This is a genomic window from Planococcus versutus (assembly GCF_001186155.3).
GTDB classification, from domain to species: domain Bacteria; phylum Bacillota; class Bacilli; order Bacillales_A; family Planococcaceae; genus Planococcus; species Planococcus versutus.
In genome coordinates, this window is record NZ_CP016540.2 from 115,343 (window position 1) to 230,296 (window position 114,954).

General features: G+C 41.7%; 128 protein-coding genes, 7 tRNA genes, 3 rRNA genes and 1 pseudogene (1 of these 139 running past the window's edge). 126 read left to right on the plus strand and 13 right to left on the minus strand.

Annotated features, from left to right (window positions below; all coding sequences use genetic code 11):
• From fusA to I858_RS00860, 59 genes are all read left to right on the plus strand, one after another.
• Positions 1-1,678 carry the 3' portion of an elongation factor G gene (gene fusA / locus I858_RS00570; protein WP_049694536.1) on the plus strand. The gene continues 401 nt to the left of window position 1, outside the view, so only the last 1,678 of its 2,079 coding nucleotides appear in the window; the start codon falls outside the window, past its left edge; the stop codon is at positions 1,676-1,678.
• Positions 1,679-1,792: 114 nt separating this feature from the next.
• Positions 1,793-2,980 (plus strand): elongation factor Tu, encoded by a 1,188-nt coding sequence (gene tuf, locus I858_RS00575; protein ID WP_049694537.1) that lies wholly within the window; start codon positions 1,793-1,795, stop codon positions 2,978-2,980.
• Between the two features lie 313 nt (positions 2,981-3,293).
• Positions 3,294-4,193 carry a branched-chain-amino-acid transaminase gene (ilvE, locus tag I858_RS00580; protein ID WP_049694538.1) on the plus strand — a complete coding sequence of 300 codons (900 nt, stop codon included), beginning with the start codon at positions 3,294-3,296 and terminating at the stop codon, positions 4,191-4,193.
• Positions 4,194-4,536: 343 nt separating this feature from the next.
• Positions 4,537-6,264: a biosynthetic-type acetolactate synthase large subunit gene (gene ilvB / locus I858_RS00585; RefSeq protein ID WP_049694539.1), complete on the plus strand. Its 1,728-nt coding sequence runs from the start codon at positions 4,537-4,539 to the stop codon at positions 6,262-6,264.
• Entirely contained in the window at positions 6,261-6,773 is a 513-nt protein-coding gene (ilvN, locus tag I858_RS00590) for an acetolactate synthase small subunit (protein ID WP_049694540.1), read from the plus strand. The genes ilvB and ilvN overlap by 4 nt, the downstream gene beginning before the upstream one ends.
• Before the next feature lie 28 nt (positions 6,774-6,801).
• Positions 6,802-7,836 carry a ketol-acid reductoisomerase gene (ilvC, locus tag I858_RS00595; RefSeq protein ID WP_049694541.1) on the plus strand — a complete coding sequence of 345 codons (1,035 nt, stop codon included), beginning with the start codon at positions 6,802-6,804 and terminating at the stop codon, positions 7,834-7,836.
• Positions 7,823-9,364 carry a 2-isopropylmalate synthase gene (locus I858_RS00600; RefSeq protein WP_049694542.1) on the plus strand — a complete coding sequence of 514 codons (1,542 nt, stop codon included), beginning with the start codon at positions 7,823-7,825 and terminating at the stop codon, positions 9,362-9,364. The genes ilvC and I858_RS00600 overlap by 14 nt, the downstream gene beginning before the upstream one ends.
• A gap of 30 nt (positions 9,365-9,394) precedes the next feature.
• Positions 9,395-10,495: a 3-isopropylmalate dehydrogenase gene (leuB, locus tag I858_RS00605; RefSeq protein ID WP_049694543.1), complete on the plus strand. Its 1,101-nt coding sequence runs from the start codon at positions 9,395-9,397 to the stop codon at positions 10,493-10,495.
• Between the two features lie 18 nt (positions 10,496-10,513).
• Positions 10,514-11,932 (plus strand): 3-isopropylmalate dehydratase large subunit, encoded by a 1,419-nt coding sequence (gene leuC / locus I858_RS00610; RefSeq protein ID WP_049694544.1) that lies wholly within the window; start codon positions 10,514-10,516, stop codon positions 11,930-11,932.
• 25 nt (positions 11,933-11,957) lie between these two features.
• The gene (gene leuD / locus I858_RS00615; protein ID WP_049694545.1) at positions 11,958-12,545 is read left to right on the plus strand and encodes a 3-isopropylmalate dehydratase small subunit; all 588 of its coding nucleotides are present in this window, start codon (positions 11,958-11,960) and stop codon (positions 12,543-12,545) included.
• Between the two features lie 147 nt (positions 12,546-12,692).
• Complete coding sequence (locus I858_RS00620) at positions 12,693-14,015, plus strand: Na+/H+ antiporter family protein (RefSeq protein WP_049694546.1); 1,323 nt, start codon at positions 12,693-12,695, stop codon at positions 14,013-14,015.
• Between the two features lie 255 nt (positions 14,016-14,270).
• Positions 14,271-14,579, plus strand: coding sequence for a 30S ribosomal protein S10 (rpsJ, locus tag I858_RS00625; protein WP_006828927.1), 309 nt, complete (start codon positions 14,271-14,273; stop codon positions 14,577-14,579).
• A gap of 48 nt (positions 14,580-14,627) precedes the next feature.
• Positions 14,628-15,257, plus strand: coding sequence for a 50S ribosomal protein L3 (gene rplC, locus I858_RS00630; RefSeq protein ID WP_049694547.1), 630 nt, complete (start codon positions 14,628-14,630; stop codon positions 15,255-15,257).
• Positions 15,258-15,286: 29 nt separating this feature from the next.
• On the plus strand, positions 15,287-15,910 hold the full coding sequence (rplD, locus tag I858_RS00635) for a 50S ribosomal protein L4 (RefSeq protein ID WP_049694548.1): 624 nt from the start codon (positions 15,287-15,289) through the stop codon (positions 15,908-15,910).
• A complete protein-coding gene (rplW, locus tag I858_RS00640) occupies positions 15,910-16,194 on the plus strand; it encodes a 50S ribosomal protein L23 (RefSeq protein ID WP_049694549.1) in 285 nt (94 codons plus the stop codon). Before rplD ends, rplW begins: the two co-directional genes overlap by 1 nt.
• A gap of 45 nt (positions 16,195-16,239) precedes the next feature.
• Positions 16,240-17,070, plus strand: a complete 831-nt coding sequence (gene rplB, locus I858_RS00645) for a 50S ribosomal protein L2 (protein WP_049694550.1) — start codon at positions 16,240-16,242, stop codon at positions 17,068-17,070.
• 60 nt (positions 17,071-17,130) lie between these two features.
• Positions 17,131-17,409, plus strand: coding sequence for a 30S ribosomal protein S19 (gene rpsS / locus I858_RS00650; protein WP_006828932.1), 279 nt, complete (start codon positions 17,131-17,133; stop codon positions 17,407-17,409).
• Between the two features lie 19 nt (positions 17,410-17,428).
• Positions 17,429-17,770: a 50S ribosomal protein L22 gene (gene rplV / locus I858_RS00655; RefSeq protein ID WP_008432509.1), complete on the plus strand. Its 342-nt coding sequence runs from the start codon at positions 17,429-17,431 to the stop codon at positions 17,768-17,770.
• A gap of 3 nt (positions 17,771-17,773) precedes the next feature.
• Positions 17,774-18,430 (plus strand): 30S ribosomal protein S3, encoded by a 657-nt coding sequence (gene rpsC, locus I858_RS00660; RefSeq protein WP_049694551.1) that lies wholly within the window; start codon positions 17,774-17,776, stop codon positions 18,428-18,430.
• A 1-nt stretch (position 18,431) separates the two neighbouring features.
• A complete protein-coding gene (rplP, locus tag I858_RS00665) occupies positions 18,432-18,866 on the plus strand; it encodes a 50S ribosomal protein L16 (RefSeq protein WP_006828935.1) in 435 nt (144 codons plus the stop codon).
• Positions 18,856-19,056, plus strand: coding sequence for a 50S ribosomal protein L29 (gene rpmC, locus I858_RS00670; RefSeq protein ID WP_006828936.1), 201 nt, complete (start codon positions 18,856-18,858; stop codon positions 19,054-19,056). The genes rplP and rpmC overlap by 11 nt, the downstream gene beginning before the upstream one ends.
• 24 nt (positions 19,057-19,080) lie before the next feature.
• On the plus strand, positions 19,081-19,344 hold the full coding sequence (rpsQ, locus tag I858_RS00675; protein ID WP_049694552.1) for a 30S ribosomal protein S17: 264 nt from the start codon (positions 19,081-19,083) through the stop codon (positions 19,342-19,344).
• Between the two features lie 47 nt (positions 19,345-19,391).
• A complete protein-coding gene (gene rplN, locus I858_RS00680) occupies positions 19,392-19,760 on the plus strand; it encodes a 50S ribosomal protein L14 (RefSeq protein ID WP_006828938.1) in 369 nt (122 codons plus the stop codon).
• A 35-nt stretch (positions 19,761-19,795) separates the two neighbouring features.
• Positions 19,796-20,107 carry a 50S ribosomal protein L24 gene (gene rplX, locus I858_RS00685; protein WP_049694553.1) on the plus strand — a complete coding sequence of 104 codons (312 nt, stop codon included), beginning with the start codon at positions 19,796-19,798 and terminating at the stop codon, positions 20,105-20,107.
• Between the two features lie 27 nt (positions 20,108-20,134).
• A complete protein-coding gene (gene rplE, locus I858_RS00690; protein ID WP_049694554.1) occupies positions 20,135-20,674 on the plus strand; it encodes a 50S ribosomal protein L5 in 540 nt (179 codons plus the stop codon).
• A gap of 19 nt (positions 20,675-20,693) precedes the next feature.
• Positions 20,694-20,879 carry a 30S ribosomal protein S14 gene (gene rpsN, locus I858_RS00695; RefSeq protein WP_006828941.1) on the plus strand — a complete coding sequence of 62 codons (186 nt, stop codon included), beginning with the start codon at positions 20,694-20,696 and terminating at the stop codon, positions 20,877-20,879.
• 29 nt (positions 20,880-20,908) lie between these two features.
• Complete coding sequence (gene rpsH, locus I858_RS00700) at positions 20,909-21,307, plus strand: 30S ribosomal protein S8 (RefSeq protein ID WP_006828942.1); 399 nt, start codon at positions 20,909-20,911, stop codon at positions 21,305-21,307.
• Between the two features lie 30 nt (positions 21,308-21,337).
• Positions 21,338-21,877, plus strand: a complete 540-nt coding sequence (gene rplF / locus I858_RS00705; protein WP_049694555.1) for a 50S ribosomal protein L6 — start codon at positions 21,338-21,340, stop codon at positions 21,875-21,877.
• 33 nt (positions 21,878-21,910) lie between these two features.
• Positions 21,911-22,273: a 50S ribosomal protein L18 gene (gene rplR, locus I858_RS00710; RefSeq protein ID WP_049694556.1), complete on the plus strand. Its 363-nt coding sequence runs from the start codon at positions 21,911-21,913 to the stop codon at positions 22,271-22,273.
• A gap of 20 nt (positions 22,274-22,293) precedes the next feature.
• Positions 22,294-22,794: a 30S ribosomal protein S5 gene (gene rpsE / locus I858_RS00715; RefSeq protein ID WP_049694557.1), complete on the plus strand. Its 501-nt coding sequence runs from the start codon at positions 22,294-22,296 to the stop codon at positions 22,792-22,794.
• A 13-nt stretch (positions 22,795-22,807) separates the two neighbouring features.
• On the plus strand, positions 22,808-22,990 hold the full coding sequence (rpmD, locus tag I858_RS00720) for a 50S ribosomal protein L30 (protein ID WP_049694558.1): 183 nt from the start codon (positions 22,808-22,810) through the stop codon (positions 22,988-22,990).
• A 33-nt stretch (positions 22,991-23,023) separates the two neighbouring features.
• Positions 23,024-23,464, plus strand: a complete 441-nt coding sequence (rplO, locus tag I858_RS00725; protein ID WP_049694559.1) for a 50S ribosomal protein L15 — start codon at positions 23,024-23,026, stop codon at positions 23,462-23,464.
• On the plus strand, positions 23,464-24,759 hold the full coding sequence (gene secY / locus I858_RS00730) for a preprotein translocase subunit SecY (protein ID WP_049694560.1): 1,296 nt from the start codon (positions 23,464-23,466) through the stop codon (positions 24,757-24,759). The genes rplO and secY overlap by 1 nt, the downstream gene beginning before the upstream one ends.
• A gap of 61 nt (positions 24,760-24,820) precedes the next feature.
• On the plus strand, positions 24,821-25,474 hold the full coding sequence (locus I858_RS00735; RefSeq protein ID WP_049694561.1) for an adenylate kinase: 654 nt from the start codon (positions 24,821-24,823) through the stop codon (positions 25,472-25,474).
• 398 nt (positions 25,475-25,872) lie between these two features.
• Entirely contained in the window at positions 25,873-26,091 is a 219-nt protein-coding gene (gene infA / locus I858_RS00740; protein ID WP_006828950.1) for a translation initiation factor IF-1, read from the plus strand.
• Between the two features lie 37 nt (positions 26,092-26,128).
• A complete protein-coding gene (gene rpmJ, locus I858_RS00745) occupies positions 26,129-26,242 on the plus strand; it encodes a 50S ribosomal protein L36 (protein ID WP_006828951.1) in 114 nt (37 codons plus the stop codon).
• Between the two features lie 23 nt (positions 26,243-26,265).
• Positions 26,266-26,631: a 30S ribosomal protein S13 gene (rpsM, locus tag I858_RS00750; protein WP_049694562.1), complete on the plus strand. Its 366-nt coding sequence runs from the start codon at positions 26,266-26,268 to the stop codon at positions 26,629-26,631.
• A 25-nt stretch (positions 26,632-26,656) separates the two neighbouring features.
• Complete coding sequence (gene rpsK / locus I858_RS00755; protein ID WP_006828953.1) at positions 26,657-27,046, plus strand: 30S ribosomal protein S11; 390 nt, start codon at positions 26,657-26,659, stop codon at positions 27,044-27,046.
• A gap of 131 nt (positions 27,047-27,177) precedes the next feature.
• Positions 27,178-28,122: a DNA-directed RNA polymerase subunit alpha gene (locus I858_RS00760; protein ID WP_049694563.1), complete on the plus strand. Its 945-nt coding sequence runs from the start codon at positions 27,178-27,180 to the stop codon at positions 28,120-28,122.
• A 46-nt stretch (positions 28,123-28,168) separates the two neighbouring features.
• On the plus strand, positions 28,169-28,543 hold the full coding sequence (gene rplQ / locus I858_RS00765; RefSeq protein WP_049694564.1) for a 50S ribosomal protein L17: 375 nt from the start codon (positions 28,169-28,171) through the stop codon (positions 28,541-28,543).
• Positions 28,544-28,941: 398 nt separating this feature from the next.
• Positions 28,942-29,790, plus strand: coding sequence for an energy-coupling factor ABC transporter ATP-binding protein (locus I858_RS00770; protein WP_049694565.1), 849 nt, complete (start codon positions 28,942-28,944; stop codon positions 29,788-29,790).
• Complete coding sequence (locus tag I858_RS00775) at positions 29,766-30,638, plus strand: energy-coupling factor ABC transporter ATP-binding protein (RefSeq protein WP_049694566.1); 873 nt, start codon at positions 29,766-29,768, stop codon at positions 30,636-30,638. Before I858_RS00770 ends, I858_RS00775 begins: the two co-directional genes overlap by 25 nt.
• Entirely contained in the window at positions 30,635-31,432 is a 798-nt protein-coding gene (locus I858_RS00780; protein WP_049694567.1) for an energy-coupling factor transporter transmembrane component T family protein, read from the plus strand. Before I858_RS00775 ends, I858_RS00780 begins: the two co-directional genes overlap by 4 nt.
• Positions 31,433-31,443: 11 nt before the next feature.
• Positions 31,444-32,187, plus strand: coding sequence for a tRNA pseudouridine(38-40) synthase TruA (gene truA, locus I858_RS00785; RefSeq protein WP_049694568.1), 744 nt, complete (start codon positions 31,444-31,446; stop codon positions 32,185-32,187).
• 194 nt (positions 32,188-32,381) lie between these two features.
• The gene (gene rplM / locus I858_RS00790) at positions 32,382-32,819 is read left to right on the plus strand and encodes a 50S ribosomal protein L13 (RefSeq protein ID WP_049694569.1); all 438 of its coding nucleotides are present in this window, start codon (positions 32,382-32,384) and stop codon (positions 32,817-32,819) included.
• Between the two features lie 29 nt (positions 32,820-32,848).
• On the plus strand, positions 32,849-33,241 hold the full coding sequence (gene rpsI / locus I858_RS00795; RefSeq protein WP_049694570.1) for a 30S ribosomal protein S9: 393 nt from the start codon (positions 32,849-32,851) through the stop codon (positions 33,239-33,241).
• Positions 33,242-33,351: 110 nt separating this feature from the next.
• Complete coding sequence (locus tag I858_RS00800) at positions 33,352-33,786, plus strand: VOC family protein (protein ID WP_049694571.1); 435 nt, start codon at positions 33,352-33,354, stop codon at positions 33,784-33,786.
• Between the two features lie 174 nt (positions 33,787-33,960).
• Entirely contained in the window at positions 33,961-35,025 is a 1,065-nt protein-coding gene (locus I858_RS00805) for an Mrp/NBP35 family ATP-binding protein (RefSeq protein ID WP_049694572.1), read from the plus strand.
• A gap of 193 nt (positions 35,026-35,218) precedes the next feature.
• The gene (locus tag I858_RS00810; RefSeq protein WP_049694573.1) at positions 35,219-35,884 is read left to right on the plus strand and encodes a KinB-signaling pathway activation protein; all 666 of its coding nucleotides are present in this window, start codon (positions 35,219-35,221) and stop codon (positions 35,882-35,884) included.
• Between the two features lie 497 nt (positions 35,885-36,381).
• Positions 36,382-37,931, plus strand: a 16S ribosomal RNA gene (locus tag I858_RS00815).
• 209 nt (positions 37,932-38,140) lie between these two features.
• Positions 38,141-41,071: ribosomal RNA gene (locus I858_RS00820) — 23S ribosomal RNA — on the plus strand.
• 81 nt (positions 41,072-41,152) lie between these two features.
• A 5S ribosomal RNA gene (gene rrf / locus I858_RS00825) occupies positions 41,153-41,268 on the plus strand.
• The 16S, 23S and 5S rRNA genes sit together here with 7 tRNA genes alongside, the layout of an rRNA operon.
• Before the next feature lie 44 nt (positions 41,269-41,312).
• Positions 41,313-41,385: transfer RNA gene (locus tag I858_RS00830), tRNA-Thr, on the plus strand.
• A gap of 50 nt (positions 41,386-41,435) precedes the next feature.
• A tRNA-Glu gene (locus I858_RS00835) sits at positions 41,436-41,510 on the plus strand.
• A gap of 5 nt (positions 41,511-41,515) precedes the next feature.
• Positions 41,516-41,591: transfer RNA gene (locus tag I858_RS00840), tRNA-Val, on the plus strand.
• A gap of 20 nt (positions 41,592-41,611) precedes the next feature.
• Positions 41,612-41,695 (plus strand) — tRNA-Tyr (locus I858_RS00845).
• A gap of 19 nt (positions 41,696-41,714) precedes the next feature.
• A tRNA-Gln gene (locus I858_RS00850) sits at positions 41,715-41,789 on the plus strand.
• A gap of 10 nt (positions 41,790-41,799) precedes the next feature.
• A tRNA-Lys gene (locus I858_RS00855) sits at positions 41,800-41,872 on the plus strand.
• Positions 41,873-41,903: 31 nt separating this feature from the next.
• Positions 41,904-41,976, plus strand: a tRNA-Ala gene (locus I858_RS00860).
• A 69-nt stretch (positions 41,977-42,045) separates the two neighbouring features.
• Here the strand turns inward: I858_RS00860 and I858_RS00865 are convergent.
• Positions 42,046-43,125 (minus strand): citrate synthase/methylcitrate synthase, encoded by a 1,080-nt coding sequence (locus I858_RS00865; RefSeq protein WP_049693861.1) that lies wholly within the window; start codon positions 43,123-43,125, stop codon positions 42,046-42,048.
• A 104-nt stretch (positions 43,126-43,229) separates the two neighbouring features.
• Between I858_RS00865 and I858_RS00870 the strand changes: the two genes are divergently transcribed.
• The 9 genes from I858_RS00870 (at position 43,230) to I858_RS00910 (ending at position 51,910) form a co-directional block, all read left to right on the plus strand.
• Positions 43,230-44,111, plus strand: coding sequence for a LysR family transcriptional regulator (locus I858_RS00870; protein ID WP_049693862.1), 882 nt, complete (start codon positions 43,230-43,232; stop codon positions 44,109-44,111).
• 14 nt (positions 44,112-44,125) lie between these two features.
• The gene (locus I858_RS00875; RefSeq protein ID WP_049693863.1) at positions 44,126-44,689 is read left to right on the plus strand and encodes a GNAT family N-acetyltransferase; all 564 of its coding nucleotides are present in this window, start codon (positions 44,126-44,128) and stop codon (positions 44,687-44,689) included.
• Positions 44,690-44,759: 70 nt separating this feature from the next.
• Entirely contained in the window at positions 44,760-45,668 is a 909-nt protein-coding gene (gene rocF / locus I858_RS00880) for an arginase (protein ID WP_049693864.1), read from the plus strand.
• Positions 45,669-46,157: 489 nt separating this feature from the next.
• Positions 46,158-46,721: an RNA polymerase sigma factor SigW gene (gene sigW, locus I858_RS00885; RefSeq protein WP_049693865.1), complete on the plus strand. Its 564-nt coding sequence runs from the start codon at positions 46,158-46,160 to the stop codon at positions 46,719-46,721.
• A gap of 12 nt (positions 46,722-46,733) precedes the next feature.
• Complete coding sequence (locus I858_RS00890) at positions 46,734-47,369, plus strand: anti-sigma factor (RefSeq protein ID WP_049693866.1); 636 nt, start codon at positions 46,734-46,736, stop codon at positions 47,367-47,369.
• A gap of 102 nt (positions 47,370-47,471) precedes the next feature.
• Complete coding sequence (gene cdaA, locus I858_RS00895) at positions 47,472-48,308, plus strand: diadenylate cyclase CdaA (RefSeq protein WP_049693867.1); 837 nt, start codon at positions 47,472-47,474, stop codon at positions 48,306-48,308.
• Complete coding sequence (locus I858_RS00900; RefSeq protein ID WP_049693868.1) at positions 48,301-49,296, plus strand: CdaR family protein; 996 nt, start codon at positions 48,301-48,303, stop codon at positions 49,294-49,296. The genes cdaA and I858_RS00900 overlap by 8 nt, the downstream gene beginning before the upstream one ends.
• A 76-nt stretch (positions 49,297-49,372) precedes the next feature.
• Positions 49,373-50,722: a phosphoglucosamine mutase gene (gene glmM, locus I858_RS00905; RefSeq protein WP_049693869.1), complete on the plus strand. Its 1,350-nt coding sequence runs from the start codon at positions 49,373-49,375 to the stop codon at positions 50,720-50,722.
• A gap of 486 nt (positions 50,723-51,208) precedes the next feature.
• Positions 51,209-51,910, plus strand: coding sequence for a potassium channel family protein (locus I858_RS00910; protein ID WP_049693870.1), 702 nt, complete (start codon positions 51,209-51,211; stop codon positions 51,908-51,910).
• A gap of 144 nt (positions 51,911-52,054) precedes the next feature.
• Here I858_RS00910 and I858_RS00915 read toward each other — a convergent pair whose 3' ends face one another.
• Entirely contained in the window at positions 52,055-52,330 is a 276-nt protein-coding gene (locus I858_RS00915) for a hypothetical protein (protein ID WP_049693871.1), read from the minus strand.
• Between the two features lie 561 nt (positions 52,331-52,891).
• Between I858_RS00915 and glmS the strand changes: the two genes are divergently transcribed.
• Positions 52,892-54,694 (plus strand): glutamine--fructose-6-phosphate transaminase (isomerizing), encoded by a 1,803-nt coding sequence (glmS, locus tag I858_RS00920; protein WP_049693872.1) that lies wholly within the window; start codon positions 52,892-52,894, stop codon positions 54,692-54,694.
• 357 nt (positions 54,695-55,051) lie between these two features.
• Here the strand turns inward: glmS and I858_RS16860 are convergent.
• Positions 55,052-55,228 (minus strand): annotated as a pseudogene (locus tag I858_RS16860) (IS110 family RNA-guided transposase); the annotation flags it as partial.
• 436 nt (positions 55,229-55,664) lie between these two features.
• Here I858_RS16860 and I858_RS00925 point away from each other — a divergent pair.
• Entirely contained in the window at positions 55,665-56,483 is an 819-nt protein-coding gene (locus I858_RS00925) for an STAS domain-containing protein (protein WP_049693873.1), read from the plus strand.
• A gap of 65 nt (positions 56,484-56,548) precedes the next feature.
• Here I858_RS00925 and I858_RS00930 read toward each other — a convergent pair whose 3' ends face one another.
• On the minus strand, positions 56,549-58,372 hold the full coding sequence (locus I858_RS00930) for a putative bifunctional diguanylate cyclase/phosphodiesterase (RefSeq protein ID WP_049693874.1): 1,824 nt from the start codon (positions 58,370-58,372) through the stop codon (positions 56,549-56,551).
• A 658-nt stretch (positions 58,373-59,030) separates the two neighbouring features.
• Between I858_RS00930 and I858_RS00935 the strand changes: the two genes are divergently transcribed.
• From I858_RS00935 to I858_RS00975, 8 genes are all read left to right on the plus strand, one after another.
• On the plus strand, positions 59,031-60,179 hold the full coding sequence (locus I858_RS00935) for a GAF and HD-GYP domain-containing protein (protein ID WP_049693875.1): 1,149 nt from the start codon (positions 59,031-59,033) through the stop codon (positions 60,177-60,179).
• Positions 60,176-60,520, plus strand: coding sequence for a DUF3307 domain-containing protein (locus I858_RS00940; protein ID WP_049693876.1), 345 nt, complete (start codon positions 60,176-60,178; stop codon positions 60,518-60,520). Before I858_RS00935 ends, I858_RS00940 begins: the two co-directional genes overlap by 4 nt.
• Before the next feature lie 11 nt (positions 60,521-60,531).
• A complete protein-coding gene (locus I858_RS00945; RefSeq protein ID WP_049693877.1) occupies positions 60,532-62,355 on the plus strand; it encodes an adenylate/guanylate cyclase domain-containing protein in 1,824 nt (607 codons plus the stop codon).
• A 105-nt stretch (positions 62,356-62,460) separates the two neighbouring features.
• Positions 62,461-62,916: a flagellar assembly protein FliW gene (gene fliW / locus I858_RS00950; protein ID WP_049693925.1), complete on the plus strand. Its 456-nt coding sequence runs from the start codon at positions 62,461-62,463 to the stop codon at positions 62,914-62,916.
• A gap of 3 nt (positions 62,917-62,919) precedes the next feature.
• Positions 62,920-63,144, plus strand: coding sequence for a carbon storage regulator CsrA (gene csrA, locus I858_RS00955; RefSeq protein WP_049693878.1), 225 nt, complete (start codon positions 62,920-62,922; stop codon positions 63,142-63,144).
• 231 nt (positions 63,145-63,375) lie between these two features.
• A complete protein-coding gene (locus I858_RS17455; RefSeq protein WP_053221273.1) occupies positions 63,376-64,428 on the plus strand; it encodes a flagellin N-terminal helical domain-containing protein in 1,053 nt (350 codons plus the stop codon).
• Between the two features lie 321 nt (positions 64,429-64,749).
• The gene (locus I858_RS00970; protein WP_049693879.1) at positions 64,750-64,884 is read left to right on the plus strand and encodes a flagellin; all 135 of its coding nucleotides are present in this window, start codon (positions 64,750-64,752) and stop codon (positions 64,882-64,884) included.
• Positions 64,885-65,312: 428 nt separating this feature from the next.
• A complete protein-coding gene (locus I858_RS00975; RefSeq protein ID WP_065524422.1) occupies positions 65,313-65,489 on the plus strand; it encodes a YjfB family protein in 177 nt (58 codons plus the stop codon).
• A 300-nt stretch (positions 65,490-65,789) separates the two neighbouring features.
• Here I858_RS00975 and I858_RS00980 read toward each other — a convergent pair whose 3' ends face one another.
• Positions 65,790-66,674 (minus strand): hypothetical protein, encoded by an 885-nt coding sequence (locus I858_RS00980; protein ID WP_049693880.1) that lies wholly within the window; start codon positions 66,672-66,674, stop codon positions 65,790-65,792.
• A gap of 198 nt (positions 66,675-66,872) precedes the next feature.
• Here I858_RS00980 and I858_RS00985 point away from each other — a divergent pair, with 198 nt between their 5' ends.
• From I858_RS00985 to flgL, 13 genes are all read left to right on the plus strand, one after another.
• A complete protein-coding gene (locus I858_RS00985) occupies positions 66,873-67,613 on the plus strand; it encodes a glucosaminidase domain-containing protein (protein ID WP_049693881.1) in 741 nt (246 codons plus the stop codon).
• Between the two features lie 310 nt (positions 67,614-67,923).
• The gene (flaG, locus tag I858_RS00990; RefSeq protein WP_049693882.1) at positions 67,924-68,268 is read left to right on the plus strand and encodes a flagellar protein FlaG; all 345 of its coding nucleotides are present in this window, start codon (positions 67,924-67,926) and stop codon (positions 68,266-68,268) included.
• A gap of 18 nt (positions 68,269-68,286) precedes the next feature.
• Complete coding sequence (gene fliD, locus I858_RS00995; RefSeq protein ID WP_049693883.1) at positions 68,287-69,762, plus strand: flagellar filament capping protein FliD; 1,476 nt, start codon at positions 68,287-68,289, stop codon at positions 69,760-69,762.
• The gene (gene fliT / locus I858_RS01000; RefSeq protein WP_049693884.1) at positions 69,762-70,151 is read left to right on the plus strand and encodes a flagellar protein FliT; all 390 of its coding nucleotides are present in this window, start codon (positions 69,762-69,764) and stop codon (positions 70,149-70,151) included. Before fliD ends, fliT begins: the two co-directional genes overlap by 1 nt.
• Before the next feature lie 18 nt (positions 70,152-70,169).
• Positions 70,170-70,547: a flagellar export chaperone FliS gene (gene fliS, locus I858_RS01005; protein WP_049693885.1), complete on the plus strand. Its 378-nt coding sequence runs from the start codon at positions 70,170-70,172 to the stop codon at positions 70,545-70,547.
• A gap of 901 nt (positions 70,548-71,448) precedes the next feature.
• Positions 71,449-72,246, plus strand: a complete 798-nt coding sequence (gene motA, locus I858_RS01010; protein ID WP_049693886.1) for a flagellar motor stator protein MotA — start codon at positions 71,449-71,451, stop codon at positions 72,244-72,246.
• On the plus strand, positions 72,236-73,000 hold the full coding sequence (gene motB, locus I858_RS01015) for a flagellar motor protein MotB (protein WP_239457198.1): 765 nt from the start codon (positions 72,236-72,238) through the stop codon (positions 72,998-73,000). The genes motA and motB overlap by 11 nt, the downstream gene beginning before the upstream one ends.
• Before the next feature lie 10 nt (positions 73,001-73,010).
• Positions 73,011-73,436, plus strand: a complete 426-nt coding sequence (locus I858_RS01020; protein ID WP_049693888.1) for a flagellar basal body-associated FliL family protein — start codon at positions 73,011-73,013, stop codon at positions 73,434-73,436.
• A 70-nt stretch (positions 73,437-73,506) separates the two neighbouring features.
• Positions 73,507-73,932: a flagellar protein gene (locus tag I858_RS01025; protein ID WP_049693889.1), complete on the plus strand. Its 426-nt coding sequence runs from the start codon at positions 73,507-73,509 to the stop codon at positions 73,930-73,932.
• Positions 73,933-73,965: 33 nt separating this feature from the next.
• Complete coding sequence (gene flgM / locus I858_RS01030; RefSeq protein ID WP_049693890.1) at positions 73,966-74,235, plus strand: flagellar biosynthesis anti-sigma factor FlgM; 270 nt, start codon at positions 73,966-73,968, stop codon at positions 74,233-74,235.
• Positions 74,236-74,262: 27 nt separating this feature from the next.
• Positions 74,263-74,748, plus strand: coding sequence for a flagellar protein FlgN (locus I858_RS01035; RefSeq protein ID WP_049693891.1), 486 nt, complete (start codon positions 74,263-74,265; stop codon positions 74,746-74,748).
• A gap of 24 nt (positions 74,749-74,772) precedes the next feature.
• Entirely contained in the window at positions 74,773-76,044 is a 1,272-nt protein-coding gene (gene flgK, locus I858_RS01040) for a flagellar hook-associated protein FlgK (RefSeq protein WP_049693892.1), read from the plus strand.
• A gap of 17 nt (positions 76,045-76,061) precedes the next feature.
• Entirely contained in the window at positions 76,062-76,943 is an 882-nt protein-coding gene (flgL, locus tag I858_RS01045) for a flagellar hook-associated protein FlgL (RefSeq protein WP_049693893.1), read from the plus strand.
• A gap of 357 nt (positions 76,944-77,300) precedes the next feature.
• Here the strand turns inward: flgL and I858_RS01050 are convergent, their stop codons facing one another.
• Together I858_RS01050 and I858_RS01055 are read right to left on the minus strand one after the other, a co-directional pair.
• On the minus strand, positions 77,301-78,143 hold the full coding sequence (locus I858_RS01050) for a flagellar hook-basal body protein (protein WP_049693894.1): 843 nt from the start codon (positions 78,141-78,143) through the stop codon (positions 77,301-77,303).
• 14 nt (positions 78,144-78,157) lie between these two features.
• Entirely contained in the window at positions 78,158-78,994 is an 837-nt protein-coding gene (locus I858_RS01055; RefSeq protein ID WP_049693895.1) for a flagellar hook-basal body protein, read from the minus strand.
• A gap of 382 nt (positions 78,995-79,376) precedes the next feature.
• Here I858_RS01055 and flgB point away from each other — a divergent pair, with 382 nt between their 5' ends.
• The 31 genes from flgB (at position 79,377) to I858_RS01210 (ending at position 104,857) form a co-directional block, all read left to right on the plus strand.
• Positions 79,377-79,778: a flagellar basal body rod protein FlgB gene (flgB, locus tag I858_RS01060; protein ID WP_049693896.1), complete on the plus strand. Its 402-nt coding sequence runs from the start codon at positions 79,377-79,379 to the stop codon at positions 79,776-79,778.
• Positions 79,779-79,783: 5 nt separating this feature from the next.
• Complete coding sequence (gene flgC, locus I858_RS01065) at positions 79,784-80,239, plus strand: flagellar basal body rod protein FlgC (RefSeq protein ID WP_049693897.1); 456 nt, start codon at positions 79,784-79,786, stop codon at positions 80,237-80,239.
• 394 nt (positions 80,240-80,633) lie between these two features.
• The gene (fliE, locus tag I858_RS01070) at positions 80,634-80,930 is read left to right on the plus strand and encodes a flagellar hook-basal body complex protein FliE (protein ID WP_049693898.1); all 297 of its coding nucleotides are present in this window, start codon (positions 80,634-80,636) and stop codon (positions 80,928-80,930) included.
• Between the two features lie 7 nt (positions 80,931-80,937).
• Positions 80,938-82,581, plus strand: coding sequence for a flagellar basal-body MS-ring/collar protein FliF (fliF, locus tag I858_RS01075; RefSeq protein ID WP_049693899.1), 1,644 nt, complete (start codon positions 80,938-80,940; stop codon positions 82,579-82,581).
• 11 nt (positions 82,582-82,592) lie between these two features.
• Complete coding sequence (fliG, locus tag I858_RS01080) at positions 82,593-83,606, plus strand: flagellar motor switch protein FliG (RefSeq protein ID WP_049693900.1); 1,014 nt, start codon at positions 82,593-82,595, stop codon at positions 83,604-83,606.
• Entirely contained in the window at positions 83,599-84,396 is a 798-nt protein-coding gene (locus tag I858_RS01085) for a FliH/SctL family protein (protein WP_049693901.1), read from the plus strand. The genes fliG and I858_RS01085 overlap by 8 nt, the downstream gene beginning before the upstream one ends.
• Positions 84,377-85,693: a flagellar protein export ATPase FliI gene (fliI, locus tag I858_RS01090; RefSeq protein ID WP_049693902.1), complete on the plus strand. Its 1,317-nt coding sequence runs from the start codon at positions 84,377-84,379 to the stop codon at positions 85,691-85,693. The genes I858_RS01085 and fliI overlap by 20 nt, the downstream gene beginning before the upstream one ends.
• Entirely contained in the window at positions 85,656-86,165 is a 510-nt protein-coding gene (gene fliJ, locus I858_RS01095; protein WP_239457199.1) for a flagellar export protein FliJ, read from the plus strand. The genes fliI and fliJ overlap by 38 nt, the downstream gene beginning before the upstream one ends.
• Positions 86,166-86,169: 4 nt before the next feature.
• Complete coding sequence (locus I858_RS01100; RefSeq protein WP_049693903.1) at positions 86,170-87,486, plus strand: flagellar hook-length control protein FliK; 1,317 nt, start codon at positions 86,170-86,172, stop codon at positions 87,484-87,486.
• A 16-nt stretch (positions 87,487-87,502) separates the two neighbouring features.
• Positions 87,503-87,952 carry a flagellar hook assembly protein FlgD gene (gene flgD, locus I858_RS01105; RefSeq protein ID WP_049693904.1) on the plus strand — a complete coding sequence of 150 codons (450 nt, stop codon included), beginning with the start codon at positions 87,503-87,505 and terminating at the stop codon, positions 87,950-87,952.
• A gap of 42 nt (positions 87,953-87,994) precedes the next feature.
• Entirely contained in the window at positions 87,995-88,774 is a 780-nt protein-coding gene (locus I858_RS01110) for a flagellar hook-basal body complex protein (protein WP_049693905.1), read from the plus strand.
• A gap of 23 nt (positions 88,775-88,797) precedes the next feature.
• The gene (locus tag I858_RS01115) at positions 88,798-89,013 is read left to right on the plus strand and encodes a flagellar FlbD family protein (protein ID WP_049693906.1); all 216 of its coding nucleotides are present in this window, start codon (positions 88,798-88,800) and stop codon (positions 89,011-89,013) included.
• 13 nt (positions 89,014-89,026) lie between these two features.
• On the plus strand, positions 89,027-90,010 hold the full coding sequence (gene fliM, locus I858_RS01120; RefSeq protein WP_049693907.1) for a flagellar motor switch protein FliM: 984 nt from the start codon (positions 89,027-89,029) through the stop codon (positions 90,008-90,010).
• Positions 90,000-91,031: a flagellar motor switch protein FliN gene (gene fliN, locus I858_RS01125; RefSeq protein ID WP_049693908.1), complete on the plus strand. Its 1,032-nt coding sequence runs from the start codon at positions 90,000-90,002 to the stop codon at positions 91,029-91,031. The genes fliM and fliN overlap by 11 nt, the downstream gene beginning before the upstream one ends.
• A gap of 27 nt (positions 91,032-91,058) precedes the next feature.
• The gene (locus I858_RS01130) at positions 91,059-91,706 is read left to right on the plus strand and encodes a flagellar biosynthetic protein FliO (RefSeq protein ID WP_049693909.1); all 648 of its coding nucleotides are present in this window, start codon (positions 91,059-91,061) and stop codon (positions 91,704-91,706) included.
• The gene (fliP, locus tag I858_RS01135) at positions 91,703-92,392 is read left to right on the plus strand and encodes a flagellar type III secretion system pore protein FliP (RefSeq protein ID WP_049693910.1); all 690 of its coding nucleotides are present in this window, start codon (positions 91,703-91,705) and stop codon (positions 92,390-92,392) included. Before I858_RS01130 ends, fliP begins: the two co-directional genes overlap by 4 nt.
• Before the next feature lie 16 nt (positions 92,393-92,408).
• Entirely contained in the window at positions 92,409-92,678 is a 270-nt protein-coding gene (fliQ, locus tag I858_RS01140; protein WP_049693911.1) for a flagellar biosynthesis protein FliQ, read from the plus strand.
• Between the two features lie 6 nt (positions 92,679-92,684).
• Positions 92,685-93,464, plus strand: a complete 780-nt coding sequence (gene fliR / locus I858_RS01145; protein WP_049693928.1) for a flagellar biosynthetic protein FliR — start codon at positions 92,685-92,687, stop codon at positions 93,462-93,464.
• Positions 93,465-94,553 (plus strand): flagellar biosynthesis protein FlhB, encoded by a 1,089-nt coding sequence (flhB, locus tag I858_RS01150; protein ID WP_049693912.1) that lies wholly within the window; start codon positions 93,465-93,467, stop codon positions 94,551-94,553.
• 23 nt (positions 94,554-94,576) lie between these two features.
• A complete protein-coding gene (flhA, locus tag I858_RS01155) occupies positions 94,577-96,616 on the plus strand; it encodes a flagellar biosynthesis protein FlhA (protein WP_049693913.1) in 2,040 nt (679 codons plus the stop codon).
• On the plus strand, positions 96,613-97,713 hold the full coding sequence (flhF, locus tag I858_RS01160; RefSeq protein WP_049693914.1) for a flagellar biosynthesis GTPase FlhF: 1,101 nt from the start codon (positions 96,613-96,615) through the stop codon (positions 97,711-97,713). Before flhA ends, flhF begins: the two co-directional genes overlap by 4 nt.
• A 127-nt stretch (positions 97,714-97,840) precedes the next feature.
• Positions 97,841-98,599 (plus strand): FliA/WhiG family RNA polymerase sigma factor, encoded by a 759-nt coding sequence (locus I858_RS01165; RefSeq protein WP_049693915.1) that lies wholly within the window; start codon positions 97,841-97,843, stop codon positions 98,597-98,599.
• Positions 98,600-98,635: 36 nt separating this feature from the next.
• Positions 98,636-99,067, plus strand: a complete 432-nt coding sequence (locus I858_RS01170) for a DUF6115 domain-containing protein (RefSeq protein ID WP_049693916.1) — start codon at positions 98,636-98,638, stop codon at positions 99,065-99,067.
• Complete coding sequence (locus I858_RS01175; protein ID WP_049693917.1) at positions 99,068-99,505, plus strand: YaaR family protein; 438 nt, start codon at positions 99,068-99,070, stop codon at positions 99,503-99,505.
• 20 nt (positions 99,506-99,525) lie between these two features.
• Complete coding sequence (locus tag I858_RS01180; RefSeq protein WP_049693918.1) at positions 99,526-99,876, plus strand: PilZ domain-containing protein; 351 nt, start codon at positions 99,526-99,528, stop codon at positions 99,874-99,876.
• Between the two features lie 313 nt (positions 99,877-100,189).
• Complete coding sequence (locus tag I858_RS01185; RefSeq protein ID WP_049693919.1) at positions 100,190-100,654, plus strand: hypothetical protein; 465 nt, start codon at positions 100,190-100,192, stop codon at positions 100,652-100,654.
• 249 nt (positions 100,655-100,903) lie between these two features.
• Complete coding sequence (locus I858_RS01190; RefSeq protein ID WP_049693920.1) at positions 100,904-101,728, plus strand: transporter substrate-binding domain-containing protein; 825 nt, start codon at positions 100,904-100,906, stop codon at positions 101,726-101,728.
• 141 nt (positions 101,729-101,869) lie between these two features.
• Positions 101,870-103,042, plus strand: coding sequence for a saccharopine dehydrogenase family protein (locus tag I858_RS01195; RefSeq protein ID WP_049693921.1), 1,173 nt, complete (start codon positions 101,870-101,872; stop codon positions 103,040-103,042).
• A 30-nt stretch (positions 103,043-103,072) separates the two neighbouring features.
• Entirely contained in the window at positions 103,073-103,729 is a 657-nt protein-coding gene (locus I858_RS01200) for an amino acid ABC transporter permease (protein WP_049693922.1), read from the plus strand.
• A 76-nt stretch (positions 103,730-103,805) separates the two neighbouring features.
• Complete coding sequence (locus I858_RS01205) at positions 103,806-104,564, plus strand: amino acid ABC transporter ATP-binding protein (protein ID WP_049693923.1); 759 nt, start codon at positions 103,806-103,808, stop codon at positions 104,562-104,564.
• A gap of 41 nt (positions 104,565-104,605) precedes the next feature.
• A complete protein-coding gene (locus I858_RS01210; RefSeq protein WP_049693924.1) occupies positions 104,606-104,857 on the plus strand; it encodes a hypothetical protein in 252 nt (83 codons plus the stop codon).
• A gap of 505 nt (positions 104,858-105,362) precedes the next feature.
• On the opposite strand, the gene I858_RS01215 is transcribed toward I858_RS01210, so the two are convergent.
• Positions 105,363-105,734, minus strand: a complete 372-nt coding sequence (locus I858_RS01215) for a DUF3899 domain-containing protein (RefSeq protein WP_049693474.1) — start codon at positions 105,732-105,734, stop codon at positions 105,363-105,365.
• A 134-nt stretch (positions 105,735-105,868) separates the two neighbouring features.
• On the opposite strand from I858_RS01215, the gene I858_RS01220 reads away from it, so the two are divergent.
• The 4 genes from I858_RS01220 to I858_RS01235 all read left to right on the plus strand — a co-directional run bounded on the left by I858_RS01220 (position 105,869) and on the right by I858_RS01235 (position 110,926).
• Complete coding sequence (locus tag I858_RS01220; RefSeq protein WP_049693475.1) at positions 105,869-107,512, plus strand: peptide ABC transporter substrate-binding protein; 1,644 nt, start codon at positions 105,869-105,871, stop codon at positions 107,510-107,512.
• A gap of 384 nt (positions 107,513-107,896) precedes the next feature.
• Positions 107,897-108,826 carry an ABC transporter permease gene (locus I858_RS01225; protein WP_049693476.1) on the plus strand — a complete coding sequence of 310 codons (930 nt, stop codon included), beginning with the start codon at positions 107,897-107,899 and terminating at the stop codon, positions 108,824-108,826.
• A complete protein-coding gene (opp3C, locus tag I858_RS01230) occupies positions 108,823-109,881 on the plus strand; it encodes an oligopeptide ABC transporter permease (protein ID WP_049693477.1) in 1,059 nt (352 codons plus the stop codon). Before I858_RS01225 ends, opp3C begins: the two co-directional genes overlap by 4 nt.
• Positions 109,882-109,894: 13 nt before the next feature.
• Entirely contained in the window at positions 109,895-110,926 is a 1,032-nt protein-coding gene (locus I858_RS01235; RefSeq protein WP_049693478.1) for an ABC transporter ATP-binding protein, read from the plus strand.
• A 77-nt stretch (positions 110,927-111,003) separates the two neighbouring features.
• Here I858_RS01235 and I858_RS01240 read toward each other — a convergent pair whose 3' ends face one another.
• The 5 genes from I858_RS01240 to I858_RS01260 form a co-directional block, all read right to left on the minus strand.
• Entirely contained in the window at positions 111,004-111,246 is a 243-nt protein-coding gene (locus I858_RS01240) for a hypothetical protein (protein WP_162273612.1), read from the minus strand.
• A gap of 48 nt (positions 111,247-111,294) precedes the next feature.
• Positions 111,295-112,065, minus strand: a complete 771-nt coding sequence (locus tag I858_RS01245) for a LamB/YcsF family protein (RefSeq protein WP_049693480.1) — start codon at positions 112,063-112,065, stop codon at positions 111,295-111,297.
• Positions 112,062-113,042, minus strand: a complete 981-nt coding sequence (locus I858_RS01250; RefSeq protein WP_049693481.1) for a 5-oxoprolinase subunit C family protein — start codon at positions 113,040-113,042, stop codon at positions 112,062-112,064. The genes I858_RS01245 and I858_RS01250 overlap by 4 nt, the downstream gene beginning before the upstream one ends.
• Entirely contained in the window at positions 113,026-113,724 is a 699-nt protein-coding gene (gene pxpB, locus I858_RS01255) for a 5-oxoprolinase subunit PxpB (protein ID WP_049693482.1), read from the minus strand. The genes I858_RS01250 and pxpB overlap by 17 nt, the downstream gene beginning before the upstream one ends.
• 229 nt (positions 113,725-113,953) lie before the next feature.
• A complete protein-coding gene (locus tag I858_RS01260) occupies positions 113,954-114,802 on the minus strand; it encodes a transporter substrate-binding domain-containing protein (protein ID WP_049693483.1) in 849 nt (282 codons plus the stop codon).
• Positions 114,803-114,954: the final 152 nt, after the last annotated feature.

Sequence of the window (114,954 nt, forward strand, 5' to 3'; positions counted from 1 at the left end):
CAACAAAATGGATAAAATCGGTGCTGATTTCTTATATTCTGTAGGTACGTTGCATGACCGTTTACAAGCTAACGCTCACCCAGTTCAATTACCAATTGGTGCAGAAGACAACTTTTCAGCAATTATTGATTTAGTTGAAATGAACGCGCGCTTCTATCCAAACGATTTAGGAACTGACATTACTGAAGGTGAAATTCCAGAAGAGTATAAAGAACTTGCAGAGGAATGGCACACTAAATTAGTGGAAGCTGTTGCTGAGCTTGATGAAGACTTAATGGAAAAGTATCTTAGCGGCGAAGAACTTACTGTAGAAGAACTTAAAGCTGGTATCCGTAAAGGAACGCTAGATGTTGAGTTTTATCCAGTAGTTTGTGGAACTGCGTTTAAAAATAAAGGGGTTCAATTGATGCTTGATGCAGTAATTGATTACCTACCATCTCCATTGGATGTACCTCCAATGACTGGTGTTCTTCCGGATTCTGACGAAGAAGTATTGCGTAGACCTGATGAAAGCGAGCCGTTCTCGGCTTTAGCGTTTAAAGTAATGACGGATCCATATGTAGGGAAACTAACTTTCTTCCGTGTGTATTCTGGATCACTTAAATCTGGATCTTATGTTCAAAACTCTTCTAAAGGAAAGCGTGAGCGCGTAGGACGTATTCTACAAATGCACGCAAACTCTCGTGAAGAAATTGCTGAAGTATATTGCGGAGACATCGCTGCTGCTATCGGACTTAAAGATACATCTACGGGTGATACTTTGAGTGACGAGAAACAACAAGTAATTCTTGAGCGTATGGTGTTCCCAGAACCAGTTATTTCTCTTTCTGTGGAGCCTAAGTCGAAAGCAGATCAAGATAAAATGGGTCAAGCCCTTGCTAAATTGCAAGAAGAAGATCCAACTTTCCGTGCGCACACTGACCAGGAAACTGGCCAAACAATCATCGCGGGTATGGGTGAACTTCACCTTGATATCCTAGTTGACCGTATGCGTCGTGAATTCAACGTAGAAGCGAACGTAGGTGCACCTCAGGTATCTTACCGTGAGACATTCCGTGACACTGCTAAAGTTGAAGGTAAATTTGTACGCCAATCTGGTGGACGCGGGCAATTCGGACACGTTTGGATCGAGTTTTCTCCAAACGAAGAAGGAGCAGGTTTTGAATTCGAAAATGCTGTCGTTGGTGGTGTTGTTCCACGTGAATACATCCCAGCTGTTGAAGCGGGTCTACGTGACTCTCTAGACAACGGTGTTATTGCCGGATATCCATTGATCGACATCAAAGCTAAATTGTACGATGGTTCTTACCATGATGTTGACTCGAATGAGATGGCATTTAAAGTTGCTGCTTCTATGGCACTTAAAAATGCAATTTCAAAAGTTAGACCGGTTCTTCTTGAGCCAATTATGCGCGTTGAGGTTGTTATTCCTGAGGAGTACCTTGGAGATATCATGGGTGACATTACGTCACGCCGAGGCCGTGTAGAAGGTATGGACGCTCGCGGAAACGCTCAAGTTGTTCGTGCTATGGTACCTCTTGCAGAAATGTTCGGTTATGCAACTTCATTGCGTTCTAATACGCAAGGCCGTGGTGTGTTCTCAATGCACTTCGATCACTATGAAGAAGTACCGAAATCAATTTCTGAAGAAATCATCAAAAAAAATAAAGGTCAATAATTGAATTTCGATCTTTAATGCAGTATAAATAGTTTGTATGCTCGGAGTAATAGGGCCCTATTATTCCAGCACATCAAACAAACCAACACTTATATTTCGAGGAGGATTTTTCTAATGGGTAAAGCTAAATTTGATCGCTCAAAAACACACGCAAACATTGGTACTATTGGTCACGTTGACCATGGTAAAACTACTTTGACTGCAGCAATCGCTACAGTTCTTGCTAAAAAATCAGGTGGGGAAGCTCGTTCGTACGCACAAATCGACAACGCTCCTGAAGAAAAAGAACGTGGAATCACAATCAATACTTCACACATTGAATACGAAACTGACTCTCGTCACTACGCACACGTAGATTGCCCTGGTCACGCCGATTATGTTAAAAACATGATCACTGGTGCTGCTCAAATGGACGGCGGAATCTTAGTAGTATCTGCTGCTGACGGCCCAATGCCACAAACTCGTGAGCACATCCTTCTTTCACGTCAAGTTGGTGTACCTTACCTAGTAGTATTCATGAACAAATGCGACATGGTAGATGACGAAGAACTTCTTGAATTAGTTGAAATGGAAGTACGTGATCTTCTTTCTGAATATGACTTCCCTGGCGATGACATTCCTGTTATCAAAGGATCTGCTCTTAAAGCTCTTGAAGGAGAGCCTGAGTGGGAAGAAAAAATTGTTGAATTAATGAACGCTGTTGATGAGTATATTCCTACTCCACCACGTGATACTGATAAGCCATTCATGATGCCTGTTGAGGATGTATTCTCAATTACTGGCCGTGGAACTGTTGCTACAGGACGTGTTGAACGCGGACAAATTAAAATTGGTGATAACGTTGATATTATTGGTATCACTGAAGAGCCAAAATCTACAACTGTAACTGGTGTAGAAATGTTCCGTAAATTACTTGACTATGCTGAAGCTGGCGATAACATCGGTGCACTTCTTCGCGGAGTTTCTCGTGATGACGTACAACGTGGACAAGTATTGGCTAAACCTGGCACAATTACTCCACACACTGAATTCAAAGCTGAAGTTTATGTTCTTTCAAAAGAAGAGGGTGGACGTCATACTCCATTCTTCACAAACTACCGTCCACAGTTCTACTTCCGTACAACTGATGTAACTGGTGTTTGTAACCTTCCTGAAGGTGTAGAAATGGTTATGCCTGGAGATAACATCGAAATGATCGTTTCTCTAATCTCTCCTATCGCACTTGAAGAAGGAACTAAGTTCTCTATCCGTGAGGGTGGACGTACTGTAGGCGCTGGCGTTGTTGCTACAATTACTAAGTAATAACTGCTGAGTGTTGATTTAAGACCTTGTCTCATTATTTATGAGACAAGGTCTTTTTTTATTTTAAAGCATGTGAAAGCAGCTTAATTAAGTGCTAATTAAAAAGCATTCTAATTTTTTTGGAAGTTCTAGAAAGCTAGTGGTACCAATAATGAAAACGGATACATTATTTTGGAATGTTCAAAATTAACTAAAAAATGAAATAAATTATATTGACACACTCTTCGATAGGCGATATGATAGCAACAATTTACAAAACACATACAGAATTCGATATATTGCATATTATAATATTAAGAAAGAAGTGAACATCATGACTGAACAAGTAATTTATATAAATGGTGAGTTCGTAAAAAAAGAAGATGCTAAAGTTTCAGTTTATGATCATGGTTTTTTATACGGAGATGGTGTATTCGAAGGAATACGTTCTTACAATGGAAATGTTTTTCGATTAGAAGAACATCTTGAGAGACTTTACGATTCAGCAAAATCAGTAATGCTCGAGATTCCACACACTGTAGAAGAAATGACTAACATTGTTGTACAAACTTTGCGAGAAAATAAATTCAAGGATGCCTATATTCGTCTTATTGTTTCGCGGGGAGTTGGAAATCTTGGATTAGATCCATATAGTTGTTCGCATCCAAGCGTCATCGTAATAGCAGAAGAGTTATCTCTTTTTCCAAAGTCAATGTATGAAACAGGAATTGAAATCGTTTCTGTTGCTACACGAAGAAGTCGCTCGGATGTATTGAGTCCTAAAGTTAAATCCTTAAATTATATGAACAATATTTTAGTGAAATTAGAAGCAAACCTAGCAGGTGTATCTGAAGCTCTTATGTTAAACGATCAAGGCTATGTAGCTGAGGGCTCTGCTGATAATATCTTTATCGTTCGAAAAAACAAAATTGTAACACCTCCCGGTTATGTAGGTGCTTTAGAAGGAATTACACGGAACGCTATTATAGATGTAGCGGCAAAAAAAGGCTATGAAATTCAAGAAGGTGTTTTCACAAGGCATGATGTTTATGTCGCAGATGAAGTGTTCTTAACTGGTACAGCTGTTGAAGTAATTTCCGTGATTAAAGTCGATGGTCGTGTAATAGGTGAAGGAAAGCCAGGTTCTGTCACAACTGATTTACTGGAATCCTTTAGGGAACTTGTTCAAAACGATGGTGTTAAAGTTTATGCAGATCATTTAAATGTAGTGTAAGAAAACGGAATATTAGTTTAACTCAATGACGAGGTTAAAGTAAATGAAAATTGTATTCACAGAGAGCCGGTACAGGTGGAAGCCGGTAATACAACCATTTGCGACATCCCCTCCGAGTGGATTGCTGAAAAGCGTAAGCTGTTTAGGTAGTCCCGGTAACTTGCAAGTTAAAAGTTATCGTTATCAACGGATAAGCATTGCTTGTCCACGAGGCTGCGGTTGCGCAGTAAAATAGGGTGGTACCATGAAACTTTTTCATCCCTATGCAAAGAACAAGTTTCTTTGTGTAGGGATGAAAAAGTTTTTTTATTTTATAAGAAACTTAGAAAAGGAGGCGGAAAGATTGGGAGTAAACGTACAGGTTAGAGAAGAAGTAAAGCAGCAATTAACAGGTAGTGGTGCAGATGTGTTGATTCAATCCTTGAAAAATCAAGGCGTAGAAATGATTTTTGGGTATCCCGGAGGCGCGGTGCTACCAATTTATGACGCCTTACACAGAAATCCAATACGCCACATCTTTGCAAGACATGAACAAGGCGCAATTCACGCAGCTGAAGGCTATGCGAGAGTAACTGGAAAAGCGGGTGTTGTACTTGCTACGTCTGGACCAGGTGCCACAAACTTAGTAACTGGAATAGCCGATGCCATGTTGGATTCCTTACCGTTAGTCATTTTCACAGGACAAGTTGCTACATCAGTGATTGGGACAGACGCTTTCCAAGAAGCAGATATCGTTGGAATTACACAACCAATCACGAAGCACAACTACCAAGTGAAAAAAGTATCGGATTTACCGCGAATCGTAAAAGAAGCATTTTACATCGCTTCAACTGGACGTCCCGGACCAGTGCTAGTAGACATTCCAAAAAATATAGCTGCTGAATTTTTTTTATCCAACAACGCAGACGAAGCGATTAATTTGCCAGGGTACCAACCAACTTTACAACCAAATTATTTACAGATTCAAAAAGCCGCACAACTACTATCACAGGCAAAAAAGCCGTTAATCCTAGCAGGTGCTGGTGTACTTGCAGCAAAAGCAACAACAGAGCTTAAAGCATTTTCAGAACAACACCAAATTCCAATTACTAATACTTTACTAGGGTTAGGGAGTATTGCAGGCGAACATAAATTATTTTTAGGAATGGCTGGAATGCATGGGACTTACACGGCCAATACAGCAATTTGTGATTGCGACGTGCTACTAAATGTGGGAGCTCGATTTGATGACCGGTTGACTGGAAATCTTGCTCACTTTGCACCAAATGCTCAAGTGATTCATATAGATATCGATCCAGCAGAAATCGGAAAAAATGTTCCGACAGCGATTCCGATTGTATCGGATGCTAAAGAGGCGCTGATTCAATTACTCAATCATCCATTTGAAAGTCCGAGTACAACAGAGTGGTTAGCAAAATTATCGGATGATAAAGCAGAATATCCACTTCAGTATCATATGAAAGGACGAGAAGGTATTCTTCCTCAACAAGCAGTTGAATTGATTCACCGGTTGACTGGAGGCGACGCAATTGTAACCACTGATGTAGGACAGCATCAAATGTGGGCAGCTCAATATTACCGCTTTAATCATCCGCATAATTGGGTTACTTCAGGCGGCTTAGGCACCATGGGCTTTGGGTTTCCAGCAGCTATCGGAGCACAACTCGCCAAACCGGATGACCAAGTCATAGCCATTGTAGGAGATGCTGGGTTCCAAATGACGTTGCAAGAATTATCTTTGCTTCAAGAGCTGAGACTTCCCGTAAAAATTGTTATTTTAAACAATCAAAGCTTAGGAATGGTCAGACAATGGCAAGAAACATTTTACGAATCGCGTTATTCACAGTCGTTAATGCCCATCCAACCAGATTTTGTAAAATTGGCAGAAGCTTACGATATTAAAGGCTATAAAGTAGAAACAATGGCAGAAGCGGAAGCGGTGTTTGCAGAAGCATTTAATTCAAAAGAGCCAGTCTTAATCGATTGCCGTGTGATCCAATTGGAATGTGTGTATCCGATGGTCGCACCAGGCAAAGGCTTGAATGAAATGATCGGAGTGAAAGGCGAATGAAGCGAGTCATTACAACAACGGTGATCAACCAGAGTGGTGTGTTAAACCGCGTCACGGGTTTGCTTATGAAGCGGCAGTTTAATATCGAAAGCATCTCGGTTGGTCATACAGAACAGCCTGGCATATCGAAAATGACTTTTGTCGTCAATGTAGAAGATAGAGGGAAATTAGAACAATTACTAAAACAACTACAAAAACAAATTGATGTACTTAAAGTGAACGATATTACGGAGAAAGCAATGGTCATGAGAGAGCTTGCGCTAGTAAAAGTAGTTGTACCGTCAGCAATCAGAAATGAAGTGCTCAGTATCGTTGAACCGTTTCGAGCAACAGTGGTTGATATGAGCAAAAATGTAACAACCTTTCAAGTGACAGGCGACCCGGAAAAAATTGAAGCGTTTATTGATTTAATGAAACCATATGGTGTGAAAGAACTCACTCGAACTGGGGTATCAGCCTTTGTTAGAGAAACACAAAAAGCACAAGCACCGCAATTGAATATCTTATAAAAACCCAAACTCGAGGAGGAAATTAAAAATGGCAAAAATGTATTATAACCAAGACGTAAACGAACAGGTACTTAAAGGTAAGAAAATCGCAGTAATCGGTTATGGTTCTCAAGGCCACGCACATGCACAAAATTTAAAAGAATCTGGATTTGATGTAATCGTTGGTGTACGCCCAGGTAAGTCATTTGATCAAGCGAGAGATGACGGTATGGAAGTGGCTACAGTAAAAGAAGCAGCACAAGCAGCAGATGTCATCATGATTTTAGTGCCAGATGAAAAACAAACACAAATTTACAATGCAGAAATCAAACCATCATTAAAAGCTGGCAAATCAATTGTTTTCGCACATGGCTTTAATGTTCACTTTAACCAAATTGTTGCACCTGCTGATGTAGATGTATTCCTAGTAGCTCCGAAAGGACCTGGACATCTTGTACGTCGTACGTACGAGGCTGGAGCTGGCGTCCCTGCATTATTCGCAGTTCATCAAGATGTATCGGGTCAAGCTCAAGAAGTGGCGCTTGCTTATGCAAAAGGAATTGGAGCTACACGCGCAGGCGTTTTGGAAACAACATTTAAAGAAGAAACAGAAACGGATCTATTCGGAGAACAGGCTGTTCTTTGCGGTGGTGTGACTTCTTTAGTAAAAGCTGGATTTGAAACACTTGTTGAAGCTGGATACCAACCGGAACTTGCGTATTTCGAATGCATGCACGAATTAAAATTGATTGTTGACTTAATGTACGAAGGTGGTTTGTCAGGCATGCGTTACTCAATTTCAGATACAGCACAGTGGGGAGATTTTGTATCAGGGCCACGCATTGTCGATGCAGATACAAAAGCGCGTATGAAAGATGTTCTAACGGATATCCAAACAGGGAAATTCGCAAAAGGTTGGTTGCTTGAAAATCAACTAAACCGTCCAGAATTTACGGCAATTGAAAAAGCCGAAGAGTCACACCAAATTGAACAAGTTGGACGTGAATTGCGCGCTATGATGCCATTCGTTAATGAAGGTAAGAAAACTAAACAAAAAGAGGTGGCTGCTAATGTCACAAATTGATATTTTTGATACAACATTACGAGACGGAGAACAGTCGGCCGGAATTAACTTAAATACAGCAGAAAAAATTGAAATCGCCCGTCAACTTGAACGCCTGGGCGTGACGATTATCGAATCAGGATTTCCAGCTTCATCGCCAGGAGATTTTGATGCTGTGCAGCGAATTGCAGGCACAGTAAAAAATTCAATCGTAACCGGACTTGCTCGTTCGATACAAAGTGATATTGACAAAACGTGGGAAGCGTTAAAAGGAGCGGAACAGCCGCATATCCATATCTTTTTAGCCACCTCACCTATTCATATGGAAACAAAGTTATTTAAAACACCCGAGCAAGTGGTTGAACTTGCGGTAGAATCCGTAAAATACGCACGTAAGTTTTTTCCGCTAGTTCAGTGGTCGGCGGAAGATGCTTCTCGTTCAGATCCAGAATTCTTAGCGCATATTATCCGTAAAGTCATTGAAGCTGGCGCGACGACCATTAACCTTCCAGATACAGTGGGTTACGCAACCCCTCAAGAATATGGGGCAATGTTTAAGTATATGACAGACAACGTAGCAGGAATTGAAAAAGTAAAGCTATCTGCACATTGCCATAATGATTTGGGAATGGCGACAGCCAATACACTCGCTGCGATTGAAAATGGAGCCACTCAAATTGAAGGAACCATCAATGGTATCGGAGAACGCGCGGGTAACGTCGCACTTGAGGAAATTGCGGTTGCTTTGCATATCCGAAAACAAATTTTCAATATCGAAACAGGCATTAAATTAAATGAAATTAAACGGACAAGTCAACTAGTAAGCCAGTTAACAGGTAGCTTGATTCAACCAAACAAAGCGGTAGTGGGAAAAAATGCTTTTGCCCACGAATCGGGAATTCACCAAGATGGTATGTTGAAGAACCCGTTGACTTATGAAATCATTACTCCGGAATTGATTGGTGATGTAGCTACTGAATTGGTGCTAGGTAAACATTCTGGACGCCATGCCTTTAAAGACCGTGCTATCAAAATGGGCTTTGACTTATCTGAAGAAAAGTTGAACAACGCATTCGTTGAGTTTAAGAAGCTAGCTGATCGTAAAAAAGAAATTGTGGAAGATGATTTGTATGTTTTACTAACAGATCAGCAAATTCACGATGATGAAACTCCGGTCTACAAGTTGGAAAGCGTTCAAGTTCAGTATGGTACGGCAAATATTCCGACGGCTACCGCTTCTACCTATCACCCGAACGGAGAACTAATTAGTGAAGCAGCTACGGGAGCAGGATCGGTTGAAGCAATTTTTAATACACTAGAGCGGATTGTGGAAGGCAACGTGCATATTTTAGATTACCGTGTGACTTCTATTGGTAAAGGACGTGACGCATTAGGCGAAGCAGTTATCAATATGAGTTATAACGGTGAGACAGTAACGGGACGCGACGTTGCACAAGATGTTTTAGAAGCAACAGCGAAAGCTTATTTAAACGCAGTTAATCGTCAAATTGTTCAAGTAGGAAAGAAAGTTAGGATGTCGGCGGTTTAGAAGAACAACTCAAACGAGGAGGAATTTAAAATGAAAAAAACAATAGCAGTATTGCCAGGAGACGGAATCGGACCGGAAGTGACAGATGCAGCGGTAAAAGTGCTGCAATCCATCGCAATGCGCTATGGACATACTTTTCATTTAAAGCATGCGGAAATCGGTGGCGCAGCGGTAGATCAATTTGATAACCCGCTACCTCAGCAAACCATTGATGTTTGTGAAGCGAGTGACGCAATTCTCCTCGGTGCAGTCGGTGGGACAAAGTGGGATGCTAATCCTGCTCACTTGCGTCCTGAAAAAGGGCTTTTGAACATTCGGAAGCATTTCGGCTTGTTTGCGAATCTTCGTCCGGTTAAAGCCGTGCCAGCATTGCTTAGTTCTTCTCCGTTAAAAGAAGAAGTAGCAAAAGAAGTAGACATGATCATTGTCCGCGAACTAACGGGAGGTTTGTATTTCGGTGAACCAAAACGTCGCTCAGAAAAGGCAGCTGTGGATACATTGGTTTACACAAGAGAAGAAATTGAACGTATTGTAACGCAAGCATTTGAAATTGCGCGTACACGTAGAGGCAAAGTAACTTCAGTTGATAAAGCCAATGTTTTGGAAACGAGCAAGCTATGGCGCGAAGTTGTAGAAGAACGCAAAGCTGCATATCCAGATATCGAAGTTGAACATATGCTAGTCGATTCAGCAGCCATGAAACTAATCACAGATCCACGTGCTTTCGACGTCATGGTTACAGAGAATATGTTTGGCGATATTTTGAGTGATGAAGCTTCAGTTATTACAGGATCACTTGGCATGTTGCCATCTGCGAGTATCCGTTCAGACGGTTTTGGACTGTATGAGCCTGTACACGGATCAGCACCAGACATTGCAGGTCAAAACAAAGCCAATCCAGCTGCCGCGATTTTGTCAGCTGCGATGATGCTAAAACATTCATTCGGACTGGATACAGAAGCTGCTGCTATTGAAAAAGCGGTAATGGGTGTTCTAGAAGACGGGTACTGTACGGGAGATTTAGCAGGTAATGGCAAACGAGTCGTCTCAACCGATCAATTTGTCACAAAAGTTGTTGAAGAGCTGGAACGAGAATTTGTATCAGAACATATCATGTATTCTTATGTGTAAGTAAAAGGAGCGGTTGGCATGGCAAAAACCATCATAGAAAAAATTTGGGAACAACACATTGTCTTCGAAGAGCAAGGAAAGCCGGACCTGCTGTATATCGACCTTCACTTATTGCATGAGGTGACTTCACCACAAGCGTTTGAAGGGCTTCGATTAAACGGACGCAAAGTGCGCCGGCCGGATTTGTGTTTTGCAACGATGGATCATAATGTGCCAACAAGAAATCGGGACACGATTACAGATCCCGTATCGCGTAAGCAAATCAAAACCCTGCAGGACAATTGTGACGAATTTGGTGTACCACTTGCGGGTATGAATCATCCCGACCAAGGAATTGTCCATGTTATTGGACCTGAACTAGGATTGACGCAGCCTGGTAAAACAATAGTTTGTGGCGATAGCCATACTTCAACACACGGCGCTTTTGGCGCATTGGCATTTGGCATTGGCACAAGTGAAGTAGAGCATGTGCTTTCTACTCAAACTCTTTGGCAATCAAAGCCGAAGACAATGGAAGTCCGAATTGATGGCAAACTGGGCTTTGGTGTTTCTTCCAAAGACGTTATTTTAGCCATTATTTCGAAATTTGGCATCGATATGGGTACCGGATATATTATGGAATACACGGGTAGAGCCATTCGGGAGTTGTCGATGGAAGAACGTATGACTGTATGTAACATGTCTATTGAAGCTGGCGCTCGTGCAGGTTTGATTAGCCCCGACGAAAAAACAGTCGAATACTTGAGAGGGCGTAGACATGTTCCTGAAGGCGATGCATTTGAAAAAGAAGCGGCTCGTTGGCTGGCTCTTGCAACAGACGAAGGCGCAAAGTATGATGCGGTCGTTTCAATTCATGCGGATGAAATTTCTCCATTCGTCACGTGGGGAACAAACCCGTCAATGGGCTCAGGTATTGCAGAGCGTGTTCCATCTACTGCTGATTATGATAAGCAATCGGACAAAGACGCACTGCAACAAGCTTTGACTTATATGCATTTAGAAGAGGGAATGCCACTTTCTTCTATTGCGATCCAACATGTGTTTATCGGTTCTTGTACCAATGCTCGCCTAGGTGATTTACGTGCGGCAAGTAGAATCATTAAAGGGAAGAAAGTGCATCCATCAGTAACGGCGATTGTGGTTCCTGGGTCTGAAACGGTCAAACGTGCAGCTGAACAAGAAGGACTAGATCAAGTATTTCTTGAAGCGGGCTTTGAATGGCGTGAGACGGGATGCAGTATGTGCTTAGCGATGAATGAAGATTCGGTACCTGCAGGTGAACGCTGTGCATCCACTTCGAACCGGAATTTTGAAGGTCGGCAAGGAGCAGGGTCAATGACGCATCTAGTAAGTCCTGTAATGGCTGCAGCTGCTGCCATTGAAGGGCATTTGACAGATGTCCGTCACTATATGAAAGAACCGGTGTCATCGCTATGACAAAAAACAGTAAGGAGGCCAATCGATGAAACCAATTAATCAAATTACAAGCGTCTTAACACCATTAGATCGTAAAAATGTAGATACCGATCAAATCATTTCAAAAGAGTTTTTAAAACGCATTGAACGAACAGGATTTGGTAAGTATTTATTTTATCATTGGCGATTTCATGCTGATGGTTCACCAATAGAAAATTTTGTATTGAATGATCCTCGTTTTAACGGCTCCGAAATTTTAGTCGCACAAGAAAATTTCGGTTGCGGTTCTTCTCGTGAACATGCTCCGTGGGCCATTTTAGATTATGGATTTCGTGTAGTGATTGCGCCTAGCTATGCGGACATTTTCTATAACAACTGTGTTAAAAACGGCATTTTGCCAATTCGCTTAAAAGATCAAGAAGTGGATGAATTGATCGATAAAGGACAGCAACAAAATTTTAAATTAGAAATCAATTTAGAAGAGCAGTCTGTCATAAGTCAAGACGGTACTTGCTATAAATTTGCTATTGATCCGTATTGGAAAGAAATGCTATTGAATGGCTGGGATGAAATTGCGTTGACGATCCAATATGATTCCTACATAGCCGCTTATGAAGAAAAACAACGTGCTTAATCTGTGTGGAAGACCTTTTACTTAACCGTAAAAGGTCTTTTTTTCGTTTTGAAATAAAAGAGTAATCTTCTGTTGACAACTATTTTTTATTTTGTTAATTTTAAATATGCACTTTAACGCTTTAGCAAACTAAAGGAGATTTTATTTATGAATGCAGTTATTATCGCAGTCTTGGTCATGCTCGTATTGAGTTTGTTACGTATCAACGTTGTTTTTGCTTTATTGATCGGCGCGCTTGCAGGTGGACTAAGTGGTGGATTATCATTTGCAGACACCATTACATCGTTTACAGGCGGTTTAGGAGAAGGGGCAACAATCGCTTTGAGTTATGCGATGCTCGGTGGATTTGCAGTAGCTATATCACGTACAGGAATTCCGGAGCTATTAGTTTCAGGAATGCTTAAGTTAATGAACAAAGATGGCAAAGCAACGCGGCAAAATTTAGTCAAGGCACTTATCGTCCTTGCTTTGTTAGCGATGGCTGTTTTCTCGCAAAACTTAATTCCAATTCATATTGCGTTTATTCCGTTATTGGTGCCTCCGATTTTGCACATTTTAAATGAATTACGAATTGATCGTCGTTTGATCGCGGCAGTCTTAACGTTTGGACTTACAGCGCCTTATATATTACTACCTTATGGCTTTGGGTTAATTTTTCATGAGATTGTTTATAAGCAAATGAAACTAGCAGGATTGGCGATTGAAATGGCAGATATTACGAAAGCGATGACCATACCAGTAGTAGGTTTACTAGTAGGCTTGATCGTTGCGGTATTTATTTCTTACCGTAAGCCACGTGACTATCACACGGTAACTACTTCTATAGAAGGAACTGTGCAAAAGAAAGCTTCGACAAAAGATGTAGTGGTAACAATCCTAGCGTTGATCGCTGCATTATACGCACAAGTGGAAACAGACTCGATGATCATTGGCGCACTTGCAGGGATTTTAGTGCTGTACGTCTTTGGTGCAATGAAGTGGCGTGAAGCAGACGAGGTGCTGACTGAAGGAATGCGTATGATGGCGTTTATTGGTTTTGTAATGATTACCGCTAACGGTTTTGCAGCAGTCATACAAGCGACAGGAGCCATTGATCCGTTAGTTGCGAGTGTATCGGATCTGTTTGCTGGCAATAAAGGAATTGCGGCTTTCGCAATGCTTGTTGTAGGGTTGTTTGTGACGATGGGCATTGGTTCATCGTTCGCAACGATTCCAATCATCGCAGCAATCTTTGTACCATTGAGTTTAGAGTTTGGTTTCTCGACAATGGCGATCATCGCATTGATCGGAACAGCAGGCGCACTCGGTGACGCTGGCTCACCGGCATCTGACTCGACTTTGGGACCAACTGCTGGGCTAAACGTTGACGGACAGCACAACCACATCTGGGATACGTGTGTACCGACGTTCATGCACTACAATATTCCACTGGTTCTTTTTGGTTGGATTGCAGCAATGACTCTAGGATAGGCTCTAAATGTTCGGACTATTTCCATCTGACTTGATGTTCTGAAATATCCTGTTATAATAATAAAAGCGAATTAAAAAGAATTTCGTGAAACCACTTGCGGAATTCTTTTTTCTTCTGTATAATATCTAATGTTGGTCTTTTGACTGCGATGAAGCGAGAGGTTACCGATACACCCGGCCGCTTTGCCATGGCGAGTGATTGGAAAATTTTCGTGGAGAATGTCTATAAAAAATAGGCGAAAAGGAGGGAAAATAATGGCAAAACAAAAAATTCGTATCCGTTTAAAAGCATATGATCACAGAATTCTAGATCAGTCTGCTGAGAAAATTGTTGAAACTGCAAAACGTTCAGGTGCAAGTGTATCGGGACCGATACCGTTGCCAACTGAAAGATCAGTTTACACAATCTTGCGTGCTGTTCATAAATACAAAGATGCTCGTGAGCAATTTGAAATGCGTACACACAAACGTCTAATCGATATCGTTAACCCAACACCACAAACTGTTGATGCGTTAATGAAACTTGATTTACCATCAGGCGTTGACATTGAAATTAAACTTTAATCGGCAACGAAATAGAAAAACACAAATAACCACAGGAGGTGTGACAACATGACCAAAGGAATCTTAGGTAGAAAAATCGGTATGACGCAAGTTTTTGCTGAGAACGGTGATTTAATCCCTGTAACTGTTATTGAAGCTGCTCCAAACGTAGTACTTCAAAAGAAAACAGTTGAGGTTGACGGCTACGAAGCAATCCAATTAGGTTTTGAAGACAAGCGCGATAAGCTTTCGAACAAACCTTCTAAAGGACACGTAGCAAAAGCTAACACTGCTCCTAAGCGCTTCATTCGCGAACTTCGCAATGTAAACTTAGCTGATTACGAGATTGGTCAAGAAGTCAAAGTAGATGTATTCGCAGAAGGCGATGTAGTAGATGTCACAGGAACAACAAAAGGTAAAGGTTTCCAAGGTGTTATTAAACGCCACGGACAATCTCGCGGACCAATGACACACGGTTCACGTTACCACCGTCGTCCTGGGTCAATGGGTCCGGTTGCTCCTAACCGCGTATTCAAACAAAAGAAATTACCTGGTCAAATGGGTGGGACAACAATTACGATTCAAAACCTTTCAATCGTGAAAGTGGATCTTGAGCGTAACTTGCTACTTGTTAAAGGGAATGTTCCTGGTTCTCGTAAAGCGTTGATCCGTGTTAAATCGGCAACTAAAGCGAAATAATATATTTTTAGAGAAAGGAGGAAACAAGAATGACTAAAGTAGCTTTATTAAATCAAACAGGTTCACAAGTGGGCGACATCGAATTGAACGACTATATTTTCGGTATCGAGCCAAACGAATCAGTGTTATTCGACGCAGTAGTGTCTCAACGCGCTTCACTTCGTCAAGGTAACCATAAAGTAAAAAATCGTTCTGAAGTTGCTGGTGGTGGTAAAAAGCCATGGCGTCAAAAAGGAACTGGACGTGCTCGTCAAGGGTCGATCCGTTCACCACAATGGCGCGGAGGCGGTATCGTATTCGGACCAACTCCACGTAGCTATAGCTACAAACTTCCTAAGAAAGTCCGTCGTTTAGCTCTACGTTCTGCACTTTCATCTGCAGTAGTTGGAGAAAACTTGATGGTACTTGAAGGATTGACATTTGATGCACCAAAAACAAAATCTTTCAACCAGTTGATTGCTGATCTTTCAATTGGCAAAAAAGCATTGTTTGTAACTGCTGATCTGGACGAGAATGTTTCAAAATCTGCACGTAACCTTGCGGGTATGACCGTAATTACAGCAGAAGGTATTAACGTATTAGACTTGCTTGGACATGACAAAATTGTTATGACTAAAGCAGCGATTGAGAAAATTGAGGAGGTGCTTAGTTAATGGAAGCACGTGATGTAATAAAACGTCCGGTCATTACTGAGCAGTCATCTGAAGTAATGGCAGAGAAAAAGTACACTTTTGATGTGGACACTCGCGCAAATAAAACACAAGTTAAACATGCGATTCAAGAAATCTTTGACGTGAAGGTTGAGAAAGTCAACATCATGAACTACAAAGGTAAATTCAAGCGTATGGGCAAACACGCAGGATATACAAACAAACGCCGTAAAGCGATTGTTAAATTGACTGCTGAGTCTAAAGACATCGAGCTATTTGAAATTTAATATCCATAAGTTCGTAAAGGACTATTAAAGAAGGAGGGAAACAACGTGGGGATAAGAAAATACAAACCTACCACTAACGGTCGTCGTAACATGACGAGTTCAGATTTCGCTGAAATCACAACGAACAAGCCTGAAAAATCGCTTTTACAACCTGTAAAACGAAAAGGCGGCCGTAATAACCAAGGTAAAATAACTGTACGCCATCACGGTGGTGGACATAAACGTCAATACCGTGTGATCGATTTCAAACGAAACAAAGACGGCATTCCAGGTCGTGTTGCTACAATCGAGTACGATCCAAACCGTTCTGCAAACATCGCATTGATTCATTATGCTGATGGTGAAAAACGTTACATCTTAGCTCCTAAAGGAGTAGAAGTTGGAACTCAAATCATCTCAGGAGTAGATGCAGATATTAAAGCAGGTAACGCTTTGCCGTTGTCAAACATCCCAATGGGTTCTACAATCCATAATATTGAAATGAAGCCAGGTGGCGGCGGACAACTAGTTCGTTCTGCAGGAACTTCAGCTCAAGTGTTGGGTAAAGAAGGAAAATACGTAACAGTTCGTTTGCAATCAGGCGAAGTTCGCATGATTCTTGCTACTTGTCGTGCAACTATTGGCGCTGTAGGAAATGAGCAGCACGAATTGATTAACATTGGTAAAGCAGGTCGTAATCGCTGGTTAGGCAAACGCTCAACTGTTCGTGGATCTGTAATGAACCCTAACGATCACCCACACGGTGGTGGTGAAGGACGTACGCCAATCGGACGTAAATCACCAATGTCTCCTTGGGGTAAACCAACTCTTGGTTACAAGACACGTAAGAAAACGAACAAGTCAGATAAATTTATCGTGCGTCGTCGTAAAAAATAATTTGATTCCGCTACGGTTCACCAAAAGAACCGTGGTGCAATCACGAAGGGAGGATCCCACATGGGCCGCAGCTTGAAAAAAGGACCTTTTGTTGATGATCATCTTATGAAAAAAGTTGAAGCGCAAAAGGATTCTGAGAAAAAACAAGTGATCAAAACTTGGTCTCGCCGTTCTACAATATTCCCGACATTCATCGGACAAACAATCGCAGTATATGACGGACGTAAGCACATCCCTGTATATGTGACTGAAGACATGGTTGGCCATAAACTAGGCGAATTCGCTCCAACGCGTAAATACGCTAGTCATGGTGCAGACGATAAGAAAACAAGACGTTAATTGAGAGGAGGATTTCCCTATGCAAGCAAAAGCTGTCGCTAGAACAGTACGTATTGCTCCTCGTAAAGTCCGTTTAGTAGTAGATTTAATCCGAGGCAAGCAAATTGGCGAAGCTGTTGCGATTTTGAACCACACTCCAAAAGCAGCATCTGTTGTTGTTGAGAAGTTATTGAAATCTGCAGCTGCTAACGCTGAACACAACTACGAAATGGACCTGAATGACTTAGTCATCAGCGAAGTATTCGTTGACGAAGGACCAACACTTAAACGTTTCCGTCCACGTGCAATGGGACGCGCAAGCGCAATTAATAAACGCACAAGCCACATCACACTAGTGGTATCTGACCAGAAGGAGGGATAATTCGTGGGACAAAAAATACATCCAATTGGGATGCGTATCGGAATCATTCGTGATTGGGAATCTAAATGGTACGCTGAGAAAGATTATGCTACGCTTCTTCACGAAGATATTAAAATCCGTGAATATGTTGAAGCACGTTTGAAAGAAGCTTCAGTTTCTAAAATTGAAATTGAGCGCGCTGCAAACCGTGTTAACGTAACTATTCATACTGCGAAACCAGGTATGGTAATTGGTAAAGGTGGATCTGAAGTAGAAGTGCTTCGCAACCAACTAAACTCTATGACTGGCAAGCGTGTACACATCAACATTATTGAAATTAAACGAGCTGACCTTGATGCAAGATTAGTAGCTGAAAGTGTTGCACGTCAATTGGAAAACCGAGTGTCTTTCCGTCGTGCACAAAAACAAGCGATCCAACGCACTATGCGTTCTGGCGCTAAAGGAATCAAAACTCAAGTATCTGGACGTCTAGGCGGCGCTGACATTGCGCGTGCTGAACACTACAGTGAAGGTACTGTTCCGCTCCATACGCTCCGCGCTGATATCGATTATGCGCATGCTGAAGCAGACACAACTTATGGTAAGCTTGGCGTAAAAGTATGGATCTACCGCGGTGAAGTCCTTCCAACTAAGAAGAAATCTGAGGAAGGAGGCAAATAATATGTTAATGCCTAAACGCGTTAAATATCGTAGAGAGCACCGTGGCAAAATGCGCGGAGAAGCTAAAGGCGGTAAAGAAATCGCATTCGGCGAATTTGGTCTCCAAGCACTAGAATCATCTTGGATCACTAACCGTCAAATCGAAGCAGCACGTATTTCCATGACTCGTTACATGAAACGTGGCGGTAAAGTCTGGATTAAAATTTTCCCGCATAAACCATATACGAAAAAGCCTCTTGAGGTTCGTATGGGATCTGGTAAAGGTTCACCTGAAGGCTGGGTAGCCGTTGTCAAAACTGGTAAAATCATGTTCGAACTTGGTGGAGTAACTGAAGAAGTGGCACGCGAAGCATTACGCCTTGCATCTCACAAACTTCCAATCAAGACGAAGTTCGTAAAACGCGAAGAAATTGGTGGTGAATCGAATGAAAGCTAATGAAATCCGTGACCTAACCACTGCTGAGATCGAACAAAAAGTGAAATCACTGAAAGAAGAGCTTTTCAACCTTCGCTTCCAATTGGCTACTGGTCAATTAGAAAATACTGCTCGCATCCGCGAAGTACGTAAAGCGATTGCCCGTATGAAAACTGTGATTCACGAAAGAGTACTCAGTGGCAATAACTGATAAATCGAGAGGAGGTTTGCAAGTATGACTGAGCGTAACCAACGCAAAGTATACACAGGCCGTGTTGTGTCTGACAAAATGGACAAAACCGTTACAGTAATGGTTGAAACTCAAAAGAAGCACGCATTCTATGGCAAACGTGTTAAATACTCTAAAAAATATAAAGCTCATGATGAGCTAAACGAAGTGAAAATGGGCGACGTAGTTCGCATCATGGAAACTCGTCCGCTATCAGCTACAAAACGTTTCCGCGTATTGGAAGTTGTAAAAAAAGCAGATATCATTTAATTTAAATAATTTCGGAACGTAAGAAATTCCGAAGGGAGGTTATCTAAGTGATCCAACAGGAAAGTCGTTTAAAAGTTGCAGACAACTCGGGTGCTCGTGAAGTACTAACGATTAAAGTGCTTGGTGGTTCTGGTCGTAAGACTGCAAACATCGGAGACGTAATCGTTTGTACCGTGAAAAAAGCAACACCAGGTGGCGTTGTTAAGAAAGGTGAAGTCGTTAAGGCTGTCATCGTTCGCACGAAAAGCGGAGCTCGCCGTAAAGACGGTACTTATATCAAATTTGATGAAAACGCATGTGTCATTATCCGTGACGACAAAGGTCCACGCGGAACTCGTATTTTCGGACCTGTTGCCCGCGAACTTCGCGATAACAGCTTCATGAAAATCGTATCACTTGCTCCTGAAGTTCTTTAATAAATCAATGTGCCATACCAAGGAGGTGCGACAGAATGCATGTTAAAAAAGGCGATACAGTGAAGGTAATCTCAGGCAAAGACAAAGGCAAAACAGGTGTTGTTTTGACTGCTTTACCTAAGAAAGACCGCGTGCTTGTTGAAGGTGTAAACATCATCAAAAAGCATACAAAACCGAACCAGGCAAATCCACAAGGTGGAATTGTCAGCCAAGAAGCAGCAGTTCACGTTTCTAACGTAATGTTACTTGACCCTAAATCCGGCGAGCCGACTCGTGTAGGTTATAAGGTTGAAGATGGTAAAAAAGTTCGTGTTGCAAAAAAATCCGGCGAAAAATTAGATAAATAAAATTCCTGAATGAAGGGAGGTACACACATGAACCGCCTAAAAGAAAAATATGTCAATGAAATCACTCCTGCTCTAGTGAGCAAGTTTGAATATAAATCGGTAATGCAGGCACCTGCAGTAAATAAAATCGTCATCAACATGGGTGTAGGCGAGGCTGTTCAAAACACTAAGTCACTTGACTCTGCTGTTGAAGAATTACAAACAATTACAGGTCAAAGACCAGTAATTACAAAAGCTAAAAAATCGATAGCTGGCTTCCGTCTTCGTGAAGGTATGCCTATCGGATGTAAAGTTACACTACGCGGAGAGCGTATGTATGACTTCTTGGATAAATTAATTGCTATCTCTCTTCCACGTGTACGTGACTTCCGTGGTGTTTCGAACAAATCGTTCGACGGACGCGGTAACTACACACTTGGTGTGAAAGAACAATTGATCTTCCCTGAAATCGATTATGATAAAGTTACAAAAGTACGCGGTATGGACATCGTGATTGTAACAACTGCGAACTCTGATGAAGAAGCTCGTGAGTTATTAACACAATTCGGAATGCCGTTCCAAAAGTAAACGTGAGGGAGGCGTAAACGTGGCTAAAAAATCTATGATCGCAAAACAAAAACGCACGCCAAAGTTTAAAGTACAAGAGTACACACGCTGTGAAAGATGCGGACGTCCGCATTCAGTATTACGCAAATTTAAACTTTGCCGTATTTGTTTCCGTGAACTTGCATATGTGGGACAAATTCCTGGCGTCAAAAAAGCCAGCTGGTAATCCCCTAATTTGGGAAGGAGGTAAAAGTAATGACAATGACAGATCCTATTGCAGATATGCTGACACGCATTCGTAATGCGAACATGGTTCGTCACGAAAAATTAGAGCTTCCGGCTTCTAATGTGAAAAAAGACATCGCTGAAATCCTTAAGCGTGAAGGTTTCGTTCGTGACGTAGAATATGTTGAAGATGATAAGCAAGGCATGATCCGGATTTTCCTTAAATACGGAGCTAACAACGAACGCGTTATTACTGGATTGAAACGTATTTCAAAACCAGGATTACGTGTATATGCTAAAACTAATGAGGTGCCTCGTGTACTAAACGGTCTTGGAATCGCTTTAGTCTCAACATCACAAGGTTTAGTAACTGATAAAGAAGCCCGCGCGAAACAAATCGGCGGAGAAATCATAGCATACGTTTGGTAATAAGCAACAAACGAATGGAGGTGCAAAAGAATGTCACGTGTAGGTAAAAAACCAATCGAGGTTCCTGCAGACGTTACGATTACTCTTGGAGACAAGAATGCCGTAACTGTTAAAGGACCTAAAGGCGAGTTAACTCGCGAATTCCACAAAGATATTACAATCGCTCATGAAGATAACGTGCTTACATTAACACGTCCTTCAGATTCTAAAGAGCACCGTACAAACCACGGTACAACTCGTGCTTTGCTTGCAAACATGGTTACTGGAGTTTCTACAGGGTTCGAACGTACACTTGAACTAGTAGGTGTAGGTTACCGTGCTCAATTGCAAGGCGAAAAATTGGTTCTTAACGTAGGCTACTCTCACCCGGTTGAATTTGTACCGGAAAATGGAGTAACTGTTGAAGTTCCAGCAAACACTAAAGTTATTGTTAAAGGCATTGATAAAGAACGTGTTGGAGCTCTTGCTTCGAACATTCGCCAAGTACGTCCGCCAGAGCCATATAAAGGCAAAGGTATTCGTTACGCAGGAGAAATTGTTCGTCGTAAAGAAGGTAAAACAGGTAAATAATACTGCTTAGGCAGGCTGAAAGGAGTGACCTCAGTGATTACGAAACTCGATAAAAACGCATCTCGTAAAAAACGTCATGCACGCGTACGTTCTAAAATTACGGGTACAGCACAACGTCCGCGTTTGAACGTATTCCGTTCTAATAAATACATCTACGCTCAATTGATCGACGACATGAATGGCGTTACACTTGCAAGTGCATCATCTATGGAGAAAGATTTTTCTGTAGAATCTACTAGCAACGTGGAAGCTGCAACTAAAGTCGGCGAAACAATCGCAAAACGCGCTACTGAAAATGGCTTAAAATCGGTTGTTTTCGACCGCGGTGGTTATTTATATCATGGACGTGTAAAAGCATTAGCAGAAGCTGCACGTGAAAATGGTTTACAATTTTAAAAGAAGGAGGGACACATTTCATGCGTCGTATTGATCCAAACAAACTTGAACTTGAAGAACGCGTAGTTACGATTAACCGCGTAGCGAAAGTTGTAAAAGGTGGACGTCGTTTCCGTTTCTCCGCATTAGTTGTTGTAGGCGACAAAAATGGTAATGTTGGTTTTGGTACTGGTAAAGCACAAGAAGTACCAGATGCTATCCGCAAAGCTATTGAAGATGCGAAGAAGAACCTAATTGAAGTACCAATGGTTAAGGGTACAACTCCACACTTAGTAATCGGTCGTTTTGGTGCAGGCCAAATTCTTATCAAACCTGCTTCTCCAGGTACTGGTGTAATTGCCGGCGGACCTGTTCGTGCGGTACTTGAATTAGCTGGAGTACAAGATATTTTATCTAAATCTCTAGGTTCAAGCACACCAATCAACATGGTGCGTGCAACTATTAACGGTTTAACTCAATTGAAAAGTGCTGAAGAAGTTGCAAAACTTCGTGGCAAATCAATAGAAGAACTGTTAGGATAGGAGGGAAAATCACATGGCAACTAAATTGGAAATTACCCTCACAAAATCAGTGATCGGTTCTAAACCGACACAACGTAAAACTGTTCAGTCATTAGGATTGCGCAAAATGCATCAAACTGTTGAGCACCAAGATAATGCAGCCGTTCGCGGAATGCTCGTTAAAGTCGCTCACTTAGTAACGATTAAAGAAGTTTAATTACGGATTTCTATAGAAGGAGGTGCCAACCAAATGAAACTTCATGAATTAAAACCGGCAGAAGGTTCACGCAGCTCGCGAAAGCGTATCGGACGCGGTATCGGTTCAGGTACTGGTAAAACAGCAGGTAAAGGTCACAAAGGCCAAAACGCACGTTCAGGCGGCGGTGTTCGTCCTGGATTTGAGGGTGGTCAAAACCCATTATTCCGTCGTTTACCAAAACGTGGATTTACCAACATTAACCGTAAAGACTATGCAGTGGTAAACATTGATGTGTTAAATCGTTTCGACGAAGGCACAGAAGTAACACCTGCATTGTTGATTGAAACAGGTGTTGTGAGCAACGAACGTTCTGGAATTAAAATTCTCGGCAATGGTAGCTTAGAAAAGAAATTGACAGTAAAAGCTCATAAATTCTCTGGATCAGCTAAAAAAGCGATTGAAGCTGCTGGCGGACAAACCGAGGTGGTTTAATGTTTCAGACAATCTCTAATTTTATGCGCGTGACTGATATTCGAAATAAAATATTCTTTACATTGCTGATGCTCATCATTTTCCGTATTGGAACTTTTGTTCCAGTACCGAATGTTGACGCTTCGGTTTTGCAAGCTACTGACCAGATGGGTCTGGTTGGATTCTTAAATACTTTCGGTGGAGGTGCCCTTGCTAACTTTTCGATTTTAGCGATGGGAATTATGCCTTACATTACAGCGTCAATCATCGTGCAATTATTGCAGATGGACGTTGTACCGAAATTTGCAGAGTGGGCGAAACAAGGCGAAGTCGGAAGACGGAAGCTTGCTCAATTCACTCGCTACTTCACAATCGTTCTTGCCTTTATTCAAGCAATCGGTATGTCTTATGGATTTAACCAAATGTACGGCGGTTCTTTAATCCAGAATGACACGATTTCAACTTATGTTGTCATCGCTATTGTCTTGACTGCTGGTACGGCGTTTCTACTGTGGCTTGGTGAGCAGATTACGGCAAAAGGTGTGGGGAACGGTATTTCGATTATCATCTTCGCAGGGATTGTCGCTGCAGTGCCAGGCGCTGTAAATCAACTATATGCACAGCAGATTCAAGGAGCTGGAGATCAGCTTCCAATCAATCTTGCCATTATGGCATTGCTTGCATTAGCTGTTGTTGCTATTACCGTATTGGTTATTTATGTTCAACAAGCGTTGCGTAAAATACCAATTCAGTATGCGAAGCGAGTTGCTGGCCGCGGCCAAACAACGAGCGGGCAACAAACGCATTTACCTTTGAAAGTGAACGCGGCCGGAGTTATCCCGGTAATCTTTGCAGTAGCGTTCATTATAACGCCACAAACCATTGCTTCTTTCTTTGGAGCCAACGCGTTTACAGAAGCGATACAGAATACGTTTGACTATACTCGTCCTGTCGGCATGATTATTTATGTCGCTTTGATCATAGCGTTTACGTACTTCTACGCATTTATTCAGGTTAATCCTGAGAACGTGTCGGATAATTTGAAAAAGCAAGGTGCATATATTCCGGGAATCCGTCCGGGTAAAAATACACAGGATTATTTAACAAGTGTGTTATATCGATTGACATTCGTTGGTTCTATTTTCCTTGCAGTGATTGCTATTATGCCAATTTTCTTTATCAATATTGCTAATTTACCGCAATCGGCTCAAATTGGTGGTACTAGTCTTTTAATTGTTGTAGGTGTAGCACTAGAGACGATGAAACAATTGGAATCTCAACTTGTTAAACGTCATTATAAAGGCTTTATGAAATAATCAGTGGGATGCAAAGGGACGTGAAAACGTCTCTTATCCAATTGTTTGAGGGGGAAAACGTATGAATATCGTATTAATGGGTCTACCGGGTGCCGGAAAAGGTACTCAAGCAGACGAAATTGTTAAGAAGTACGACATCCCTCATATTTCTACAGGTGATATGTTTCGCGCTGCTATCAAAGGTGGAACGGAACTGGGCTTGAAAGCTAAATCATTCATGGATGAAGGTGCATTAGTACCTGATGAAGTGACAATCGGCATTGTCCGAGAACGACTAAGCGATAAGGACACTGAGGGAGGCTTCTTATTAGATGGCTTTCCACGGACTGTTCCTCAAGCAGAAGCGTTAGAATCTCTTTTGGCCGATCTTGATAAGCGAATCGAGCATGTCGTAAATATTCAAGTCGAAAAAGACGAATTGATTGCACGTTTAACAGGCAGATGGATCTGTAAAGTTTGTGGAACTGCTTACCATACTGTGTTTAACCCACCGGCTAAAGCTGGCGTGTGCGACAAAGATGGTGGAGAACTCTATCAACGTGAAGACGATAAGCCTGGTACCGTCACAAAGCGTCTAGAAGTTAATATGCAACAAACACAGCCGCTTCTTGATTTCTATGAAAGCAAAAACGTGCTGAAAAATATAAATGGACAGCAGGATATCAAAAAAGTATTTGCTGACATTGATGCTCTTCTAAAGGGCGACCGAGGATAATCCCCGGCGCCGGGCGCAGTTAGTTGCCTCCATGTGGCTTTAAGGAGCACCGGAGATATGAATTTTCGAGAGCTGCAAAAGCAAACAAGGCTCAGTATATGAAGGTTGATACAAATGCACTTTAGTGCAATTACGCATCAAAGCTAGTATAATGAGTTGCGTGGAAGCATCTGTGTAACGGGTTTGGAACTCATCCAAGGCAGTCCGGGCAGTCGAGGATACATGAGACAGACTGGCTTTGCTGGATTAACGCCGACCCGCTAATCTGCGGAGCTCGGATAATGTCTTTCGAATGTCACTCATGCATTTTTCGTGAATGAATGTACTACTACTATTCAATCAGCAAATACTGTTTGAAGATGAGATCCTGATTTGTATACAGAAGGGAGACTGGGTCGATGGCGAAAGACGATGTAATTGAAATCGAAGGAACTGTCGTTGAGACTTTGCCTAACGCGATGTTTAAAGTAGAATTGGAAAACGGTCACACGATTCTCGCGCACGTATCTGGCAAGATTCGTATGCATTTTATCCGCATTCTGCCAGGAGATAAAGTGACAGTAGAACTTTCTCCTTATGATTTAACACGCGGTCGTATCACATACCGTTTTAAATAATCTTTTGCACTCCGGACTACTAAGGAGGTTGGGTTAGATGAAAGTGAGACCATCTGTAAAACCGATCTGTGAAAAATGTAAAGTTATTCGCAGAAACGGTAAAGTAATGGTAATCTGTGAAAATCCGAAACACAAACAAAGACAAGGCTAATATGAAGGAGGTGCATCGCACACATGGCACGTATTGCTGGTGTTGACATTCCGCGCGACAAACGCGTTGTTATTTCATTAACATATATTTTCGGTGTTGGTAAAACAACTGCACAGAAAGTTCTTTCTGCTGCTAGTATCTCTGAAGATACACGAGTTCGTGATCTTACAGAAGACGAGTTGAACAATATCCGTGAGCAATTAGATCAATACAAAATCGAAGGTGACCTTCGCCGTGAAGTTTCAATGAACATCAAACGCTTGATGGAAATTGCTAGCTTCCGAGGAATTCGCCATCGTCGTGGACTACCTGTTCGCGGTCAAAATACGAAGAACAATGCGCGTACGCGTAAAGGTCCTCGTAAAACTGTAGCTAACAAGAAAAAATAATCAGTAAAGGAGGTTTCTTCTTAACATGGCACGTAAACAACAAACTCGTAAGCGTCGTGTGAAAAAGAATATCGAATCTGGTATTGCTCACATCCGCTCAACATTTAATAACACAATCGTTACTATCACTGATATGCAGGGTAACGCTGTTTCATGGTCAAGTGCAGGTGCATTAGGATTTAGAGGTTCACGTAAATCTACTCCTTTTGCTGCTCAAATGGCTGCTGAAACTGCTGCAAAAACATCAATCGAACACGGTCTTAAAACTTTAGAAGTTACAGTTAAAGGTCCTGGTTCAGGTCGTGAAGCTGCAATCCGTGCGCTTCAAGCTGCCGGACTAGAAGTTACAGCGATTAAAGATGTAACTCCAGTACCTCATAACGGTTGCCGTCCACCGAAACGTCGTCGCGTATAATCGTTAATCTGAATAGGATTTTTGAACATCACGACTTACTGGATGGGTTTATGAATCGTAGCGAAAGTCTGTGACTATCGAATTCTTGATGACACGAAAAAAAACCGACGTTTTGAAGGAGGGTAAACTGAATGCTCGAAATTGAAAAACCAAAGATTGAAACGGTCGAGATCGACAGCAATTCCAAATTTGGTAAATTTGTTGTAGAACCTCTTGAACGTGGATATGGAACTACTTTAGGAAACTCCTTACGTCGAATCTTACTTTCATCTTTACCTGGCGCAGCTGTTACTTCTATTCAAATTGATGGCGTCCTGCACGAATTCTCCACTGTTGAAGGTGTAGAAGAAGATGTAGCAACGATTATTTTGAATATCAAAAGGCTCGCTTTGAAAATTTACTCTGACGAAGAAAAAGTCATTGAAATTGATATTAAAGGTGACGGAACGGTTACGGCTGCAGATATCACGCACGACAGTGACGTGGAAATTCTGAATCCGGATCTATATATTGCAACAATCGCTAAAAATGGTCACTTACGCATGCGTATGTATGCAAACAGAGGCCGTGGATATGCTCGTGCAGATCAGAACAAACGTGAAGATCTTCCAATTGGCGTTATCCCGGTTGATTCTATTTATACTCCAGTTTCACGTGTTAACTTCCAAGTAGAAAATACTCGTGTGGGTCAACTGGCTCATTTCGATAAATTAACTCTTGATGTTTGGACAGATGGCAGCATTGGTCCAAAAGAGGCAATTGCACTTGGAGCAAAGATTTTTACTGAGCATTTAAATATCTTCGTAGGATTAACAGATGAGGCACAAACAGCTGAAATCATGGTTGAAAAAGAAGAAGACCAAAAAGAAAAAGTATTAGAGATGACTATCGAAGAACTTGATCTTTCAGTTCGATCTTACAACTGCTTAAAACGTGCGGGTATCAACACGGTACACGAACTGGCAAGCAAGTCAGAAGACGACATGATGAAAGTGCGTAACCTCGGACGCAAATCACTTGAAGAAGTTAAAGTGAAGTTGGAAGATTTAGGCCTGGGCCTTCGTAAAGAAGACTGAGTGTTAGAATCGGATCCGAACTATTCAACAAAGGAGGGAAACTTCAATGAGAAAGCTTCAACGTACAAGTTCTCAACGTAAAGCACTATTACGTGACCTTACAACAGACTTAATCGTACATGAACGCATTCAAACGACTGAAGCTCGTGCGAAAGAAGTGCGTTCGACTGTAGAAAAAATGATTACGCTTGGCAAACGTGGAGATATTCACGCTCGCCGTAAAGCAGCAGAATGGATGCGCCGTGAGTTGGTAACAACTGCAGACGCTGAAGGCAACGAAACAACAACGTATGCATTGCAGAAATTGTTTGATGATGTTGCACCACGCTACGCTGAACGTCAAGGCGGTTACACGCGCATTATGAAAATGGGGCCTCGTCGCGGAGATGGCGCACCTATCGTTATTATCGAATTGGTTTAATTTGAATCAATGGATTCAAATTAAAGCCTCCGGCAGATGTCACGGATTTTGAAAGGAATTAATTGCGCTAGCGCAATTCAAAATCCGGACGCAATTATGCCGAGGCATAATTGATTTACTTGAAGGGGGTCAATAGCCCTCTTCTTTTAGCATTATGATTTATACGACAATATGAAAAGCTGAGTGTTATGATGAGCGAGCCGAAAGGCGGCGTCTCGTCTAGCTCTACGCACCTCATTCAACCCTGGCTTAAGCAACCGGGGAAGCCATAGAGACAGAAAAGCGCATTTCTCTGAATGAGGTGCGCGCTTTTTTTATTTAGTTACCATTTTACAAATGTGCATGAAAGCCAGTAGAGTAGAGATGAGTAAAGCAAGTGTTAGAGGAGGTCAGCTTAGATGAATTCGATTATTTTGTCATTTGAAAATGTGACATTTACATATATGCAAGAAGACGAGTCGGTAAAACCGGCTGTCAAGGATTTGTCATTTTCTGTTCAAGATGGAGAGTGGATTGCTTTGGTAGGTCATAATGGTTCTGGAAAATCAACAATTGCTAAATTGATGAACGGCTTGTTGTTTCCACAAACGGGCAGTGTGTTTGCTATGGGGAAATTGATGGGCGAAGAAAATCTGTGGGACATTCGTTCACAAATGGGCATGGTGTTTCAAAATCCAGATAACCAATTTGTCGGAGCGACAGTTCAAGATGATGTAGCCTTTGCGTTAGAAAACAACGGTGTGCCACACGAAGAAATGGTCTTGCGTGTGAAGGAAGCTTTGCACCAAGTAAAAATGGATGATTACTTTGACCAAGAACCCCATCATTTATCCGGCGGTCAAAAACAACGTGTTGCTATCGCAGGTGCTCTCGCATTGCGTCCTCGTTTACTAATTCTAGATGAAGCAACTTCTATGCTCGATCCTCAAGGTCGAATGGAGGTCATTGAGACCATTCGTCAACTGCGCGAAGCAACAGGACTAACCGTGATCTCGATTACACACGATTTAGAAGAAGCTGCCTTAGCTGATCGCATTTTAGTTATGAACGCGGGTGAAAAGAAATTAGAAGGAAAGCCAGAAACGGTTTTTCTATCTAGCAACAAATTAACGAGTTTAGGCTTAGATTTGCCGTTTTCAATGCGCATGACGCATTTGTTGCGCGAAGCGGGTGTACCGTTACAAGGAGAACATATGACAGAAGATGAATTGGTGGATGAATTATGGACATTTTACTCCAACAAGTAGGATATAGTTACGCAAAAGATACACCGTTTGAAAAACGAGCATTGACGGATGTATCGCTGCATATTCCTGAAGGTTCATACACAGCAATCATCGGTCATACAGGATCTGGCAAATCAACCGTTCTTCAGCATTTAAATGCTCTCTTAAAGCCGACAGAAGGATCAGTGACGATTGGTGACCGTAAAGTTGAAGCGGGTGTTAAAGCTAAGAATTTGCGTGATGTTCGTCGTCAAGTGGGCATTGTTTTTCAATTTCCGGAACAGCAATTGTTCGATGAAACGGTTTTGAAAGATATTATGTTCGGTCCTTTGAATTACGGTGTGCCAGAAGAAGAAGCAAGTCGCAGAGCGCATGAACTAGTTGAACAACTGGGATTGCCTTTAGAAGTATTGACGAAATCCCCATTTGATTTATCAGGTGGTCAAATGCGCCGTGTCGCAATAGCAGGTGTATTGGCAATGGAACCGGATGTTTTAGTGTTAGACGAACCCACTGCCGGATTAGACCCACGTGGCCGTCGTGAGATTATGGATTTGTTTCACCGCCTTCATGTCGAAAAAGGACTGACGACGGTGCTAGTGACGCACAGTATGGAAGATGCCGCGCGTTACGCAGATAATGTGGCTATTATGCACAATGGCCGTTGTGTGGTTACTGGAGAACCTGTAGAAATTTTTTCGAACGAAGAACAGTTACGAGATTATCGTTTAGAACCGCCGCGAACCATTCGTCTTCAATGGAATTTTGAAGAAAAAACAGGTATTAAACTTGATTCGGTTTCGTTGACAGAAGAAGTGTTGGCTACAAACATCGCGCGTGCTTTATCGGAAGGACGTGGTTCTGAATGATGGAGAAAATGATTTTTGGACGGTTTATTCCTGGAAATTCGTTGATTCATCGAATGGATCCGCGTGCAAAAATTTCTTTTGTTTTCGTATTCATTGCGATTGTGTTTATTGCAAATAGTGCAGTGACCTATGGCATTCTTTTAGGCTTTACGTTACTGGTCGTATTTTTATCTAAAATTCGACTTTATTTCTTAATAAATGGCTTGAAACCGGTCTTTATTTTATTGATATTTACGTTTCTACTGCATATTTTCTTTACACGAGAAGGCGATATCTTATTGAACATTGGCTTTATCAAAATTTATGAAGAAGGCTTGCGTCAAGGAATATTCATCTCAGTGCGCTTTTTGGTTTTAGTATTTATCACAAGCATTTTAACTTTAACGACTTCTCCGATCTCTATCACAGATGGTATTGAAGTGTTGCTTGGACCGTTCAAAAAAGTTAAGTTGCCGGTTCATGAATTGGCGTTAATGATGTCGATTTCATTGCGCTTTATCCCGACTTTGATGGACGAAACTGGAAAAATTATGAAAGCGCAAATGGCGAGAGGGTCAGACATTGGCTCAGGACCGTTTAAAGAGCGTATCAAAGCGGTAGTACCTTTATTGATTCCTTTGTTTGTTAGCGCGTTTAAACGTGCTGAAGACTTGGCTACGGCAATGGAAGTTCGTGGTTATCGCGGTGGCGAAGGCAGAACGCGTTATCGTCAATTAAATTGGCGGCTGTTAGACAGTTTGAGTTTACTGGTACTTGTAGGGCTTGCCGGAATACTTGTGTATTTCCGTGTATAAGGAGAATTAGAATGAAACGATTAAAAGCGACTATTGCTTACGATGGTTCAGGATTTGTGGGTTATCAAATACAGCCGAACGCTCGTACAGTTCAACTTGAAATAATGAAAGTGCTTGAAACGATGCATAAAGGAAGAGTGGTTCAAGTAGTAGCGAGTGGACGGACAGACGCTAAAGTTCACGCAACTGGACAAGTTATTCATTTTGATTCTGAATTTTCCATTCCGATCAGCGGTTGGTTAAAAGCATTAAATGTGTTATTGCCTGAAGATATCCGAGTTCACTCGATTGAAGAAGTAGATGCTTCCTTTCATGCACGTTATCATACGACAGGCAAGATTTATCGCTATAAATGGGATCGGAGCGGGATCATCAGTCCGTTCACTCGGAACTTTATGGTTCATGTTAAACCATCACTAGATGTGGAAGCGATGAGAGATGCGGCACAGGCATTAATTGGCACGCACGACTTTTCTAGCTTTTGTGCAGCCAATACGGCTGTCGTCGATAAAGTGCGTACTATTCGGAGATTAGACTTTGAAGAACATGGCAATGAGCTGCATATGGTAATTGAAGGAACCGGATTTTTATACAATATGGTTCGGATCATTGCCGGAACTTTAGCAGAGGTTGGACTGGGCAAAAGACAAGCCGACGAACTTGAGAAAATTGTGGCTGTGATCGATCGAGATGCTGCTGGCATTACAGCTCCAGCCCATGGTCTTTACTTGGAAAGCGTGATGTACGGGAGCTGAAACAACTTTTCCTGGTGTTTTTAGAAAAACGCTTGACTTTTGTTGGTTTTCGTTATAACATGATGTATGGTATTTTCATTACCCCCACGATATGCCCCGGAAGGTTATTTGTGTTAAGGGATAACGAAAAAACGGAACAGCGGAATACTGTAAATGAACTTAAAAAGAGACGATTTATTAGGAGGACAATATACATGCGTACAACATTCATGGCTAAAGGTCACGAAGTAGAGCGTAAATGGTTAGTTGTCGATGCAGAAGGGCAAACTCTTGGACGTTTAGCTTCTGAAGTCGCTTCAATCTTACGCGGGAAATACAAACCAACATTCACACCAAACGTTGACACTGGTGATCACGTAATCATCATCAACGCTGAAAAGATTCACCTTACAGGTAACAAACTTGCAGACAAAATCTACTACCGCCACACTCAGTTTACAGGTGGTTTGAAGCAACGTACTGCACTTGAAATGCGCACGAAATACCCAACAAAAATGCTTGAAATGGCTGTTAAAGGGATGCTTCCAAAAAACTCTTTAGGTCGTCAAACGTTCAAAAAGCTGCATGTCTATGCTGGCCCAGAACATAACCACCAAGCTCAACAACCGGAAACTTACCAGCTTCGCGGGTAATAATTAGTAAATAAGAGGAGGATACACCTTTGGCACAAGTTCAATATATTGGCACAGGTCGTCGTAAAAACTCAACAGCTCGCGTACGTTTAGTACCGGGTGACGGCACAATTACAATCAACAACCGTGACGTAGCAGACTACGTTCCTTACGAAACATTACAACAAATCATCAAACAGCCACTCGTTGCTACGGAAACTCTAGGAAGCTATGATGTCCTAGTAAACGTAAACGGCGGTGGATTCACAGGACAAGCCGGAGCAATCCGTCACGGAATCGCACGTGCTCTACTTACTGTAGACCCTGCTTACCGTCCTGCGTTGAAATCTGCTGGGTTGTTAACACGTGACCCACGTATGAAAGAACGTAAAAAACCAGGTCTTAAATCAGCACGTCGTGCACCTCAGTTCTCAAAACGTTAATTTCGATTTTCGTTTACAAAGCATTTCCCGAAGAAATTCGGGGAATGCTTTTTTTATGTTCAACTGCAGGACAAGATGGGTAAAATAGAAGAAATGGGGAGGGGAAAGAGATGAACCGAATCAACTTGATTTGTCTTGGTGTAAAAGATATGGCAACAGCGGTCACATTTTATCGAGACGGTTTAGGCTTTAAAACGGCAGAACAAGGAGACAATCCCGCTATTGTGTTTTTTAATTCGTCAGGCACAAAATTGGAGTTGTATCCATTAGAGGAATTGGCGAAAGACATAGACGCACAAAATCCACCGACTGGCACGGGATTTGCGGGCATTACATTAGCGTACAACGCGAAGTCTAAAGAAGAAGTAGATCAAGTCATAAATTTGGCAAGACGTGCTGGAGGGAAAGTTGTGAAAGAGCCGGAAACTGTTTTCTGGGGCGGGTATTCGGGTTATTTTATAGATCCTGACGGCTATTATTGGGAAGTGGCATGGGGACCAGAATTTACTTACGATGACCAAGACATGTTGATCATTGATTCTTAAGTTGGCTGGCTACTCAAGTCCAGCTTTAAAGAAAAAAGGTGCGACACTAGATCTTGCGTGCCAAGAAGAGAAGCGTGTCCGATTGCATTTTTTCTTATAAGACCGAATACATTAAAAATAAGATTTGCTGTGCTATACTTTATGGTGAGCAAAATTGATAGGGAGTGTATCGATATGTTAACTGAAGTGCAAGTACGCGAAGTACTCGGAGCGTTAGAAGATCCGTTTTTACATAGATCGTTGACTGAAACAGACGGCATTACATCTGTAACGATTAAAGAAGAAAAAAAACACGTCAGTGTGAAATTGGCGATTGCCAAAACGAACACACCTGAACAAATGCAGCTGCAAATGAAAGTGGTTGACGTGTTAAAAGAAGCGGGCGCAGATTCTGTGGGCATTCGTTTTGAAGAGCTTTCTTCTGAAGCCTTGGCACAGTTCCGTGGAACTGCTAGTGAATCAGAAGCACAAGACCTACTGTCTCCATTAAACAAAGTTGAATTTATTTCTATCGCCAGCGGTAAAGGCGGCGTTGGTAAATCCACCGTGTCTGTCAACTTGGCGATTGCGTTAGCGCGTCTTGGAAAAAAAGTAGGCTTGATCGATGCTGACATTTACGGATTTAGTGTACCGGACATGATGGGGATTGATAAATCGCCAGTTGTTCGAGGACAAACTATTATTCCAGTTGAGCGATTTGGCGTAAAAGTTATTTCTATGGGCTTTTTCGTTGAAGATAATATGCCTGTTGTATGGCGTGGCCCAATGTTAGGTAAAGTGCTTGATCAATTTTTCCGCGATGTAGAGTGGGGAGATTTGGATTACCTTCTATTAGATTTACCACCAGGCACAGGAGACGTCGCACTCGACATTCACCAAATGTTGCCGGCTTCTAAAGAAATCGTTATTACAACACCTCATCCAACTGCAGCATTTGTTGCAGCACGTGCAGGAGCGATGGCTATTCAAACCGATCACGAAGTATTAGGGGTAATTGAAAATATGTCGTGGTTTGAAAGTGCAGAGACTGGAAAGAAAGAATATTTATTTGGACAAGGTGGAGGCCCAAAGCTTTCAGAAGAATTGCGTGCGCCGCTACTTGGTCAGATTCCAATGGGGCAGCCTGATTGGAACGAAAAAGACTTTGCACCATCAGTTTACCTGGAAGATCATCCGACAGGTAAAATTTACGAAGATATTGCTAAGCAAGTGCTCCAGCAATTTGCTGATAAAAAATAAAAGTTTTAAAAGCCGAGAAGCCATAATTGGTTTTTCGGCTTTTATTGTGTCTTTGCTCGATCAGGATATGGCGATTCAGTAACAAAGTTTCGACTTTCAAGGTTTGTTCACAATGTATTGAATAGAGTGAATGGATTTTTCAATAACCGGTTGGTACAATCTTAAAAGGACTTTAAATAACGGAGGCATTCAATTGACAATACGAAACTGGGTTAAGTTTTTCTTTAAAGCTCTTTTAATAGGTGGAATTGTGACAGGTATACTCGGCTTGTTCGTTCGTTGGAATGATGTGTTTTCAGAGCCTTTCAGCAATGGACAATGGGGCGAGTTTTTAGCAGGCTTTGTTTGGTTAGTCATTATTGGCTTAACGATGAGTATTATTAGTCAGCTATGTTTCTTTGCGTACTTAACGGTGCACCAAATCGGAATGAACATTTTCCGTACATTGCGGTTATGGAACTGGATACAGCTTTTAATTATAGGCGTGGTTATAACGGATTTGATTTTATTCCGTTTTGCACCAAATGCGCAAACAACAGAGCAAGTTTGGTTGTACGGAGCATTGTTGACTATTTTAATCGTGACAGGAGTTGTGACGGCATACGTTAAGGCGAAGTGGACAAACAAAGAAACCTTTATCTCAGCATTGTTTTTCATGATTGTTATTACTACGGTAGAATGGCTGCCAGCGTTAATGGTAGAAGCAGGGAATATTGATAGCTGGGTTACGTTGTTGTTGTTCCCGTTCTTAGCCGTAAACGCATATCAGCTATTAGTATTACCAAAATACAATGCGCAATCTGACGTAGATCGCCAAAAACTAGAAGAACGTCGTGCTGCACGAAAAGCAAAAGCATAGGGATGTTTTTCGTGAACTCAATCATTCAACCACTAGTCTCGATCTAGTGGTTGAATGATTTTTGATTTTTTATCGGATCCCGATTTTCGTATAAGAACACAGCGGGCTGTAAGGACAGCGCTCTTTTTTAGTGAAGAATAAATTCAGAATACAGAAGGAAAAAGAACGTTTTGAGAAAAACTTTCTCGAAAGTGTTGACAGGAAACTAAACATGCTTTAATATAATAAAAGTCGCCAAGCAACAACGAACAACATAAACAAAACGGTGACATACAACATTAACAACTTGAACCTTGAAAACTGAACAGCAAAACGTCAACGAAAGACGTCACGAGAACCTCGGTGCGAGAACGGCTTTTGCGCAGGTTGCCTTTGGCAAACAGAGCAAAGTTGTTTTTCATCTTGGTGTGCGTGACGAAAATTTACTGATCAGCATTTTGTAGATCAAGCCATCTTCGGATGGTGCCAGCAACAACTAGAGCAGTCAAATGTTCTCTATAATGGAGAGTTTGATCCTGGCTCAGGACGAACGCTGGCGGCGTGCCTAATACATGCAAGTCGAGCGGAACCATTGGAGCTTGCTCCTTTGGTTTAGCGGCGGACGGGTGAGTAACACGTGGGCAACCTGCCCTGCAGATCGGGATAACTCCGGGAAACCGGTGCTAATACCGAATAGTTTGCGGCCTCTCCTGAGGCTGCACGGAAAGACGGTTTCGGCTGTCACTGCAGGATGGGCCCGCGGCGCATTAGCTAGTTGGTGGGGTAATGGCCTACCAAGGCAACGATGCGTAGCCGACCTGAGAGGGTGATCGGCCACACTGGGACTGAGACACGGCCCAGACTCCTACGGGAGGCAGCAGTAGGGAATCTTCCGCAATGGACGAAAGTCTGACGGAGCAACGCCGCGTGAGTGACGAAGGTTTTCGGATCGTAAAACTCTGTTGTGAGGGAAGAACAAGTGCCAAGTAACTACTGGCACCTTGACGGTACCTCACCAGAAAGCCACGGCTAACTACGTGCCAGCAGCCGCGGTAATACGTAGGTGGCAAGCGTTGTCCGGAATTATTGGGCGTAAAGCGCGCGCAGGCGGTTCTTTAAGTCTGATGTGAAAGCCCACGGCTCAACCGTGGAGGGTCATTGGAAACTGGAGAACTTGAGTACAGAAGAGGAAAGTGGAATTCCATGTGTAGCGGTGAAATGCGTAGAGATGTGGAGGAACACCAGTGGCGAAGGCGACTTTCTGGTCTGTAACTGACGCTGAGGCGCGAAAGCGTGGGGAGCAAACAGGATTAGATACCCTGGTAGTCCACGCCGTAAACGATGAGTGCTAAGTGTTAGGGGGTTTCCGCCCCTTAGTGCTGCAGCTAACGCATTAAGCACTCCGCCTGGGGAGTACGGCCGCAAGGCTGAAACTCAAAGGAATTGACGGGGGCCCGCACAAGCGGTGGAGCATGTGGTTTAATTCGAAGCAACGCGAAGAACCTTACCAGGTCTTGACATCCCACTGCCCGGTGTAGAGATACACTTTTCCCTTCGGGGACAGTGGTGACAGGTGGTGCATGGTTGTCGTCAGCTCGTGTCGTGAGATGTTGGGTTAAGTCCCGCAACGAGCGCAACCCTTGATCTTAGTTGCCAGCATTTAGTTGGGCACTCTAAGGTGACTGCCGGTGACAAACCGGAGGAAGGTGGGGATGACGTCAAATCATCATGCCCCTTATGACCTGGGCTACACACGTGCTACAATGGACGGTACAAAGGGTTGCCAACCCGCGAGGGGGAGCTAATCCCAGAAAACCGTTCTCAGTTCGGATTGTAGGCTGCAACTCGCCTGCATGAAGCCGGAATCGCTAGTAATCGTGGATCAGCATGCCACGGTGAATACGTTCCCGGGCCTTGTACACACCGCCCGTCACACCACGAGAGTTTGTAACACCCGAAGTCGGTGAGGTAACCCTTGTGGAGCCAGCCGCCGAAGGTGGGACGGATGATTGGGGTGAAGTCGTAACAAGGTAGCCGTATCGGAAGGTGCGGCTGGATCACCTCCTTTCTAAGGATAAATTCGGAACCGGGCGCCTTAGGCGCTCCGGGGTTGACGTTTTGCGTTCAGTTTTGAAGGTTCATCTTCAGGCGGCAACGCCTTTTTTTGTGACTTTCAGACTTGTTCTTTGAAAACTGGATAAAACGACATTGAAACAAATGAAACATGAATTCAAAGTACGCGTGGCACTTGATGCCACAACTTTTTAATTAACCAGTGGTTAAGTTAGAAAGGGCGCACGGTGGATGCCTTGGCACTAGGAGCCGAAGAAGGACGGCACTAACACCGATATGCTTCGGGGAGCTGTAAGTGAGCGATGATCCGGAGATTTCCGAATGGGGGAACCCCCTGTCTTTAATGGGACAGGATCCATGTGTGAATCTATAGCACATGAGAAGGCAGACCCAGGGAACTGAAACATCTAAGTACCTGGAGGAAGAGAAAGCAAATGCGATTCCCTGAGTAGCGGCGAGCGAAACGGGATCAGCCCAAACCAAGAGGCTTGCCTCTTGGGGTTGTAGGACACTCTATACGGAGTTACAAAAGGAAGGATTAGGCGAAGCGACCTGGAACGGTCCGCCACAGCGGGTAACAGCCCCGTAGCCGAAAACCCTTCCCCTCCAGAGTGGATCCTGAGTACGGCGGAACACGTGAAATTCCGTCGGAATCTGGGAGGACCATCTCCCAAGGCTAAATACTTCCTAGTGACCGATAGTGAACCAGTACCGTGAGGGAAAGGTGAAAAGCACCCCGGAAGGGGAGTGAAATAGATCCTGAAACCGTGTGCCTACAAGTAGTCAAAGCCCGTTAATGGGTGATGGCGTGCCTTTTGTAGAATGAACCGGCGAGTTACGATTACATGCAAGGTTAAGCTGAGAAGGCGGAGCCGCAGCGAAAGCGAGTCTGAATAGGGCGATAGAGTATGTAGTTGTAGACCCGAAACCAGGTGATCTACCCATGTCCAGGGTGAAGGTAAGGTAACACTTACTGGAGGCCCGAACCCACGCACGTTGAAAAGTGCGGGGATGAGGTGTGGGTAGCGGAGAAATTCCAATCGAACCTGGAGATAGCTGGTTCTCTCCGAAATAGCTTTAGGGCTAGCCTCAAGATAGAGAATCCTGGAGGTAGAGCACTGTTTGGACTAGGGGCCCATCCCGGGTTACCGAATTCAGACAAACTCCGAATGCCAGTGATTTATGCTTGGGAGTCAGACTGCGAGTGATAAGATCCGTAGTCAAGAGGGAAACAGCCCAGACCACCAGCTAAGGTCCCCAAATATCCGTTAAGTGGAAAAGGATGTGGCGTTGCTTAGACAACCAGGATGTTGGCTTAGAAGCAGCCATCATTTAAAGAGTGCGTAATAGCTCACTGGTCGAGTGACACTGCGCCGAAAATGTACCGGGGCTAAACGGATTACCGAAGCTGTGGATGGATCTCTTCGGAGATCCGTGGTAGGAGAGCGTTCTAAGGGCGTTGAAGTCAGACCGGAAGGACTGGTGGAGCGCTTAGAAGTGAGAATGCCGGTATGAGTAACGAAAGACGGGTGAGAATCCCGTCCACCGAATGCCTAAGGTTTCCTGAGGAAGGCTCGTCCGCTCAGGGTTAGTCGGGACCTAAGTCGAGGCCGATAGGCGTAGACGATGGACAACAGGTTGATATTCCTGTACCACCTCCCCGCCGTTTGAGCAATGGGGGGACGCAGAAGGATAAGGAGAGCGTGCCGTTGGTTGTGCACGTCCAAGCAGTGAGGCGTGGAATGAGGCAAATCCCATTCCTGATACGTTGAGCTGTGATGGCAAGAGGTTTACCTCAGAGTCCCTGATTTCACACTGCCAAGAAAAGCCTCTAGCGAGGCGGGAGGTGCCCGTACCGCAAACCGACACAGGTAGGCGAGAAGAGAATTCTAAGGTGAGCGAGTGAACTCTCGTTAAGGAACTCGGCAAAATGACCCCGTAACTTCGGGAGAAGGGGTGCTCTGGTAGGGTGAATAGCCCGAGAGAGCCGCAGTGAATAGGCCCAGGCGACTGTTTAGCAAAAACACAGGTCTCTGCAAAACCGTAAGGTGACGTATAGGGGCTGACGCCTGCCCGGTGCTGGAAGGTTAAGAGGAGTGCTTAGCGCAAGCGAAGGTGCGAATTGAAGCCCCAGTAAACGGCGGCCGTAACTATAACGGTCCTAAGGTAGCGAAATTCCTTGTCGGGTAAGTTCCGACCCGCACGAAAGGCGTAACGATCTGGGCACTGTCTCAACGAGAGACTCGGTGAAATTATAGTACCTGTGAAGATGCAGGTTACCCGCGACAGGACGGAAAGACCCCGTGGAGCTTTACTGTAGCCTGATATTGAATTTTGGTGCAACTTGTACAGAATAGGTAGGAGCCTTAGATTCCGGAGCGCCAGCTTCGGCGGAGGCGTCAGTGGGATACTACCCTGGTTGTATTGAAATTCTAACCCACAAGCCTGATCGGCTTGGGAGACAGTGTCAGGCGGGCAGTTTGACTGGGGCGGTCGCCTCCTAAAGAGTAACGGAGGCGCCCAAAGGTTCCCTCAGAATGGTTGGAAATCATTCGCAGAGTGTAAAGGCAGAAGGGAGCTTGACTGCGAGACGTACATGTCGAGCAGGGTCGAAAGACGGGCTTAGTGATCCGGTGGTTCCGCATGGAAGGGCCATCGCTCAACGGATAAAAGCTACCCCGGGGATAACAGGCTTATCTCCCCCAAGAGTCCACATCGACGGGGAGGTTTGGCACCTCGATGTCGGCTCATCGCATCCTGGGGCTGTAGTCGGTCCCAAGGGTTGGGCTGTTCGCCCATTAAAGCGGTACGCGAGCTGGGTTCAGAACGTCGTGAGACAGTTCGGTCCCTATCCGTCGCGGGCGCAGGAAATTTGAGAGGAGCTGTCCTTAGTACGAGAGGACCGGGATGGACACACCGCTGGTGTACCAGTTGTTCTGCCAAGGGCATCGCTGGGTAGCTATGTGTGGCCGGGATAAGTGCTGAAAGCATCTAAGCACGAAGCCCCCTCAAGATGAGATTTCCCATTGCGCAAGCAAGTAAGATCCCTCAAAGACGATGAGGTAGATAGGTTCGAGGTGGAAGCGTGGCGACACGTGCAGCTGACGAATACTAATCGATCGAGGACTTAACCAACAAACTGTACGCGAATCATGCACGATTTGTTTCACCTGTCGTTTATCCAGTTTTGAGTGAACAAGCACTCAATTAAAATAGTCCAGTGATGATGGCAAAGAGGCCACACCCGTTCCCATCTCGAACACGGCAGTTAAGCTCTTTTGCGCCGATGGTAGTTGGGGGTTTCCCCCTGTGAGAGTAGGACGTCGCTGGGCTATTCTATGTTTATTTTTTTTGTTCCTCATGATTCTTTTACCTTGCTTCCATAGCTCAGCAGGTAGAGTGCTTCCATGGTAAGGAAGAGGTCACCGGTTCGAATCCGGTTGGAAGCTTTTCTTTTTTTAGAGTTTCTAAATAGGAAGTTAAAAAATGAGTTAATTTAGGCCCCTTGGTCAAGCGGTTAAGACACCGCCCTTTCACGGCGGTAACACGGGTTCGAATCCCGTAGGGGTCACCATATTTGGAGGATTAGCTCAGCTGGGAGAGCATCTGCCTTACAAGCAGAGGGTCGGCGGTTCGATCCCGTCATCCTCCACCACTTTTTTCGTAAATTTATACGGTGGGGTAGCGAAGTGGCTAAACGCGGCGGACTGTAAATCCGCTCCTTCGGGTTCGGCAGTTCGAATCTGCCCCCCACCACCAGTTTTCTTATAGTAATTAATGGGGTATAGCCAAGCGGTAAGGCAACGGGTTTTGATCCCGTCATGCCCTGGTTCGAATCCAGGTACCCCAGCCATTTTTACTGTGAGCCATTAGCTCAGCTGGTAGAGCATCTGACTTTTAATCAGAGGGTCGAAGGTTCGAATCCTTCATGGCTCATTCTTTTAACATCCTTGCGCCTGTTCAGCGCGGGGCCTTAGCTCAGCTGGGAGAGCGCGTCGCTGGCAGTGACGAGGTCAGGGGTTCGAGCCCCCTAGGCTCCATTGTTCCATGTGTATTTGTACTATCCATGTGTAAAACCCCGTATCCATGTATTTGGATACGGGGTTTTTTTAGGTTTTGATGTATTCGGACTGTGGGCGGAAAATGACGTTGTGTTCTTGTTGTTCGAGTGCATGTGCTGTCCAACCTACAATACGTGCACTGCTGAAGGTGGGTGTAAACAATTCGGTAGGCATCGCGATCGAGCGCATAATAGCAGCGGCATAAAATTCTACATTGGTGTACAGTGCACGACCGGGTTTTCGTTCATTTAGCTTATCGGTGATAACGGCTTCTGCAGCAACTGCTAAATCAAGCCATGGATCTTCTCCATGAAGGTCGAGACACTTTTCTCGGAGGATGATGGATCGCGGATCTTCTGTACGGTAGATTCGGTGACCAAAGCCCATTATTTTTTCTCCTCGATTTAATTTTTCTTCAATAACTGGAACAATGCGGTCTTCTGTTTTTATGGTGTCTAGTAAATCAATGACGCCTGAAGGAGCCCCACCGTGAAGAGGACCTTTCATCGTTCCAAGCGCAGAAGTAATCGCTGACACTAAATCAGACTCGGTAGAAATGGTGACGCGCGCTGCAAATGTTGAAGCATTCATGCCATGTTCCATCGTTAGTTTTAAATAAGTATCAAGTGCTTCCGTTTGTACTGGTGAAGGTTGTTGTCTACTGATCATCCATAGGTAGTTGGCTGTATGTCCCAAATCGTCTCTTGGTTCAACAGCTTCAAGCTCGTGTTGAAAGCGATAAAACGCCGCTGTCATTACAGGCAATGCTGCTGTTAATGCAATAGCTTGTTGTTGTGAAGAAAGCGTTAGAAAATTAGTATCTGGATATGCGGATATCAATGTTCGCATAGCATCCATCAACGAAATTTCTTTTGGTAAAAGCTTCGTAATTTCAACAATATGTGTCGGCAGTTTCCGGTAGCTGAGTAACTGTTTAGACAAATGAGTTAGTTGTTGCGCATTTGGCCACTGACCAAACCAAAGAAAATAAGCTGTTTCCTCGAATGATTTATCTCGAACAACTGTTTCTATGCGTTCGCCTCGGTATCGCAGTTCTCCTAAATCTCCATCTACAGAAGCAATAGCAGTTTGAACGGCTACTACGCCTTTTAATCCTGGTTGAAACATCAGAATTCCTCCTTTTTCTTTTAGTTTACTCTCGTTATTTGATAATAAAAATTAAAGATATATAATTGAGACAATTAAGAAAAGTAATCGGAATGAGGGATGTCATGGAAGTTCAGTGGTTGAGAACCTTTGTGGATGCTGCAGAAACGTTAAACTTCAGAATGACGTCAGAACGACTGATGATGTCACAACCCAGTGTGACTGTTCATATTCGGTTATTAGAAGAAAACTTAGGTCTTCTTTTGTTCAAGCGCAGCAACAACCGGGTATCGTTAACAGAAGAAGGAAGGTATTTCAAAGAAAAAGCCGAAAAAGTACTAAAGCAATTAGATAACAGTATCGAAGCGGTGCATTCTTTTTCTCAAGGGTACCGAAAAAAATGGACACTAGCCATTTCACCTTTAATGGCAGAAACTGTTTTGCCTTATGTACTAAAGTCATTTACACAACAACATCCGCAAGTAGAGTTGGTGATTCGTGTAGAAGAATCTAGTGATATTGAAGAATTGGTTGAAACAGAACAAGTGTCGGCTGGCATTTCGGCTTTGCCGCCGATCGGTCGTCTGATTGAGCCACTTATCGTATACAACGATCCATTGCTGTTTGTTTTACCAAGAGATGCTTATGATGATGAGACAGGACCAGTCGTTTCAGTAGAACAAGCTTTACGAAGTGCAACATTGTTTACGCATCATCATCCTGTTTTTTGGGAAGAGTTATTAGGAATCCTGCGATTGCATGTACCTGGTATTCGCACCATGAAAGTGACGCAAGCCCATATCGTTAAACGATTTGTTCAAGAAGGACTGGGTACTTCGTTTTTGCCAAAGTCGATAGTTCGGCGAGAACTAGTAGAAGGTCGATTAATGGAAGTCCATTTTGATTTGTTTCCGTTGCCCGTCGTTTCTACTTATTTTCTGGTAAAGCAAATGGGCTCACTGGAGCAAGATTTTATTGAACGTATTCAGTCGGTGTATTTTAGTTAGAAGGAGAGATTGAAATGATGATTGAGTCTAATGGCATTCGGTTACGGTTATTGAAAAGAGAGGATTTTGAAGCGTTATGGGCTTTGTATGACCCTAAGATTTTTGAACACATGCTCAGTCAAGTAGAGAGCTTTGAAGACTTGGTTGCGTGGTTAGAATCCGGATTAAACCAGTCAAATGTACTAATTTTCGTTGTAGAAAAGCCTGAAACGGCTGAAATTGTCGGTACAACACGCATATATGCAATTGATGAAGCCAATAAAAGCTGCGAAATTGGTTCAACATTTTATGCGCAATCTGCTCAAAGAACGCATGTAAACACAGCGGTTAAGCGAGCTTTGCTTAGTTATTGTTTTGAAGAGCGGGATATGATTCGTGTGCAATTTAAGACAGATGCTGAAAATGTGCGTTCACAGAAGTCGATTGAACGCATCGGTGCGGTTAAAGAAGGCGTGCTTCGCAATGAACGTATTCGCTCGACGGGTAAGCCGAGAGACGCTGTGGTGTATTCAATTATCGACAGTGACTGGCTGAAAGTGAAAAAAGACTTGGAGAAAAAAGCGAATAAATATACGTAAATTTGTTTGGTTGAGCCAAATAGACCTTAGCGGTTACAATAAGTCTATCTTGCTAAGGGGGTATAAAATAATGAATAAATTAAATATTTCTATTATAGGGGTTCCAATGGACCACGGACAAACTCGTCGTGGTGTGGATATGGGACCAAGCGCTATCCGTTATGCGGGCGTTGTGGATCGTATTGAAGAGTTAGGACACAGTGTAACGGATGAAGGGGATATCCAAATCGGTCAAACAGACGGCAGTGTGGATGCTTCAACAAATTTGCGTAATTTAAAAGTCATTACTGAAGCAACAGAAGCACTTGGCGATAAAGTATTTGAAGTAGCAGAATCTGGAAACTTTCCACTTGTACTAGGTGGTGATCACAGCATTGCAATCGGTACACTCGCTGGAATTTCTGAACGTCATGAAAACTTAGGCGTTATCTGGTACGATGCACACGCTGACATGAACACAAGCGATACGTCACCATCAGGCAATATTCATGGCATGCCACTTGCTGCAAGCTTTGGACACGGCCACGAGAAATTGACGAACATTCGCGGCTATTCACCAAAAGTAAAACCTGAAAACATTGTCATCATCGGTGCTCGTTCGGTGGACCCAGGTGAGCGTGAATTGATTAAAGAGCACGGCATTCGCGTTTACAGCATGCACGAAATTGATAAAATGGGCATGCACGCAGTAATCGAGGATTCGATCCGTTACTTGAAAGAAGAACGCAATACAGATGCGGTTCATTTATCATTAGATCTTGATGGGATTGACCCAATGTACACACCAGGCGTCGGTACTCCAGTTCCAGGTGGCATTAGTTACCGCGAAAGCCATTTAGCTATGGAAATGCTGTATGATGCAAACATCATTACTTCTGCTGAATTTGTAGAAGTAAATCCGATTCTTGATGAAAAAAACAAAACAGCGGATGTTGCGGTTGCATTGATAGGCTCATTATTTGGTGAAAAATTAATGTAGTCAAAGTATTCCGAACATAAATACCCTTATATAAATCCAACGGGTCTGGCCACTCCGCTTTCCTGTGGGCTCAGCTTCAGCCTCCTCGTCACTGGCGTTCCTGCGGGGTCTTCAGCTTTCGCTGTCCCACGGGAGTCTTCGTGGCCGGACCGGTTGGAAGCGTGGGGTTCTAATCGAAATAAGCGACTCGCTGATCGAGGCCCATTAAAAAGGCTCACCATATGCTTGGTATTCAGACCAGTCTAAATACGATAAAAAATTAGTCATTCTTTACTATCACGACTATTCTTTTGTCTACAAGTTCAAACAGGCGAAAGCCTGTTTTTTTCTTTGCCAAAAAATAAATGGATTTTAAATTGGAAATATTGAAAATATAGTTGGATTTATTTGGGTATTATCTGATACGATAGAATAAGAAAAAAAGTTGAAACCTTTTGAGTTTCGGTACGTATATAAAGTACAGCCGCATAGGCAGAGGGAAATGAGATCATGGATGCGTTAGTCAATAAACGAGTAGCAAACGTACTAAAAGGCGATCAGAACGCATTCGCCGAAATCGTGGAGCTTTACCAGCACCAGCTGTATCATATTTGCTACCGTATGCTTGGCAACAAGCAAGAAGCAGAAGATATCGCACAAGAAGCTTTTATGCGTGCTTATGTAAACATCCATACATTCGATCAAAATCGAAAATTTTCGACATGGCTTTACCGAATTGCCACTAATCTGTGTATCGACCGGATTCGTAAAAAAAAGCCGGATTATCATTTAGATGCGGAAGTGCGCGGAGCAGAAGGCTTGAATATGTATTCCAAAATCGCCAATGACGATGAACTTCCAGAAGATGAATTGATGCGGATGGAAGTTCAAGAGCGGGTTCAGTATGAAATTAGCCGCTTGCCAGATAAGTACCGTGCCGCTATTGTATTAAAGTATATTGAAGAATTGCCACTCGCGGAAATTAGTGAAATCTTGGATTTGCCATTAGGAACGGTGAAGACGCGTATTCACCGAGGGCGAGAAGCTCTTCGCAAGCAATTGAGCAATTTGTAGGAGGCGAGCACGATGAATGCGTGTCCGGAAAACATTATCCAAATAATGCACCATCACTTTGATGGAGATACGAGCTCGAGTGAAGAACAGCAATTAAAAGAGTACTTGGAAAACTGCGACGATTGCCGAGAAAAGTACCAAGCATTAAACAGAACCATTGCATTTATTCAAAGTGCATCCCATATACAAGCGCCTTCTGGTTTTGTCCAAAAAACAATGGAGCGGTTACCAAAAGAAAAACAACGAGCAGGTATCCAAAGATGGTTTAGAAGACACCCCATGCTTGCGGCGGCTGCTTTATTTTGTGTGTTGATGAGCACGGCACTGTTTGCGAATTTTAATGATGACCAACAGTTTTCGTTTACGAAACAGCCGAATCTAGTAGTTGAAGGACAAACTGTAATTGTACCTGAAGGAGAAACAGTGGTTGGCAACTTAACCATACGCAACGGTGATTTACGTGTAGAAGGTGAGCTTCAAGGAGACGTAACCATTGTCAACGGTCAGTATATGGCATCGAGCGGTGTCATTACGGGTGAAATCGAAGAAATTGATAAAGCTTTTGAATGGTTATGGTATACCATTAAAGAAGGATTTAAAGATGCAGCTTCTATTTTTAATCCAAACGACAGCCCAGTTGACGATTAAACCTATCCTCTCCTAAAGGATGGGTTTTTTCTATGAAGGCAAGCCCAATTCACTTATGCTATACTAAATGCATACGCAGATGTAGAAAAGCGAGGGTTGCAGATGCCTTTTTTTGAAAGTTTAACAGACCAAACGCCATTTAGACTTCTAGGGAACATCATTGACATTTTACTAGTTTGGTTCGTTGTTTATAAATTGATTACGGTTATTAAAGGGACGAAAGCCGTTCAATTATTGAAAGGGATTTTTGTCATTATTATTGCGCGCCTCGTGACGCAAGCACTCAACCTGGAAACATTAGGCTGGATTATGCAGCAAGTGTTGGAATGGGGCTTTCTAGCCATCATTATCATTTTCCAGCCAGAGCTTCGCCGTGCACTTGAGCAACTGGGTCGTGGCAGACTTTTCTCGAGCAGTACATTGAACGAAGAATCCGAACGCAACCGACTCATCGAAGCAATGTCCAAATCTGTTAGTTACATGGCTAAACGGCGAATCGGTGCATTAATATCGATTGAACGAGAAACAGGATTGAGTGAATATATTGAAACGGGTACTCCGATGAACTCGGACCTCACATCTGAACTGATGATCAATTTGTTTATTCCCAATACACCGTTGCATGATGGAGCGGTGATTGTTCAAAAAAATCGAATTGCTGCAGCGGCATGCTATTTGCCACTGTCTGAAAGTCCATTCATCTCTAAAGAGTTGGGTACGCGCCACCGTGCAGCTCTTGGTATTAGTGAAGTGACGGATGCAATTACGATTGTTGTATCGGAAGAAACCGGCGCCATCAGTTTGACGGCAAATGGTGATTTACACCGCAATTTATCACTTGAAGACTTTGAAGTGAAGCTGCGCCGCATTTGGTTTGGTGCAGAACAGCAAGAAGTCGCTCTTTCTTGGTGGAACTGGAGGGGGAAAAAGAATGGATAAAATGATGGACAATCGCTGGTTTTTACGCAGCACGGCACTCTTATTAGCTTGTCTTTTGTTTTTTTCCGTAAAAGCGGATGACAATACTTCCGGGTCAACGGACACCAGCCGTGTGTCTGAAGTGATTGAAGACGTTGAACTCGAGGTATACCATGACAATACGTTAATGGTAAGTGGCATACCCAAAACGGTTGATTTGCATTTGACGGGACCTGTGAGTATTGTTCAAACAGCACGTCAACTGGAAGACTTCACGTTGTTTGTGGATTTGCGTAATTTACCGATGGGTGAACATCAAGTGCCCATTCAAACTGAAAACCTATCTGAACAATTAAATGTACGAGTCGACCCAGCTTTTGTGAATGTTGTCATTGAAGAACGAGTGTCGCAAGAATTCCGAATCGACCCAGAAATAAATGAACGAATGCTTGCGGATGGTTTTATTTTAGACAGTGTAGAAGTAGAACCGAAAACAGTCATTGTTACCGGACCAAAAAGTATGATTGATGCGATTAGCTTTGTAAAAGCGACAGTTTCTGGCGAGCAAGGAGTTAAAGAGTCGTTTACGACTGCTGCGAGCGTTCGTGTCTTAGCTGAAGACTTAACAAAGCTTGAAAGTGCAAAAATTGAACCTGAAGAAGTAGAAGTATCGGTTAAAGTTGTAGAGTATAGCAAAGTTGTACCGGTCAGAATTGAAGCTACTGGAAAAGCGGGTGCTGGCATTACGATTAACGGCTGGACCACTCCGACTGAAGAAATTCGGATTTTCGGTCCAGAGACAGTAGTAGACGAGCTGACTGAATACGTTGTTAACGTTGATGCTGCAAGTGTTACTGCTGAAGATGCGACAGTAGAAGTAGATCTTGAAATTCCTGCTGGTGCTTCTGCGGTTTCACCTGGTCAAGTGACAGTTGAAGCTCAAGCAATCATTGATGAATCGGCGCAACTACCAATAGCTGAAGAAGATGCAAAAGTAGCACGTGATTAGATGATATTGAGACCACAAAGATAATCTAGAATAGAAATCAAAATAGAAGCAATTGACTGAAGGAGCGAATATCGCAATGGGAAAATATTTTGGAACAGATGGCGTACGTGGAGTTGCCAATAGTGAGCTGACACCTGAACTGGCTTTTAGATTAGGTCGCATCGGCGGGTATATTTTAACGAAAAGTGCAAAAGACAAGCCGAAAGTGCTAATTGGCCGTGATACACGAATTTCAGGAGAAATGTTAGAAGGCGCTTTGGCTGCTGGACTACTTTCTGTTGGAGCAGAAGTCATGCGCCTTGGCGTTATCAGCACACCAGGCGTTTCTTATTTAACGCGTGTGATGAGTGCAGAAGCAGGCGTGATGATTTCTGCTTCACACAACCCGGTAGAAGATAACGGCATCAAATTCTTTGGCTCAGATGGGTTTAAACTATCAGACGCACAAGAAGCAGAAATTGAAGCATTGTTAGACAGTGCTGAAGATCTATTGCCACGTCCGACAGGCGGCGATTTGGGTAGCATTACGGATTATTTCGAAGGCGGACAAAGATACCTTCAGTACTTGAAAAAAACAGTTGATGAAGAATTTACAGGCATTCTTGTAGCATTGGATTGCGCACACGGCGCAACGTCTACATTGGCAACGCATGTATTTGCCGACTTAGACGCAGACATCACTTCAATGGGCGCATCGCCGAACGGCTTGAATATTAACGCAAACGTAGGCTCTACTCATCCTGAACAATTGGCAGAGCTCGTTGTGGCTAAAGGCGCAAACATTGGTCTTGCATTCGACGGCGACGGCGATCGTTTAATTGCAGTAGATGAAAAAGGAAACATTGTCGATGGCGATCAAATTATGTATATTTGCGCAAAGCATTTGCACTCAGAAGGTCGCTTGAAAAAAGATACGGTCGTTTCGACTGTAATGAGCAATATGGGCTTTTATAAAGCCCTAGAAAGCCATGGCATGAAGAGTAACAAAACAGCTGTGGGTGATCGTTATGTTGTAGAAGAAATGAAAAACAATGATTACAACTTGGGTGGCGAACAATCCGGTCACATTATTTTTCTTGATTACAACACAACAGGCGATGGCTTATTGACAGGCCTTCAATTGGTAAATATCATGAAGATTACAGGGAAGAAATTATCTGAACTGGCATCTGAAATGACAATTTATCCTCAAAAACTTGTGAATATTCGTGTAACCGATAAGCATGCTGTCACAGACAATGCAAAAGTGGCAGAAGTTATTGCTGAAGTTGAAAAAGAAATGAACGGCAATGGTCGCGTCCTAGTACGCCCTTCTGGCACTGAGCCATTAGTACGTATTATGGTAGAAGCCGCTTCAGCAGAAAACTGTGAACGCTATGTAGAACGCATTGCAGAAGTTGTACGCAGTGAAATGGGCTTAAGCTAAGTAAATCGAGTAATTTCCAGTCCGTAAGCATTTTTGCTTGCGGGCTTTTTTTGATGAACAGTTAGTTTGGTAGGGGAGAAGAAACGCTACAAGTGGCTGCTTTCCGTTCGAGCGCTTGCACTTCAAGCAGTTACTGAGAGTTAACGACAGAGAAAATAAGCATACTAAATAATCTTGTAACCCGTTCAGTTTTGAATCGCAAAACCGAAACAAATACCTAAAAAGACTATCTTTTAGCACCTAGTTAGATAGGGTTTTAAAACATCAATTAACACTTAAATTAGCCAAGTTTTCGAACTCATAAATTTAGGTGTTTTTTATACGATTTTAGAATTTAAAATGGCATATCATATATCCTTCTAATGGAGTACCATTATATTGAAAGTATAGAGGAACAAGAATATTTACCTCCATATCCGAGATTTATTAAATACTTTAGTTATTATTTGCCGAAACGATTAATTTTTGAATGTGAGGAGTAAATTAATGAAGAAGAGTGTAATTATATTTGAAAGTTTTATGTTTGTGTTGGTACTAATATCTTTATTTTTCGCTTTTTCGAAAAACGAACATTTTATAAAATTTGATTGGGGTATTTGGTTCGTTTTTGTACTGGATTATACTATTCGATTAATAAAATCCGAAAACAAATGGACTTACGTTAAACAACATCCCTTTGAACTGATTGCTATTATTCCTTTCGATTCTATTTTTAGAGCAGCACGTATTGTCCGCTTGTTCCGTGTGATCCGTTTAATCGGGATAGGTTCACGATATCTAACTCCTGTCTATAAATTATTAAGAACAAATGGCTTGGACAAGGTATTAATTATTGCTATGGTTTTACTATTTATTATCCCTATTCCCATTGTGCTTCTTGAACCTTCAATAAATACTTTTGGTGATGCACTTTGGTGGGCTGTTGTAACTACTACGACTGTCGGATATGGAGATATTTCTCCAGAAACACCAATTGGACGAGTATTAGCCGTTGTATTGATGTTGGTTGGTATTGGAATCATTGGTACATTAACTTCTGCGATTACAAGTTTCTTCAGTAATAAAAATGGATCGAATCACGACAAAAGAATTCTAGGTGTAATTCAGTCTATCGAAGAAATTGAAAATCTGACTAAAGAAGATATAGAATTTGTTCAAATGTACTTGGAGAGAAAAGAAATTAAATAGGATCAGTTGGAAGTGTCTTAAGTCGATGCTTCTTTTTTGTGTTCTTTTTCTGGCTTTCTTAATCCTTTTAATGAACTTGAATTTCCTTAAATGTGAGAAATGGTTTTGATTTGATGAATGTGTTGGTAGAAGTACAAAGCTCTTTTATAAATCATCGTTCAGCTTCAACTCCAGTTCCTTCAAAATACGTTTATTGTTTTTCTTGTTTCGTACCCAACCCACGAAGTTTTCATCTTCTAGAAGCCCAACGATTAAACGACCTACGATAGCTTCTTCAGGTCGTTCGCTGTACTCGGAAAAATACTTAACTGTGTTTTTTTCCAGTTCTGATAGTTCCCATTCAACAGGTTGTTTGTTCAGTCGTCTTGGTTCGGTTTTGACATTGCAGTTCCCTTCTTTTTTAGTGTGCCGATTAGACACTGAAATAGTTGGTTTACAATTTTACTTGTAGTCTTGATAATTGCAGGGTCTATTTATAGTTCTAATTAAAATTTTGCGGTTCAAAACTTAATCTTAATAGGCTTTTTTTTAACAGAAGAGTGTGCTGCTATAGCGTAGGTGAAAGACGCTTTCGCAGACGAAGCTAGCACAAGAGTGCAGCAGCAAGGAAAAAGAACCAGTAAACGGAGAAAACATGATAAAATAGACTTAACCCACTTTGGTCTTTTATTGACGTTGTTATCATCAACCGATATAATAGTAAAGTTGGTTTAAGGTAGCAGAAAAAGGAGGATAGATGTGGATGCATGGAAAACAATTATAGCGCCTGTACTGGAGAAATTGGACGGACAAGTCATCTCTAGTAGACGAGGAGAAGGAGTATCGAAATTTCGGCGGATCCCTTCCGGCCAAGAAGCCTGGTCGTGATGTCTATTCTCAAATCAATCGAGTGATCGATTGGACAATGGAATAGACAGGCTCAAAGCGTGTTTGTGAAAAAACAAACACTTATTTGATTTGGAAAAATGGAGGAATTTAATTATGTGTGGAATTGTAGGATACATTGGAGAAAAGGATTCAAAGGAAATTTTGTTAAAAGGCTTAGAACGTCTTGAATACCGTGGATATGATTCAGCAGGAATTGCGATTCGTAACGGCAAAGGCGTAAAAGTATTTAAAGAAAAAGGGCGTATTGCTGATTTACGTGGAGTTGTAGAAAACGATGTGATGGGTTCAACAGGGATTGGTCATACACGCTGGGCAACACACGGGAAACCAACGCGCGCTAATGCTCACCCGCATCAAGACGAGTCTCAACGCTTTACCATTGTGCATAACGGTGTGATCGAAAACTACCACCACATTCAACGTGATTATTTGGACGGTGTGGAAATGCAGTCAGACACGGATACAGAAATTATCGTTCAGTTGATCGGCAAATTTGTAGAAGAAGGTCAAACAACGCAACAAGCTTTCAGCAAAGTCTTAACGTTGCTGAAAGGTTCATATGCGATTGCCTTGCTTGATGCAGAAGAAGAACAGACGATTTTTGTTGCGAAAAACAAAAGTCCGTTACTTGTAGGACTTGGCAGCGACTTTAACGTAATTGCATCGGATGCGATGGCAATGTTGCAATTAACCGATCAATTTGTTGAACTGATGGATAAAGAAATTGTTATTGTTCGCAAAGACAGCGTGGATATTTTGACATTAGATGGCCAATCGGTAAGCCGCTTGCCATTTACTGCAGAAATTGATATGAGCGACATTGAAAAAGGAACGTACCCGCATTATATGTTGAAAGAAATTGACGAGCAGCCAGGTGTTGTCCGCAAAATCGTTCAAGCGTATCAAGATGAACATGACCAGTTAACCATTCAGCCTGAAATTCTAGAAGCAATGCAAGCAGCTGACCGCATTCATATTATTGCGGCGGGAACAAGCTATCATGCAGGAATGATCGGCAAAGAATACATTGAGAAATTGGCTGGCATTCCAGTTGAAGTGCATGTTTCAAGTGAATTTGGTTACAATATGCCATTGTTATCGGAAAATCCGTTATTTATCTTTATTTCCCAATCAGGCGAAACAGCAGATAGCCGTCAAGTATTGGTAAAAATTAAAGATATGGGTCATGCTTCATTGACGATTACCAACGTTGCCGGTTCTACTTTGTCTCGTGAGTCTGACCATACGTTATTGTTGTATGCGGGACCTGAAATTGCAGTAGCTTCCACAAAAGCGTATACCGCGCAACTTGCGGTGTTGTCGATTTTAGCTGCTGTAACAGCAAAAGTCCGCGGCATTGAGATTGGCTTTGATTTGGTTCAAGAACTGGGAATTGTTGCAAACGCCATTCAAGCGCAAGTAGATTCAAAAGAAGAAATGGAACAAATTGCGACAGAGTACTTATCGACTACACGCAATTGCTTTTTTATCGGTCGCGTAATGGATTATTTTGTTGGACTAGAAGGATCGTTGAAATTAAAAGAAATTTCGTATATTCAAGCAGAAGGCTTTGCTGGAGGCGAACTAAAGCACGGAACAATTGCATTGATCGAAGAAGGCACGCCGGTTATCGCACTTGCTACGCAAGAAGCGGTGAACTTGAACATTCGTGGAAACGTTAAAGAAGTAGCAGCACGTGGTGCACACACGTGTATCATTTCGATGGAAGGCTTACAAGAAAGAGGCGATAGCCTGGTCTTGCCAAAAGTAAACGAGTTGCTGTCACCCCTTGTATCCGTTATCCCGATGCAGTTGATCAGCTACTACGCAGCACTTCACCGCGATTGTGACGTTGATAAGCCACGTAACTTGGCAAAATCCGTAACAGTTGAATAATTAGTTGAACAAAGACTCCTTTGAATCTTTCAAAGGAGTCTTTGTTTGTAGACAAAAGAATAGTCATGATAGTTTATAGTTATTTTATCGTACTTGGACTGGATCCTGTATTCTAGGCGGACACTTTCTTATTAGGAGTCAAGTATTTTTTAGCTTTTTTCAAAAAAATGAGTATTAATAAAGAGCATAAGGGTAGCTGCTTACCGTTCCAGCGCTCGCTTTCCGCGGGCACGGCCTCAGCCGCTTCACTCACTGCGTTCGCTCCAGGGTCTTCGCCTCGTGCTGTTCCCGCAGGAGTCGAGCGCTTGCACTTCAAGCCGTTGTTGAGATACCCGACAGAAAAAATAGGCTCATCAACTAATCCTGATGGAGTTTTCCATTGGATTGCTTTTTTAATTGATCGTAATGATCAACGATGGTGTTCTGCGTCTTGGATCTTAACGAAATCATGTTGATAACCATGTAATAAAACATTTTTCGCAATCGTTTATTTCCTCGTGTATTGATTCGACCCTTGTGTTGGAGCTTGTCCGATTGGTGGCGACGAAGCTAGCGCAGCGATGCAGGAGCACCTCTCTGCCCTCCGGATCGTGGAGTGGCCTGAATACCAAGCATATAGTGGATCTTTTTAATGGGATCGGACTAGCAGACTGCTCATTTCGATTAGAGCTACACGCTTCCAACCGGTCCGGCCACGAAGACTCCCGTGGGACAGCGAAAGCTGAAGACCCCGCAGGAACGTTAGTGACGAGTAGGCTGAAGCTGAGCCCACCGGAAAGCGAAGTGGCCAGACCGGTTGGATTTATATACGGTTATTCATTTTCAGGATACCTTGTCTACAGTCTGAGACTCCTTTGAATCTTTCAAAGGAGTCTTTTGATATGGAAAAAGTAAATCGATTTGTTTCAATTCTATGTTAGTCGATAGCAAATGGTATACTAAAGATAATACAAGAAAAGGTGTGAAACAAATGTCTTCTTTTAACGTTTTTTCAAACTACATAAGCGAAAACGCTAAATCACTTTCGACAGAAGTGGTTGACTCTGTTATGCAAGAAGCAAGCCTTGAGATTCCGGAGTGGGAAAGAGAACGTGCCACTCCAATGTATATCGAACTGCTTGAATTTTTTGGCCAGTCACTCATGGAAGGCGGACAAGTACAAGTGCCTGAAGCATTAGTTGAGTGGAGTAAAAAAAATGCTGAACTACAAGTAACGTCAGGTAACGAGCTATCCGATATTTTCATCCGTTATCCTGTCACGCGAGAAGTGTTTTCCGATATTTTTACGCGGTTGAGTGTGCAATTTGAGTTGTCTATTAAAGAAAGTATGCAAGCAGTCAAAGCAATTAATGCCATTTTAGATGTTAGCTTAACCGAGACTCTTTATGCATTTGAACGCATCTCTGAAAGACATCAAGCAGAAACACGTGTGGAAATTTTGAATTTATCAGCGCCTATTGTTCCCGTGTTAGAAGACGTTGTGGTGTTGCCGCTAATTGGTATGATTGATAGTTATCGGATCGCTCATATTCTAGACAATGTCATTCCTCGAATTGCAGAAATGAATGTGAATCATGTCATTGCTGACTTTTCCGGTGTGCTCACCATTGATGATCATGTTGCACAATCTGTCCAACAAATTGGCGGTACACTTCGATTGATGGGCATTCATGTATCTCTTGCCGGAATGCGTCCAGATCTTGTGCAAGCAATTGTCCATAGCGGCATTGATATGCTTGATACAAAGACTTACGCAACTGTTAAACAAGCATTAGAAAGCGTGAAATAGAAAATCCGTACCGATCAGCGTGAGCTGTCGGTACGGATTTTTAAGTGGTGCGATTATTTTTTTGTTTACGCATGTGTTTGGAGGTGACTGGTGGGATGATAAAGACGTTCAATTTCTTCAGGCGGCAAAGGACGGTTAAAGTAATAGCCTTGCGCTTGGTTGCAGTTTTTCTGTTTCAGAAATTGAAATTGTTCTGCTGTTTCAACGCCTTCGGCAATAACGTTCAGCTCTAAATTTTCAGCCATTTTAACAATGGTGTCAACCAATGCGGCGTCTTTTGGATCGTTTATAACGTTGCGGATAAAGCATTGATCGATCTTCAACGTATTAACCGGAAATAGCTTTAAATAACGAAGTGAAGAATAGCCGGTCCCAAAATCGTCGATAGACAAATGAATGCCCATCAGCTTTAGTTTTTGCATAGTAGTAACAGCAAGTGGAGAGCTTTGAATAATGCTTTCGGTAAGTTCAAGCTCTAAATACTTAGCGTCTAACTCAGCTGCGGACAGCGCAGCACAAACCGTTTCTGTTAAATTGCATTGTGAAAATTGGTGAGACGAAATATTAACGGCTACACGAAAATGGGGCAATCCAGCAGTTTGCCATGCTTTGTTTTGCAAACAAGCTTGTCTCAATACAAATTCTCCGATGAAAACGATACTCCCCGTATCTTCAGCAATCGGGATAAATTCAGCAGGTGAGACCGGTCCCAATTCGGGATGTACCCAACGGACTAGTGCTTCAACTCCTACAATTTTTTCTGTACTTATATCCATTTGAGGTTGGTAATGAACAAAAAATTCGTTATGCTCCAAGCCTTTTCGCATATCCGTAGCCAGTTTGGATTTCCGCAAAATCAATTGGTTCATTTCTTCTGTAAAAAACTGATAGTTGTTTTTGCCTTTATTTTTGGCTTCATACAGTGCAATATCCGCATTTTTCGTCAAGCTATCTAAATCAACTCCATCGCTAGGATAAACGCTAATGCCAATCGATGGAGTGACAAAAAGTTTTTCTTGCTGGAGTTGAAAAGGTTGCTCGAATAGCTCTAATACTTTTTTTGCATGAATTGTGGCATTGATAGCATCAGTATTGGGCAATAGTAAGACATACTCATCAGCACTAATGCGAGAAACGATATCTTCTGTTTGTGCAATGCTTTGAAGGCGGTTAGCAACTTCAACCAATATTTGATCTCCTGTACAATGCCCATATGTATCATTGATCAACTTAAAATGATCCAAGTCGATAGAGAGCAACGACAACTGTTGATCGCTTTCCCGAAGTTGCTCTAGTGTCAAAAACAGCTGGTCGTTAAACAAACGACGGTTCGGCAAACCGGTCAGTGTATCGCGATAGACAAGGTGATTGACTTTTTTTTCAGTTTCTTTTCGTTCAGAAATATCGCGAATGATACTACTAAAATATATATCTTTTTCCGTACGCCACGTACTAAGAGATACTTCAATAGGAAGCTCGCTGGCGTCTTTTCGACGGCCGACTAATTCAACGCGTTTGCCATTTGAATCGGAAACGCCAGTTTCTAAGTAATGTTGAAATCTCGTGCGGTGGTCTTTTAACAACGAATCCGGGACAATAATTTCGATATTTGCGCCTAACGCCTCTCCCTTACTATAGTTAAATATAATTTCGGCACCTGAATTCCATTGTAAAATGGTGCCTTGTTGATTAGCTACAACGACGGCATCAGAAGTTGAATCAAAAACCGACTGAAATTTCTGTTCGGATTCGGCTGAACGGATGCTGAGTTTAAGCTTTTGGCAGTACCGGTAGTATATAAAAAACAACGCTATTCCAAGTAAAAGCGCTAAAAAAAGAATAGCAAGTAGCGTGAAGGAAAAAGTAAAGGTAGTTGAAAAGATGTCCATAGAGCAGCAAATCTCTCCTTCGTATGTCAGTAGATTATATAAGATTAAATAGGAATAGTTGACTATATTATAGACTATTGTTTACATATCATATCACAAAAATATACATTAAATGCTAGAAAAATTTCATTTTATCCATTTATTTATTTGAGATAGTGTAGCGATAAAGAGTGTTTATTTCTCGTTGAGATTTGAATCTAGTAAATAAAGAAAGTTGAGACGGCCAGAGAGCACTTAAAACCTTATGTTGATATAAGAGTAAGACATAAATTTTCCTGCTCTAATGATAGAAATAAGTTAAGGGAATTCATTTTTCTCTTTGTTCTTTAGCTTTGCCATCAATTTTAATAATTGTAGTAGCAGGTGCGACAGAAGAGGCTATTATATGAAATAGAAACGTTGGTTACATTGGAAGAGAACTATTTGATTAAAAAAGTGTTAGCAAAAACCTCGTATGTTCTCAAAGATGAAAACATACGAGGTTTTTTGTATATTAAGCAAGAACCAAAATAAATAAAAAGATATGGATAATATTGCATAATAGCTTCCGGCAAGCTATGATCAAAAAGCAATGAAAATTAGTAAAAATCAAGGAAACACACTACAGCAGTCAAAGCATGTATAGATGCTTTACAAAAGCCATCGGAGGAACTGCGTGATGCAAAAACAGGAATATGAATCCAAAATTCAAGAGCTTATGACTTTGTTAGAAGCATCCAAACAATTGAATTCGAATTTAGAAATGGACGAAGTGCTAGAAAGCATTTTGCTGCAAATGGTGCAAGTGGTTGGCGCAGAAGCGGGCACGTTGTGGTTACTTGACAAACAACGACAAAAGATTAAAGCATCTGCCGCATATGGACCTTCTGCTGCGGACATTTTGAATATTGAGTTGGCTAACGATGAAGGACTAGTAGGAAAAGTAATCCGTACAGGAGTAGCGCAATTGATCGAGAACGTAACGGAAAATCGGGATTGGACAGCTCGCGTAGATGAAACGAGTGGTTTTGTAACCAAGTCAATGATCACCGTTCCGCTAGCAGTCAAAGGAACTGTTCTGGGTGCTTTGCAGCTACTCAATAAACAAGACATTGCTTTTTTTTCTGAACAAGATATCAGTTTAGCAGTAGCTCTTGCCAATCAATCGGCGCTCGCTCTTCACAATAGCCAGATGTACGAAGAGTTGCAGCAAATGCTCTTGAGCATGATTCGCACATTAGCAAAAATACTGGATGCGCGTGATCCGTATACAGCGGGACATTCAGAACGAGTGGCAAAGTATTCGTTATGGATTGCACAAAAACTAGAGTTGGCTGTACAAGATTGTGAAGCGCTTTATAAAGCCGCGTTGCTGCACGATATTGGGAAAATCGGTGTGACAGATGACATTCTTCGAAAACCCGATCGCTTGACGGCTGAAGAATATTTAGCCATCAAGCAACACACAGTCATCGGAGCGGATATCCTATCTAATATAGAACCAAAAGACGCCATGATTCATGCAGTTGAAACGGCTTTGTCTCATCACGAACGACTTGACGGCACCGGCTATCCTCACGGCTTGGTCGGAAATGACATTCCGCTGTTCGCTCGCATCGTAGGTGTGGCCGATGCATTTGATGCCATGACCACCGCACGCTCGTATAGCAAAGGCTTATCGTTCAAGCTAGGAGCAGAAGAACTAATTCGTTGCAGCGGAACGTTGTTTGAAGCTCGAGTGGTTCGCGCATTTACAACGATTTTAGAAGAATGTAATTATGAAACAGACCGTTACGATGCGCAACAAGAAAGAGGTTACGGGTTATGAACCAGTTTGATGTATTATTGATTGGCCATTTGATTGGTGATTTTCTATTGCAGACGAGTTGGATGGCCAAATACAAAGCAACAAAGTGGCTGCCGTTGCTGACACATGTAGCGATTTATACAGCCGTGATTGCCGTGCTTGGTATACTTTCAGGTGGATTGTCTCTACCGGCACTAGCCCTTGTTTTTATCGGTCATCTTATTTTAGATCGCAAAACCTTTGTGATGTTCTGGGTAGAACGGATCCAAACAGCCAAAGGTCCTGAGAAAATATGGTTATCGATTGTAGCTGACCAGATTTTCCATATCATTTTACTTGCCATTGCCATCGCGATTTCCTAGGAGTGAACATATTGAAGTCCAACACATACGTGCTTGAAAAAGAATACGCACTAGACCGAGAAACAGCTTGGCACTTGCTTGCAGACAACAACCGCATGAACTTGTATATTGGCTTGTTTCCAGTCAGTTTTAGTCCAGCCAAGCAAGACGGAGCGGAAGTGTTTTACCGTGAAGCCTACGCTAAAGTATTTGGTGTCGTGCCAATTAGTTGGCAAGAGTTTCCGTTCCAGTGGCAAGAAAACACTAGCTATACCGTCGAACGACGTTACTTAACGGGACCACTCAAGCATTACACATTGACAGTCGAGTTTTTTGATAGTGGAGAGAACGGGACGAGAGTCAAGCTTACTGCTAACTTTGTCCCGCTTAATGTACTCGGCTATGGCGCGATTTGGGCGAGCGGACTTCCAGCCGTCAAAAAAATTATGCGGTACATCGATGATTACTTGCAGTCGGGCGTAGCGACTGTTTTTGAAGCACCACAAAAAAAAGACACTGCCAAAATCAATTTGCCGGAACTGGATCGGCTATCGGCACTGCTTGCAAAATCCCCCGTCGATGAGGGCTATGTTGAATTGTTACACCGTTATTTAGCGGACAAAGGCGATCACGACGTCGCACAAATCGAGCCGGTGCAAGTAGCCAGGCTGTGGGACGCAGATCTAGACGATGTGTTGCGTGTCTTGCTGTATGCCACAAAAGCGGGGTTGTTAAATCTTAGCTGGAACGTTATCTGCCCAAACTGCCGCGTTTCGAAAGTCGAACACAGTTCACTCGCACAGCTAGAGCAGCAATTTCATTGCGACTTGTGCGGGATTAATTACGATGCCAATTTTGATCAGTTTGTCGAGTTGAACTTTTCTGTTCACCCAACTGTGCGCCAAGCTTATGCCGAAGTGTATTGCATCGGTGGCCCAATGATCACCCCGCACGTTAAAGCGCAGCAAGTGATCGAAGGGGGGAAAACCGCGAGCTTTGTCATTCCACAAGGCGAAGACGCGCTACGTTTTCGCGTGCTTCAAGCAAATGATAAAGTCGCGGTGACTAGTGGAGTTGCGTCTAACAAACTGGTTTATACGGATACTGGCTGGACACAAGACGTGGTAAACGGATTGAGTCCAGTCGCCATCACCAACACCAGCAGTGCAGATATTGTCGTGGCGTTAGAGCATTCTGACTGGAACAAACAAGCAGTAACGGCCGCTAAAGTCACTGCCATGCAAGAGTTCAGGGATTTGTTTTCTTCTGAAGTGTTGTCACCCGGTCAAAAAATCGGCATCGATCACGTGACGATTTTGTTTACCGATTTAAAAGGCTCGACACTGCTGTATGAGACAGCTGGTGACTCTGGGGCTTACGGACAAGTTCGCAATCATTTTGACTTTCTGACAGGTCATATTGCCCGAAATTCCGGCAGCGTCGTCAAAACCATTGGTGATGCGGTCATGGCAGTTTTTCATAAGCCAGAAGACGGACTGAAAGCGGCATTAGCTATTCAAAAAAACCTGAAAGAGTTTAACAAGACCACCAAAGAAGACTTGGTGCTGCGACTCGGCTTGCACAGCGGAGCCGCCATCGCCGTCAATTCCAACGACCGCCTCGATTATTTTGGACGAACCGTCAACATCGCCGCACGTATCGAAGGCGAAGGACACGGAAATGACATCGTCATCAGCCGCGATGTAGTAGCACAGCCCCTGTCAGCGGAATTGCTGACAAGTGCTGACTTGGAACTAGAAGAATTTTCAACGGTCTTAAAAGGAATCGAAGGCGCAGTAGATTTGGTGCGAATTTGGTTAAAAGAAGAGTTGACGATTAAAGTACAGGCAGGTTAGAAGGCTGCCAATAGATGGCGTAGATTAAAAATTGATTGTTAATAAATGCCTGTTGAGATATCTTTATCTGAAGAGGCATTTTTTTTTATGGAAAGGGAGTTGTACATGAAAATTCAAACAGAGCAATTCGGAGAAATCGAAATCGCAGAAGATCGCGTCATTACGTTTGATAAAGGAATTCCAGGGTTTGAAGAAGTCAAAGACTATGTATTAATCCCAGCAGACGCAGAAGTTGAGTCGCCATTCTTTTTCTTGCAGTCGGTAGAACACGTGGAAGTAAGCTTTTTCTTAGTCGATCCGTTTACGTTTTTCAAAGACTACGACATTAAACTAGAAGAGCAAATGGTCGAGCGGCTGCAGCTAGAAGAGCCAACTGATGCGATTGTTTTAACAACAGTTACAGTCAAAGGCGATATTAGTAGTGCAACAACCAACTTAAAAGCACCACTCGTCATTAACAACAAAAAACAACAAGGCATGCAAATTGTCTTAAACAACAAAGACTATCAAATCAAGCAGGCGTTATTTCAAGCTGACAACACCGCTGCAAGGCAGGTGTAAGCTATGTTAGTACTCGGACGCAAAAAAGGCGAAACCATCGTCATCAACGACGACATTGAAATTACGGTCACTTCGGTCGAAGGCGACATGGTACGTCTCGGCATCAACGCACCAAAGCAAATCACCATCCACCGAAAAGAAGTGTACTTGGAAATTCAAGAAGAAAACAAACAAGCAACATCAAACGTTATCAACTTGAGTGATTTTTTGAGTATGCGTAAAAAATAGAACGAAAGCCTACAGAATTTGCAGGCTTTTTCTATGCCTATCGCGCCACGGTGGCAGACTCAATTGTTCCTCAAATTGTGGCTGCCGCGTGGGCGCCAAAAATAATCTAAATCTTTTTTCAAAAAACACTAAACATTTGGTAAAGCCCTCCGATAATAACTTATGTAAGGCAGTGCAAAAGGATTTGGACGCTTACAAAAACAAAAAAACATTACACGGAGGTAATACACAATGATTATCAATCACAATATCGCAGCACTAAACACACACAGACAAATGGGCAACGCACAAAGTGCACAAATGAACAGCATGGAGAAGTTGTCTTCAGGACTTCGCATTAACAGCGCAAAAGACGACGCAGCTGGTCTTACAATTTCTGAGAAAATGCGCGGACAGATTCGTGGACTAGAACAAGCTTCGACAAACGCTCAAGATGGTATTTCGTTAATTCAAACCGCAGAAGGTACATTGAATGAAACACAGGATATTCTTCAGCGTATGCGTGAACTAGCAGTTCAATCTGCCAACGATACTAATACAGATACAGATCGCAACGAAATCCAAAAAGAAGTAACTGAATTGGCTTCTGAAATCACAAGAATTGGAAATGATACTGCGTTCAATACTAAAGATTTATTGAATGGTAAATTTGAGGCTACCTTTCAAATTGGTGCAAACTCCAATCAGAATCTTTCCATCTCTATTAGTGATATGCGTTCAGAAGCACTTAAAGTAGGAATTAATTATGAAGCCACCAGTGGAACTGAAATTTCTTATAACAAAACAGATGGTACTGCTAGCACCGCAACGTTTGTTTCAGCGGAAGATGCAAAAACAGCTGCTGATAGTCTAAAAGCGGCCCAAGAAGCTAAAGTAACTGCTGATGCAGCAGTTGCAGCTGATACAACAAGCGATGCTGGTTTAATAGCAACAGCGACAGCAGCAGCGACAGCCGTTACTAGTGCTGAAGCAGTAGCAGGAGCAAAATCTGGAGTAGCTGGTTACCATGACGATACAACAAACGAGCTTGCGGTTTCTGCTTCCTCTGCTTTTAAAACAGGCGATTTAGGCGTTGCTGGAATTGATGTTTCTTCTCAAAGAAATGCGAATACTGCCATTACGACAATCAATAAAGCAATTGAATCAGTATCTTCAGAGCGTTCAAAACTAGGTGCAACTCAAAACCGTCTTGACCATACCATTAATAACCTGAATACATCAGCCGAAAACCTAACAGCTGCGGAATCAAGAATCCGCGACGTTGATTATGCCGAAGCCGCGTAAGCGAGCAGAGGTACAGTCGTCCTGGCCGGTAACAGCCAGAGATTACGACCGGGTGAATTGCTGGAAACCCCTGATAGCTTTTATTGCCACAACGTAGTTGGAAACGACAAGCGTGATGGTCTGAAAAAATAAAAGATTGGGCAATCAGCAGCCAAGCTCCTGTCTCGAAAGAGTGGAGAAGGTTCAACGACTAGGATAGACCATCTAAGGCGCAAGCTATGGTGATGAAATCCGTAGGTGAGGCAGTATACATCAGTACTGTGGATCCGAAGTGCCCGGCCCCTACTAACACTAGAGGGTGAAGATATAGTCTAGTCATTTATGAAAATAAATGTTCGCACGATGGCGAAAGAAATGATGGAACAAACGAAGAACTCGATTCTTGCACAAGCATCACAAGCAATGTTGGCTCAATCCAATCAAATGACTCAATCAGTGTTACAACTGTTGAGATAATTGATTTTAGGGCGTCTAACCGGGTAACGGGTTAGAGTATAACTGGGTGAATTGCTGGAACTTCCTAAAGCCCCATCAACCACAACGTAACTGGAAACGGTCGGCGTGACGGTTTGAAAATGATGAGGATGCACCAATGGATAATCAGCAGCCAAGCTCCTGTGAGGAAACTCTGGGGAAGGTTCAACGACTAGGATAGACCGTCTAAGGCGCAAGCTATGGCGATGAAATCCGTAGGGTGGCAAGCGCCATTCGAAGTGCCCAGCCCCTCAAGTGTGAGGGTGAAGATATAGTCTATTCTATGATCGAAAGACATAGCGGCAAAGCAAGCCAACCAAGCACCACAGCAAGTACTACAATTGCTACGTTAATTTTAAGAAATCGAGGAGCCTGAGTTTAGGCTCCTTTTTCTATAAGGAGGCGCGTCTATGGATATCGCTGCGTTATCAATGGCAATGAGCCAGATGAACGTCCGGACTGAAGCGAATGTTTCGGTGATGAAAAAGACGATTGATCAAGCGGAGACAAATGGTCAAGAAGTTGTGAAGATGCTCGAGCAATCTGTTCAGCCTCATATTGGTAGTCGGATAGATATAAAAGCTTAAAAAGCCTGTAGATAAACTCGATTTGTTTGAGTTTTTTACAGGTTTTTTCTTTGAACCAATTCGCTCCGGTCGCTTTGGGGATGGCTCTCGCCCAAAGCCAGGAAGGTCACCTGTCTTTGTGCTTCGCCTACCCCGTAGCCGCGCCATCGCTAGTGTATGGTTCTCCTTTTTTAAGAGAAGAAAATCTTCCGCTGTAGTTTGTATTTTGTAATACAAGAAAAAAGTGGTGAAGATGCTGCGAAACATACGTTGATTATCAGAGAAATTAAGCGATAGTGGAATGGTGCATGCCAGTTCTGTCTAAGAGTTTAATTTAAAGCATAATGTGGTTAACTGACTAATATTCAATCCTGTTTGGTTTCTTAATAGTATTAGGCTTTCTTTAAAGCCATTTTCTATTTGTATTTGGTAAGGTTTTGTTGCGACTTGTGAATCTAGCAGTGTATTAGTTTGCGGAAAGAAATGAACATGATTGTCGCTTAAAGATAACAACAGTGGCAATCTTTTATACTGTTCATTTATTTCAAAAGTAGGTTTGTGAATTGTTATATCACTAGGCAAGTAGATAGTCGTACGGTTAGCGATTTTCTTTATAGTATGAGATGGTTTTCTTTTCCGGTTCATTGACTCATGTATGTGAGGATCTACCAATTTTAAAAAATACATAATCTGATACTGATCGTACAACAGAAGTCTGTTTTGAGCATCGATAGAAAAATGAAAGCCATATCTTTTATTGAGAAAGTCTATTAGAAAGTAGTTTTCAGCTAATGAAAAACTGTCGGTGGACAAAATGATCTTTCTTGGAATGCCATTTTGTATTTTGAAGTGACCATCATCTTGATACCACCAAGCCAAGGTTTTGTTAGTAAAATGATTTTCAATATAAGAGAAGGGCAGTTCTTTTTTTGAGTGAGGATACCAAACTTCGTATAATCGACAAAGTTCTTCTGAAGTACGCGACTGAACAAGATAACTTTCTGTAAAACCAGAGGCTATTCGTCCATCAATAACCTTTCTATATTTAGGGGGATTTAAAGGGATAAATGGCGAGAGCTGTTCAAAGCAGTAAAAACTCCAACCCGCGTCTTTTTTGCAATGAGTAAATTGGAAACGAGGCATTCTATTGAGTTGTTTTGTTAAACAGCCATCTCCTAATAATTTTCCACACAACATATCATGCATGATACTACCTCCTTCTAAAAGGAACTCTTGTTCTTGTTTGAATATACATCACAATGGTCTTTGATGTCTAATTATGTTCTTAATTTTCTGATTTTTTATGAAAAATAATTTTCACTTACCACAATTATCCTATTCTTTTTTCGCCCATAATCTTGTACACTAAACAAGATTAACTCGAGCAAAGGGTGTGACAACTGAATGACCAGTCCAATTTCTTCTAATTTATTTTTATATAACACGATCGCGACGATGGCGAAATCGATGCCGGCTATGGGGCAAACTGGTAGTGATAGCAGTTCTATCAGCAGTTCGACAAGTCCGAGTACGTTTTTTGCGATGCTGATGAACGCGATGATGGAAAACATGGAACAAACAAATACGAGTGTGACACAGCAAACAGGCGCTCAGGTTTCACTGCCTACTTTGACGACACCGTTAACGGCAGCACTCGCCAATTCTTATAATCCGGCCATTTCAATTCCGCCGCTCAATACGCAAGAAGTGGCAACCGCTGCGACAGATACGAGTGACTTGAAGTTTAAACCAACACAATTTATCAAACTAGACAATACACTAGAAGGTAAATTAGATGGAACGGCCGCTCACTTTATCAATGCGGGGAAAAAGTACGATTTGGATCCGAATTTATTGTCAGCGATTGCCATTCACGAAACGGGCAATGGCTCGTCACGCGCAGTTAACGACAAAAACAATGTCGCCGGTATGATGGGCAAGAATGGCTTGCGGAGCTATGCTTCTGTAGAAGACAGTATTTTCGACATGGCACGTAATTTGCGTCAAAATTATTTAAACGAAGGCAAAGATACGATTGCGAAAATTGGTGCGAAATACGCGCCCGTTGGAGCCGCAAACGACCCGACAGGATTAAACAACCACTGGACACAAGGTGTCAGCAACCACTATTCCAAACTGACATAACATAAGTTGAGTTTAAAACGTGAAGCGTATAGACAGAAGAGGTAGTGGGACGAACTTGTTCCACTACCTCTTCTTTGTGTTTTTTAACCTAGACGCGAGCGCTGGCGCGTCCACGGGATAGGCAGAGCAAGAAGAAGGGTGATTTTCCTGGCTTCTTGCGGGAGTCATCCCCAAAGCGATCAGCGCGGATTTAGAACTTCACAAACCTGTGGTATTTTTTTTTGCTTTTCGACTTAAACAATCTGCTTTTCTGCCGATAACTACTATATAGAACCCTTTAATCAATTTGAAGGACAAGGAGTGTACCGACATGGAAATAACAAAACTGCCTTCGATAGAATTTCCGAAAGTGAGCGAACCAAGCCCAATAGTAGCGAACCAACCCATCGCTCCAGAAGAAAAGCAACACCAAGAAGCAGATCAGCCCATTACGAAAGAAGCCATTACCGATAAAGTCGACAGCATGAACAACTTTCTAGAGTCCACTACGACCAACGTGAAATTTCAGTTTCATGAAGAAATGAATGTTTATTACGTTCAAGTAGTAAATTCGTTAACAGAGGAAATTTTACGCGAAATTCCAAATAAGAAATTTTTAGATATGTACGCCTCGATGGCCGATATGGCAGGTCTCATGGTGGATGAAAAACTATAAGATTGGAGTGACTACACTATGCGTGTTGGTGGATTAGCATCAGGGATGGACACCGAATCAATTGTGAAAGACATGATGAAAGTCCAAAAACTTCCTTTAGATAAATTAATGCAGCAAAAAAAATTCACGGAGTGGCAACAAGAAGCGTTCCGCGATACAAATTTATCAATATCGAACCTGCGAACGAGTGCCAGCAATTTGCGGCTTCAGTCGTCGTTTAATTCTTATAGCGCGGCAACACCCAACCCGACAAGTTTCACGGTTGCAACTACACCGACGGCGATGAGCGGATCCTATAAAGTGCAAGTCACAAGTGTAGCAAGCGCTGCCAAATTCAATTCCGCAAATGGGATTGAAAAGTTAGCAGGTGTGGCGGCTAAATCGACAGACCCAATCGGTGTAGCTGGAAAAATCGACATCAATGGCCAGAGCATTGAGGTGGCGAGTACGGATACTTTCGCTGATGTGGCAAAAAAAATGCAAGATGCGACGGCAACGTCAGTCCCGTCTTTAAAAGCTAGTTTCGATAACACCACATCTCGTTTTTTCATTGCCACAAAAGGAATGGGGAGCGAACAAGCGTTTACCATGACCTTTACAGACGCGAACGGAGCAACGAGTCAAGAATTAGCCGATAAGATTGTAAATAACGGTGCCACCACAGCGGTAGCGAGCGGTGCAACAGACGGCTCTGTATTATTTGATGGCATTGAAATCAACGACTTAAAAAGCAATCAAGCAACAGTCAACGGATTAACGATCAATCTCTTACAAGCAGGAACTGAATCGACCATTACTGTTCAATCAGACCCTGAAAAGCCACTAGCCATGATCAAAGACTTTGTCGATAAGTACAACGAAACCATCGATACTTTGCAAAAACAAATTATCGAAAAACGGTATCCTGATTTCCAACCTTTATCTGACGAACAAAAAAAAGATTTAACGGAAAAAGAAATCGAATTATGGGAAGAAAAGGCGCGCAGTGGCTTGTTGCGCAATGACCCAGTTTTAAAAAGCGCGATGCAAGACTTGCGCAGAGCTTTTATGGACAAAGTATCGGGTATTGCAGATGGCAACATCAATCATTTATCACAAATCGGGATCAACACCGGTTCTTATACAGAAGGCGGTAAATTATTCATCGATGACAAAAAACTAAGCGAAGCGCTGGCGAATAAACCAGAAGAAGTGATGGCGCTATTTACGACACGTGACGCTGCGGGGAACGGAGTCGGTGCACGAGTTTACGATACCTTAAACGACATCGTCAAAAACCTTAGTGCAAAAGCAGGGAGCTCTTCTAGTTCTATCGACAATAGTTCCTTTTCTAAAAAAATCAAACAAATGGATGAAGAGATTAGCCGCTGGCAAGATCGGTTGACGCGCGTTGAAGATCGCTACTGGAAACAATTTACGGCGATGGAGAAAGCACTAAGCATGATGAATTCTCAAAGTACATGGATGCAGCAAAGCTTATTCGGAGGTGCGTAATGAGTGACTCAAAACCGATTATCTATGCTTTTCTCAAACAAACTCTGGAACTTTACGAAAAAGCACAACGCATCCATTCGAACATGGAAGAAAACGAAGAAGGAACTGTCGAATCTTTGGAGATGTTATTTACACGTCGTCAAGAATCCATTCGCCAACTCGATATTTTTATGAAACAACGCAATTTCCGTTGGGCAGAAGAAGAAAAAATCATCATTCAACAACTCATAGAATTAGATCAACAGCTCAATGGATTAATGAACAACTTGCACCAATCGTTCTTCATGCAAATTAGCCGCATTGCTCAAACAAAAGAAGTATCCAAAAAATACAGCGGTGCTTATCAAACAATGGCAACAGCAGGTTCATTTATCGACAAACGGAACTAATCGCAAGGGGGAAATCAAGTGGTAACCATCAACCCGTACCAGACTTACCAGCAAAACTCAGTCATGACGGCATCACCCCAAGAACTAACCTTAATGCTCTACAACGGCAGCTTGAAATTCATGAAAATGGCCAAACGCGCGATGAACGACAAGAACTTCCAAGACAAAAACACCAACATCATCAAAGCTCAAAACATCGTCCAAGAACTACGCAGCACATTAAACTCAGAAATGAGCATGTCAGCAGGATTAGAGCAAATGTACGAATACATGTACAACCGCCTCATAGAAGCCAATATGAAAAACGATGTTACCGCATTAGAAGATGTCGAAGCACTCATGACAGACATGCGCAACACCTGGAAACAAGCCATGGCATTAGCCAAAAGCAACTAACTTCTAATCCGCTCTGGCCGCTCTGGCATAGCCCCTGAACGCGCCAACGCTTAGTACGACAGTAAATTTAAAGCTAGAGTAGTTTCTCAGTGCTTTCATAAAAAATGAACTCCACTGGTTACACTCTACAAACTATAAAAACTCGAAAAATAAGAAGAAAGAGCGTAAGGCGACGAAGGGCAAAGATGTGCTCCTGCATCGCTACGCTAGCTTCGTCGCAAAGACTTGCCCCTCGCAAGCTTCGGTCAATGTCTTTCCTGCGGCAGAAGCCGTGCCCGCGGAAAGCGTCCGCCTGAAGCGATTTCTTCTAGAACCTTTCACTTTAACAAAAAAATATGAAATTCACTATTTTTAGAAATAAGATATGGAGTAAAACAACGGAGACTCCCGCGGGATTTTCACGCAAGCCCTTGGCAACTGGCACCGCGACGTCCTGTCGCGCCAGTTGCATGACCCACATCCTGTGGGCCCGAAAGCATACGTCTAAAATAATTCTTTTAAAATTTCACCCTAACTAAAAAAGAAATTTATTATATTCAAAAACTAGAAGAATGAGCGGAAGACGGCGACTCCTGCGGGAATAGCACGAGCTGGAGCCACTGGACTGAGCAGAGCGAGGGAAGCGGCAGAAGCCGTGCCCGCGGAAAGCGTCCGTCTGCAGCGAATTCTTCTAGAACCTTTCACTTTAACAAAAAAATATGAAATTCACTATTTTTAGAAGTAAGATATGGAACAAAACAACGGAGACTCCCGCGGGATAGCGAAGTGGCGAAATCCACTCGGGCCCATCGCCCGAGTTAGTTCGACGCAAGCCCGCAGGAAAGCGGAGTTGTTTTGCGGAATATCCTCAACCAAGTAAAAAGTATAAAACTACACCCGCAAAAAGAAATGAGGTATAAACGTGGATAAGACGTCATGGATAGGAGTCATAATGGGATTTGCTGTGTTGATCGGTGGGATGATCTTGAAAGGGTCAAACCCGATCGCCCTATACAATCCAGCGGCACTCGTCATCATCTTTGCCGGCACCGTCGCCTGTCTGCTCGTTGCTTTTCCGATGGACGAAATCAAAAAAATCCCCAGCCTGTTCAAAGTAATTTTCAGCGATCAAAAATCGGTGTCGATCAGAGAAATGATTCCCATGTTCACAGGATGGGCGATGCTCGCACGAAAAGAAGGGTTGCTGGCACTTGAAGAAAAAGCAGAAGAAGTAGAAGATGCTTTTTTGCAGCGCGGCTTAAAAATGGTCGTAGATGGCCAGTCGCAAGAACACATTCGTGACTTGATGGAAGAAGAAATCGCTGCGATGGAAGAACGCCATGAACTGGGCGCGAAAATTTTCGCACAAGCCGGTACATACGCACCGACACTCGGTGTACTCGGTGCCGTTATCGGACTCGTTGCGGCACTCGGTCACTTAGACGACGTAGCGCTTCTCGGCAAATCGATTTCTGCCGCCTTTATCGCAACGCTGTTCGGGATTTTCTCCGGCTACGTATTATGGCATCCATTTGCCAATAAGCTCAAGCGAAAGTCAGAAGCAGAAGTGAAAACGAAAATGATTATGCTAGAAGGATTGCTCGCTGTGCAAGAAGGCTTGCCCGTTCGCACGGTAGAAGAAAAACTATTAACGTATTTACCAACGAAAGACCGTGTACTTGAATCTAATGAGGAGAGTGGTGTTCAAGTTGAAGCGTAAAAAAAAGCATGAAGAACATGTCGATGAAGCTTGGCTCTTGCCATATGCCGATATTTTGACGCTACTCTTGGCTTTGTTCATTGTATTATTTGCTTCCAGCCAAGTTGATGCCCAAAAGTTCAATGCCATTGCCGAATCGTTTAACAGCGAACTGCAAGGCGGTACCGGTGTACTCGATGAACAAGCGCCAGTCGAAAGTTTTGATACTTCACCAACCGCCGAGCTAAGTGAAGATCCGCCATCAGGCGAAAGCCCAGAAGAAATATTAGCGGCTAAAGACCAGCAAGAACTGAGAAAGTTTCAAACAAAAATTGAAGCCTATATTGATGAAAAAGGATTATCGCCTCGACTCCAAACTGAAATGACTGCAAAAGGCTTAATGATTACGATCAAAGAAGGCGTGTTATTCGAGTCAGGCAGTTCAGATATGCGAAGCGGGTCCGAGACCATTGCGAATGAAATTTCAAATTTATTGATTTCCGATCCGCCGCGGATGATTTTTATCGAAGGACACACAGATAATATTCCGGCAGGGACAAAAGAGTTCCCAACAAACTGGGAATTGAGTTCTGCACGCGCTGTTAATTTCATGCGAATTCTGCTTGAAAATGATGAGCTCGACCCGCAGAAATTCAGCGCTTCTGGTTATAGCGAATACCATCCAGTTGCCTCAAACGATACACCTGAAGGACGAGCGGAAAACCGCCGCGTAGAAGTGCTGATTTCACCTTATGAAAAAGAAACTGAAGAGTAAGAGGTGTAACATGGGAAAACTAAAGAAAATTATAGGTGTGGTGATTATTGCCATCGTTATTGGAGGCGGAGCCGCGTTTTACTTCCTGCAAAAAGATGTTAAAGCTGAAGAAGAAACGTCGTTAAGTGCCGAAGAAGTAGCAGAACTAAGCATTGACACCGATATTATTACGACCAACCTAGCATCTTCTGGAAATTTCGGGATTGTTCAATTTAATATTTTACTGAGTGATAAAGACACAAAAGAAGAAGCTGAAAAACGGACGGCTGAAGTGCGTGCGGCAATTATTGCAACAGTCGCCAGTTTTACCAAGGAAGAATTGATTGGAGAAAGCGGCATTACGATGATCGAGGAAGAACTTGTAACGCGGTTAACCGAAGTTTTTGAAAAAGGCACAGTCGAACGCGTATTGGTAACTGAATTTAAATTGCAATAATCACAAATTCCGCTAAACATTTTGTGGAATTTGCCGATATAAATTTATAGAGAAGGTCAGGTGGGTGCATATGAAAGCAAATCAGCTGGATAATTGCCGGATTTGCGGCACATTATTCTTTAAAGACTACACTGATTATTGCCTGGACTGCTACAAGGAAATCGAAGAAGAATTCAAGTTAGTCAACGAATTTTTGAAAATCGAAGCCAATCGCTTTGCGGATATTCAAGAAGTCAGCGAGTCGACAACGGTCTCTGTCAAACAAATCGCCGAATTTATTCGTGACGGCCGTATTTACGCAGAGGACTTCGCCAATTTGGGTTACCCGTGTAAGCATTGTGGTAAAGTAATCAAAAGGCAGATCTTGTGCAGTGACTGTTTCGAGGATTTTTCATCGAAAATTGATGCGACATTGAAAAATGATAAATTCTTAGAAGAAACAGGAAGAAAACGAGTCAGGCCAAAGGTTAACGCACAATATTGGAAAATACGCTAACAGAACGAAACTAAACGACAGGGCGGTGAAGGAATGAATATCGATAAAACAAATAGTTCTTCCTTTATTCAATCTTATCAAAAAATGCAAGTGGCTCCTGTGTCAAAAACGAAGCCACTGCAAAAAGAGGACGAACTGCAAATTTCAAACGAAGCAAAAGCCATGTTCGAAAAAAACACCAGCGTGGATGTGGAAAGACAAGAAAAAATCCAACTCTTAAAAGCTCAAGTAGCATCAGGTGAATACCAAGTTGATGCTAGGAAAGTAGCCGATAAAGTTCATCAATTTTGGTTTGACAAATAAAGTGTGTGTTAAAAAGGAGGATATCGGATGCTGAACTTAGTAACCAATACGCTGGACGAATTGATCAGCATACAAAAACAGCTCATCCGTTATGCCGAGCGCAAGCAGACCGTATTGATCGAACGAAAAGTCGATGAACTGACGGAGCTTGTGAAAGAAGAGTCGAAGCTGGTCAAACAGCTAGGCCAACTAGAAGACGAACGGCAGCAACTCGTAGCCGACGTGTTGGAAGAGCATCCGGGTTTAACATTTAGCCAGTTTGCCGAACAACTTCCAGATGAAGAAGTAAAACAAGAGCTCTACTCCCAATTGACAACGTTACAAATGCTTTTGACAGAGCTTCAAGCGAAAAACAAAACAAACGAAAAAATCCTTGAAGACTCGATGAGCTTTGTTCAACATATGATTACGCAAGTAACAAAATCAAAGCAACAGCATTTCAATTATCAATCACCAGCAACTTTGCAAAAACCACAAACAAACAATCAAGGCTTTTTCGATACACGAGCTTAAGAATTGTTGGGAGGTAAGAAAACAATGGTTTCTACATTTCATGGATTAGAATTAGGACGACGCGGATTAGCTGTTGGGCAAGCAAGCCTTACAACGACGGGACAAAACATTGCCAACGTTAACACAAAAGGCTATTCACGCCAACAAGTAAATTCAAGTGCTTCTCCTTCTTTAGACGTTTGGACAGGCCAAGGCGCTCATACCGGTCAACTTGGAACAGGCGTTACGATTGATTCTATTACTCGTGTACGAGACAGTTTTCTCGACCAACAAGTTCGAGACCATTCAGAAACACTTGGACAATGGCAAGCTAAACAAACAACCTTAGATCGGCTGGAAACCATCATCAACGAACCCAGCACCAGTGGTTTAAATAGCGCGATGGACGGATTGAAAAGTGCTTGGCAAGATTTGGCTAACGAACCTGACAGTTCCGCAGCACAGGCAATTGTAAAAGAACGTGCACAAGGAGTGGTTGAAGTTGCCCAATCGATGAACAAATCGATGGACAGCTTGAAAAACGAATTGACAGAGCAAACACAACAAACAGTAGATAAAGCCAATGGTTACTTAAAACAAATTGCGCAACTAAACAAAAGCATTGTGAATGATGGCAATCAGGCCAATGATTTGAAAGACAAACGCGATGTGTTAGTAGAAGAACTGTCAACACTCATGTCCATTAAAGTAGATGAAAAATCAAATGGCAGCTATTCGATTAGCCTTGCCTCAAACAATCAATCGTTGGTGAACGGCGAAGTCGTTTCTGAAATCGATGTTCAAACCGAAACAGATGGAAACAAACTTTACGGTGGCAAATTAGCCGGATTGAGTGAGTCTATAGACATCGCAACAAACTATCAAAGCAGCTTGAACAAAGTGGTGAAAGATTTTGCACAAGCAAATGGAATGTCAGCCATGGGCGGCAAAGATCAGTCGTTGTTCATCGGAGATGCTGAAAACTTTAATGTGTCTGAGCTAAAAGTAAACTACGAAGCGAGTGCTCTGAAAAAACCGGTGGCGACAGCAGAAACCTCTGAAGCTGCACAACGTGATTTCAGAAAACTAGTAAGTCAATTAGGCGCACAAAGTCAGGCAGCAACCAACTCGGTTACCAATCATGGAGCGGCTCTGCAAGCGACAGAAAATCGTAGACAGTCCGTTACAGGTGTTTCACTTGATGAAGAAATGGCCAATTTGATTAAATATCAGCATTCATATAATGCGGCAGCGCGTTTAGTAACAATGACGGATCAAATGCTTGATACCATCATCAACCGAATGGCTGCCCGGTAAGTAAAGGGGAGAGCTAAATGAGAGTTACACAACAGATGCTTAACCAAAATGCCATACGCAATATGAGCCAAAACTTGAGCCGCTTTGAAAAAACCAACAACCAAGTAGCGAGCGGCAAACTTCTTCACCGCCCGTCAGACGACCCGAATGGTGTTAGCAAAGCGATGAACTTGAAAAGTACGCTTGCAACCAATGCACAATTCGAGCGAAACACAGGAGAAGCCAAACTGTGGATGGACGAAACCAGTCAAAATATTGACTCCATGGTAAACGCCATGCAGCGAGTTCGCGAATTTGCTGTTCAAGGCAATAACGGCACGTATTCAGAAGTTGACCGTGCAGCGATGGATGCCGAAATCGGAGAATTGACAGAGCACATTCGCCAATTGGCCAATGCAAAAGTGAATGGCAAGTCATTATTCAATGGCCAAAAAACAAATCAACTGCCTTTTCCTGAAAAAGGAAATTTTGCAACTGACAGCACAGAGCTTGTGGCTAAAACGTTCACCATCGGAGAAGGCATCAACATTCAATCGAGTGTCTTGCCAGATCAACTGTTTGGAGCTTCAGAAGACGCCACTAATCTTTTCCGCACACTCGAAAGCATATCTGCTGATTTGAAGGCTGGAACTTCCATCGATTTGGAAAAAATCGATGCTGGAATCGACCGTTTGTTGACAGTCGGTGCTGAGAACGGAGCCAGACAAAACCGCATGGAAGCAGTAGAAAATCGATTACTAGACAGTAACCTTCAAATCAAATCGATGTTGTCGAGAGTAGAAGACATCGATTACGCAGAAGCCATGATCAAGTTAAAAAGTGAAGAAAGCATCTACCAAGCAAGTCTCGCTGCAACATCAAAAATCATTCAACCCAGTTTGATGGACTTTTTGAGATAAGAAGTAAGTAGAAATCGCTCCAGGCGGACGCTTTCCGGGGGGCACGGCTTCAGCCGCTTCCCTCGCTCTGCTCAGTCCAGGGTCTTCAGCTCGCGCTGATCCCCCAGGAGTCGCCGCCTTCCACTCTTTCTGTTAAATGTCATGAAACAATAAAAAATACTAGTTTTAACTAGTAGGATATGCAGCAAAATAGCGGAGACTCCCGCGGGATAGCGAAGTGCCGAAATCCACTCGGGCGAGCCCGAGTTAGTTCGGCGCAAGCCCGCAGGAAAGCGTAGCTATTTTGCGGAATATCAGAACCAAACTTTAATTTATAAAAAAAAGCAGTCAACCCCGTGGGGTGACTGCTTTTTTTCGTTATCCTTTAATGGTATTAACCAAGCCCATCATGTCATCTGCATACGAAATGGCTCTTCCTTGTGATTGGAATAATCGCTGAGTTGTGATCAGTTCAGTCATTTCATCGGCTAAGTCAACATTCGACATTTCCAGCGCACCTTGCTTAATGCCAATCGTTCCATTTGTTTGTTGAGACAAATCGATTAGCTGCAAATTGCCGTTTGCTACTTGCTCAGCTTCAGTACCGATTAAGCGGAATCGGTTTTCACCTATTTTTTCTAACGCATTCTGTCTGTTTATTTGGGCAATCCCCATTTGGATTTCAGTAGGCGGGTTAGTGGAATCTTTATAGGAAATTGTTAACGATCCATTTCCAGCTAATTGGATATCTTTGTAGTCAGCGCCAAAAAGAATTGGCTGATTATCAGCTCCTAAGACAGCATCGCCAGTAGCCGTGACCAAGCTTACTTGATTTGAATTTGGAACGGGTTGAACTTGAAACGATCCATCTTTTGTATAAAAGGTATTCTCTTCAGACGCTACACGAAAATAAGCAGATTCGCCTTGAATCATAAAATCCAGTGGGCGATCGGTTTGTCGAATAGATCCTTGTTCGTTTCGAACGGCAGTTTGCGAAAGAATCGCTCCAGCTCCGACGCGTAAGCCAAAAGGCGTCGTACGTCCCACTTCATTTTTTTGACCTACTTGTTTTTCGATTGACTGAACAAGTGCATCTGAAAAACTGGCTTCTTGTCGTTTATAGCCAGTCGTGTTGACGTTCGCTATATTGTTACCAATCAAATCTATTTTTTTTTGCAGCTCGCTCATCGTGTTACTTGCTGTATTCATTTGGATATTCAATAGGTTAATTCCTCCTAGACACGTCCAATTTCATTGACGGCTTTTTCCATGCTGCGATCATAAGCTTGAATTACTTTTTGGTTCGATTCAAAACCACGGTATGTGGTCATCATGTCTGTCATGGTTTTCGTCAAATCAACATTCGACTGTTCAACAAACCCTTGTTTAAGAAAGTTCTCCGTCCCCTCAAGCAAATCGACGGTATCGACAAACTGAGGAAGCGCTTCTGGATTACCTGCCCAGCGCAAGAGATTTTGACCTTCTTTTACAAATTGATCAGAATTGTCAGTATAGCCGATCCATAAACGGTTTTCCCGTGTGCCATCAGCTAACACAACTTGCCCATTTTCTTGTACAGTAAAATCAGTTGAACCGACTTGTATGCGTTGTAAATTTTCTCCTAAAACAGCAAAACCTTCGCTAGTCGTTAAATATCCTTCAGTGTCTACAGCAAAAGTGCCATTTTTGGTATAACGTGTCTCTCCATTTTCTGCAGTGACAGCAAAAACCATCGAACCTTTAGTTTGAGTGTCAGGATTCAAAGGCAATAGTTCATCTAGCAATGCCATGTCTGTTGAATTTTCTGTTTCTCTTAAAGGACCTTGAAGAAAAGAGGGAATTCCTTCTTGGGTGTAGACACCAGTTGTTAAAGTACCAATATTTTGTGAGACTATTGTACCTTTTTTACCGCCTTCAATTGCTTTAATCAGCTGTTCAGGAAAAGCGCGGAATACGGTTTGGTCTTCTTTAAAACCAGGAGTATTCGCATTAGAAAGATTATTTGTCAATATTTGTTGCTGTCTATTGTTAGCCATCATGCCTGATGTAGCAGTATATAACCCACGAAACATATCATTTCTTCCTCTCAAAAGTAGCTTCGATATTCCTCGCGTATCATAACATTTTAACTAGAAAAAAAATAGAGACTTTTAGATTAATATGGAAAAAATATCTTTTAATTTTTATAAAAAGAAAAATATACAAAATTATTGAATCGTGATACTATCATTTTGGTATTATTATTAGAAAATAGTACGAAATAATTATTTTAATAGCAGAAACTGATAGTTGTACGGTGAATAAAAGCTATTAAAAAGATAAAATCTCAAGATTTAACGTTTATTAAATGAAAGATATAGATAGTTAATCATTAAAGTTTCTACTTATTGATCCATCTTTATCCAAAGGTGGGTTTTTAAATCAAGAATTTTTGTTAAAAAAAGGAGTTTATCAATGAATATATTCCCTAAATCATTAGAATCTATGGAACAAGCTTTATCTGCTTCGACACTTCGTCAACGTGTTCATTCAGCCAATATTGCAAATGTTGATACGGCTAATTACAAAAGTAAAAAAGTCGATTTTCAAGCATCATTAAATACAGCAATAACTAATCAGGGTCTTTCGAGCTACAAGACAAGTGATCGTCATTTGTCTTTTAGTAATGAATCTTCAAACTCAACTACCAAAGTACTGACGAATAATTCTACTCAATACAACCACAATGGCAATAATGTCGATATGGATGTAGAAATGGCAGAACTGGCGAAAAACCAATTATGGTATAACGCGGTTACGGAACGAGTCAACGGCAAACTCAACAGTCTCAGTTCAGTAATTAATGGAGGGAGATAGCAAAGATGAGTTTATTTAATGGCTTTAACATTAGTGCTTCCGGGCTAACAGCAAATCGTCTTCGTATGGACGTTGTCTCGGCTAATATTGCCAACGCCAACACAAATCGTGCCGAACTGGTAGATGGCGAATGGATGCCTTATCGCCGAAAAACGGTAGAGCTGTCGCAAAGCGATGTATCTCCTTTTGCTAATCAATTGCAGTCGGTCATGAACCGAGGCAATCATGCAGTAAGCGGTGTCAAAGCTTCAGAAATCAGAGAAGACAACACACCTTTCACATTAAACTACGATCCAGATCATCCAGATGCAGGAGAAGACGGCTATGTACGAACTTCGAATGTGGATCCTTTAAAAGAAATGGTCGATTTGATGTCTGCGACGCGTTCATACGAAGCGAACGTCACCGCATTGAATGCATCCAAAAGCATGTTTATGAAAGCTTTGGAAATCGGGAAATAACTTATGGTTAGATAGCGAGGGGCAAAGAAATCGCTCTAGGCGGACGCTTTTTGGGTTATGCAGCTGATGCGACAAGACGTCGCATCAGCTGCCAAGGCACTGCTTTAGTCGATTCTCCTTCGCTGCGCTCAGTCAAGGGTCTTCAGCTCGCGCTGATCCCCCAGTCGCCGCTTCCGCTCTTTCTTCTAGGAGTAGTGAAATAATAAGTGGTTTCAACTATTAGGGCATGTAGCAAAATAGCGGAGACTCCCGCGGGATAGCGAAGTGCCGAAATCCACTCGGGCGTTTAGCCCGAGTTAGTTCGGCGCAAGCCCGCAGGAAAGCGGAGCTATGTTGCGGAATGTCTACAGAAAAACGATAAATCTAAACCTACTATAACTACCTAGGAGGCACTATGGAAAAAATTAGCGGAATTCAAACGCCTTTTATTCAAAACCAATTATTCGACAAAGTGAAGCCAGACAACAAAGTTGAAGGGTTCGGGGAAATATTCAAAGATGCGTTGAAAGAAGTAAGCAAAGCACAAAATGAATCAGATAAATTAACCAATCAGTTGGTGACAGGAGAAGTTCAAGATGTGCACGAAGTGATGATTGCGTCACAAAAAGCTAGCTTGTCGTTGCAGATGACGATGCAAGTACGCAATAAGGTTGTTGAGGCTTACCAAGAAGTAATGAGAATGCAAGTATGACGAATAAATGAAAGAGAAGTTTTTAGCATATAAATTGAAGCTGAGTGAGTCATGGACTAGTTTTTCTCCTGTAACCAAATGGTCTGTTATTGGCTCTTTTTTTATCACCTTGATTATTCTGGCTGTTTTCGTTTTCTTTAGCAATCAATCCAATTTTTCTGTCTTGTATTCAGATTTATCAGCGGCTGAAGCTGGCGAAATTAAAGTAGCTATCGAAGAACAAGCAATTCCAGTAGAGGTGTCAGCAGATGGTAAAACCATCAGTGTGCCAGAAGAACATTTGGCTAATTTAAAAGTGAGTTTAGCAGCAGAAGGCATACCGAAAAATGGCAATGTCAATTATGGAACATTCAGTGAAAATATGGGGCTTGGTATGACGGACCGCCATTTTGACGTAGTAGAACGAGATGCTATGCAAAATGAGCTGGCGTATTTGATTGAACAAATTGATGGCGTGACAGAAGCAAACGTCATGATTACATTGCCAAAAGAAAACATTTGGATTACCGATGAAGAACAGACATCTACAGCTTCCATTGTGATCAAAGGTGATTCGACACTGCAATTAGATCAGAAACAAATTAACGGGCTTTATCATTTAATCAGTAAGTCAGTTCCAAGTTTACCAGCTGAACAAATTGTCATTATGGATCAAAATGGCCAAGTTTTTGAAGTGCAAGATGCTAATCAAGTGGATACGAATTTGTCGGCGTATCAACAACACCGCGAAATTCAAAAAGGCATCGAGCAAGATATTCAACGTGAATTGCAGCAAATGCTTGGATTGTTACTGGGACAAGATAAAGTGGTTGTTTCTGTTATGGCAAGTATCGATTTTACAAAAGAAAAACGAGAAGAGAAATTGGTAGAACCTGTTGATCTTGAAAAGTTCGAAGGATTAGATATTAGTGTGGAACGAATTGTCGAAACGTATTCAAGTGAAGGTACAGTTGTTGAAGACGCAGCAGGAACCGGCGAAACCGAAGTTGCCAATTACCCAGGTGCAGACGGAGCTGGTAATAGCAAATCGGAACGAACAGAAGAGCGGATTAACAGTGAAGTAAACCGGATCAATCGACAAATCGAGAAAAGTCCTTACGTGATTGATGACATTACCATTAATGTAGGAGTGGAACCACCTGTTGCTGAAAACCCAGCTAGCTTAACGCAAGAAAACATTACGGATATTAGTAATTTGTTAAAAAACGCTGTTAGTACGTCATTGAGTATGAACGATTTTAGAGCAACAGATATCGAATTGGAAGACCGAATTTCAGTTTTTGCAACCGAATTCCAAGGACGTCCGGCAATTGAAGATGAAAAACCAGAAACGACGTTTTTAGCAGGGATTCCGACGGCTCTCATTCTAGCTGTTGCTGGTGCAATTATATTGTTATTGGTTATTGTTATCGCATTAATAATGCGACGTAAAAAGAAAAACCAAACCAATTTAGAAGAAGCGGAATATAGTTTTGAAGGATTTGAAAAAGCGTTAGCTAAATCAAATCAAGTAGAAATCGAAGATGAAGAAATCGACTTATCAGAGTTTAGCAATCGATCAAATCCGAAACGCAAAACGATTGAAAAATTGGCTAAAGGGCGACCTGAAGACTTTACAAAATTGTTGCGGTCATGGATGGCAGATGACTAGGAGAGTGTCTAATGGTTAGAGGAATACATGAGTTGACAGGGATTCAAAAAGTAGCCATTTTATTGGTTGGTTTGGGACCTGAAGTTTCTATTGAAATATTTAAGCAATTGACAGAGCCAGAAATTGATCAACTGACGATGGAAATTTCCAATGTCCGGCAGCTGAAAAACAGCCAAACGGAAAGAGTCATTAATGAATTTTATGAAATGATTCTAGCACAGGATTATATGAATGAGGGCGGGTTAGTTTATGCCCGAAACATTCTCGAGCAAGCACTGGGAAAAGACAAAGCGATGGACACGATCAGCCGTTTGTCGAACCGACTTCAAGTAAAGCCATTTAGTTTTGCTCGAAAAGCTGACCCCAATCAGATTTTGAATATTCTTCAACACGAACAAGCGCAAACCATTGCGTTAGTGCTGTCTTATTTAGACGCCAAACAATCATCTAAAATCTTGGCAGAGCTGCCAAGTGGAAAACAAGCAGAAGTTGCAAGACGCATTGCTTTAATGGAAAGTACTTCACCAGACGTTATTCATCAAGTCGAGCAAATTTTGGAGCGCAAGCTGACTGCGACTGGCAGCCAAGATTATACCGCGACTGGAGGAGTCGAAGCAATTGTTCGTGTGTTGAGCAATGTGGACCGAAGTACAGAAAAATCTATTTTGGGCGAACTTGAAAAAGACAATCCCGAATTGGTTTCAGAAATCAAGAAACGGATGTTTGTTTTTGAGGACATTGTCAAACTTGAAAGTCGTTCTGTTCAACGAATTGTTCGTGAAGTCAGCGATGCTGATTTGACATTTGCATTGAAAGTAGCAAGCGAAGAAGTAAAAGACAGTATTTATCAAAATATGTCGACACGTCGAGCAGAGACTATCCATGAAGAAATCGAAGTTATGGGTCCTGTGAAACTAAAAGATGTGGAAAATGCGCAAACAAATATTGTTGGCTTGATTCGAAGTATGGAAGAAAAAGGGGAAATTGATGTGTCGCGTGGAGGAGGAGAAGAAATAATTGTCTAATATCATTCGGCTTTCTCAACCCCTTTCTGAAGAAACAAAAGTCATTCAAACACGTAAAATCGAAACTAAAAAAACTGTTTATAGGGATCAAGAATCAGATCCGAGACAGCAACGTCAGCAGTTGCTTCAAGAAATCAATGAGTTGGAATCTCGACGTAAACAATTGCAAACTCAGATTTTAAGCGACCAGCAAAATGCACAAAGTGAAATCGATAACTGGTGGCAAGAAAAACAAAAAGAATCGCAACAGCATGCAGAAAGAGTCGAACAACAAGCCAAGCAACAAGGGTTTCAGACGGGGTTTACACAAGGCCTGGAACAAGCAGAGCAAGACAGTGTTGAAAAAAGGTTGGAAATGACTCATTTATTGGAAGTCGCTTACGAAGAACAAGCGAACATTATCCAGCAGGCAGAACCTTTCTTGCTGTCACTGAGTGTGACGATTGCCGAAAAAGTGATTCACAATGAACTGACACAAGATACACAGCAGCTAGTGAGTATTATTCAGCATGCATTAAAGCAAGTAGAAGAAGTAGAAGACGTCACCATGCAAGTTTCTCCTAAAGATTATCCAATTATTCTTCCGTTTTTAGAAGAATTGAAAACGTACATTAAAGCCGATTCAGAACTAAAACTAGTTCCTGTAGCGAACTTAACAACAGGTGGCTGCAGAATTCATACAGCAAGTGGATCTTATGACGCGATGATCGATAATCAGTTAGAAGAAATCAAAAATCAATTGCTTGCTTACTGTGAGGAGAAAACCAACGATGAACTTGTGGGAAGGTGAATACCTGGAATTGCTGAGTGACATTGAACCGATTAAAAAGCATGGGAAAGTGATTCAAGTAATTGGTTTAACGATTGAATCACGAGGACCCAATGCGAAAATTGGTGAATTGTGTTTGCTTTATCCAAATCGCAACGAGCCACCAATCGAAGCAGAAGTGGTTGGATTTAAAGAAAACAGAATCATGCTTATGCCACTTCAGGACCTTTCGCAAGTGGGGCCGGGATGTTTAGTCGTTGCAACAGGAGGACCACTTCAGATTAAAGTAGGTCCTTCTATTTTAGGAAAAGTTTTGGACGGAACGGGGATGCCGCTTGACGAAAGCTTGTTGCCTCGTGGCTTGAAAAAATATTCTACTAATAACGCACCTCCCAACCCATTAAAGCGCCCAAGAATCGATAAACCTTTAGAAGTTGGAGTTCGTGCCATCGACGGTTTGCTGACTGTGGGTCAAGGTCAACGCATTGGGGTATTTGCGGGAAGTGGTGTTGGGAAAAGTACGTTAATGGGTATGATTGCACGTAACACAGAAGCGGATATTAATGTTATTGCTCTCGTTGGAGAGCGTGGAAGAGAAGTTCGCGACTTTATTGAACGTGATTTAGGTCCTGAAGGGCTGAAGAAATCGGTAGTCGTTGCAGCAACTTCAGACCAAACACCTATGCAGCGCATTAAAGCAGCTCTGACTGCAACCGCAATTGCTGAATATTTCCGGGATCAAGGGAAAAACGTCATGTTGATGATGGATTCAGTTACGCGGTTTGCGATGGCACAGCGAGAAGTGGGTCTTGCAGTAGGAGAGCCTCCGACTAGTAAAGGCTATACACCAAGTGTTTTTGCATTGTTACCCAAACTGCTCGAACGTTCGGGCACTTCTAGTAAAGGCACAATCACTGCTTTTTATACAGTGTTAGTGGACGGAGACGATATGAACGAACCGATTGCTGATGCGGTGCGCGGAATTTTAGATGGTCACATTGTGTTGGATCGTAAAATTGCTCAAAAAGGTCAATTTCCAGCGATTAATGTGATGGCGAGTGTTAGCCGTGTCATGCACGAAGTGGTTTCAGAAGAACATCAACAAGCCGCACGTGATTTCAAGCGTCTGTTAGCAGCGTATGAAACGTCAGAAGATCTTATCAACATCGGAGCTTACAAGAGTGGGGCGAACAAGGAAATTGATGATGCCATTCGAGCCTATCCGCTAATTCGAGAATACTTGCAACAAGACATTTACGAGAAAGCCAAAATAGAAGAAAGTGTTGAACGGCTATCCGCACAATTTGGAGGAATTTAAACTGACACAATTCAACTTTCGATTTCAAAAAATATTAGACTTAAAAGAAAATGAAAAGGGCTTTGCGCAGATCCAAATGGCTGAAGCTATGAAACAACATGAAGTAGGACATCAGCAAAAAAGAATGATTCAAAAAAAAATTATGGATATTGAGCAGTTAAAAAACGCCAAACAGCAAAGTGGCGTCAACATTTCAGAACTTCGCATGTTAGAAGAGTACATCTATCAGCTTCAAGATCAATCGCTTTCTTCTGAAAGAGAATTGGAATATTTGCAGAAAAAGGTTTCAGCGTCTCAAAGCGTGCTGCAAGAAAAAGCAAAAGAAGAAAAAACGTGGGAAAACTTGAAGCAACAAAAACTAACGCATTTCAAAGAAGAAAATAAAGCTGCTGAACAAAGCTTTTTCGACGAAATGGCAAGTACGCGATTTTATCGTCTAGCTAAAGCGAACAATTTAGCGGAAGGAACTTGAACGTATGGAAGCGTTAAAGCCGATGTTTCAACAAACCATTAGTCCTATCACAAAAACTACTTCGAAACCTGTTCTAAATCAAGCGGAATTCGCTTCTTTACTAGAATCATTGGCACCTCCTCATGTTAGCGAACAACCAGCACCCGCAGAAAGCATAGTAGAAATCTTAGAGTCTGTGCTAGTGTCTTTGCAAGAATTGCTAATTGAAGAGCCAACAACTGAGCATCAAGAAATTCAATACGCTATTCTTCAACTGCAAGAGCTTCAAACTGAAAGCAAGCAAGCCCATTTGACGATGGTTGATCAGAATGCACCGGACAGCAACAGTAAATTGGTTGTGTTGCTTGAGAAGATTGGAGAACAGCTACAAGTTTTAAGTGATAAATCGACTAGAGGATCTGAAAAAACGTCGATTTTTAACGAGCCGGAAGAAGAAAAAAAACGTCTAGGATTTAACGGGTTAGCACAAATTTCTAAGAAGCTGAGCGAACTGATCGACATGCTCGAAAAACAACAACAAGTAATCAAGCTAGATACGCAACTAAAAACGGTAGAGCGTGAAGTGCCGTTGTTATCAACTGTTAATGAAAGTCATTCAGTAAAGAATATTTCAAAGCTTGTCAGTGAAATACTGAAGCCACTAAATGTTACGGCTAAGTTGTCTGTTGAAACACAAGTGACTCCAAAAGAACTTGAATTAGTAGACGTTACCCCTCTTCAGAAAAGCCAAAGCAAAGAAGAAATTCAATCTCTTAAAGTACCAGTAGAAGTAGAAACTGTTCAACCTTTACCTATAGCGATAGATGGTGGAAAGTCTTCAAGCTTTTTAATGAAAGCAGAAGCCAGCCAGCAGCCATCTCCACTGATACGTTTACCAAATTTGTTAGAAGACTTGAGCGGGATGCTGAAAAACTCCATGCGTTTAGCGGAAAGTCAAGAAGGCATGAAAATGCGTGTCAACATTTTCCCTGAACATTTGGGTCATCTTGAAATCTTATTGACATCGACAAATGGCAAGCTAGCCGCTCAAATTATGGCGAGTACGCCAATGGCAAAAGAAGCGATTGAACTTCAGCTAAATCAGTTGAGAACTTCATTAATTCAACAAGGTGTGGAAGTGGAAAAAATTGAAGTGCTTGAGCAAAGTTCACAACGGTCTTTTAGCCAACAACAACCCCATGCAGAGCAGCGGTTTACACAACAACAGCAAAATAAGGCTTTGCGTAATGGTAATCGTTATTTTCAGTCTGAAGATGAATTAGTTAAAGAAATAAGAAAACCGTTATCTGAAGGATTGATGAAAATAGATTACACCGTGTAAAAGAAAGGGTGTTTTGATGAATATTTCGACAGTGACAATGGGAGCGGCGACAGCACCGGATGCTAAAACTGCACCAACAAATGCGCTCGGACAAGATGTATTTCTTAAAATTCTAGTAACTCAAATGAAGCATCAAGATCCAATGGAACCATTAAAAGACACTGAATTTATTGGCCAAATGGCTCAATTTACAAGTCTTGAGCAATTAACCAATTTAAACAAGACGATGACACAATTCGTCAACAATCAAGGAAGTTCTTCGTTAGCAGACTATGCACATTTAATCGGTACAGCTGTTAAATGGCAGTCAGAAACAGAGTCAGGTGAAGGAATCGTGAAAGCCTTGTCCAGCAAAAATGGTGAATTAATGGCTGAACTTGAAGGATCAGATGTAAAGGTGCCAATCAACTCGATTATTCACATTGAAAAATCGACAGCAACATCAAATGAACAAGAAACTGTGTAAGCCATTGTGGATAAAATGCGGTTCTTGAAAGGGGAAAATTAAATGTTACGTTCAATGTACTCAGGTGTATCAGGTATGAAAAATTTCCAAACAAAATTAGATGTTATTGGAAACAATATCTCTAATGTCAATACAGTAGGCTATAAAAAAAGTACTATAAATTTTCAAGATCTTTTAAGCCAAAATATGTCTAGTAGTGGCGCAAACCCGATGCAAGTAGGTCTAGGTTCATCCACAGCTTCAATCAACGTAAATCATAATGCAGGATCGTTAATGTCTACAGGAGTTGGAACAGATCTTTCCATTATGGGAGACGGGTTTTTTGTTGTTCAAGATCCAAAAGCTACTGCTCCAGCAGGACAGTACTTAACACGTGCAGGAAACTTTACCGTAACAGCTGCTGGTGACTTAGTAACCGCACAAGGCTACAACGTTTTAGATAGCGGACAAAACAAAATCAATGTCTCAAACTTTGAATCATTTAGTATCAATCGCTCAGGAGAAGTGGTGGGGAAACTAGCCAATGGAAACGAGCAGAAAATTTCTATCGGAATATCAACGCCAGAAAATCCTGCAGGGCTTCGTAAAATAGGGGGGTCATTATACGAAATGACAAACATAGCTAGCGCAAATGGATTAAACGTTCAAACTGCTACAACAGCGAATACAGAAATCGGATCAGGCATGCTCGAAATGTCTAACGTTGACTTAACAGAAGAGTTTACAGAAATGATCATTGCACAACGTGGATTCCAGGCGAACTCTAAAACAATCACTACTTCTGATGAGATTTTACAAGAAGTTATGAACTTAAAACGTTGATAAAAGGGGCTTAGTCAATCAAAATGATTAACTTAACTAGGTTAAACCGTTCATCTATCGTATTAAACGCAATTTATATTGAACGACTAGAATCGACACCGGATACCGTGGTGACGTTAACAACCGGCAAAAAAGTCCATGTACTGGAAACTGTAGAGGAAGTTATGGACCAAGTAACCGATTATTACCGGAAGCTAAACATTTTACCTCGTTTGCATGAGCCGAACCTAGACGAATGAGGAGGCAATCAAGTTGACAGATGCTTTATCAAATGAAAATATCGAAACCATCCTTTCAGCAATGGGCAATCATGAACCAAAAGTGATCGATAAAAAAAGAAATGTTCAAGAATACGATTTCAAGAAAGCGTTGCGTTTCTCACAAGATCAAATTCGTACTTTATCTCGTATCCATGAAAATTTTTCACGCTTGTTGACTTCTTATTTTTCGGCACAGCTTCGGACATTTGTTCAAGTGACTGTTGAAAAAGTTGAAGAAATTTCTTATCAAGAGTTTGTTCGGAATGTCCAAAAAAAATCGATGTTGGGCGTTTTCGAAGCAACACCGCTACAAGGCAGTATGGTGATGGATTTTTCTCCAGAGGTGGTATATGTCATGTTTGACCGTCTACTGGGTGGTCAAGGCAATCTCTTGCAGAAAGACAGTGAGTTGACTGAAATTGAAATCAGCGTCATTGAACGAGTATTTTCAAAGTCGCTGGATTGTTTTGAGGAAGCCTGGTCATCTGTAGTGAAACTGTCTCCAGAACTCAAAGAAATTGAAGTAAATTCACAATTTCTGACTACTTCTCCTCCAAATGAAACGGTCATTTTGGTTAAGTTGCAAACAAAAATTGGGCATGCAGAAGGCATCATCAATATCTGTTTGCCTCATACTGTGCTCGAGCAAATCTTGCCGAAGCTATCAGCGAAACATTGGCTGGCAAACCAAAAAAAAGCAGTTGAAACGCATGAATTGGAAGCGTTAGAAGAAAAGCTGCAAAGCACCAAAATGGAAATCAAAGCAGTACTGGGAAAATCAACAATCGAACTTGGAGATTTTCTGAACCTGAAAACGGGCGATGTTATTCGTTTGGACGAATCGTACGAGTCACTTGTTACGCTTCAAGTAGACAATAAATTAAAATTTTATGCGCAACCCGGCGTTTCAAAAGGTCGGATGGCTGTACAAGTAACAGAACTGTCGATTCAAGGAGTTCAATTTGATGACGACTAATCACCATTCTCCAGAAGAACGTAAAAATTTTTTGGATTACCAGAAGACAGGAGGAAAGAAGATGCCTGAAAAAGCATTCTCAAAAACAGAGACAGAAGCTATCATCGAATTGTTGAACACGTCTCTAGGAGGTTCGGCTGCTTTACTCACGTCGTTGCTTGAAGAACAGGTTTTTGTCACTTCTCCAACACTAACTGTGACCAGTCGAGATGCTGTATTTGGTTCTATCGGCGCACCGTTTTATGTGGCGCTTGGTGAGTATACAGGTTCAGCTAGCGGAATGCAGGTGCTTGCTGTTTCCAAAAAAGATGTGGATGCTGCATTAACGGCTACAGAAGACCAAGCAGAATTTCAAGCTGTTCAAGAGTTGATTAGTAAAATGTTTGATTCAGTGGCACAGTCGATGTCAACGCTGTTAGAAAAAGAACTTGCTTACTCTTTATCGGGCATGGACGTTGTAGACCAAAAGGGTGAATTTTCGTTAGCGAACTTTACAAAAGAGCAGTGGTTTACAGAGTCGGAATTCCAGTTGAATGTTAGCGGAAAGCAAAACATCCGTTTTTATTTATGTTTGCCTCTACCGCTTGCAAAAACCTTGGTGGAGATTTTAACGGCACCGTTTAATCCGCAAGAACTAAAGGAGACAAGTAACATGCCAAAGCAATCAGATGATGGGCTAAATGAGCAGGCTCAAACAACACCAATCGTACAAAATGTTCAATTTTCAAGCTTTGACAATACCGAAACAGCGCCATCTACACCGAATAACTTGAATATGTTATTGGATATTCCACTTCAAGTCACTGTAGAACTAGGCCGCACGAAAAGAGTAGTCAAAGAAATACTGGAAATTTCACAAGGCTCTATTATTGAATTGGATAAATTAGCAGGAGAACCCGTGGATATCTTGATTAATAATAAGTTGATTGCGGTTGGAGAAGTGGTTGTCATTGATGAAAACTTCGGCGTTCGCGTCACAGATGTACTGAGTACGGCTGAACGCATTTCAAAATTGCGGTAATGGCTAAATAAAAGGAGTTTGCCAAGAGTGAACAAATCAATGTTTTTGCACATAACACTACTCATGGTGGTCTTGTTTTACGCTGTAATGACGGTACCGATGACTGCTGAAGCGAGTCCAAATGTTGTCGAATGGTTAAATAATGAAGAGCCTGAAGAAAAGGTACCCGTAGAAGAAATAGAAAACGCACCGATAAAAGAAAAAAGCTTAGCTGGAATTATTGTTCAATTAATTTTGTACACGTTGCTGATTGTGGCAATGATTTACGGACTCATTAAGTTTTTGGCGGCACGTCAGAAAAACCTACAACCGAACCAAGCCGTTAAACTAATGGGCGGTACGCCTCTAGGCAATAACAAATCGCTGCAAGTGGTAAAAGTCGGTGGCCACATGTACTTGCTGGGTGTTGGGGATGAAGTAACGCTCATCAAGGAATTTTCAGATGGAGCGGAAATCAACAACATCGAAAAAGACTTTGAGCAGCAGCAACCAGCACTGTCGAAAAACTTGTTCGATTTAACAAAGAAAAAAGTTGTGGCTTATTCTAAAAAATCGCAACAAAACGGCTTTGATCAGCTGTTCAAGCAAAGTTTAAACAAACAAAAAGCTCAGCAACAAGCGCTTGAAAATGAGTTTGAAAAAGAAACGCAAGACAAGGAAGGACGTCCGCTATGATTCCGGAAATCTTATCTGCTATTAATATTCCGGGCATTGATTTTGGCGCAGAGTCCCCTGAAGATGTCTCAACAACGCTTCAATTATTCTTCTTGCTAACGGTTTTGTCTTTAGCTCCAGGAATCCTAATTATGATGACTAGTTTTACGCGGATCATCATCGTTTTGTCGTTTGTGCGAACTGGACTCGGTACACAATCCATGCCACCGAACCAAGTATTGGTTGGCTTAGCACTGTTTCTAACATTTTTTATTATGTCTCCTATCGTGGTAGAGATGAATGAAACCGCACTCCAACCTTATTTAGACGGTGACATGGTACAGCAAGAAGCACTGGATACCGCTATCGTGCCATTAAAAGAATTTATGGCAAAAAACACACGAGAAAAAGATTTGGCTTTGTTTTTTAAATACGCAGAGCTAGAAAAGCCTGACAGTATTGAAGAGATTCCGTTAACTTCATTGGTTCCGGCATTTGCAATTAGTGAAATGAAAACCGCTTTTCAAATCGGCTTTGTCATTTTTATTCCTTTTTTGATTATTGATATGGTTGTCGCTAGTACGTTAATGGCGATGGGAATGATGATGTTGCCACCGGTCATGATTTCCTTGCCATTTAAAATTTTGTTATTTGTATTGGTAGATGGCTGGTATTTAATAATCGAATCGCTGCTGGTCAGCTTTTGACGAAAGGAAGAATACAATGACTCCAGATATGGTGATCAAACTAGCCGAACAATCGATTTTTACTGTTATTCTCATATCCGCTCCAATGCTGCTCATTGCGTTAGCTGTTGGGTTATTGGTCAGTGTGTTTCAAGCCATGACACAAATTCAAGAACAAACACTAGCGTTTATCCCGAAAATACTGGCGGTCTTTATTTCGCTAGTGGTCTTTGGCCCGTGGATGTTGACTTTGTTACTAGATTACACACGAGACTTGTTTGAGCAGCTACCAAGAATTATCGGGTAAATGGACATGGACAAAATTTTTGATATCTTGCCTTATTTTTTACTCATGCTTGTCCGTTTGACCAGTTTTTTTCTAATTGCTCCTATTTTCTCAATGCGAGGGGTACCCGCTCAATTTAAAGTGGGCATCGCAGCCTTTTTAGCGTTTGTTGCTGTGTCAACGTTGCCTATGGGTGAAACGATTCTTTTGGACTCGACTTATCTTTTATTAATCATTAAAGAGTTGGCGACAGGTTTGGCACTCGGCTTTACAGCAGCACTCGTGTTATATACCGTTCAAATCGCAGGCGCTTTTATTGATTTTCAAATGGGCTTTTCGATGGCCAACGTGTTGGATCCACAAACGGGTGCACAAGTACCGATTATCGGTCATTTCAAGTACATGATGGCGTTATTATTCTTGTTGACTGTAAACGGTCATCATTTGATGCTAGATGGTGTTATGCAAAGCTTGCGCGTATTTCCGGTAGAGCGTTTAGCTATTTCAGTAAAAGCGGAAGACATTGCACAGTTTATGACAGGCTTATTTGCAGAAATGTTCTTGATTGCCCTGCAAATTGCGTTGCCAATCGTCGGTGCTTTGTTTTTAGTAGATATTGCGCTTGGTATTTTGGCAAAAACGGTACCTCAGCTAAATATATTCGCTGTAGGATTGCCGTTGAAAATTTTTGTTGGTTTTATCATGCTTTTTCTGACCATGCCTGTGTTTTTTTATATCCTGCAGATTCTCTTTGAGAAACTCTTGGTGAGTATGGCTCAACTGATTCGTTTGTTAGGAGGAACGTAAGTGGCAACTAGATATCGCTTGGATCTGCAATTTTTCGCGGGTGAGAAAACTGAAAAAGCAACACCGCAAAAACGGCAAGAATCCAAGCGGAAAGGCCAAGTGGCAAAAAGCCCGGAAGTCGCGGCCGCCATGATTATTATCGGGGGGATTGTGCTCCTGAATTCGCTCGGTGGCTGGATGATGGACCGAATTTTAGCTATTTACCGGATTCATTTTACGCAATATATTTCCTGGGAAATAACACCGGCCACTATTCGTACATTGTTTGAGCAAATGGCCATGAATGCATTTTTACTGATGCTGCCTATTATGCTTGTCGGTATGGTCTTCGGCTTTCTCGGTAATTTTATCCAAGTAGGTGTTATTTTCACGTCAGACCCAATCATGGCAAAATTTGAGCGGTTAGATCCAATCAAAGGGGCAAAGCGCATTTTTTCAATGCGTGCTTTAGTCGAATTAGGGAAGTCCCTCTTGAAAATTGCCATTATTGGCGGCGCTGCATTTGGCGTATTGTGGGTAGCCAAAGATGAGTTATTTACGTTATCACAAAAAAGCATTGGCTATTCGTTTTCTTTTATCGGTTCGTTGGTTTTTCAAATGGGCTTGATTGCAGGGCTGATCTTGTTAAGTTTATCGATTCTGGATTATATTTACCAAAAATATGAATTTGAAAAAGGTATCAAGATGTCGAAACAAGACATCAAAGATGAATACAAAAAAGCGGAAGGCGATCCGCTCATCAAATCAAAAATAAAAGACAAGCAACGACAAATGAGTATGAACCGGATGATTCAAGATTTGCCAAGTGCAGATGTATTGATTACCAATCCGACTCATTACGCTATCGCGATCAAGTACGATGCCGAAACGATGGAGGCTCCGGTCATCATCGCAATGGGGAAAGATCACTTGGCGTTAAAAATTAAAGAAAAAGCAAAAGAATTTGGAATTGTGACGATGGAAAACAAACCTCTCGCACGAGCACTATATGCCCAAGTTGAAGTTGGGGATGTTGTCCCAGAAGAATTGTTTCTGGCTGTGGCTGAGGTTTTAGCATATATTTACCGACTTAAAGGAAAAATTCGATAAACAGGACAGAGGAGGGGACCCGCGTGAAATTTAGAGATTATGCCATCATGGTAGCCGTTATCATGATTGTGGTGATGATGGTCATCCCTCTTCCGCCGCTCTTATTAGATGTATTAATTATGATCAATATTAGTCTTGCTCTGACCATTTTGTTAGTTGCAATGAATACAAAAGAACCGCTGCAATTTTCTATTTTTCCTACGTTACTGTTGTTAACAACTTTGTTCCGACTGGGGTTAAACGTTTCGACAACGCGTTCGATTTTGACCAATCAAACAGGCGGACAAGTGATTGAAACGTTTGGTTCGTTTGTGGTCGGAGGAAGCGCCATTATCGGGATCTTGGTATTTCTCATCTTGGTCATTATCCAGTTTCTTGTTATTACAAAAGGTTCCGAACGCGTAGCCGAAGTGGCTGCGCGATTTACACTCGATTCCATGCCTGGTAAGCAAATGAGTATTGACGCCGACCTCGGCGCTGGAATGATTTCGGATCAAGAAGCGAAAAACCGCCGTGAAAAAGTAAGTTCGGAAGCAGATTTTTACGGAGCGATGGACGGTGCCAGTAAATTTGTTAAAGGAGATGCCATTGCCGGGATTATTATCACTATCATCAATATTATTGGTGGTTTGTTAATTGGCGTTATGGTTCACGGCTTGCCGTTCGCAGAAGCAGCACAACTGTTTACGTTACTGTCTATTGGAGATGGCTTAGTTTCTCAAATTCCAGCGCTATTAATTTCGACAGCGATGGGCATTGTCGTCACACGTGCAGTATCAGACGGCAATTTAGGGTCAGATATCACAAAACAACTTTTCGCCTATCCAAAGATGTTGTATATTGTTGCTGGAACGTTAGTAATGTTTGCGGTTTTTACACCAATCAGTCCGATGCTTGTTGTGCCGATTGCAGGTGTCATCGCTTATGGTGCTTTCCAAATGCAAAAAACCTTAAATTCTGAAGAAAAACAAGAAGTAGAATTAAGCAAAGACGATAAAGAAATAGAAAGTATGAAAAGCCCAGAAAGTGTTATTGATTTACTGCATGTCGACGCCATTGAATTTGAATTTGGCTATGGATTAATTCCAATTGCTGACAAAAATCAAGGCGGCGATTTACTGGACCGTGTGATTATGATTCGTCGACAATGCGCGATGGAGCTAGGTATTGTCGTTCCAGTTATTCGGATCCGTGACAACATCCAACTGCAGCCGAATGAATACATGATTAAAATCAAAGGCAACCAAGTCGCATCAGGTGAAATTATGCTTGATCATTACTTAGCCATGAGTCCGGGCATTGACGACGAATCAGTAGAAGGCATTGAAACCGTAGAACCGGCCTTTGGTATGCCAGCTTTATGGGTCGATGAAGACATGAAAGAAGAAGCGGAAATGGCAGGTTACGCCATTGTTGATCCGCCGTCTGTTGTGTCTACTCATTTGACTGAAGTGATCAAACGCCACGCGCATGAATTAATCGGTAGACAAGAAGTAAAATCGCTCATTGAAAATATGCGCGAAACAGCACCAGCAGTAGTCGAAGAGTTAGTACCAAATTTAATGACCATTGGAGAAGTACAAAAAGTGTTAATGAAACTTTTAAAAGAAAAAGTATCCATCCGCAATTTATTAGCCATTTTGGAAACATTGGCAGATTACTCTACGCAAACAAAAGACGCAGACTTGTTGACAGAATACGTTCGCCAATCCCTATCGCGTCAAATTACTTTACAATACGCTACACCAAAAGAGCCGTTGCAAGTGATTACAGCAGGCGCCAGCCTTGAAAAGAAATTCGCTGACTCAGTCCACCGGACAGAGCAAGGCAATTACTTATCAATCGACCCAGAGTCGTCTCAGACAATCTTCCAGCGGATCACAGAACAAGCGGCGCAGCTTCAGCAAACCGGCGTTCAGCCCATTTTACTGACGTCTCCTGCTATCCGTATTTACATGAGACAATTTGTCGAGCGTTTTGCACCCGACTTGCCAGTGCTGTCCTATAACGAACTAGAACCAGAAATTGAAATTCAAAGTGTTGGAGTGGTGAACGTCTCATGAGGTTGAAAACATATATCGTCAACACGATGGCGGAAGCACTCCCAATGATTAAAAAGGATCTAGGCGAAGATGCGTTGATTTTAAATACCAAAAAAATCAAAACAAGTGGATTTTTAGGTTTTTTCAAGAAAGAAAAATTAGAAATCACAGCTGGCGTTGATGCAATCCTCCCTGGAAAAGAGTTGCCAACTAATATGAAATCTTTAACAAAGCCAAATAATCAAGAAAACTCCTCAGCAGAATTGATCCATGAGTTAAAAAACATTAAGCAATTTATGATCAAGCAGATGAAAGAAGAAGACCTTCCTGAACCCCTGCGTTTGGTGAAAAAGCATCTGATTGCGCAAGAAATAGCGCCGGATATTTTGACAGACTTGCTAGCAAAATTGATGGCAAGAGTTGAATTTAACACTGACCAAACGTTAGAGAGTGTTCAACGCTTTGCTCGTGAAGAATTAGTCGCAATGATGGATTCGCATCAGTGTGATGAAATTTCACAACAACCAGAAATTATTTGTTTTATCGGTCCGACAGGAGTTGGGAAAACAACGACAATCGCTAAAATTGCGGCTGATTATATGCTGACAAAGGATAAAAAAGTAGGGTTGATTACTGCGGATACTTACCGTATTGCGGCAGTTGAGCAATTAAAAACCTATGGCAGCATCTTGAATATTCCAGTTAAAGTAGTAGAGTCTTCTGCAGATTTAACGAAAGCAATCGAAGATTTTCATGACTGCGATATCATCTTAATGGATACGGCAGGCCGAAATTATCAGCAGACGCAATATATTGAAGACCTTAAGCAGTTACTGCCAACTGATAGTAAGGTACAGATTCACTTAGTATTGAGCTTAACTGCCAAATACGAAGATATGAAAAAAATAATTAATAATTTCCGCTCCATTTCTATGGATGAACTGCTATTGACTAAAAAAGACGAAACCAGTTCTTCGGGCGCTATCGTGAATTTGATTTGCCATTACGACATTCCGATACGCTATATCGCTAATGGCCAAAATGTACCGGATGACATTATGATGTTAACGTCCGAATTGGTGGCTGACTTTATCTTAGGGGACAAGATTGATGTGTGATCAAGCAAATCAGTTAAGAGAAAAATAATGACGAAGCAATCTGACAAAATCGTAAATTAACGGATTTATTATAAAAATTTTTAAAAATAAGAGCGGCTTTTCCGCTTGGAAATGGTGGTGAAAAATCATGCTGAATCATAAATTATCAAAAGAAGAACTTTCTTATTGGAGCGATTGGCAACAACACCAGGACCCACAGGCTGGCGAATACCTTGTTGAACAGTATCTTCCTTTGGTTGATTACGTGATTCAACGGTTCATGATCAGTTTGCCTAAAGTTGTGGAAAAAGATGATGTCCGCAGCTATGCCTATGAAGGACTACTCGATGCATTAAGTAAATTTGATATTAAAAGAGAGTTAAAATTTGAAACCTACGCTTCTTGGCGCATCAAAGGCGCCATTATTGATGGGTTGCGACACAGCGATTGGCTGCCACGATCCGTTAGAGAAAAAGTAAAGAAAATTGAAAAAGCCTATCTTTTGTTGGAACAGCAAAATAGTGCATCTGTATCTGACGAGGAAGTTAGCTCGTATTTGGGTATTACAAAAGCTGAGCTTAATAAGACAGTCTCAGAGGCGGCTTTATCGACAATGATTTCAATGGATGATGAACATTTTGAAGAACGTGGGATAATGGGGAACCATCACGCACAATCGCCTGAACGCCATTTATCAGATCGAATGACGAAAGAATCATTAGTTCGTGCGATTGAATGTTTGCCAGAAAAAGAAAAAATTACGGTGTCGTTATGTTATTTTGAAGAAATGAAATTAACTGAAATTGCAGAAATTCTTAGTGTCAGCGTATCAAGAGTTTCACAGCTTCACTCAAAAGCTATGCTTCGTCTGCACGCTTCGATTTTAGCTGTACACGATCATTATTAAAGTTAAAATCACAAACAGAAGGCCAAGGTGGTAATCATGGAATGGCTATTGATCGTAATTAGCATTGTGCTAATGCTAGTAAATATTCTGTTGATACTAACAGTAAAAAAACAACGTATTGAAAATGAGTCAACTAAAGTCCAGGAAAAGATGGCTGAGTTTGTGGCTCAACTTGAAGAAGAAAATAATGAATTATATAATAAGTTAACCATCTACATAAAAGAGCGCGAAAACCAGTTAGCAGAACGAGTTGGACGATTGGAACAAAAAGCTGTGCTGACAATTGAAAAGACTGATCGGGAAGAAAAGACTACTGTAGAAACTGAAAAAATAGTTCAGCTTTCCAAACAAGGATTTTCTTCTAAGCAAATTGCTAAAGTGCTTCAAGTTGATTTTGGCGAAGTCGAGCTTATTGTTAACATGAACCACAAGCGGCATAGCAGCTTTACAAGAGACGAGGTGCTGTAAATGCGCATTGATAGTCAGAATATGATTCAAAATGACCGCCTGCTAAAGCAAGTTAATGGCAACAAGTCGGGCGAACTTTTCTCAACTGCTATGAGAAAATCTCAGTCCAAGCTGCAACATGATTCATTAAACCAGTTAATGAGCAGTATAGATAAACTAGGACAGAAACTAGCCAATCAACACACACTTGAAAATCTAGTGAATTACAAACAAGTAATCAAACAGTTTGTGTCAGAATCCGTAAGTCATGGCTTGCACTTATCAGACAAACAGGGTTTTATGTCGGACGGAAGTTTAACGTCACAACAAATTATCAAAGTAATCGATAAAAAAATGATTGAAATCCAAGACGAAGTATTGAATAATGAAGAAGAAGGAATTGGTACTTTAGATCTAGTTGGAGAAATCAAAGGTCTGCTTGTAAATTTGTATATGTGACCGAGGACGGAGAGAGTGAAATGTCAGAAAATCGTCGCGAATTTTTTCGGGTTATTTTCAATCAGGCGTTGAATGGCAAAGTTTCAGTTTACGGAGGCAATTTTTTGCCAGTCGAGATTTATGATGTTAGTGCAGGAGGTCTAGTATTTTCTTCTGTTCTTAATATTCCTCTAGGAGAAAGCGTACGTTGCAGCTTTGAAATATTAGATAGCGCTTTCATGTTAGAAGGGTCCATTGTCCGCAAAGCGACTGGTGTTGATGTGGTAAAGTGCGGAGTGGAGTTCTCTGTAGACCAAGGAACTTCTTCAGAGTTGTTCAAACAACTAAATCACTACCAAATCCGCAATCGGAAAAGTTTCCTGACAGACTAGCCCTGTGGTTTGATGAAAAAGAGACTGTCTTAAAGATCATAAATGCTAACGTTTAATGACAACCTTCTAGCGTTTTTTGAAAGCCTGGTTAATTACTAGTCAGACAACGCTTTTGCCAACTGTTTAAAAACAAAAATAAGCAGAGAAAAATCGTTAGATTTTTCTCTGCTTATTTTATTTTTGGCAACTTATGGATACTTTTTTTTCAATTTATAAAAGTTAAATAAAGCGAGTAATTTTGGATAGGAGGAATTTCTAAAGAATATAGAGAAGTAATAGCATTAACGAAAAAGAAAAAGAAGGTGACTTACCCATGGAACTTAAAAAGCAATTGCATTTTGAACTTACAGAGTTTGCAGACGATCGAGAAAAAGAACGAATACCGGCTACCGCAAATTACGATTATTGGTTGTTGCTAATGGAATATTTTCTGGCTAAGTCTGATACGTTTGAAATTCATTGCTGGAATGAGGAATTTGCAGTGGTTAACGAAATCACTTTAAACCTTCCAGGGTTAGTTGAGATTACTAAAGAGCAAAAGATGACAATTTTTGCGGGACTGTTAACAGTAGAAATCGCTGAATTTCTACTAACGCATCATGTTTATGAGAATAAAAGACTGGCGTGGTTTTCAGTATTTTTAAGTAGAGGAGAGCAGCACATTTTTTCTTCAGAGCATTGGGGTACAGAGTTTTTTGTTCCAGATGTCACACAAGAAGACTTACTATTCATTAAGCATGTAACACCCGATGACGCGGCATTTAATGTATACGAATAAACGTAAACCCTCCAAGAGTTAGCTATTGGAGGGTTTTTACTAAATATTCTTAAAAATCAGAAATTTGTTTGACTTTATCTCTTACTAAGACAATAATAAGAAGAGTACTTGTTTCTAAAATATGGAATTAAATAGTTCTATTATAACGAAAAGGAACAAGTGTGAAGAATGGCTTAATCGAAAGAGCTTTATTTTATTGCTTAAGGAACGATTAAAGAAGATCGAAAATTTGAAGATGGAGGAATGAAAATGAAAAAAACAACGATCAGTGCTATTATTTTCTTATTTATTTTTGGATTTTTAGCGGCATGTGGAACTGAAGATACAACAGAAAAAGCTCCTGATGATGGAACTGAAACCAAGTCTGGTGGAGTGCTAGAGAGAATGGAAGAATCCGGAAAATTAAATGTAGCATTTGAAGGAACTTATCCACCTTTTAACTTTATTGACGATAAAGATGAATTCCAAGGATTTGATGTTGACATCTCTAATGAACTTGCAGAACGTCTAGGGGTAGAAGCTAATTTTATCGCAACCAAATGGGATGGACTAATTGGAGGACTAAAAGCAGACAAATTCGATATTATTATCGGCCAAATGACAGTTACAGAAGAGCGACAAAAAAGTGTTGATTTTACAGATCCGTATGTAATTACAGGTTCAGTACTAGTAACACGTGAAGATACAGATGACATTACAAAACTTGAAGATATTAAAGGGAAAAAAGTAGGTGTGGGTGGAGGAACAACTTTTGAAGAAGTAGCCAACAGCGTGGATGGTGCAGAAGTAAAATTGTATAAAGCAGTGGGTGACTACATTCAGGACTTAACAAACAAACGTCTAGATGCCATCATCAACGACCAATTATTGATTAGCTACAACATCAAAGAACAAGGTCTGCCTATTAAAATTTCAAGCGATATTTTAAATAAAGATGAAATCGGTATGGCAGTCAACAAAGGAAACGAAGATTTTATCGAAAAAGTCAATATGGCTTTAAGTGAAATGAAAGAAGATGGCACGTATGCTGAAATCTATAAAAAATGGTTTGGAACAGAACCGTTAGAAAGTTAATTGTTCACAGCAGATAATTCAAACTACTAATTTCTGCTTTTTGATATTGCGCATTCTGTACTCAACGCGTTTATCTGAAGCAATTTTTTGCCGCAAATTTTGCCTTTATTCGTTTATACGCGATAAGTGAGGAGTGGGGAAATGCATATCTTCGTTTTAGGAACAGGTATGATTGGCACTACAGTCGTAACAGAATTGGCTAAATTGACTAAGCATGATGGTCTGAAAACCATCACAGCTGTTGATATCAATCAAGCGAGCATCGATAAATGTCTAGCTATTGCTGACAATCCACAAGTAATTGGTAAAGTGGCAGCGTTAGCAACAGAAGACGATATTGCCAAAGTGCTAAAAGGTGCTGACCTAGCGATAGGATGTCTTCCACATTCGTTAAGCCTACCAGCAATAAAGGCAGCAATTTCTTCGAAATGTCATTTGATTGATTTGGTAGGATCTCATTTTACTGAAAAACTAGCGCTGCATGAACAAGCACAGCAAGCAGGAGTATTGATTGTCCCAGGCTGTGGAGTTGCTCCGGGCATCACCAATTTTTTGGCAGCCCAAGGAATTGAATTATTGGATGAAGCGAAAACAGCGATTCTCTCTTGTGGTGGAATTCCAAGATATCCGGACCCACCATTAGGGTATCAAGTTGTTTATCGTCTTGAAAGTTTACTTGGTCTTTATACGAGGCCAGCAACTGTGATTCAATCTGGAAAAGTAGTCGAGCTAGCTCCGCTTTCAGAATTAGAAGAAGTCACGTTTCCAGAGCCAGTTGGCTTATGTGAAACAGTGATCACAGATGCGCATAGTACGGCTTTTATCTTGCAAGGAAAAGTAGAAAATTTAGTAGAACGAACTGTCCGCTATCCGGGTCATTGGAACAAGATGAGCGTGTTAGCAGAACTTGGATTTCTTGATGAAACCCCGATCACTATTGGAGACATTTCGATTAGCCCAAAATTATTTGCAGAGAACGTTCTATTGCCTAGTATGTCGGGGCATTCAGTCGAAGATATCACTGTTTTGAGAGTAGAAGTAAGTGGTGTCAAACAAGGAGTTTCGACAAAACATACATGGGAAATGATTGATTTATACGATCATGAGCGAAAAATAACGTCAATGGCTAAAACCACTGCCATTCCAGCGTTACTAATCTCGCAATGGATTGCTAGTAAAAAAATAACAGAGACAGGCGTTATTCCAATTGAAAGTTTAATCGTTCGAGAACGATTCCAGCCTTTTTTAACTGAATTGAGCCAATTAGAGATTGAGATTGAGTATAAAGAAGAAATTTTCGATGAAAAGGAATAGCGTTTTACTTCTTGTCTAATGGGAGGACTTATGGATTTTACAATTGTTATTGATTCATTGCCATCGTTGCTCAAAGCGACAGGAATGACAATTTTTCTCGCTGCCATTTCGATTTTAATTGCTTTAGTGATTGGCTTTCTGACAGCCATTATTCGTATCCTGAAAATAAAAGTGTTAAATGAAATTGCAAATGTTTACGTTTCATTGATGCGTGGAACTCCGCTGTTGGTGCAAATTTTTGTTATCTATTATGGACTGCCTCAAATTGGCATCGTATTAGACCCAATATCATCAGGTATTTTAGCGTTGAGTTTAAATGCAGGAGCTTATTTATCTGAATCTTTCAGAGCTTCTATTTTGGCAGTGGACAACGGGCAAATGGAAGCTTCTATGTCGATGGGAATGACGTATCCGCAAGCTTTAAAGCGAATCATTCTTCCGCAAAGCTTACGAATTGCGATTCCAACGCTATCCAATTCATTTATTGTCTTAATTAAAGACACTTCTTTAGTTTCGGTCATCACAGTTACAGAACTACTACAGATGTCGAGTTTAATCATTGCAAAAACATTTGAGCCATTAACTATCTATTTGGTGGCTGCGGCGATTTATTGGGTACTGATTTCTTTTTTCACCAAATTACTGGATCGCTTGGAAATTCGGTCATCCAAGTACTTAGTCAGATAAAAAATCATTCTGCAAGAAAGTCTTTTGCTGGCTGTCGCCAGTGAGTAAGGCTGTATAAAAGGAGACTGATCGGCATATGATAAAAGTTACCGGATTGGTAAAAAACTTCGGAGACAACGAAGTTCTGAAAGGAATCGACTTATCCATCGATAAGAGCGAAGTAGTTGTTATCATGGGACCAAGTGGGTCAGGGAAATCGACTTTGTTGCGTTGTTTAAACTTTTTAGAAGAACCGACTGAAGGACTTATTCAAGTTGGTGACTACGAAGTAAAAGCTGGAGGGAAAATTGATCGACACCGAAAAAAAGTAATCAGGGAATTGCGGAAAAAAACGGGTTTTGTTTTTCAATCATTTAATTTATTTCCTCATAAGAAAGCGATTGAGAACGTTATGGAAGGACCCATTGCTATACACGGTAAGGGTCCTGTAGAAGCAAAAGCGATTGCTGTCGAACTGCTTGCCAAAGTAGGATTAGCTGACCGAGCCGATCATTACCCAGCGCAGCTGTCAGGTGGACAGCAACAGCGCGTGGCGATTGCTCGCTCTCTTGCATTAGATCCGTTGGTTATGCTTTTTGATGAGCCGACTTCAGCGCTCGACCCTGAACTCGTACGTGAAGTGCTATTGGTTATCAAAAGTTTAGCAGAAGAAGGCATGACCTTGGTCATCGTGACACACGAAATGAATTTTGCGAAAGAAGTGGCAGATCGCGTCGTGTTTATGGATGAAGGAATCATCGTTGAGCAAGGAACTTCACAGCAAATTTTTGAACATCCAAAAGAAGATCGAACCAAACAGTTTCTATCAAAAGTAGAAGCAGTGGTTACAGAGTGAAACGAACCGGCCAGAAAGAAGGCTGGTTTTTTTGTTGTATAATGAGAAAAAAAGAAAACAGTAACGAAACGTTTGAATTACAACTAGAAGAAGTATCAGGTATTGTGACCGTTGAGTTTGAAGAGTTGGCAGCATTATTTAAAAAAGAAAAAGAAAGGATAGAAGTCGATGAAATTATTCACCAATCTACTAGTAGACCGCCTTTTAGCAAGTGGATTGGGTTAAAAGATTTTGTGCCACATAGTCAAGCTTACCTAGAAGAAATTATAGAACGAATTCGATGGGCACTATAAGACAAAACGGCAATGCCCTTAAAGGCAATGCCGTTTCAGACTGTAGACAAAAGAATGATTATTCATTTTTTTGTATGCATCTAGGATTCTCCACACCAAGCGGACGCTTTCCGCGGACTCCGCGCTGAGCCTCCTCGTCGCAAGCTCCTGCGGGGTCTCATCCCTTCGTTTTTCCGCAGGAGTCGCCACTTGGTGCTCCGAATCCTTAAGTGAGTAGATGAAAAGGCTTGATCATGTATTTTTATTGTGAAATGGACTAAATAGTCTCACTTTGATTAGAGCTGGAACCCTCCAACTGGGCTGGTCCACGAAGACCCCTGTGGGACAGCGAAAGCTGAAGACCCCGCAGGAACGTCAGTGACGAGGAGGCTGAAGCTGAGCCCACCGGAAAGCGAAGTGGCCAGCCCAGTTGGAGATTATACGTCACTATTCAGTTTAATAAGACTTTGTCTACAAGCTGAAACGGCAATGCCCTTAAAGGCAATGCCGTTTTTTAATTAGCTATTCAACTCAAGAAAAAGTAAGTAACAGAAACGACTAAACTGCCAATAGAAAACAGTAAGCCAATTTGAAAAAAGGCATTTCGGTTCGGGAATTCTCGATGATAGTCAACGGAATAAGTGGTTCTTTTTTCGCTTTCTTGAATGAGTTGATCTTTTTTGTTTACTTTTGCAAAAAAGTTTCGTGTGCTTTTAAAAAAAGCTGTAAAAAATTGACCTTCAATCAAAAGCATGACGGAATAAATCATTAGCAATAAAAGTCCAATCAAAAATAAAGCATCAATCCATTTAGCGAGAGTCCAGAGACTGTGTAAGAAAAAAGGCAAAACAAGTGAAATAACGAAGGAAATAAAAAATAAAATGCGTTTAAAATTCATGCAAGTCGATCCTTTCTTTTGTGATTTTAGATTACCATGTTAATTATATATTTGAAAATTTAAACATCTTGTTGCCTATTTATGCAATAACAATTATGATTAAATAGAATTATCAAATAAATGGGGGTATGAAAATGGGGAGAAAGAGAAAGACGAAAATTTTCATGATTATGATTGCATTTGTTCTATTTTTAGCAGGCTGTAACTTTAACTCGTCAGAAAGTTCGAATGAAGAAACTGGCGGTTCAGAAGGAGAAACTAAACAAGTATTAAATATTTCAACTACAGCAGATATTCCTACTTTAGATTCTACAAAAGCACATGACGGTATTGCCTTTACAGTATTGAATAATGTCAACGAAGGTCTTTACCGCCAAGATGAAAACAATGAACCAATTGAAGCTTTAGTAACAGAACATAAAGAAAATGAAGATAAGACGGTTCACACGTTCACATTGCGTGACTCGAACTGGAGTAATGGAGACCCCGTAACTGCACAAGATTTTGAATATGCATGGAAACGCGTGATGAAAGATGCGAGTCCTTACAACTTCATGTTTGTAACAGCAGGCATTAAAAATTCTGAAGCTATCATGAACGAAGAAATGGATACAGAAGATTTAGGGATTAAAGCAATTGATGAAAAAACAGTAGAAGTGACATTGGAAGCAGCAAACCCGTTGTTCCAATCGTTAATGACGTTCCCAACTTTCTTGCCTCAAAACCAGAAATTTGTTGAAGAACAAGGCGACCAATATGCATTGGAAGCAGAAAATGTTCTTTTTAACGGTCCATTCACATTGGTTGACTGGACGCACGAACAAGGCTGGAAATACGAAAAGAACGAAGACTACTGGGATGCAGATGCAGTGAAGTTAGATGCAATCAATGCATATGTTGTAAAAGACCCAGCAGCAGGCATCAACTTATATGAAACCAATAAAGTAGACCGCATTGTCTTAAGTTCAGAAGCGGTAGACCAAAACAAAGATGACGAAAACTTTGACACAATTTTAGAGCCGGAAATTCTTTTCCTGCGTTTCAACCACAACCATCCAGTACTAGGCAATAAAAACATTCGTCAAGCCGTTAACATGGCAATCGATAAGAAAAGTTTAACAGATGTTATTTTGAAAAATGGTTCGACACCATTAGATGGGATTGTTCCAAAAGGATTCTTCAAATCACCAGCAGGTGAAGATTTCCGCGACATAAATGGAGATTTTAACACAGGCACAGTAGAAGAAGCTCAGAAAGTTTGGGAAACAGGCTTAAAAGAAGCTGGAGTAGAAGAAGTAAACGTTTCAATCAACATTGCAGACTCTGAAGATCATAAAAAAGTAGCAGAATACATTCAAGCGCAATTGGAAGACAACCTTCCAGGATTTAAATTGAATATCAAAGCGGTTCCTTTTGCTCAACGTCTAGAAATCGAAAAAGCAATCGATTATGATTTGTCTTTATCTTCATGGGGGCCGGATTATAGTGATCCAATGACTTACTTGGATATGTGGTTAGAAGGCGGTTCAGCTAACCGTATGGATTATTCAAATGCAAAATTGGAAGAATTAGTGGCATCAGCAAGAACAGAAACAGATCTTGAAAAACGTTACCAAATGTTGTTAGATACTGAGAAAATCTTGCTAGAAGAAGATGCAGCAATTGCACCACTTTATCAAGACGGTACAGCTGTCTTGATGAGAAGCAAAATCAAAAATCTATTGGTTCATCCAACAGGAGCTTCTTTTTCTTACAAATGGGTGACAATCGAAGAATAAAAACATAAGGTTACAGCTAATAGATACGAGGGTGTAGCCGGTTAACGGGACATCCTCGTATTTTCAATGGCTTGAAAAAGTCGCTCAGCTTTTTCGGGGTCGCAGAAATTCAAGATCTCGTGCAACTGGTAAGACAAGAGCGCAACTTTGCAGTCTTTCTTCTAAAAGACTTAGAGTAATGATACGCATGAGTGAGTGACAACTTTTACTCTTTTATTTTCAATAAATCAAAAGAACACTAGACAGAGCGATGAGACAAGTGATCTTCCAAAACAAAAGCCAATCCAGCGTTGTGGCGAAGAACGTCGTCTCGCTGGTCTGTTTTATGACAGACAAAAGCTTGCGCTTATCATTTTACCCTATAGATAGAACTGAGGTGTTTGCATGAAAGGATATTTACTGAAGCGTATTGGCTTTATGATTGTTACGCTTTTCATTATTGTGACAGCTACATTTTTCTTAATGCAACTATTACCCGGTACGCCGTTTACCAATCCAGAAAAATTAACGGATAGTCAATTGGCAATTTTAAATGCTAAATATGGATTGGACCAGCCGGTTGCCATTCAATACATACAATACATTGGCAACTTGCTTCAAGGTGATTTAGGGTATTCATTCCAGCATGAAGGGCGAACGGTTACAAGTATGATTAGCGACCGGGTTGGACCTTCTGCGTTTATCGGATTGCAGGCGTTGGTCATTGGTGCGATTATCGGAATGATGTTGGGCATTGTTTCAGCTTTAAAGCACAACTCCATTTTAGATTATGGTTCAGTAACATTAGCAGTGCTCGGCATGTCTATTCCCTCTTTTGTTTTTGCTGCGCTGTTGCAGTATTACGTAGGAGTAAAGTTAGAATGGCTGCCTGTTGCTTTATGGGAAGGATACTCTAGTACGCTCATGCCTTCTATCGCGTTGTCAGTTACGGTAACGGCAACAGTTGCGCGTTTTATTCGCAGTGAAATGCTCGAAGTGATTGGGCAAGACTATATTACTACAGCTAGAGCTAAAGGTTTAAAAGAACATCAAGTTATGGTCAAACACGTAATTCGTAATGCGCTTATTCCAGTTGTTACGATGTTGGGGCCACTAGCTGTATCAATTATGACTGGGACGTTGGTTATCGAAAAAATATTTGCTGTACCTGGACTAGGTGAACAATTCACTTTATCGATTTTGGTACTGGATTACAGCGTAATTATGGGAATCACGATTTTCTATAGTGCCTTGTTTATTTTCGTTGTTTTTGTTGTCGATATTATTTACAGCTTGTTAGATCCACGCATTAATTATAAGGGAGGAGCAGCATGACAAAAAACACATCAAATCTTCCCTTGCATCAAGACTTACAAGTACAAAACCAATATGCGTATGAAGACATTCCATCAGACTTATTTGTTAAAGCACCGCTTGACGACCGAAAAAGTGAAGAAATTGGAACACCAGCAGTTTCTTTTTGGAAAGAAGCTTTTCATCGCTTGATCAAAAATAAAGGAGCGATGATTTCATTAATTTTATTGGTTTTTTTAATTATTCTAGCGCTAGTGGGGCCTGGAATGAATGAGTTTTCTTACCGTGAACAAAACTTAACGCATTCGAATCTGCCTCCAAAAGTTGAAGGTTTAGAATGGATGGGCTTTAGTGGGTTAAACTCGCAAGACGTAAACGAATATGCCGAGCGAGATGTTCAAACGAATTATTGGTTTGGTACAGATGAATTCGGACGCGATATTTGGACCCGAGTATGGCGGGGAACACAAATTTCTTTGTTTATTGCAGTGGTGGCAGCTGCGCTTGATTTGTTAATCGGGGTTATTTATGGCGGAATTTCTTCGTTTTATGGAGGACGCATTGATAATGTCATGCAACGGATCATCGAAATCCTTATGGGGATTCCGAACCTGATTGTCATTATCTTGTTTATTCTTGTACTAGAGCCTGGAATTACTTCCATTATTTTAGCGATGGTCATTACGGGATGGGTTGGAATGGCGCGTGTTGTACGTGGGCAGGTCTTGCAATTAAAGGGACAGGAATTTGTTTTGGCTTCACGAACGCTTGGTGCTTCAAATCCACGCTTGATTTCCAAGCATTTACTGCCAAACGTTATGGGTCCTATTATTGTTACAGTGATGTTCACAATTCCCACGGCGATTTTCTTTGAAGCATTTTTAAGTTTTATCGGACTGGGGTTACAAGCGCCACTCGCATCTCTCGGCGTACTGATTGAAGATGGCTATAAATCAATGAGGTATTTTCCCTATAAATTGATATTTCCCGCTTTAGTAATTAGCATCATCATGATTTCTTTCAATTTACTTGGCGATGGACTGCGTGATGCACTAGATCCAAAAATGAGAAAATAAAGGAGTGCCCACCATGACCAACACGATTTTGACTGTCGAAGATCTGCATGTAGCGTTTAGAACTCAACACGGTAAACTGACAGCGGTAAGAGGCGTGAACTTTGAGTTAAAAAAAGGAGAAACGCTCGCCATCGTTGGAGAGTCGGGTTCGGGTAAGTCCGTAACGGCAAAATCTATTATGCAGCTACTGCCAAAAGCGACAACCGAAATCACAAAAGGCGATATTAAGTTTAACGGCGAAAGTTTATTGCAAATGTCTAAAAATCAAATCACTAATTTACGTGGTTCGGAAATTTCTATGGTTTTTCAAGATCCTATGACTTCTCTCAACCCGACGATGAAAGTAGGAAAACAAATTATGGAAGGGGTTCAGCGACATGAGCGGTTAACAAAAGCTCATGCGCGTGAACGCGCACTGGATATGCTCAAGCTAGTTGGGATTCCACAAGCTGAAAATCGACTTGAAAATTACCCACACCAATTTTCAGGTGGCATGAGACAACGTGTGGTGATTGCACTAGCACTTGCTAGTAACCCCAAAGTATTAATTGCAGACGAGCCAACAACAGCTCTCGATGTAACCATTCAAGCGCAAATCCTTGAATTGATGAAGGATTTACAACAAAAAACAGAAACAGCTATTATTTTAATTACGCACGATTTGGGTGTAGTTGCGAATATGGCTGATCGCGTAGCCGTTATGTATGGTGGCAAAATAGTGGAGCAGGGAACGCTGGATGAAATTTTCTATAATCCTCAACATCCGTATACACTTGGACTCCTGCGGTCTATGCCCAAACTAAATGAAGACCGTGGACAACCGCTAATGCCGATTGCCGGTTCACCACCTAACCTTGCAACTCTTGGAGAAGGCTGTGCATTTGCTGCAAGGTGTCCGCACACGATGTCAGTATGTCACACGTACACACCGCGCGATACAGTGTCTGAAACTGGCCATTCTGTAGCTTGTTGGCTACAAGACTCACGAGTTTCTGTTGCAACAGAAAACAGCAAACTTGTCGAGACAGGAAATTCTTCATCTTAACATGAATTGAAAAAGAGTGATCACTAAAAGTCATGACAAATGACCTTTGGTGACCGCTCTTTTTTGATAGAGTTCTTCTATTTAATGGCTCTGGAATACCATTCATCAATGTATAAATGCCCATCCACGACATGGATAAGATGATAAGGATGCCAAATATTTGTTTGTGCGCCGATATCAATAAGGATAGAAATTAAAATAACAAATCCAAAAGAAGCTAGTAATGTCTTTGTGAAAACTGGTGTTTGTGTTAGAAATCCAGATCCAATCGCTGATGTAGCCATCAAAAAAGCAGCGCCAATCAAAACACTACGATTCATATTTTTCATCTTCTTTACGTGATTTATCAAAATCCCCCTTAGTTTGTGTTAAACAAAGTCGCCTATTTTCACAATATGAATGTCCGATTCTTTTAAGGATTTTGAAATCTGAAGGGCAAAAGCAAGTGCGTTGATGCCGTCTCCGTGTATACAAATCGTCTCTGCTTCAAGCGCAACATCGGTCTGTTCCACAGTGGCAACTTTGTTTTCCTTAACCATGCGAACGACTTGATCGATGGCAATTTGTGGATCGGTGATTAAGGCGTTGCTTTCAGTTCGTGGTGTTAAAGAGCCATCTGTTTGATAGGTTCGATCTGAAAAAACTTCGTTTGCAGTACGTAAGCCAATTTTTTTCCCAGCTTTAATGATTTCACTGTCCGACAGTCCAAACAGTACCAATTCGGGATCGATTTTATAAACTGCTTCTGCAATCGCTTCTGACAACGCACCGTTTTTGACTGCCATGTTGTAAAGAGCACCATGTGCTTTAACGTGCTGTAAGTGGCCCCCTTCGGCTTTGACAAAACCGGACAAGGCACCGATTTGGTAAACGACCAAATCGTAAGCTTCTTGAGGAGACAAGGCCATGTTGCGACGTCCAAAACCTACTAAATCTTGAAGTCCAGGATGAGCCCCGATGCCAACGTTTTTCTCGAGCGCCAGTTTAACCGTTTTCCGCATAGTTGAAGCGTCACCAGCATGAAAACCGCAAGCGATGTTTGCTGATGTTACGTAATCAAGTATTTCCTCGTCGTTGCCCATCTGGTAAGCGCCAAAACTTTCACCCATGTCGCAGTTTAAATCTACTTTAAAAGTCATGTCCATTCCTCCTGTTTTAAGTGAATTGCGGCTTTTACTTGCCGAATGTATTGTTCTTGTTCAACCAAGCGCTGTTGCGCATCTTGCAGAGAAATCTCTTTGAAACGTAGATGCTGTCCTTGTTTCAACTGGCTAACGAGCGGTAAATCAACAGAGATAATCTGTCCGATTTTTGGATAGCCACCTGTTGTTTGGCGATCTGCTAACAAAACAATCGGGTTGCCATCCGCTGGAACTTGAATAGACCCAAATGCAACCGCCTCTGAAATCAATTCAGTGGGCATTTCTAAAGCCAGATGTGCACCTTCTAATCGGTAACCCATACGGTCAGAACTTGCTGAAACAGTAAAAGCTTCACTGAATATTCGTCTCTTGCTGTCTTCGGTGAATAAGTCGAATTGCTTTCCTTTGATCATACGAATTATGGGCTCTTCATAATAGCGAACGGGCGGAAGTAGCCATTCAAACTCATTTTCTGTATATTGATGCAGTGCTTTCGTTTGTAGTAGATTCATTTTACCAATGTGTACTTCATCGCCTTTTGTTAAAGCGCGTCCTTGAAAGCCGCCAATTCCAGCACGCAAATAAGTTGAACGGCTCCCCATCAATTCAGGAACGTCAATGCCACCAGCAACTGCTAAATAACAACGTGTACCAATACGAGGCTCACCAAACGTCAAAGTACTTCCTTTTTTTACAGGAAGCATGCGCCACATTTTTATGTCGTTATCATCTAGTTGAGGACTTAAATCTCCACCACATAAAGCAATAACAGCGTCTTTAGTAAATTGAATTGTTGGCCCGATTAAAGTGATTTCAAGCGTAGCAAGTCGTTCATCATTGCCAGTTAGTAAATTGGCTATGCGATGAGCAAAAGGATCCATGGCACCACTGACAATGACGCCGTATTTTTGAAAGCCTACTCTACCGAGGTCTTGAACAGATGTTTGTAAGCCGCTCTTAAGAATTTTCAGCATTCAAGTCATCCTCCCATGCGTGATACTCTTCTTTGGAGATTTCCTTGAAAATAACTTTGTCACCTGCACGAAGCAGACTCGGAATATCTTTTTCAGGAAGAAACAGTCGCATCGGTGTTCTGCCAATCAATTGCCAGCCGCCAGGAGTTTCAATTGGATAAACGCCCGTTTGCATGCCAGCGATTCCTACCGTCCGCTCTGGAATGCGAAGACGCGGCGAATCGCGTCGTGGCGCTGCTATTTTTTTAGACATGCCTCCGATAAAAGGAAATCCAGGAGCAAAACCAATCATATGTACCGAGTAATTGCCAGATGTATGAATATCAATAACTTCGCGTGGAGTCAATTGATTGTGTTGTGCCACGAATTCCAAGTCAGGTCCCAAGTCACCCCCGTAGCAAACAGGAATTTCAATGGTTCTTGATTCGATAGGAAGACTTTCTGTCAATTGAGTCAGCAGTTCTTTTAATGCTATTTTCACATCATCGTATTTTGCCAGACAAGGATTGTAAAAGACTGCTACCGTTACAAAGGCAGGAATGAATTCAATCATCCATTCCGGTTGACGGCTTTCTAGTAAAGCAGCTACTTTTCTTACGTGTTGCTCTGTTTGGTCATTGATTTCATCGCCAAGTTCAATAACGATTGCTCGATCTCCAAGTGGTGAGAAAAGAGTATTCACTTACATCTCCTCATTTCCTGATTATTCTTACTAGTTTATTCTAGTATATGGGAGGTTGGACAGTATTTGAACACTTTTGGATGGTATTTTCTTTATTTGGACAGTATTTCGAGTGAAATGGACAGTATTTGAGCAAATACGGATAGTATATCCAAAAAAAGGATAATAACAGCTTCTATTACCAATGAAACAATAAAAAAGCCGCTCAAACGAGAGCGGCTTTTATCCTTTATTCTTCAATATCCACTTTTTGAGTTGCATCGGCACCGTTGAAAAACTCAGCAGAAATTTCAGCGATGGTGCCATCTTCAAGCATTTCGTCAATGACACGGTTTACATTGTCAGCTAGTTCTTTATTGTCTTTGTTCATCACAACGCCAACTTCGGACGGGCTGTATTTCAAGTCTGGATGGATTACGATATCCAGCTCTGGAAATGCAGCAATTGCTAAAGTTTGTAAGTAATAGTCATTTAAAATAACGTCTGTACGGCCAATGGAAACATCGCGTAAGTATGTTTCATTTGTAGCATTATCGTAAACTACTTCTTCAGCGCCATATTCACGAGCAGTTTCCATATAAACAGAAGTCGAAGCACCGGCAGCTTTTTTGCCTTTTAGATCTTCCAAGGTCTTGATGCCTGACAAATCCCCTGAACGAACAATCGCTGTTCCGTATGAGTATTTAAATGGAGTAGAAAAGATGAAATTCTCAGCGCGGTCTTTTGTGATTTCAATGTCGTTTGCAGCAATGTCAACTTGCCCCGTTTGGACAGATGTGAGCATTTCGTCGAAACCAAGCTCTGTAAATTCAATTGCCAATTCTAAGCGCTCGCCAATTTCACGAACTACTTCTACTTCAAAGCCAGTCAAGTCGTCTGATCCTTCATCGCGATACGATGTAGGAAATAATGTCCCTGATGTAGCGACAGTTAAACTTCCAGCTTCTTGGATATCATCCCAAGCGGTCGTTTTTTCTTCAGTTGCTGCATCTTCATCATTTCCACATGCACTTAAAAGCGATACGATCATTAAACCAGCGACTATGGATCCTTTTTTACTCCAAAACAATTTTTTCAATTGCAATTCCCCCTAGTATTTTATGCCATTTAAAACATAGCATTATTAGAGCAGAAGAACAATGATTTAATTGGTAAATAAAGAGAATTAAATCAAAAAGGAAATTTGAGATATCTGAAAATTATATCAATTAGATTGACCAGTGTGGTCAA

Coding starts and splice junctions, on each gene's coding strand:
- tuf (WP_049694537.1), top strand. CDS start 1,793: ATGGGTAAAGCTAAATTTGATCGCTCAAAAACACACGCAAACATTGGT.
- ilvE (WP_049694538.1), top strand. CDS start 3,294: ATGACTGAACAAGTAATTTATATAAATGGTGAGTTCGTAAAAAAAGAA.
- ilvN (WP_049694540.1), top strand. CDS start 6,261: ATGAAGCGAGTCATTACAACAACGGTGATCAACCAGAGTGGTGTGTTA.
- ilvC (WP_049694541.1), top strand. CDS start 6,802: ATGGCAAAAATGTATTATAACCAAGACGTAAACGAACAGGTACTTAAA.
- I858_RS00600 (WP_049694542.1), top strand. CDS start 7,823: ATGTCACAAATTGATATTTTTGATACAACATTACGAGACGGAGAACAG.
- leuB (WP_049694543.1), top strand. CDS start 9,395: ATGAAAAAAACAATAGCAGTATTGCCAGGAGACGGAATCGGACCGGAA.
- leuC (WP_049694544.1), top strand. CDS start 10,514: ATGGCAAAAACCATCATAGAAAAAATTTGGGAACAACACATTGTCTTC.
- leuD (WP_049694545.1), top strand. CDS start 11,958: ATGAAACCAATTAATCAAATTACAAGCGTCTTAACACCATTAGATCGT.
- I858_RS00620 (WP_049694546.1), top strand. CDS start 12,693: ATGAATGCAGTTATTATCGCAGTCTTGGTCATGCTCGTATTGAGTTTG.
- rpsJ (WP_006828927.1), top strand. CDS start 14,271: ATGGCAAAACAAAAAATTCGTATCCGTTTAAAAGCATATGATCACAGA.
- rplC (WP_049694547.1), top strand. CDS start 14,628: ATGACCAAAGGAATCTTAGGTAGAAAAATCGGTATGACGCAAGTTTTT.
- rplD (WP_049694548.1), top strand. CDS start 15,287: ATGACTAAAGTAGCTTTATTAAATCAAACAGGTTCACAAGTGGGCGAC.
- rplW (WP_049694549.1), top strand. CDS start 15,910: ATGGAAGCACGTGATGTAATAAAACGTCCGGTCATTACTGAGCAGTCA.
- rpsS (WP_006828932.1), top strand. CDS start 17,131: ATGGGCCGCAGCTTGAAAAAAGGACCTTTTGTTGATGATCATCTTATG.
- rplV (WP_008432509.1), top strand. CDS start 17,429: ATGCAAGCAAAAGCTGTCGCTAGAACAGTACGTATTGCTCCTCGTAAA.
- rplP (WP_006828935.1), top strand. CDS start 18,432: ATGTTAATGCCTAAACGCGTTAAATATCGTAGAGAGCACCGTGGCAAA.
- rpmC (WP_006828936.1), top strand. CDS start 18,856: ATGAAAGCTAATGAAATCCGTGACCTAACCACTGCTGAGATCGAACAA.
- rpsQ (WP_049694552.1), top strand. CDS start 19,081: ATGACTGAGCGTAACCAACGCAAAGTATACACAGGCCGTGTTGTGTCT.
- rplX (WP_049694553.1), top strand. CDS start 19,796: ATGCATGTTAAAAAAGGCGATACAGTGAAGGTAATCTCAGGCAAAGAC.
- rplE (WP_049694554.1), top strand. CDS start 20,135: ATGAACCGCCTAAAAGAAAAATATGTCAATGAAATCACTCCTGCTCTA.
- rpsH (WP_006828942.1), top strand. CDS start 20,909: ATGACAATGACAGATCCTATTGCAGATATGCTGACACGCATTCGTAAT.
- rplF (WP_049694555.1), top strand. CDS start 21,338: ATGTCACGTGTAGGTAAAAAACCAATCGAGGTTCCTGCAGACGTTACG.
- rpsE (WP_049694557.1), top strand. CDS start 22,294: ATGCGTCGTATTGATCCAAACAAACTTGAACTTGAAGAACGCGTAGTT.
- rpmD (WP_049694558.1), top strand. CDS start 22,808: ATGGCAACTAAATTGGAAATTACCCTCACAAAATCAGTGATCGGTTCT.
- rplO (WP_049694559.1), top strand. CDS start 23,024: ATGAAACTTCATGAATTAAAACCGGCAGAAGGTTCACGCAGCTCGCGA.
- secY (WP_049694560.1), top strand. CDS start 23,464: ATGTTTCAGACAATCTCTAATTTTATGCGCGTGACTGATATTCGAAAT.
- I858_RS00735 (WP_049694561.1), top strand. CDS start 24,821: ATGAATATCGTATTAATGGGTCTACCGGGTGCCGGAAAAGGTACTCAA.
- infA (WP_006828950.1), top strand. CDS start 25,873: ATGGCGAAAGACGATGTAATTGAAATCGAAGGAACTGTCGTTGAGACT.
- rpmJ (WP_006828951.1), top strand. CDS start 26,129: ATGAAAGTGAGACCATCTGTAAAACCGATCTGTGAAAAATGTAAAGTT.
- rpsM (WP_049694562.1), top strand. CDS start 26,266: ATGGCACGTATTGCTGGTGTTGACATTCCGCGCGACAAACGCGTTGTT.
- rpsK (WP_006828953.1), top strand. CDS start 26,657: ATGGCACGTAAACAACAAACTCGTAAGCGTCGTGTGAAAAAGAATATC.
- I858_RS00760 (WP_049694563.1), top strand. CDS start 27,178: ATGCTCGAAATTGAAAAACCAAAGATTGAAACGGTCGAGATCGACAGC.
- rplQ (WP_049694564.1), top strand. CDS start 28,169: ATGAGAAAGCTTCAACGTACAAGTTCTCAACGTAAAGCACTATTACGT.
- I858_RS00770 (WP_049694565.1), top strand. CDS start 28,942: ATGAATTCGATTATTTTGTCATTTGAAAATGTGACATTTACATATATG.
- I858_RS00775 (WP_049694566.1), top strand. CDS start 29,766: ATGGACATTTTACTCCAACAAGTAGGATATAGTTACGCAAAAGATACA.
- I858_RS00780 (WP_049694567.1), top strand. CDS start 30,635: ATGATGGAGAAAATGATTTTTGGACGGTTTATTCCTGGAAATTCGTTG.
- truA (WP_049694568.1), top strand. CDS start 31,444: ATGAAACGATTAAAAGCGACTATTGCTTACGATGGTTCAGGATTTGTG.
- rplM (WP_049694569.1), top strand. CDS start 32,382: ATGCGTACAACATTCATGGCTAAAGGTCACGAAGTAGAGCGTAAATGG.
- I858_RS00800 (WP_049694571.1), top strand. CDS start 33,352: ATGAACCGAATCAACTTGATTTGTCTTGGTGTAAAAGATATGGCAACA.
- I858_RS00805 (WP_049694572.1), top strand. CDS start 33,961: ATGTTAACTGAAGTGCAAGTACGCGAAGTACTCGGAGCGTTAGAAGAT.
- I858_RS00865 (WP_049693861.1), bottom strand. CDS start 43,125: ATGTTTCAACCAGGATTAAAAGGCGTAGTAGCCGTTCAAACTGCTATT.
- I858_RS00870 (WP_049693862.1), top strand. CDS start 43,230: ATGGAAGTTCAGTGGTTGAGAACCTTTGTGGATGCTGCAGAAACGTTA.
- I858_RS00875 (WP_049693863.1), top strand. CDS start 44,126: ATGATGATTGAGTCTAATGGCATTCGGTTACGGTTATTGAAAAGAGAG.
- rocF (WP_049693864.1), top strand. CDS start 44,760: ATGAATAAATTAAATATTTCTATTATAGGGGTTCCAATGGACCACGGA.
- sigW (WP_049693865.1), top strand. CDS start 46,158: ATGGATGCGTTAGTCAATAAACGAGTAGCAAACGTACTAAAAGGCGAT.
- I858_RS00890 (WP_049693866.1), top strand. CDS start 46,734: ATGAATGCGTGTCCGGAAAACATTATCCAAATAATGCACCATCACTTT.
- cdaA (WP_049693867.1), top strand. CDS start 47,472: ATGCCTTTTTTTGAAAGTTTAACAGACCAAACGCCATTTAGACTTCTA.
- I858_RS00900 (WP_049693868.1), top strand. CDS start 48,301: ATGGATAAAATGATGGACAATCGCTGGTTTTTACGCAGCACGGCACTC.
- glmM (WP_049693869.1), top strand. CDS start 49,373: ATGGGAAAATATTTTGGAACAGATGGCGTACGTGGAGTTGCCAATAGT.
- I858_RS00910 (WP_049693870.1), top strand. CDS start 51,209: ATGAAGAAGAGTGTAATTATATTTGAAAGTTTTATGTTTGTGTTGGTA.
- glmS (WP_049693872.1), top strand. CDS start 52,892: ATGTGTGGAATTGTAGGATACATTGGAGAAAAGGATTCAAAGGAAATT.
- I858_RS00925 (WP_049693873.1), top strand. CDS start 55,665: ATGTCTTCTTTTAACGTTTTTTCAAACTACATAAGCGAAAACGCTAAA.
- I858_RS00930 (WP_049693874.1), bottom strand. CDS start 58,372: ATGGACATCTTTTCAACTACCTTTACTTTTTCCTTCACGCTACTTGCT.
- I858_RS00935 (WP_049693875.1), top strand. CDS start 59,031: ATGCAAAAACAGGAATATGAATCCAAAATTCAAGAGCTTATGACTTTG.
- I858_RS00940 (WP_049693876.1), top strand. CDS start 60,176: ATGAACCAGTTTGATGTATTATTGATTGGCCATTTGATTGGTGATTTT.
- fliW (WP_049693925.1), top strand. CDS start 62,461: ATGAAAATTCAAACAGAGCAATTCGGAGAAATCGAAATCGCAGAAGAT.
- csrA (WP_049693878.1), top strand. CDS start 62,920: ATGTTAGTACTCGGACGCAAAAAAGGCGAAACCATCGTCATCAACGAC.
- I858_RS17455 (WP_053221273.1), top strand. CDS start 63,376: ATGATTATCAATCACAATATCGCAGCACTAAACACACACAGACAAATG.
- I858_RS00970 (WP_049693879.1), top strand. CDS start 64,750: ATGAAAATAAATGTTCGCACGATGGCGAAAGAAATGATGGAACAAACG.
- I858_RS00975 (WP_065524422.1), top strand. CDS start 65,313: ATGGATATCGCTGCGTTATCAATGGCAATGAGCCAGATGAACGTCCGG.
- I858_RS00980 (WP_049693880.1), bottom strand. CDS start 66,674: ATGCATGATATGTTGTGTGGAAAATTATTAGGAGATGGCTGTTTAACA.
- I858_RS00985 (WP_049693881.1), top strand. CDS start 66,873: ATGACCAGTCCAATTTCTTCTAATTTATTTTTATATAACACGATCGCG.
- flaG (WP_049693882.1), top strand. CDS start 67,924: ATGGAAATAACAAAACTGCCTTCGATAGAATTTCCGAAAGTGAGCGAA.
- fliD (WP_049693883.1), top strand. CDS start 68,287: ATGCGTGTTGGTGGATTAGCATCAGGGATGGACACCGAATCAATTGTG.
- fliT (WP_049693884.1), top strand. CDS start 69,762: ATGAGTGACTCAAAACCGATTATCTATGCTTTTCTCAAACAAACTCTG.
- I858_RS01020 (WP_049693888.1), top strand. CDS start 73,011: ATGGGAAAACTAAAGAAAATTATAGGTGTGGTGATTATTGCCATCGTT.
- I858_RS01025 (WP_049693889.1), top strand. CDS start 73,507: ATGAAAGCAAATCAGCTGGATAATTGCCGGATTTGCGGCACATTATTC.
- flgM (WP_049693890.1), top strand. CDS start 73,966: ATGAATATCGATAAAACAAATAGTTCTTCCTTTATTCAATCTTATCAA.
- I858_RS01035 (WP_049693891.1), top strand. CDS start 74,263: ATGCTGAACTTAGTAACCAATACGCTGGACGAATTGATCAGCATACAA.
- flgK (WP_049693892.1), top strand. CDS start 74,773: ATGGTTTCTACATTTCATGGATTAGAATTAGGACGACGCGGATTAGCT.
- flgL (WP_049693893.1), top strand. CDS start 76,062: ATGAGAGTTACACAACAGATGCTTAACCAAAATGCCATACGCAATATG.
- I858_RS01055 (WP_049693895.1), bottom strand. CDS start 78,994: ATGTTTCGTGGGTTATATACTGCTACATCAGGCATGATGGCTAACAAT.
- flgB (WP_049693896.1), top strand. CDS start 79,377: ATGAATATATTCCCTAAATCATTAGAATCTATGGAACAAGCTTTATCT.
- flgC (WP_049693897.1), top strand. CDS start 79,784: ATGAGTTTATTTAATGGCTTTAACATTAGTGCTTCCGGGCTAACAGCA.
- fliE (WP_049693898.1), top strand. CDS start 80,634: ATGGAAAAAATTAGCGGAATTCAAACGCCTTTTATTCAAAACCAATTA.
- fliF (WP_049693899.1), top strand. CDS start 80,938: ATGAAAGAGAAGTTTTTAGCATATAAATTGAAGCTGAGTGAGTCATGG.
- fliG (WP_049693900.1), top strand. CDS start 82,593: ATGGTTAGAGGAATACATGAGTTGACAGGGATTCAAAAAGTAGCCATT.
- fliI (WP_049693902.1), top strand. CDS start 84,377: ATGAACTTGTGGGAAGGTGAATACCTGGAATTGCTGAGTGACATTGAA.
- I858_RS01100 (WP_049693903.1), top strand. CDS start 86,170: ATGGAAGCGTTAAAGCCGATGTTTCAACAAACCATTAGTCCTATCACA.
- flgD (WP_049693904.1), top strand. CDS start 87,503: ATGAATATTTCGACAGTGACAATGGGAGCGGCGACAGCACCGGATGCT.
- I858_RS01110 (WP_049693905.1), top strand. CDS start 87,995: ATGTTACGTTCAATGTACTCAGGTGTATCAGGTATGAAAAATTTCCAA.
- I858_RS01115 (WP_049693906.1), top strand. CDS start 88,798: ATGATTAACTTAACTAGGTTAAACCGTTCATCTATCGTATTAAACGCA.
- fliN (WP_049693908.1), top strand. CDS start 90,000: ATGACGACTAATCACCATTCTCCAGAAGAACGTAAAAATTTTTTGGAT.
- fliP (WP_049693910.1), top strand. CDS start 91,703: ATGATTCCGGAAATCTTATCTGCTATTAATATTCCGGGCATTGATTTT.
- fliQ (WP_049693911.1), top strand. CDS start 92,409: ATGACTCCAGATATGGTGATCAAACTAGCCGAACAATCGATTTTTACT.
- fliR (WP_049693928.1), top strand. CDS start 92,685: ATGGACAAAATTTTTGATATCTTGCCTTATTTTTTACTCATGCTTGTC.
- flhF (WP_049693914.1), top strand. CDS start 96,613: ATGAGGTTGAAAACATATATCGTCAACACGATGGCGGAAGCACTCCCA.
- I858_RS01165 (WP_049693915.1), top strand. CDS start 97,841: ATGCTGAATCATAAATTATCAAAAGAAGAACTTTCTTATTGGAGCGAT.
- I858_RS01170 (WP_049693916.1), top strand. CDS start 98,636: ATGGAATGGCTATTGATCGTAATTAGCATTGTGCTAATGCTAGTAAAT.
- I858_RS01175 (WP_049693917.1), top strand. CDS start 99,068: ATGCGCATTGATAGTCAGAATATGATTCAAAATGACCGCCTGCTAAAG.
- I858_RS01180 (WP_049693918.1), top strand. CDS start 99,526: ATGTCAGAAAATCGTCGCGAATTTTTTCGGGTTATTTTCAATCAGGCG.
- I858_RS01185 (WP_049693919.1), top strand. CDS start 100,190: ATGGAACTTAAAAAGCAATTGCATTTTGAACTTACAGAGTTTGCAGAC.
- I858_RS01190 (WP_049693920.1), top strand. CDS start 100,904: ATGAAAAAAACAACGATCAGTGCTATTATTTTCTTATTTATTTTTGGA.
- I858_RS01195 (WP_049693921.1), top strand. CDS start 101,870: ATGCATATCTTCGTTTTAGGAACAGGTATGATTGGCACTACAGTCGTA.
- I858_RS01200 (WP_049693922.1), top strand. CDS start 103,073: ATGGATTTTACAATTGTTATTGATTCATTGCCATCGTTGCTCAAAGCG.
- I858_RS01205 (WP_049693923.1), top strand. CDS start 103,806: ATGATAAAAGTTACCGGATTGGTAAAAAACTTCGGAGACAACGAAGTT.
- I858_RS01210 (WP_049693924.1), top strand. CDS start 104,606: ATGAGAAAAAAAGAAAACAGTAACGAAACGTTTGAATTACAACTAGAA.
- I858_RS01215 (WP_049693474.1), bottom strand. CDS start 105,734: ATGAATTTTAAACGCATTTTATTTTTTATTTCCTTCGTTATTTCACTT.
- I858_RS01220 (WP_049693475.1), top strand. CDS start 105,869: ATGGGGAGAAAGAGAAAGACGAAAATTTTCATGATTATGATTGCATTT.
- I858_RS01225 (WP_049693476.1), top strand. CDS start 107,897: ATGAAAGGATATTTACTGAAGCGTATTGGCTTTATGATTGTTACGCTT.
- opp3C (WP_049693477.1), top strand. CDS start 108,823: ATGACAAAAAACACATCAAATCTTCCCTTGCATCAAGACTTACAAGTA.
- I858_RS01235 (WP_049693478.1), top strand. CDS start 109,895: ATGACCAACACGATTTTGACTGTCGAAGATCTGCATGTAGCGTTTAGA.
- I858_RS01240 (WP_162273612.1), bottom strand. CDS start 111,246: ATGAATCGTAGTGTTTTGATTGGCGCTGCTTTTTTGATGGCTACATCA.
- I858_RS01245 (WP_049693480.1), bottom strand. CDS start 112,065: ATGACTTTTAAAGTAGATTTAAACTGCGACATGGGTGAAAGTTTTGGC.
- I858_RS01250 (WP_049693481.1), bottom strand. CDS start 113,042: ATGCTGAAAATTCTTAAGAGCGGCTTACAAACATCTGTTCAAGACCTC.